Origin of the sequence: Enterococcus canis NBRC 100695 (assembly GCF_001544375.1) — a bacterium.
GTDB classification, from domain to species: domain Bacteria; phylum Bacillota; class Bacilli; order Lactobacillales; family Enterococcaceae; genus Enterococcus_H; species Enterococcus_H canis.
The window spans coordinates 57,672-173,014 of sequence record NZ_BCQJ01000004.1 but is presented as its reverse complement, the minus strand read 5'-3'; the positions used below and the strand labels follow the sequence as shown (position 1 = coordinate 173,014).

Below are 115,343 nucleotides of genomic sequence, written 5' to 3'. Positions count from 1 at the left end.
TTATAAATAATATCAAGATTCAGTGAAAGAAAGAGTAGTTATAGGGCGTGCTTAAGAGAGGACCTGCCGTGGCTGAAAGCAGGGACATGTATTCTTTATAATGAAAGACATTCTGGAGAAGAGTGTGTGCAAAGCCACTCCGTTCACGAGCGTTAATCGTAAAAGAGGGGATTTTTTCCCAATTTAGGTGGTACCGCGTGTGCATTGTCGCTCGTCCTTTGTTTAACAAAGGACGGGCTTTTTTGTATTCACAGAGAGGATGAAGAAAATGAATTATCAACGACCAAAAGGAACCAATGACATTTTGCCTGGCGCTTCGGAAAAGTGGCAGTTTATTGAAGAAACGGCCCGTTTGTTGTTCCGCGACTATCAATACCAAGAAATTCGGACACCCATTTTTGAGCATTACGAAGTGATTGCCCGTAGTGTCGGGGATACGACCGACATCGTTTCAAAAGAGATGTATGATTTCTATGATAAAGGGGAGCGTCACGTTACCTTGCGACCAGAAGGCACTGCCCCCATCGTTCGTTCGTTTGTCGAAAATAAATTATACGGTCCCGAGTATACGAAACCCTACAAAATGTTTTATGTTGGGCCTATGTTCCGCTATGAACGTCCGCAAGCTGGCCGTTTGCGACAATTCCATCAAATCGGGGTGGAAGCCTTTGGTTCGGCTAATCCCGCGGTGGATGTGGAATCAATGGCGATGGCGTTAGACTTTTTCAAGCAATTAGGCATTAAACATGTTTCCTTAGTAATCAATTCATTAGGAGACAAAGAAAGTCGGCAAGCCTATCGGCAAGCGCTGATTGATTATTTATTGCCTTTTGAAGCGGAATTAAGCCAAGATTCACAACGACGTTTGCGGGAAAATCCGCTGCGCGTTTTAGATAGTAAGGATCCTAAAGATAAAAAAGTCGTGGCGCAAGCGCCATCGATTTTAGACTACTTAAACGAAACCAGCCGGGCGCATTTTGAAGCGGTCAAGAGTATGTTAGCGAGTTTGTCGATTCCTTTTGTGGTGGATAGCAACATGGTGCGGGGCTTAGATTATTATTCCCACACAATTTTTGAAATCATGAATGATGCCAAAGGGCTAGGGACCCAAACAACGATTTGTGCTGGTGGCCGTTATGATCACTTGGTAGAAGAGCTAGGTGGCCCGGCTACCCCAGCCTTTGGTTTTGCCATGGGGATTGAACGGGTCTTGCTGACTTTAGAAGCAGAAGAAGTTATTATCCCAGTAATTGAAGAATTAGACGCTTATGTGGTGGGCTTAGGTGAAGCCACCAACATGGAAAGCTTGAAATTAGTTCAAGCAATTCGCGGCTTCGGCTTTTCGGCTGATCGCGATTTCTTGAACCGCAAAGCAAAAGCCCAATTTAAGACAGCCAATAAGTTAAATGCAAAGTTGGTCTTTACTTTAGGGGAAGATGAACTAGCCCAAGGCCAAGTCAAAATCAAAAACATGACTTCTGGTCATGAGCAAACCTATGCTTTAGCGGACGTTTATGCAACCTTTGATGAGATTTATGACGAAATGACCACCATCATGTTTGAATAGGAGTGAAGAAAATGGAAAGAACCGTTTATTGTGGCGAAGTCAGCCAAGAGTTAGTCGGACAGGAACTGACATTAAAAGGATGGGTGCAAAAGCGCCGTGATTTAGGTGGCTTGATTTTTATCGATTTGCGCGACCGCGAAGGCATTGTCCAAGTTGTCTTCAATCCTGAGCATGCTAAAGAAGCTTGGGAAGTCGCTGATACTTGTCGGAGCGAATTTGTCTTAGAGGTCCGCGGCAAATTAGCTAACCGGACGCCAGAAGCTGTTAACAACAAGATGAAGACAGGAGCCTTTGAGCTGATTGCGGACGAGATCGTGATCTTGAACCAAGCGAAAAACCCGCCATTCCTAATTGAAGACGACAACAATGTTAATGACGACCTACGGATGAAATACCGTTACTTAGATTTGCGCCGTCCCTCTATGCTGCAAAACTTTAAGCTGCGCCACCAAGTGACGAAATCAGTCCGTCATTATTTAGATGACCATGATTTTATGGATGTGGAAACACCTTACTTGGCGAAATCAACGCCAGAAGGTGCGCGGGACTACTTGGTGCCTTCACGAATCCATGCGGGGCATTTCTATGCATTGCCACAGTCGCCTCAAATCATCAAACAGCTATTGATGGGGGCCGGTTTTGACCGCTACTATCAAATTGTTAAATGTTTCCGTGATGAAGACTTGCGGGGGGACCGACAACCAGAATTTACCCAAATCGATATTGAAACGACTTTCTTAACGCCAGAAGAAATTCAAACCTTCACAGAAGAAATGTTAGCCAAAGTGATGCGGGAAGCCTTGAACGTGGAAATTCCACTGCCATTCCCACGTATGAACTATGACGAAGCCATGAGCCGTTATGGTAGCGACAAACCAGATACTCGTTTTGAGATGGAACTAGTAGACTTATCTGAAACAGTTAAAGACGTTGACTTTAAAGTATTCCAAATGGCGCTGGAAAATGGCGGTCAAGTTAAGGCAATCAACGCCAAAGGGGCGGCTGCTAACTATTCTCGTAAAGATATGGATCAACTAGGCCAATATGTCGGTCAATTTGGCGCCAAAGGTTTAGCTTGGGTCAAAGTGGAAGCCGATGGTCTAAAAGGACCGATCGCTAAATTCTTGACTGAAGCCGGTGACGCCATTGTAACTGCCATGGACGCTGAACCAGGCGATTTACTGATGTTTGCTGCTGATCAACCAGCCATCGTGGCTGCGGCTTTAGGCGCAGTACGGACTCGTCTTGCTAAAGAGTTAGGCTTGATTGATGAAAGTAAATTCAACTTCTTGTGGGTCGTTGATTGGCCGCTTTTAGAATACGATGAAGAAGCCGGCCGCTATGTGTCAGCACATCATCCTTTCACTTTGCCAAAAGCGGAACATATTCCACTATTAGCCACAGATCCAGGGAAAGTCCACGCAGAAGCCTATGACGTTGTCTTGAATGGTTATGAATTAGGGGGCGGTTCTTTGCGGATTTATCAGCGTGAAGTCCAAGAGCAAATGTTTGCTACTTTAGGCTTTACGAAAGAAGCTGCCGAAGAGCAATTTGGTTTCTTATTAGAAGCCTTAGACTATGGGTTCCCTCCACACGGCGGTATTGCCTTGGGATTGGACCGTTTAGTAATGTTGTTGGCAGGTAAAGATAATATCCGGGAAGTCATCGCGTTCCCTAAAAATGGCAAAGCCATGGATCCTATGACGGAAGCACCAAGTCCGGTTTCACCATTACAATTATTTGAATTGAACTTAGATGTAACCTCAGTGGAAGAATAAAAGAGTCCCGCGCAAGCGGGCTCTTTTTTTAGTAGGGTATTTCACTTATGGAAAATAAGCAAAGTGCGGTATCATAAAGGTGAGGTGAGACAGATGAAGAAAAGATATTGGTTGGCTGGCTTAGCTTTAGGTGGTTATTTGTGGAGCCGCCTGCCTCAACACCCTAGCCCTAAAAGCCGCCTAGTGGAACAAGCCGTTCGCCATTTACCGATTTTTCCTAAGCGCTCGTATGCTGAGTCTTTTGAAAATAGTTTAAGGGCTTATGAACTGCCTAAAAGCGCCCGCAACTATCCTTACAAGCTTTATCGTGATTTTCGGGATACCTTTGAATTAATCCCTTATAATGACTGGTCAGAGTATACAATTTTTTACTTACACGGCGGTGCCTACTGGGCTCCACCGGCTAGTTTTCATTTTAAGTGGCTGAATCAAGTGGCAGAACAGCTGCAAGCCCGCATTATTTTGCCGGTTTATCCGAAGGCGCCCGCCTATCATGCTCAAGATGCCCATCGCATGGTAATGGAACGCTATCAAGCGCTTTTGGCTGAAACCCCGGCGGAAAAAATTATTTTGATGGGGGATTCTGCAGGGGCTGGTTTAGGCTTGGCGCTATTACAACAATTACGGCAAGCAAAGCTACCTTTGCCGCAACAAGCCATTTTCATTTCGCCCTGGTTGGATATTACCATGACAGATTCGTTGATTTTACAATTGCAGCCTAATGATCCTATGCTGGAAGCGGATCGGTTACGGGAGCAGGGGGCTATTTATGCTGAACCACTAGCGCCAACGGACCCTTTAGTGAGTCCTTTATATGGTCCGCTGGCTGATTTGCCGCCGGTGACAATTTTTACCGGTACCCATGACATCTTACATGGTGACGCTTTGCGTTATCAAGAAATAGCGCAACGGCAGCAATTACCCGTCAAGGTTTTGACCTATCAGGATATGATGCATGTTTTCCCATTACTACCAACCCCAGAAGGCGCCGATGCGACGGAGAAAATCATACAGTTAATTCGTCAAAGCTGACTTAACGAACTGCCGAAAAAAGGGTATAATGACCGCGAGGTGATGAAATGGAAACCATCAAGATAACGAGTAAAGAATATATCACAGAAGGTGGCTGCAATGCTTGTGGTCCTATCAACTACAAGAATTATGTGTTGCATTTTGAGGACGGCAAAAGTATGACGGCTGAAGGCTTAGAGGTGGCAGCTCTAGTCATGACCCTCGCGCAAAAGAAGGGCTGGCGGACAGAGCTGAACTTTGATAGCGAAGAAGATGTAATCTTGTTTACTAAAGATGCACGCCAAGTCGCTTTAAACGAAGGCTACAATCAAATCATGCTAACATATCAAGCTAATGGTCAAACCATTAAGACTAAAAATAGTCTGGCGGAGGCTGAAGTATTAGCGAAGACTCAGCAAATTTTCCAAGAATTATTCCAAGAAGCTCCGGTAACATTTGAACTCAGTGAAGCTTAAAAAGCTGAACGCCTGATAAAAAGGCGTTCAGCTTTTTTTTAGTAATAATTGACGAAACTCTTGGAAAGAGGTGATTTTTAAGAGTTGGGAGTAGGTCTCGGGATGATCAAATAGATCAATGACCGCCTCGTAAATATCAAAAAACTGTTTGCGGTCAAATTCATTTAAGGCGGTTAGCAGTACGATATGGACCTTTTTATCTTGCCACTTGATGCCAGCTTTTGATAAGGCCACAGCAATGGTGGTTTTATCAGCTTCCGTGTGGATTGAGTGAGGAATTGCAATAGCATCATAGGCGGTTGAAGCGGCTTGTTCCCGCTCTTGAACATGCTGATAGAAACCAGTTGGGACGACTTCCTGTTCCTGTAGGCGCTGGCACATAACCTTTAGCAAAGGATCCCGTTCTCTTTCCGGGGGTTCCAACCAAAAAACACTTTCCGAAAAGTAGCGGTCAAAGTTTTCAAATAAAATTTTGCGTTTTTGAAATGACCGAATCGTCGCCAGTTCACTGATTAGATGATTCTTTTGTTCTTCATTGAAGATAGGTGAAAGCTGCACGGTATGATAGTGATTTGTAAAAGGCGCATCCAAGGTCGAAATCAACAAGTCAAAGTCCAACGCAGCAACCTCCGTTAATTGTGGGACGACAGCAATGATATTCAAGGTATTGTTGAAGTGCTTTTCGATTTCTTGATAGAGTTTGACATCGAGATCCATATATTTGGGACAAAGTAAGACGGTCCGAATCTTGCTTTGGTTTTTGCGCTGTTCTTCTAGTTCAGAGCCAATATGTAAGGCTAAATAGCCGCATTCATCTTCTGGTATCGTGACGTTATAAGTTTGTCCCACTAGTAAAGCCACGTAAACGGCAATGGCATAAACGATAGGGAAATCCTTTTTGATGGAAGTTAGCATGGGGTTTTTAATAAAATTCTGTTCTTTGGCCCGCGCTACTAGTCCACTTAAATGGAGGGCAAATGAAACGGTAAAAGCTTGACTATGTAAGTTGATGCCATAATTTTCATGGACCTTTTGGACGATATAGTCCACTTGCTGGAGTAACTCTGTCCCTTCGACCGCCTGGATTTTTTGGAAATCATTGGTTGGTAAGTAATTAGTATTTGCTTGAAATAGCACGTGCATTTCTTCCCGTTCGGAGGCATTTAAATGGATCGTAAAGGCCGCTTCCAAATCAGCAATCAGATAATTCACTAATTGGGCTTGCTCTGGTCCTAGCCAAACACTAGAAGTTTCCCGCGCCACCAAAACGTGACCATTGCGGACAGCTTCCACCAAGATTAATAGGTGCAGCACGAGATTCATAAAAGCAAAATCGTTCAAATAATAGTTGGTTTTTTCGGTGACTTGCCGGATTAATCTAACGATTTTTTGAACATCCTCAGGACAGAAATTCTTCTCTAAAATCGCCATGTCAATAAACTGACGCGGCATTTCCTCAAAAATCACCAAGGACATTAAGCGGCGTTTTTCTTTCTCTTCCCCTTCAATCACCAGCGTCTCATGACGAATGGCAAAGCGCAGCTCCTCGGAGCCAAAAGTGCGGCTCATTTTTGTTAAATCACTACGTAAAGTCGACTCGCTGACGAATAATTCAGTTTCGATTTCCATAATGGTCAAGCTGCGATGCTTAATCAAGGCTTCTTTAATCATATAAAGGGCCCGAGCTTTAAAGGAGTCAGGCAATTCTCGTGGCACTGGTTCCAATAATTGTAAAACAGCTTCCCGTTGAACGCAATACCCCTTGTTAGTGGCTTCAATCATCTCGGGAGCTATGGTATTCAACTCGGCGATGTAGTTTTTGACGGTGCGTTTTGAAATGCCTAATGCCTGGGCAATAGCCGTGGAAGAAATAACAGTATCCTGTTGCAATAAAAACAGCAATAATTCACGTTGCTTTTCTTTCATAACAAAACGCTCCTCCCTTTACAGACGTATACAATCTTATTATAGAGGTTATAGATAACGGTTTCAACCGGGTTTTGTCTTTTGTTTGATTTGCACTGCACCGGTGCAAAAGTCCATTTGAAAGATAACGGAAAAAAATCAATAATAAGAGTGTAAACAACGACCGGTTGTCATAAAAAAACAAAACTTGGAGGTATGGAAAATGGAAGCGATTCACTTAATGTTATGTTGTGGAGCAGGGATGTCAAGTGGGTTTTTAGCACAGAAAACACGTAAAGCGGCTAAAAAGCGTGGGATTGCCGCATCAGTAGAAGCAAAAAGTGAAAGTGAAGCAACACAATACTTTGATAGTATCGATGTCTTATTACTGGGACCACACTACGCAGCTTATCAAACAGAAATGCAAGAACAGGCACAACCTTACAATGTGAAAGTAGCTGTTATTCCGCAAGATATTTACGGCATGTTAGATGGAGAAGGTCTACTGGACTTTGCTATCGAACAGGTCGATCGCTAAAGGAGGCGCATCATGAAAAAATTTATGGATTGGCTAGCAAATTCTTTTGCACCAAAAGCCAAGATCTTAACTCAAATGCCAGCGGTGGCGGGACTTTCCAGTGCCATGCAAAAGTTGATTCCCTTTATTTTAACGGGCTCACTAGTCTTCTTCTATAATGTATTCCGCTCATACCTACCGGCCTTGCCGGATCTAGGCAATATTTCCAATTATTCTTTCGGGTTGATCGGCCTGGTGGCAGCCTTCATGGTAGCCAACCAATACATGGAAAAATTCAAACATCCAGGCTATACCATCACAGCTGGGATCGTCTCCATCTGTTCCTTAATGATGTTCCTACATCCAGTCGGAGCTGAAGAAGGCGTTTATGACATGGGACGCGTAGGACCTTCAGGTATTTTGATTGGGGTCATCGTCGGAGCCGTGGTAAGTATGATTTTCCACTTCTACGCAAAAATCGGTTTATTCAAAAATAGTGAAGCTCCTGACTTTATCATTGAGTGGGTCAACAATATCATTCCTATTTTTGCTAGTTTAGGTTTCTGGTCTGGCTTAATTTTCGGTCTGAAAATTGACATCTTTGAAGTAATCATTGGCTTGTTCGCTCCAATTCAAAATTTTGGTCAATCTTTGCCGGGCTTGATTTTACTGGTGTTGATTCCTGCTTTCTTCTATTCAATGGGTATCTCTACTTGGTTATGGTCAGCCATTCAAAATCCGATTTTTATCGCCGGTATTGCCGCTAATACCTTAGCCGTGGAACAAGGCTTAGTGCCAACTAATATTGTCACGAACGAAGTGGTTTACAGTATTGGCTTGATCATGATGGGGGGCACAGGGGCGACCTTGGCCTTGAACATTATGATGATGTTCTCGAAAGCCCGCAAGTTGAAAACCTTAGGACGCATCTGTATCTGGCCTTCTATTTTCAACATCAATGAGCCTTTAGTTTTTAGTACGCCAGTTGTGATGAACCCGTTGCTGATGATGCCAATGTGGATCAACTCGATTATCGGTAGTTGTGTCATTTGGTTTGTCATGAAAGGCGGCTTACTGAAGATTCCTTATGAATTGATGCAATTGGCTCAAATTCCCGCACCAATCTCCAGTGTGATTCTAACGAAGGATTTCCGGGCGGTGATCATTTACTTGGCGCTATTCGCGGTCTACTTTGGCGTCTGGTACCCATTCTTTAAAGTGTATGAAAAAGAAGTTTTAGCAGAAGAAATCCAAGAAAAAACCGTTGATCAAGCAAAAGCAATCAGCGAGATGGCATAAGAGGTGAAAAAAATGGAAATGATGGAAGATAACGAATTGATCCCCGTGGCGATGCAGATTATTCTACACGCCGGTAACGGTCGCACTAAAGCGCAAGAAGCAATCAAACATGCAAAAGTAAGAAACTTCGCAGCCGCTAAAGACTGCCTAAAAGAAGCTAAAGATAATATCGTTTTAGCCCATAAGTCGCAAACTTCAGTAATTCAAAATGAAGCGGCTGGCAAAAGCTATCAGCCGTGTCTATTGTTTACCCATGCGCAAGATCACTTGATGACCATCACTAGCGAGGTCAATATGACGCGTGACTTGGTCGACCTATTTGAAACAATCACCGTGGCAGCGGTCTAGTAACTAATGAACACTCTGACGAAGTCCGTTATTGACTCATCTTCAGAGCAAAAAAGATGATGAGGAGCAGAAAAAAATGACTAATACATTTCCAAAAGACTTCCTATGGGGAGCAGCAACTAGTGCCTATCAAGTAGAAGGAGCAGCAGAAATCGCCGGTAAAGGCCTTTCTCAGCAGGACGTAATCAATCGCGAGCGTAACCAGCAATTCGGTTTTGCGGACGCTAGTGTGGCTAGTGATCATTACCATATGTACAAAGAGGATATCGCACTCTTTAAAGAAATGGGCTTTACCAGCTATCGTTTTTCCATAGCTTGGTCCCGAATCTTTCCAGAAGGAACTGGCAAGGTCAATGAAGAAGGCGTTCAATTTTACCGTGACTTAATCAATGAATTGAAGGCTAACGGAATCGAACCGATTCCGACGTTATATCACTACGATTTGCCTTGGGCTTTGGTGGAAAAATATGGGGGCTGGTTATCACGAGAAGTCGTGCAAGACTTTGAGGTTTTTGCTAAATATGTCGTTAATGAATTCAAAGATGACGTAAAATACTGGATCACCATCAATGAGCAAAGTATCATCGTGCAATACTGGACACAAAAATGCTACATTTTGCCAGAGTATCGCGATCAGAATCAACTACGCTACCAAATCAACCATCATATGAACCTAGCACAAGCCATCGCTTGTAAATATATCCACGAAGCAGGTGGTTTAGCAGGACCAGCCTTAGGCTATGCACCAGTTTACGCTCGGACTTGTAAGCCGGAAGATCAATTAGCGGCCTTAAATGCGAATGACTTGCGCAACACGTACTATTTAGATGTCTATTTCCGTGGTCATTACAATGTCGCAGCTTTGACTTATTTACAGCAACATGGACTGGCACCAGTGATGGAAGCGGGCGACGAGGAATTGTTTGCAGAAAACCTTTCTGACTTCTTCGCCATTAACTACTATGACAGTCAATGTGCCCATGCTTGCCCGGCAGAAATTACAGAGCATAGCTGGTCAGGTTATAACTTGACTGGGAAAAAAGGCGATATGTCTGGTTTTGAAACCCATCCTGGTTTTTATCAAATGTGCCCAAATCCGGAATTACGAACAACAGATTGGGATTGGGCCATTGATCCAATCGGCTTAGAATATGTCTATCGTGATCTTTATACACGCTACCGGGTACCATTTATGATTACTGAAAATGGCCTAGGCTCGTATGATGAACTGACTCCTGAAGGTCGCGTTCATGATAGCTACCGTATTGATTATTTAAGTGAACATATCCAAGCAACGAAACGTGCCATGGATCTAGGGGTTGAAGTTTTAGGCTACATGCCTTGGTCAGCGATTGATTTACTGTCTACAAGTAATGGCTACAAAAAGCGTTATGGCTTGGTCTATGTTGACCGGACGGATGAAGATCCTAAAGCATGTCAACGAATTCGGAAAGATTCCTTCTATTGGTATAAAGAAGTTATTGCCAGCGATGGTGCGAACTTAGCAGTCGATAACTTTATGACAACCGTTTAATTACCATGAGGGTGGGACAGCAGCGTCTAACTCAGAAAGATAAGAAGTTGCTTCTGCTTCCACCGTTTATTCGGATAGGAAGCGTCTGGGACATAACTTTTTGAGTTATGTCCCAGACGCTCTTTTAGGAGGAAAATCATGATTAAAAATTTTATTCTAGGCTTATTATTTGCGTCCTTAGGTGCCGCTCTTTATAGTCAAGCAGGGCTAGGCATGGATGCTTTTAGCACCTTTTCCTTAGGAATTGCCATTCAGACCGGTCTTTCTTTTGGCACAGCCTGTCTGATTAGCGGGCTAATGCTTTTGGCAGTATTATTTTTGTTAGATCGTCGGCAGGTTCGCATCGGGGGTGTTTTATACGCCTTTGGGTTAGGCTTGTGTATCGATGGCTGGCTGTGGGTGCTGAACCATTGGGGCATCGAGCTGCCTTCCCTATTGATGCTGATGGTGGGGGTGGCATTATTCGCCTTAGGTATCGCCCACTATATTCGGGCGAATATCGGCAGTGGTGCTGTCGAAGCTTTCGTGACTTTTTTGTGCGGCATTTTTCAGAAGAAGATGTGGCTAATGCGCATCATCGCCGACGCCGGTTTTCTAGTGGCGGGGATCTTGTTAAGCGCCCAATTTGGTTGGGGTACGGTTATTGGCGTGGTGGCTATGGGTCCGTTAGTGAACATCTTTTTGACCATGCTAGCGAAAACACCACAGTTTGTCCGGGAGACTTCTGATTAGTTGTGTTTCTCCCAGCACTCTTGTATGCTAAGGCAAAGGAGTGGTTCCATGAACAGTATGGAAAAAATTAATCAATTTCGTGATGAACGCAACTGGCGTCCCTTTCACAATGAAAAGGACTTAGCGTTATCGCTGACATTAGAAGCCGCCGAATTACTAGAGCTTTTTCAATGGAAAACGGCAGACGAAGCGATTCAAAATACCGAGCGCTTAAAGGAAGAATTGGCGGATGTCTTGATTTACGCTTATATGTTGGCAGATAATCTTGATTTTGATATTGATGAGATTATTGCTGAAAAGCTAGTAAAAAATGCGATTAAATATCCTGCACCAACTGCCTAAACGCGAAAATGATCTCACTGCGAGGTCATTTTTTTCTTGCCCGTTGTTAGCATGGTATAATGAAAGTAGTCAAGATAATGATGGTCGTATCGTTTTTTGGAAAGCTCGTATCGTGTTAAGGAGGATGATGAAGATGACAGAATCAGAATTTCTTAAGCAAGCCTTTGGTCGGGATTTATTGGTAACCTTCCCCAAAGATGATCGTTTACCAGCGGTGGGCAGCTATCCCAAACTGGCAAAATTAGGCCGGTATGTGACGCATGAGTTGGCTGGTGGCGTCATTAGATTAAACAGCACCACGCCTAAAGCAGAAATCCAAAAAATATTTTCAGAAGAATTGCAGCTGCCTCTTTCAGAAGTAACCGTCACTGATACGATTCCGACAACTTAGACGATAATTTTCGATGTGACATAAGCGGAATTTTTTTTGAATCAGATTCAAAAAAATTGCAGGTTGTTGAGGCTTTTAGTAGGAGGGAAGCACTATGTTTGACCAGTTGAAAAAGAAACAAGCTGAGCGACGGGAGCTAAGAAAACAACAATTACGTAAGAAAAACTTTGAGTTGCGGCAAGTGGGTAAAGATCCGCTGAAGGGCTGGCATAAAATGATTGATACCGGCATGAGCGGTAGTTGTATGCGGGGCGCAGTGGTCATTGTTGATATAACCGGCAAGAATTTGGAGACGTATAACTTTTTTAGTGAGGCCCAAAAGCAGCTTGCTTACGAAGTGAACCGAAGCAACCTTTCTCACCAGGAAACAGGTAATTGATACTCAACTGTTTAGGAGTAGTATCTAGATAACGGCTGTCTTTAGCTAAGGGATAGCGTTCATAATTAGGTACACTTTATTTAAAAGTACAGCAAAACCGCCGATAAACTGCAATGTTTGTCGGCGGTTTTGTTGTCTAGTCAAATTTTGAAAAGTATTTGCTTATGCCTCGTCTGCATCAAGGACAGTCCGCTTCTTTTTCGCTGCAAAGAAGAAGATTAAAACGGCAGCTACGAGAGTCATCACGGTAGCGATAATCAAAGCTAGAGAGTACGAGCCAGTGGCTTCTTTGATTCGGGAAGCAACAGAAGGTCCCATGATTGAGGCGATACCATAAGCAGTAAACATCCAACCGTAGTTGGCGGCGGCTTTGGAGGCGCCCCAGTTTTCGGCCGTAATGCCAGGAAATGAACCTAAGAGTCCGCCGAAAGATGAAGGAATCAGAATAAGTCCTAAAATACCCGCCATACTGCCTAAACTAGTGTTGAAATTCAGCAGTAATAAGCCGAGAGCGGAAGCTAAAAACATTAGGAAGACGGTGATATAGCGGCCTAATTTGTCTGAGATGGTGCCCCAAGCGATGCGGCCCACCGTGTTGGCAATGCCGACGATCATCACAATCATAGTCCCACTACCTAGTGAGTAATAGGCAGCTAGGCTGGCGGCATGACCAATAATCATCATACCACTAGTCGCCCCAAAGACATAAACAACCCACAGTAACCAGAAATTTCCTTCTTTGAGCATTTCCTTATAGTTTTTATCTTGATTAACAGTTTGAATCGTTGTCGTAGTAGGAGCTTTGGCCATCCAAAACGAGGCGCCGCACACAATCACGAGAATCACCAAGCCAACGATTTTAAAGGTGGTTGCCACACCTAAAGATTGAATCATATTGGTAGCTAGCGGTGCTAAAATAATGGAACCTGAACCAAAACCAGCTGCTGTTAAACCGCCAGCCAAGCCTTTTTTATCAGGAAACCATTTGACGGTTAGTGAAGTGGCTGTCCCGTAACCCGCGCCATTACCTAAACCAACGATAATACCGTAAGTGAGATAGAGCATGGGAATACTGGTAACAAAGCCTGTTAAAAACATGCCCATACCGGACAAAATACCGGAAGCTAACACGACTTTTTTGCCACCATACTTATCAATGATAGGGCCACAAATAATCATGCTAATAGGAACCATTGCAAAGGAAAGACTAAAAGCTAATGAGGTCTGACTTAATGTCCAATCTGAATGAACTTCTAATAAAGCGGCTTGAAAGACCGACCAAGCATAACCAGCTCCTAATGAGATATTGACCATGATTGCCGCCACCAAAATTGCCCATCTGTTTTGTACTTTTTCCATAATTCCCTCCTATTTATAAAAAACGCTTACAATCGGACTTTTAGTGTAAAAGGAATTTGACTGTACGTCTACCAAGACCTGCTAATGCTCGCTATAAGTAGCGTTAATACAAAGGCAATTTCAGCCATCTGGGCATGATTAAGCTATGCTTATAGATCAGCTTTCTGACTAACGAGTTTTCATAATGGCAAAAGGTGTTTCTGAAGGACGAATACAAAATCTTATAACCTGAAGGCGCGTGATAGCAATAGCGACAAGAAGATCAAAAAGTCAATTAAGTAAATTCTTAGGGAATCCTTTTCATAAAAACGACATATTTAGAAAAAAGTGTGGTAGAATGTGTACGCTGTTTGTTGAAACTTTTCATGTTTTTTGAAGGAAGGATTTACATGTTGAAAGAGAAAAAGACTTGGATCGAGGCGTTCCACGCAGTCTTGCCTTTATGTCTGAGTTATATACCTGTGGGATTGGCTTGCGGGGTATTGTTGCAAAAAGTTGGATTTAATCCTTTTTTGACCGCTTTCTTATCGATTTTAGTTTTTTCCGGTGGCGCGCAATTTTTGCTGGCCTCCATGTTGACCGTCCATGCTTCGGCCATGTCGACGATCTTGATGACCTTCTTTTTAGAATTGCGGTATGCACTGCTGAGTTCCAGCATGTCTCTTTATTTAAAAAAGGAAAAACGTTCTTTTTTAGCAGTGTTTTCGCAATCATTAAATGATGAAAACTATGCTGTTAATTACTTGAAATACTCTACTGACCCGACGTGGAATCGGGACAAAGCCTTGCTGGTAAACTGGATGTCACTAATCTCTTGGCTAATCAGTAATGTCACCGGAACGGTGCTGGGCTCCTTGATTCATATCGATGCAGATTTAGTACATTTTGCTTTGACATCGATGTTTATCTTTATGTTCGTGATGCAGATGAAGGATGCTTTGCTCATCGTATCGGGAATTTTTTCTGGTATTTTAGCTGTCATTTTTATGTTGGCTTTTCAAAATACTTTTGGGTTGATTTTGGCAACGGTGTTGGCTTCTTTAGCTGGCTTTGCGCTGGAACGACTTGTGAAAAAACACCGAGTAGCGGAACCGCAGGGAGAAACCAATACACCGCTATTCCCATTCCAGGAGGAAGATCCACATGACTAGTTCCTTGATTTTACTGATTTTAGGCTTATTTTTAGCTTCCTACTTACCACGAGTGATTCCGTTATTCTACTTTTCTCGTCGTCAAGTGCCTGTCTGGTTTAGCGACTGGATGAAATATGTACCGGTTGCTTTATTCGCTGCATTATCCTTTAAAGATGTCTTTATTACCCATGATCACTTGGACTTAGCTTGGAATGTCAAAATTTTGGCCATGTTGATTGTTGTGGGAGTTGCTTACAAATCCCGCTCGATGGCCTTGTCGGTTTTAACCGGCTTAGGCGCTGTCTTTTTATTAAGTATGATTTGATTTGCAAGATAATTAAATAAGTAAATGAAACTGTTTGGTCATTGGCCAGACAGTTTTTTTGTAGCGAATTACGCAGCGATGCGAACTGTAAAAAAGAACTTTCACATTTTCAAGCAAATTTAGTGACACTGTGTCACCAAAAGAGTATACTCAGCTTCGTACTAAAGAAAAGGGGCGAAGATATGTTTTTAGCTTTAAAAGAAATGCGATACTCCAAACTCCGTTATGGCTTGATTATCGGCATCATGTTTTTGGTAGCTTATGTGGTGTTTATGCTATCGGGATTAGCCAGCGGACTTTCGGAAGAATTTAAAAAAGGTATTGATGACTGGGATGCGCAACACATCGTCCTCTCAGAAGATGCCAATAAAACCTTTGCGGCATCTTCGTTAAAGCGCCAAGATGTAGAGCGAGTAACTGGTGAAAAAGCGCCAATTGGTTTATACAGTGGCGCTATCAGTGAAGGTGATGAAAAAATCAACATTACGGTTTTCGGGACGAACCAAGATGCCTTCTTGCTACCAAAAGTAACAGAAGGTACGTCCTTTACTAAAGCTGATGAAATTATTGTTTCCCAAAACTTGGCAAATAAGGGATACAAGGTAGGCGATAAAGTCAAAATAGGGAACGCTAAGAACGAGTTGACTATCGTGGGAATTTTCCCGGAAACATTTTATGCCGTAACGCCGGTGGTTTACACTTCACTCGATACGTGGACGGAGTTAAAATTCGGCACCCAACCATTTGTTAGTGATGAAGAAAAACCAGTGAATGCCATCGTGACCAAAGGACAGGCTCAAGTCGATAATGGTGAGGGTACGAAATTGCAAAAACTAACAATTGCCGATTTCATTGAAAATTTACCGGGCTTCTCTGCGCAAAATCTGACGTTAGATGCTATGATCTACTTCCTATTTGTGATTGTTGCCGCAATCATTGGGATCTTTATGTATGTGATTACGTTACAAAAAACGGCGATTTTTGGGGTTATGAAAGCTCAAGGGATCGGTAACAGCTTTTTGGTCCGTTCAATCGTGGCCCAAGCCTTTATCGTAGGCGTTATTGGTGTTATCAGCGCCTTTGTTTTAGCCTATGGCACCAGCTTTGTCTTGCCAGAGGCGATGCCATTTGCCGTTATGTTGGAACGCTGGCTCCTGTATAGTGGTATTTTGATTATCGTGGCAATCTTAGGCGGCTTATTCTCAATTCGGACGGTTACAAAAGTTGATCCAATTACTGCGATTGGAGGGATATAGCAATGAAAGATGTATTAGTCATGAAAGATATCGTTAAAAAATTTGGACATGCGCATACTGAAGTCACCGCCCTAAAAGGGATTGATTTTACGGTGAAGCAAGGTGAGTTTGTCAGTATTATTGGACCTTCTGGTTCAGGGAAAAGCACCTTTTTGACAATTTCGGGAGGATTGCAAAACCCTAGTTCCGGGGAGATTATTATCAATGATATTAACTTTACCCATTTATCTGAAAAGCAACGAGCAAAACTGCGCTTTAAAGAAATCGGCTTTATTTTACAAAGCTCTAACTTGATTCCATTTCTAAAGGTCAAGGAGCAGTTTACCTTGGTAGATAAGGTAGCCAAAGAAAAACGGAGTGAGGAAGTTGACGGATTGCTACAATCTTTAGACATTTTAGCATTGAAGGAAAAATATCCTCGTGATCTTTCGGGTGGTGAGCGGCAACGGGTCGCTATCGGACGGGCACTCTTCAATGATCCTAGCTTGATTCTGGCTGACGAACCAACAGCTAGCTTAGATACGGACCATGCCTATGATGTGGTGAAGTTACTAGTTAAGGAAGCTCATGAGAAACAAAAAGCCACCGTCATGGTAACCCACGATCCGCGTATGATCCAATGGAGTGACCGAGTCTATCGGATGGAAGACGGACAATTAATTGAAGAAACCAAGTAATTAGTAACAGGCGCCCCCCTGCTTAAAGCAAGGGCACCTGTTTTTTTGTCAGCACTTCTAAATATCCCTCCATAAAAAAAGGCGAAAAAGTAGCTTAGTGTATTGTTTTCTGTTAAAATCAATACACTAGAGAGAAAGGGTGGTTCACTTGTCTAAACGGATGGAACGGATTTTTACCTATGTTCAAGAACAAACTGCGCATCTTACCGAAGACGATATCCACTTAGGCAAGGGCGTCACGACCAAAGAAATCGCTGAGGCTTTAGAGCTACAACGTAGTAATGTTAGTAAAGATTTGAATCAGTTGGTGCGTTTGGGACGGACGAAAAAAATCGAGGGACGACCTGTCCGCTATATCGATGCCAGAATCCACTGGCACCAGCCTTTGAAAAAACACGTCAAAAGTTATATGGAAAAGCCGGTAGTTAAGCCGGCTACTTTAATGAAAGAAACCGATATTTTCCAACGTATTATTGGGGCTTCCGGCAGCATGAAAAATGCCGTGGAGCAGGCGAAAGCGGCAATTCTCTATCCGCCTAAAGGACTGAACTGTCTAATAACCGGTCCCACTGGTTCAGGGAAAAGCTACTTTGCGCATGCGATGTTTCAATTTGCGCAAGTTAACGGCATTATTGCCGAGGATAAAGAATTGGTGGTCTTTAACTGTGCCGACTATGCCCATAATCCTGAGCTTTTAATGAGTCATCTGTTTGGTTATGTTCAAGGTGCCTTTACTGGAGCCACCACTGATAAGGATGGGATCATCCAAAAAGCGAATGGCGGCATGCTCTTCTTAGACGAGATTCACCGTCTACCCCCTGAGGGTCAAGAAATGATTTTTTATTTTATGGACCATGGCACTTATCACCGTTTGGGGGAAACGATGGATATCCAACGAGCCGATGTTCGCATCGTGGGGGCTACTACGGAAGATCCTTCTTCAGCCCTGCTAGCAACTTTTGTTCGCCGCATTCCCATCAACATTCAAATGCCAGCCTTTACCCAGCGCCCGGCGCGAGAACAGGTGGATTTAGTCAAAATTATGGTGGCTTTAGAGGCTAACCGTATTCAACGGCGTATTTCTATGACGGAAGATGTTGTGAAGGCTTTGATTGGGAGTGTCAGCTATGGCAATATTGGTCAGCTAAAATCCAATATTCAGCTTGTCTGTGCCCGCGGCTTCTTGAATCATATGACCCAAGAAGAAGTGACCATTGTGATTGAAGATTTATCGGAAAACCTGCGTGGCGGGCTGATTCAATTGGCGGCTAACCGCGGTACATTATCGGATTTATCGCAATTTTTGGAACCTAAAATGGTAGTCTATCCTAATGATGGCTTAATGCGGCTGAATTCGGATTCTTATGAGCTGCCTTATAACCTATATGATATTATTGGCGACAAAGCCGCTATTTTAAAAGCGGATGGCTTGGACCAAGAAGCGATCAATAATTTTATTACCACCGATATTAATATCCATTTGGAATCATTTTATAAAAATCATGGTTTTACCTTTGATACTGAGAAGAAGCTGTCAGAATTTGTGGATCAACGCATCATTGATTTGACTAATGAGATTTATGACATCGTAACGGAACATTTAGATGGTGAATTTCACCATAATTTCCTTTACGCCATGAGTCTCCATATCAGTTCTTTCTTGAAACGGCTACATAGTGGCGATCAACGTCATATCAATGACAATATCAAACAGATGGCCGACGACTTTCCGCAAGAATTTGCCGTAGCGCGCATTGTACGACAAAAAATCGAGACTAGTTTAGCAACGCCGATTCCGCAAAGTGAAGAGTATTATCTGACAGTCCTGCTGGTTTCTTTACGCAAACAAGGCACCGGGCGGATCGGAGTAGTAGTGGCCGCCCACGGTAACAGCACGGCCTCTAGCATGGTGCAGGTGGTGAAGCAATTATTAGGTGCTGACCACGTCAAGGCTGTTGACATGCCCCTGGAGATGCACCCGCGGACGGCCTTGGACAAAATTGTCGCAGCCATCTTAGAAGTTAGTGAAGGCAGTGGGGCAATGCTTCTGGTGGATATGGGCTCATTGTCTTCCTTTACAGAAGAAATCCAGCAACGAGTTGGTCAACCCGTTCGCACTATTGACATGGTGACGACAGCCGTTGTTTTGGAAACTGTTAGAAAAACCTCCGTGATTGGTACAGATATTGAAGAATTATACCAATCGCTGCGTCATTTTCACGGCTATGTCGATACTACCTTTACCCCGCCGCAATTGGAAACATCGCAAAAACATAAGGCGATTGCCGCCGTTTGTGCTTCTGGTGAAGGGACGGCTCGGCGAATCAAAGAAATTATTGAAACACAGTTAGATGATGGTCAAATCAAAGTTTTTAGTATCTCGGTAGTTGATATGCATCGCGAACTGGCCAAAATCCAACAACGCTATGACTTAACGGCAGTTACTGGTATTAAAGATCCTGAGATTGAAGTGCCGTTTATTCCCTTGGAGGACTTTTTCAATGGACAGGCGCAAGATATTTTGGAACAAATCCGCCAAGAAAGCCAGTGGCTTACGGCGCAACGCATGGAAGTCGATGAAGAGACAGCCCGGCGGATTTGTGTGGAATATATGAATGATAACTTTACCTTTATCAATCCGTTGAAAGTGATTGATGCCTTGTGGCAATACGCTACCGCCACCGATGAGCATTACTTAGGAAATAGTCAGGGCTTTAGTTTCCGCATCAATTTTGTAATGCACATGGCTGGCGTTTTGGAGCGGGCTCTAAGGCAAGATCCGCTGTCAGTGACTGATGAGGCGGTTCTACAGACGATTTATGAACCTAATTATAAAGAATTAGTGAAAGGCGTCGTTAGTTTGGAAGAACAATTCCGCTTGGCGATTCCTGCAGCGGAGCGTTATTATATAGCCCAACTAGTGGATGCAGTAGCGATACAGTAATAAAATAAATACACAAAAACGATACACTTTAAGTGTATCGTTTTTGTTGTGTATCGGTAAAAACAGCTGTTTTATAAGCTTTTCTTACGTTTTGAAAGTTGGCACGCCACTTGCTTTATATACTAGTGAGCAGTGCTCATAGTGTGTTTCGTCATGTTCTGTGAAGAGGAGGCGAGGTTATGTTAGATATTCAGCTTGTCCGGATCGATGATCGATTGATCCATGGTCAAGTGGCGGTAGTTTGGACGAAGGAAACGAAAGTAGAGCGAATATTAGTAGTAAGTGATGAGGTTGCGAGAGACAATTTGCGGAAAACGCTTTTGCAACAAGCTGCACCACCTAATATTAAAGCCCACGTGATTCCGGTAGACAAGCTATTGGATGTAAATCGTGATCCTCGTTTTGCCGGTGTTAAAACGATGTTGTTGTTTACGAACCCTCATGATGTTTGGCGAGTGGTTCGGCAGGGTCTTTCATTAAAGACCATCAATATTGGCGGGATGAAGTTCACTAGCGGCAAAAAAATGATCACCAACTTCGTTTCAGTGGATCAGCAGGATGTAACAGACTTTCAGTATCTGCATGATCATGGTCTCGATTTAGAGATTCGGAAAGTACCAGCGGACAAAAAAGTTGATTTGATGGAATTGTTGAAGAAGGAAAAGATGTTGGCATAGCCTTCTCACCTGTTGTTGCACTTATTTTATTTGTCTAATGGTCAATCAAATTTATGGGAGGGAATCACATGGTAGGAATTATCCTGGCTAGTCACGGCGAATTCGCAAACGGAATTCTGCAATCTGGCGCCATGATCTTCGGCGAACAAGAAAACGTCAAAGCAGTGACGTTGATGCCGAGTGAAGGGCCTGATGATGTGAAAGCCAAAATGCAAGAGGCCATTGCGTCTTTTGACAATCAAGATGAAGTATTGTTCTTAGTTGACCTATGGGGCGGTACGCCTTTCAACCAAGCCAATACACTGTATGAAGAACACAAAGATAAATGGGCAATCGTGGCTGGTATGAATTTACCAATGGTCATCGAAGCTTATGCATCTCGCTTCTCCATGAACTCAGCGCAAGAAATTGCCGCACATATTTTAGAAACAGCTAAAGAAGGCGTCCGCATTAAACCGGAAGATTTGGAACCTGCTACTGCCGCAACAGTAGAAGACAATCAACCTAAAGGCGCTTTACCACCAGGTACCGTTTTAGGCGATGGCAAAATCAAGATCGTCTTGGCACGGGTTGACTCTCGTCTATTACACGGACAAGTTGCCACTGCTTGGACAAAATCAGTTAATCCTAGCCGAATCATCGTTGTATCCGATGCAGTAGCTAAAGACGACTTACGTAAAAAATTGATTGAGCAAGCAGCTCCTCCAGGCGTAAAAGCTAACGTTATCCCGGTTGAAAAAATGATCGAGATTTCTAAAGATCCGCGCTTTGGTGATACAAAAGCCTTGCTGCTGTTTGAAAATCCTCAAGACGTGTTACGTGCAGTAGACGGTGGCGTTGATATTAAAGAAGTTAACGTTGGTTCTATGGCCCACTCAGTTGGGAAAGTCGTAGTAAGTAAAGTATTGTCAATGGGTCAAGATGATGTAGCCACTTTTGAAAAATTAAAAGATGACGGCATTACTTTTGATGTACGGAAAGTACCAAATGACTCAAAAGACAACATGGATGAAATTCTGAAGAAAGCAAAAACAGAATTAGCGAATGCTAAGTAAAAATAGGAGGTAAGAAATCTTATGGGCGATTTGAATATTATTCAAATGTTATTGGTCATCCTAGTAGCCTTTTTAGCTGGGATGGAAGGGATTTTGGATGAATTCCAATTCCACCAACCATTAGTGGCTTGTACATTGATTGGTTTAGTAACAGGTAACTTAGAAGCATGTATTATCTTGGGCGGTTCATTACAAATGATCGCATTAGGTTGGGCAAATATTGGTGCCGCTGTTGCGCCAGATGCAGCGTTGGCTTCCATTGCATCCGCAATTATTTTAGTTTTAGGTGGTCAAGGCAAAGCTGGTGTTGATACTGCGATTGCCGTAGCCATTCCATTAGCTGTTGCAGGTTTATTCTTAACAATGATCGTTCGTACTTTAGCTGTGCCAATCGTTCACTTTATGGATGCGGCGGCTGAAGAAGGTAACTACAAGAAAATCGAAATGTGGCACATCATTGCTGTATGTATGCAAGGGGTTCGGATTGCAATCCCAGCAGCTGCTTTGTTGATGATTCCTGCTGATGTTGTTCAAAATTTCTTGGAATCTATGCCAGCTTGGTTAACAGATGGTATGGCAATCGGTGGTGGTATGGTAGTGGCCGTTGGTTATGCAATGGTTATCAACATGATGGCGACCAAAGAAGTATGGCCTTTCTTCGTGATTGGTTTTGTAATCGCCGCTATCTCTCAATTGACGCTAATCGCTATCGGTGCCTTGGCAGTAGCTATCGCGTTGATCTACTTGAACCTATCTAAAATGGGTGGATCATCTAACGGCGGTGGCGGCAATACTGGCGACCCACTAGGCGATATCTTGAACGACTACTAGGATTGAAGGAGGAGAAAAACATGGCAGAAAAAATCGAATTAACGAAAAAAGACCGACTAGCCGTTGCATGGCGCTCTACCTTCATCCAAGGATCTTGGAACTATGAACGTATGCAAAATGGTGGTTGGGTGTTCTCACTGATCCCAGCGATCAAAAAATTATACAAAACAAAAGAAGACCGTTCTGCGGCGTTGAAACGTCACTTGGAATTCTTTAATACTCACCCATATATCGCTTCCCCAATCATCGGGGTTACCCTAGCTCTTGAAGAAGAACGTGCTAATGGCGCACCAATCGATGATGTTGCGATTCAAGGGGTAAAAGTAGGGATGATGGGACCATTGGCCGGTGTCGGTGACCCAGTATTCTGGTTTACGGTTCGTCCGATGTTAGGTGCCCTAGGTGCTTCCCTGGCTTTATCTGGTAACATCTTAGGTCCAATCATCTTCTTCGTTGCTTGGAATATCATTCGTTGGGCTTTCATGTGGTACACACAAGAATTCGGCTATAAAGCTGGTTCTAAAATTACCGATGACTTATCCGGCGGTTTGTTGCAAGATGTCACTAAAGGGGCTTCAATTTTAGGGATGTTCGTACTAGGTTCCTTGGTACAACGTTGGGTAAACGTGAAGTTCACACCAACTGTCTCTGAAGTTAAATTAGCCGATGGCGCTTATATCGATTGGGATAAATTACCAAGCGGTGCCCAAGGAATCAAGGAAGCCTTGATTCAATCTGGCAACGGCCTTTCATTGACTGATACGAAAGTAACGACCTTGCAAGATAACTTGGATCAATTGATCCCAGGTTTAGCAGCATTACTATTGACGTTAGCATGTATGTGGTTATTGAAGAAAAAAGTTTCTCCAATCATCATCATTATTGGCTTGTTCGTAGTAGGGATCGTACTTCACCTATTACACATCATGTAAGACGAAATGCTCGGGCTTGGTCCCGAGCATTTTCTTATAGTATAATCAAAGCTAAAGGAAAAGAACGGAGCGTGAAGCATGGTTCAATCGCTGAATACGAAAGTCGATTTGACAATTAAGGGCACGTCTTATATGGGAATGTCCGATTATGGTCAGATTATGGTTGGGGATAATGCCTTTGAATTTTATAATGACCGCGATGCGAATAAATTTATTCAGATTCCGTGGGAAGAAGTGGATTATGTCGTGGCGTCCGTCATGTTTAAAGGTAAGTGGATTCCTCGCTATGCAATCCAAACAAAACGAAATGGGACCTACTCCTTTGCCTCAAAAGAGCCTAAAAAAGTGCTGCGAGCAATTCGCGAGTACGTCGATCCGGATCGTATGGTTCAATCACTCAGCTTCTTTGATGTTGTGAAGCGTGGGGTACAATCATTATGGAAAAAGTAAATTAAAAACTCTGAAAGAAGCCTATTCTTTCAGAGTTTTTTTGTGTCTATTTTAGACAGATATGAATTTCTGTCTAAACGCCTGCGGTTATCTTTTGACCCTTTACTGAAAGCAGTCCTATACTGATTTTGTAAAGAAGTTTCCAATATGCAAGGAGGAATACACTATGTATTATAGCAATGGAAATTATGAAGCATTTGCTCGCCCTAAAAAACCGGCAGGTGTCGATCACAAGTCAGCTTACCTAGTAGGCTCCGGGCTGGCATCATTAGCTGCAGCCGCTTTTTTAGTGCGTGATGGGCAAATGCCAGGGGAAAATATCCATATTTTAGAAGAATTGCCTTTGCCAGGTGGTAGTTTGGACGGAATCTTGAATCCTACTCGCGGCTTTATTATTCGTGGTGGTCGCGAAATGGAAAATCACTTTGAATGTTTGTGGGACTTATTCCGTTCCGTGCCTTCTTTAGAAGTAGAAGATGCATCGGTTTTAGATGAATTTTATTGGCTGAATAAAGAAGACCCCAACTATTCAAAATGCCGAGTCATTGAAAATCGTGGCGAACGGATTCCAACGGATGGGAAATTCACCTTATCAGATAAATCATCCGAAGAAATGGTGAAATTATTCTTAATGTCAGAAGATCAGCTTCAAGATAAAAAAATTACGGATGTCTTTTCAGAAGAATTTTTTGAATCCAACTTTTGGCTGTATTGGTGCAGTATGTTTGCCTTCGAAAAGTGGCATTCTGCGATGGAAATGCGTCGCTATATCATGCGCTTTATCCATCATATCGGTGGCCTGCCTGATTTGTCAGCCCTAAAATTTACTAAATATAATCAATATGAATCACTGGTCTTACCGTTAGTTGCTTATCTAGAAGCCCATCACGTCCATTTCCAATATGATACAGTTGTGAAAAATATCTTAGTTGATACAACAGCTGGTAAAAAAGTTGCCCATACATTAGTCATAACAGAAGGCGGCGTTACGAAAAATATCGAGTTAACGACCGATGATTTGGTTTTTGTCACCAATGGTAGTATCACGGAAAGTACGACTTATGGCGATGACCATACCCCAGCTCCTGTGACCCATGACTTAGGCGGCAGCTGGCGTCTTTGGAAGAACTTAGCTGCCCAAGACCCAGCCTTTGGACGTCCAGAAAAATTTTGCGAAAATCTGCCTGAAGAAAGCTGGTTTGTTTCGGCAACTTTGACGACTTTGGATGATAAAATCGCGCCTTATATAGAACGTATCAGTAAACGCGATCCGTATGCCGGTAAAGTAGTCACCGGCGGTATCGTGACCGTTAAAGATTCTAATTGGTTGATGAGTTATACTTTGAACCGGCAACCTCACTTTAAAGCCCAACCTAAAGATCAACTAGTGGTGTGGATCTACGGGCTATTATCTGACCGACCAGGTGATTATATCCATAAGAGTATTACCGAATGTACGGGAGAAGAAATCGCACAAGAATGGTTGTATCAAATTGGTGTCCCTGAAAGTGAAATTGCTGAATTAGCGCAACATTCTGCCCACACAATTCCTTGTTATATGCCATTTATCACGTCCTACTTTATGCCACGTGCCAATGGTGATCGCCCATTAGTAGTGCCAAAAGGTTCCCAAAACTTGGCCTTTATTGGTAACTTTGCTGAAACCGAGCGGGATACGGTCTTTACGACGGAATACTCCGTGCGGACAGCGATGGAAGCTGTTTATACTTTGCTAGATGTTGACCGTGGTGTTCCTGAAGTCTTTGCCTCAGCCTTTGATATTCGCACACTCATGAGTTCCACTGCGCGACTATTAGATGGTAAAAAATTGACCGAAGTCAAAGTACCATTCTTGGTAAAACAATTAGAAAAACGAGGTATTCAAAAATCAAAAGGTACTATGATTTATGAATTGCTCCAACAATCAGGCTTGATTTAGCAGCGCGCATTCAAAATAATAATAATACCACGGCTAAGCCGCTGGCGAGAAAAGGGACGAAGGGAATGCGTCCTTTTTTTTGCTGCCATAAAAGCCAAAGGAGCGCACTAAAACTGGCCAATAATAGAAGCCATAAAAAAAGTAGGAGTGGTAAATAAAAAGCCCAAAATGTTACTAGTAGCACGTCCCCCAGCCCCAGCCAGTGGCGCTTTACAAAAATCAATAAGCCCACCAATACCAAAAGCCCTTGCCAAAGCTGAATTGCTGGTTGCCACAGCCAGAAGCCTAGACAGCTGAACCAAAAAACACGATTCTCCAGCTCACCATAATAATAATCCGTCAGGCTAAAAAAGAGCGCCAGTAGCAGCAAGACACATTCTGGTATCGTTAACCAAGCTAGATCGCCCGCTAGAAAAATCAAACCACTAAGAGCTTCGCCGACGAAGCAGGACCAAGAATAGCGTGCTTGACAATAGCGGCAGCGACTATGCCCTAAGCATTGTGAAACTAACGGAATTAAATCAACCCAGCGTAGTTCTTGACCACAGTGCTGACAAGCTGAACGTCCGTAAAAAATGGTTTTGCGTAGTGGTAACCGTTCCGCGCAAAGAGTTAAAAATGAACCGAAAATCGTGCCATAAATAAAGTACAACATCTCCTCACCTCAAAGAAAGATACGCAAAGAGAGGTCCAGCTAGACTTTTTGGCAAGAATTTTCGATAATGGAAAGGAGAGGTGGGAAAAACATGACAGTATCGATTGGTGTCGATATCGGCACGACCCAAGTAAAAGCCGTCGCTTTTGACGACCAAGGCACAATCAAAGCAAGTAGTTATCAACGTTATCCTTTATATCAAGCAGCTGATGGCATGGCCGAGCAGGAGATTACCGCTATTTATCAAGCAGCTTTAAAGGTTTTGCAAGAGGTCGCCGTTACTGTGGCAGGCCCGGTTGAGTGTGTCGCTTTTTCCACCGCTATGCACAGCTTGATTGTGCTGGATGAGGCCAAAAAACCACTGACAAGAGTCATTACTTGGGCCGATAACCGGGCGGAGGAAGCGGCCGAAGAATGGCGTAATACGCCATTGGGCACACAAATCTATCAACGAACAGGGTTACCGATGCATCCCATGACGCCTTTACACAAAATTCGCTGGCTGCATAAAAGTCAGCCAACCTTGTTCCACCAAGCTGCCTATTTTGTGGACATCAAAGCGTATATCTTCCAACAATTATTTGGCGAGTTGGCCACGGACTATGGTAATGCTTCGGGAAGCGGCTTTTTTAACATTCGCAATTTCACTTGGGACCGTTTAGCGTTGGAGCAGATTGCCATCACTAGTACCCAACTGCCCCATGTTTATCCGCCGACACAAGCCTTTACGGGATTGTCGGAGGAGCTTGCTACAACACTGCAGCTAGACCGTGAGACACCTTTTATTTTAGGTGGTGCGGATGGTCCGCTGTCTAATTTAGGATTAGGGGCCATGCAAGAAGGCGTCGCAACATTAACCGTCGGAACTAGTGGGGCGATTCGTTATATTGTAGATCATCCGTTTTTGCATCCTCGCGAAGAGACCTTCTGTTTGGTGCTGGACGAAACGCACTGGGTCATTGGCGGTGCCACCAGCAATGGTGCCGGTATTTTTGATTGGGCTTGCAGTCAGTTTTTACAGGAAATGCAAGCACAAGCACGTCAAGCCAACCAAAATCCTTATGACGCCGTCTTAGCAGAAGTTGCGCGACAACCACTGGGAGCGCAAGGGTTATTGTTCCATCCTTATTTATTAGGAGAACGGGCGCCGTTATGGGACGCAGATGCGACGGGGGCCTTTTTAGGCTTGCGTCGGGACCATACGGAAGCCCACATGATGCGGGCTGTGATTGAGGGAATCTGTCTTAACTTAGCCCGGATTTTGACGGAAGTAGAACAAATCGGTGGCGTAGTTAAAGAAATGCGTGCTACCGGCGGCTTTGCGGCTTCACCAGTTTTTCAACAGATTATGGCAGATGTATTAGGACGTAGCTTGACCTTCCCAGATAATATTGAAGCTTCAGCTTTTGGGGCAGTGTTATTGGGTTGGCAGAGCTTAGGGAAAATTACTTCGCTGGAAGAAAGTCAAGAACTGGTGGCCATCACACAACAAGTGGCACCGCGCCAACAGGCTAGCTTCTTTTATCAGCAGGAACGCGCCTTATTTAGTGAAACGCAACGGGAACTTAGTCGTTTTTATCCACAATTGAAACGGCTGCGGCTAGCAAAACAGGAGGAAAACAAATGAAAAAAATCGGATTACTGGCAATCAGTCTATTATTTTTAGTTGGCTGTACCCCGAAGGCCATTCCAGTGGAAGAGGCGGCCCAGCAATTGACAGACCGATTAGTCTATCAAAAGCAAGCGGCAGAATTTGAAGAGAATTTTGTCGATGGGGCTACCTTAGCGAAATCTTTGGATCAAAATAGTGCAGAATTTGAACGTAGTTTTGCCCAAGGATTGGCCGTAACTGGAGGGACCATTCCTCAAGAGCAGGCCCAAGCGCTGACGGATACCCTCATGAAACAAGTGCGGGAAAAGACAAGCTTTACCGTTAAAAAACTTTCTGAAGAGGACGGAATTGGTAAGGTCGAAATCGAGGTTAATGGCTTAGATTTTGTCAGTGTTATGGGAACAACCGCCAAGGAGCTGACAGACAAGATGTTGAAGGACGCTGCCTTTGCCAAGGACGATCAAAAGGTATTAACTGAAACTGTGACGTTGTTGGAGAAAAATTTGCAGGCAGCTTCTGCTAAGGAGGAGGCGCAAGCATTGCCTTTGACCTTAGCAAGTAAAGACGGTAAATGGCAGATTCCGGAAGATCAGCAGCCGGCGGTGGAAAATCTCTATCTAGCATTTATTTCAGGAGAGAAGGATCAGAGTGCCTTAAGTGCAGCGATGGCGGAGATGGTGCAGGAAATTGCTAAGGAAATTCAAAAATAACGTTCACAATCACTGAAAGATATTCTCAATTAGCCCTTTACGTTGTACATTTTTTCAGAACTTCGCTATGATTTTAATTGTAAGAAATATAAGGAGGAAGATATGATGAAATTCAAACAAACCAAAGAAATCTTAAACCAACTTGTGGCTGACTTAAGCCAAATGTCCATGGTGATTCACCAAACCCATTGGTACATGCGCGGCCCAGGCTTTTTAACACTGCATCCCATGATGGATGACTTTATGGATGATATCAACGACCAATTAGATGAAATCTCTGAACGTTTAATCACTTTGGACGGTTCACCATACTCTACTTTAAAAGAAATGGCTGAACAAACTAAGATTCCGGATGAAGTCGGTCGTTGGGACCGTTCGATGGAAGAACGCTTGGCAACTTTAGTCAAAGGCTACCGCTACTTAGCTGACTTGTATCAAAAAGGGATCGAAGTATCTGGAGAAGAAGGCGATGATCCAACACAAGATATCTTCATTGAATTCAAAACAGCAACAGAAAAACGCATCTGGATGATCCAAGCCCATTTAGGCAAAGCGCCAGAAATCGACGCTTAAGCGGATTTTAATTGTAAATAGTAAAAAGCAGAAGTCTTAAGAGGCTTCTGCTTTTTTGCTATTGGAACGCATACTTTTGGAATACTTTTTCTAAGTCTTTTCTGAACAGCTACTCAATGGGGATTTTGCGACTTTCAGGTTCATCATGTGAATTTTTTGGCAGGTTCAGTTGTAAAACGCCGTTTGCGAGTTTAGCCGTGATGGCGTCTTCCTGAATGTTCTGCATCGTGAACTGCCTTTGGAAGGAACTGGTTGAACGCTCTCGTCGCAGGTAACGACCTTCCGTTTCACTGGTGACTTCATGAGCAGCACTGATGCTCAACAAGTCATGGGCATATTCCACCGTGATTTCTTCTTTAGTGAAGCCTGGTAAATCAGCAAAAAGCTCATAAGCTTGCGGAGTTTCTTTGATGTCGACTTTAAAATACTGATCCTCCCAAAAACGGTTCATGATACTGCCAAATAGTTCTTCGTTTTCTACGCTATGATGGCTAGGGGTGGTCATGGCAAAGCCTTCTTTCCTAGTTTGATATTTTTATTTTAGGAGCATTTTTTGCAGATTTCAAGTAAAGTGATTTTAGAAAATGAAGTAACTATGAAGGCTTCATGGTTCGTAAATGAGAAAATTTGTAAAATGATTCACTTTCTACTGAATAATGATAAAATAAGACTGTTTATTGGACTTATTCTAATTCGTGAAAAGAGGGGAACAATGGCTTATAAGGATCTACAAGAATTTATAACGACCCTGGAAAAGCAACAGGAACTGCAACGGGTGCAAACACCGGTAAATGCCTATTTAGAAATTACTGAAATCACGGACCGAGTATCAAAAGCCCATGGTTCGGCGTTGCTGTTTGAGCATGTCAAAGGCTCTGATTTTCCGGTATTAATCAATGCAATGGGCTCGGAAAAACGGATGGCCTTAGCCCTAGGGGTGGAGGATCTGGATGAGATTGGCGAACAAATCGGCGAACTCATTAACTTATCTAATTACAGCGGTTGGCTGAATAGTATCAAACAAGTACCGAAACTTTCGCGGATGGCGGCGGTTTTTCCCATCAAAGTCACGAAGGCTGCTTGTCAAGAAGTCGTGAACCATGACCCAGACTTGAACCGTTTACCGATTTTGACTTGTTGGCCGAAAGATGGCGGTAAATATATCACGTTACCATTGGTAATGACCCGCGATCCAGAAACGGGACAGCAAAATACTGGTATGTATCGTATGCAAGTCTACGACAAAAATACCACCGGCATGCATTGGCATTGGCATAAAGACGGTCGGGAAATCTATGAAAAATATCGGCAGCTAGGGGGCAAAATGCCAGTTTCAGTTGCTCTTGGTGGCGACCCTGCGATTACTTATGCTGCTACCGCACCACTACCAAAAATGATTGATGAAATGATGTTGGCGGGCTTCTTACGGAAACGTCCGGTTAAAATGGTCAAAAGTATCACGAATGATATTTATGTGCCGGCAAATTCCGAGTTTGTCATTGAAGGCTATGTGGATGTGACGGAACCGTTACGGACAGAAGGACCTTTTGGGGATCACACCGGTTATTATTCATTGGAAGACGACTATCCGGTTTTCCACGTGACCTGTATCACTCATAAGAAAAAGGCGGTCTACCCGACGACAATCGTGGGACAACCACCGATGGAAGATGATTACATGGCGTTAGCAACCGAGCGGGTCTTTGTCCCATTACTGAAAATGATGGCGCCTGAGATTGTGGATTTGGCGATGCCTTTTGAAGGGGTCTTTCATAACTGCGTGATCGTTTCAATTAAGAAAAAATTCCCCTACCATGGTCATAAAATCATGAATACATGTTGGGGCATGGGACAGATGATGTATACGAAGATGATTATTGTGGTGGATGAGGATATTGATCCCCATGATTATAGTACGGTCGCCTGGAAGGTCTTCAATAATATTGACGGCAAGCGGGATGTAGTCATGAATGATGGACCGCTAGATGCGTTGGACCACTCTTCACCGAATCCCTTCTATGGCACTCGGATTGGCATTGATGCTACCCGCAAATGGCCGGAAGAAGGACATACGCGCCCTTGGCCAGATGATGTGACGATGGATGAACGGACCAAAAAGCTTGTATCAGAACGGTGGTCAGAGTATGGCATTGATCTCTAAAATCGGGCATAAAATTCATGATTATGGTGTTTTGGTCATGTTCCAGCATACAATTTTTTCCTTTGCCTTTGGGCTTGTTTCGATGCTCTTGGCAGCTGACGGGCGGCTAGTGTGGTCTAAGCTAGTTTTATTACTAATTGCGTTGTTAGCCGCGCGCACTGGGGCTAATGCCATCAACCGTGTGATTGATGCGGAAATCGATGAGGCTAATCCCCGCACGCGGACGCGCCAAATTCCGCAAGGAAAAATGACCAAAAGAGAGGCGTTACTGTTTTCCATCATTTGTTTTGCCATCATGTTAGTGGCAGCGGCCTTTATGAACCGGACTTCCTTGTGGTTGGCACCGGTGGCTTTATTCTTTATGGTGATTTATTCCTATACCAAACGCTTTACGGCTTTTTGTCATTTAGTTTTAGCCTTTACTTGTGCCATGGCTCCGGCGGGCGCTTGGATCGCTATGACGGGTACCGTTAGCTGGACCGCCATTTTCCTAGCTGGTGCCAATATGTTTTGGGTCGCCGGGTTTGATATTATTTACGGCGCACAAGATGTTGACTTTGACCGCAGTCACGGCATCCACTCGATTCCGGCGGCACTAGGTGTGGCTGGTGGTTTATTAGTGGCCAAATTATTTCATGTGATCGCCTTTAGTTGTTTGGTGATCGTTGGCTTACTGGTACCGCAATTTTCATGGATTTATTGGGGCGGCTTATTAGTGATTGGGATTCTGCTGATGGTGGAACACGCCGTTGTGCGACCGGATCATTTAGCTCATGCCGAGATTGCCTCATACAATGTAAATGAGCTCGTCAGTGTTGTTTTCTTACTCACTGGCGTCTTAGATATTTTTATTTAATAAGGATTAGAGAAGGGAAGTTTCAAATGAAAAAGATTTTAGCAAGTTTAGGTATTTTAGGATTAGGCTTAACTTTAGCAGCCTGCGGCGGTGGTAACGGCGCGGCTTCAACTGATAGCACGACAGAAGCGAGCGGCAATGGACAGCCGGTTACTTTGACGTTAGGTGTTATGCCCTCAACGGATAATATTCCTTTGGTTTTAGCTCATGAAAAAGGCTTTGATAAAGCTCATGGTGTGGATATCAAATTGGAAACCTTCAAAGCAGCGAAAGACCGTGATGCGGCCTTTCAAGCAGATAAAGTTGACGGCGTTAGCACGGACTTAGTTGCGATTGCCATCTATCAACAAGGCGGCATGGATGTAAAAATCACAGGGACTACCTTTGGTCAGTTTGACTTGTTGACCGGGGACGACAGTGTCCAGTCTGTTAAAGATTTAAAAGGCAAAACCGTGATTCTTTCTAAAAATACCGGTACGGAATATTCTGTTAATAAAATGCTAACGGATGCGGGCTTGACTATGAAAGATGTCAAAGTACAAGAAGTACCGCAAGTACCAACACGCCTAGAGTTGTTGAAAAACAAACAAGCGGCTGCTGCAATTTTACCAGAACCCTTTGTTACTATGGGGAAAGCTGACGGTCTACGAGTGTTGCAATCAACTGTTGATGTAGGAATCAACCCATTTGTTATGGGCATGAAACAAGAAACCATCGATGCGAAGGCAGAGGCTATCCGCGGTATGTACGCTGCTTACAATGAAGCAGTGGAATACATCAAAACCCATGATAAAGATGATTATATTGATTTATTCATTAAAGAAATCGGCTTCCCAGAAACATTGAAAGACCAAATTGAAATTCCAGCGTATACAGAAGCAACCCAAGCAACAGATGCCGATGTAGAATCAGCATTTGCTTGGGCAACAGAAGTGGGCTTATTGAAAAAAGATTTGAAACCAAGCGATGTTTTAAGCGATGTCAACTTCAAATAATCTTTCACTGGAACAAGTTAGTGTGGCTGTCGGCGACAAACCCCTGATTAAAGACGTTAATCTGGATTTTGAGCCGGAAAAAATCTATACGATTATCGGCCCCTCTGGCACTGGTAAGTCAACCCTGCTGAATTTAGTAGCAGGGTTGCTTCCTTATACAGGGGGAAACGTCAGCTATCAAGGTCGACCATATGATCCTAAAGCCCAGGTCATTGGTCTTGTGCCGCAAAATTACGGCTTGCTTCCTTGGGAAACAGCTTGGAAAACCGTGACAGCTAGCTTGGAGATTCGTAACGGTCATAAAGTGACTGGCGCAGAAGCCGCGGTGGTCCAGGATATTTTTGAAAAAATGAACTTAACACAAGTGATGCACGCCTATCCCAAAGCCATGAGTGGCGGCCAGCAACAACGCGTTTCCTTGGCCCGAGCGTTTGCGATTGCGGGAGACTTTTTACTAATGGATGAGCCATTTTCAGCCTTAGATGCCTTTACTCGCGAAAAACTCCAGAAGCTCTTTTTGACGATTTGGTCAGAGCATCCGCAGACGACGCTGTTTATTACCCACGATATCGAAGAGGCCCTCTTGCTAGGTCACCGCATCATTATTATGAATGGCCAACATGGCCGCGTGACGCAAGTCTTGGATAATCCGCTAGGCGAACCGACTTTTGATACACAAGCTAGACGCCAAGACCCAGAATTCTTTGAATGGGTCAACCGTTTGCGAAAGGAGATCTATCAAGATGACGAACCGACTCAGTAAACGCTTTTTAGGTCTGATTTTAGCAACGATCGTGATCCATGTTGTTTGGTGGTTAGCTAGCGTTTTGATGAACCAGACGGTTTTACCTAATCCTATTTTAGTGTATGAAAATTTCCCTAATCTGCTGCAAAATCAAATCGAGCTACATCTTTTAGTCAGCTTGGGACGGGTCTTTGCTGGGATGGGTATCGCGCTGCTGTTAGGGGTAGCCTTAGGTCTTTTGATGGGACGCGTGCAACGATTCAATTTATTATTTGATCCCATCTTGTATTTGACTTATCCGATTCCTAAGATGGCGCTCTTGCCGATTGTGATGCTGTTATTTGGTTTAGGTGATGCCTCTAAGATTATTATGATCGTCTTAATTGTCTTTCCGCAGGTGGTGTTAGCCGTCCGGGATGCCGTGCGCAATATTCCCGATCACTATTATGATATTTACCAATGTATCGGCGCTAGCCGCTGGCAGTTATTCCGCCGAATCACGTTACCGGCCACTATGTATGCGGTGCTGAGCACGAGTCGTATCTCACTAGGAACGGCGATTTCGATTTTATTTTTTCACAGAAAACTATGGAACAGAATACGGGATGGGTTACTACATCATGGATGCTTGGTTAAGACTGGACTATCCATCAATGTATGGTGCCATCATCCTCTTAAGCTTAATGGGCCTGATTTTGTTCTTGCTAATCGACGCCATTGGCTGGTATGCCATGAAATGGGAAAGGAGCTGATTGGATGCGTGAATTTAACGGACGCCCAATCGAATTATTAGCACCTGCCGGCACCTTTGCAGATTTTCAGCAGGTAATCAAAAGTGCAGCGGATGCCGTTTATCTAGGTGGTAAGCAGTTCAATATGCGGATGCACAATCCGCAACACAACTTGACTAACGAGGAAATCGCGCAAGCGGTCAAAATCGCCCATGATTTAGATAAAAAAGTCTATGTGACCTTCAATAACATGATGACGGATGCAGAACTAGCTGCCGCGGAAAGCTTTTTACGCTTTTTAGCAGAGGTGGAAGTGGATGCCTTAATCATTCAAGATTTTGGGGCTGTAAAGCTGATTCGTGATTTGGGCCTTGATTTGGAGCTGCATTTAAGTATTATGGCCAATACCCATAATGAGGAAATGATCGCGGCTGCCAAAAAATTAGGCGTCACACGGTGTGTTGTATCTAGGGAAGCCAGTTTAACGCAAGTCCATGAGTTTGTGGAGACCTTCCCAGAAATGGAGTATGAATATTTTATCCATGGAGATATGTGTATTGCTCACGGAGCCCAGTGTTATGCCAGCGGCGTCTTCTTTGGTAAAAGTGGGAACCGCGGCTTGTGCATGAAGCCTTGCCGTTGGGCTTATGAAGGGGAAGAGGAGCCGTATTATCCCATGGCGGTCAAAGATATGTCTCTTTATCAGCATATTCCAGAATTGATTTTATCGGGAATCAATTCCTATAAAATCGAAGGACGGATGCGCAGTTCAGAATACTTGATTAAGGTCATCAACTTGTACGGGGAAGCAATCGACCGCTTTTTAGCGGATCCCACTGGCTACCGTTTGGATCAACAGCAATCTCAGTATCTCGAAGAGAATCGGGTGCGGGATCTATCAACGGCTTATGCCTTACACGTCCCTGGAATCAATAATATCGCTTTGGATGGTAAGCGTGAACCGCGCGTTTTTTCACATCCACAAGCGGAGCCTGAGATCAAAGCAAAACGAGTCGCAAAACTGTTGGAAGACTGGCAAGTTACCTCCAAAACACCACGTATACGGGTGCTGGTGGATAATGAAGAGCAAGCGTTGGCAGCCTTAGCAACTCCGTTAGACAGCCTTTATCTTTCAGGAGAAGTATTGGCCCCAAATGAGCCTTTCACCAAAGCTGCGATTCGCCGGATTACTGAGCTGGCGAAGAGTCAAGGGGTTCCAGTCTTTTATGGACTACCACGTATGACGACTAAGGCGCAATTAGAGCGGTTAGATTGTTTAGTGCACGAGCTAGCAGTGCTAGGAGTGACCGGGTTATTATGCCATAACATTGGTGAAATCAATCGGTATCAAACAAGCGGCCTCGAGCTGCGGGGTGACTATGGCTTAAATGTTAATAATGCCCAAAGCGCGTTGTTTTATCAACAACAGGGCTTAACTAGTGTCACGTATTCGATTGAAGCGCCTGGGGAACAGTTAAAAGATTTAGTGAAAATGCCCTTGCCAACGGAAATGATCGTGCAAGGCAGTCCAACATTAATGTATATGGAACACCGTTTCCGTTTGGCGGAGAGTCAACGGACGGGTGCTGATTGGCAAGATGGTCAAAACGGCAACTTGGATCTGCGGGATGCCCGCGGCTATGTGCGAAAAATTCGTGAAGATCAGTATGGTAAAAATCATCTGCTACCTACGAAAGATTTCAATTATGTCGCGCTAGCACCAGAATTAAGTGGCAGTGATGTCATCTTGCGTATTGAGGCTAAGGAATATGAGCCCGCGCAATTGACGGCACTTTTGGTAAGCTATGATCGTTTTGCCCGACAACCAGCTGCTACGATTCCGGAACGAATGGCGTGGGTGGCGGAATTGACCAAGATTTTAGACAATCCCCAAAGTTTACAAACACTTGTCTATTAAGGAGGAACTTATGAGTTATCTAGGACCAGAGGGCGTATTAGCCAAAAAGCAAGCTTATTTTGTCCCTTGTGTGAACCACTTTTATCAAAATCCGCCGGAGTTCGTTCGTGGCGAGATGCAATATTTATTTGATTCTACTGGTAAGCAATACTTGGACTTTTTTGCGGGAGTTTCGGTGATGAATTGTGGCCATAGTAATCCAGCCATTATCGAACCCATGATTCAGCAGCTGCAACAGCTGCAGCATGTCTGCAATATTTACTTAACAGAAAATGGCGTTAATTTAGCTGAAAAATTAGCTGAGGTGACGCCGGGTAAATTAAAGCGGACCTTTTTTGTCAATTCGGGCACGGAAGCTAACGAAGGGGCTTTGCTGGCAGCAAGCCTCCATACCGGAAAACATGAATTTATCGCTTTAGACTTGGGGTTGCATGGCCGCACCCAATTAACCATGAGCTTGACAGGAATCGGTATGTGGCGGACGACAGATGTCCCTAATGGTGGCATTCATTTTGCCCGTAATCCGTATTATTTCCGCGATGGGGAAGGCCTGAGTCAAGAAGCTTTTGAAGACCAATGTGTTGCCGATGTTGCGCGAATCTTAGCCCGGAGAACCTCACGGGTAGCAGCCATGATCCTGGAGCCGATTCAAGGAAACGGCGGCATTATTACGCCAACACCGCATTACTTTAAAAAATTGAAAGCCTTACTGGAAGAACACGAAATTTTATTGATTGTAGATGAAGTCCAAACCGGCTTTGCGCGGACAGGTAAGATGTTTGCGATTGAGCATTTTGGAATTGAACCGGATATTTTAACGATGGCTAAGGCCTTAGGCAATGGTCAGCCAATTGGGGCTTACATCACCACCGACGAGATCGCGGCTAGCTTTACCCGGCCGTCGGCATCGACGCTAGGGGGCAATCCCGTTTCAGCAGCAGCCGGCTTAGCGGTACTGGATTATATTGCTAGTGCTGATTTATGTCAGCGGGCAACGACATTAGGCAAACTGTTACGTACTGGTTTAGAGCGTTTGCAAAAAAAACACCCAGTAATGGCGGATATCCGTGGACTTGGCTTAATGCAAGGGGTAGAATTAATCAAAGAGGGCAAACCAGCGGCCGATTTGACTGACCGTGTCTTGGAAAAGATGAAGGACCGCGGGATCTTAGTCGGGAAAAATGGTGAGATGCGCAATGTGTTAGCTATGCAGCCGCCGTTAGTCATTACCGAAGAGGATATTGCCCACTTCTTACAAAATTTAGATGAAGTATTGCAGGAGGAAGCGTAAATGAAGTATCAATTTCCAGCCGATTTTTGGTGGGGTTCCGCCGCTAGCGGCCCACAAACGGAGGGTGTCATTCCAGGTGATGGTAAAGGCGAAAACGTCTGGGACCACTGGTTTAAGGAAGCCCCAGAACTATTTTTCGATCAAGTAGGACCTGCTAAAGTGTCACAATTTTATACTCGTTATCCAGAGTACATCCAACAAATGAAAGCAACCGGTCATAATTCTTACCGGCATAGCATTCAATGGAGTCGTCTGATTCCCGATGGCGTAGGCGAAGTCAATCAAACAGCGGTAGACTATTACAATAAGTTAATTGACGAAATGCTGGCTAATGGAATTGAGCCCTTTATGAACTTGTATCATTTTGATATGCCGTGGCCTTTGCAAGAGCAAGGCGGCTGGGAAAACTATGACGTGGTCACGGCTTTTGCCCGCTACGCCGAAGTTTGTTTCGAGTTATTCGGCGACCGCGTGAAAAAATGGTTTACCATGAATGAGCCGATTGTGCCAGTGGAGGCCGGCTATCTAGGCGAATTCCATTATCCGCAAGTGGTTGATATGAAGCGCGCTGCGTTAGTTGGTTATCACGAAGCGTTAGCCAGCGCGAAAGCTATTGCTGCGTATCGCAAGTTGGGCTTATCGGGTGAAATCGGCATTATTTTGAATTTGACTCCAAGCTATCCTCGTGATGCCAAAAATCCAGCAGACGTTAAAGCGTCACAAATCGCAGATGCTTTCTTCAATCGTTCTTTCTTGGATCCAGCTATTTTAGGGACTTTCCCAGAGGAATTGGTGACAATCCTTAAAGACTTAGATATGCTGCCAAAAACGTTAAATGAAGCAGACTTGGCCATCATCCAAGACAATACGATTGATCTTTTAGGCATCAACTATTACCAACCACGCCGCGTAAAAGCTAAAGAAACACCGAAAGGTCCGCAGCCGTTTCCAACAGATTATTTTGACTTTTATGAATGGCCTGAACGGAAGATGAACCCTTACCGCGGCTGGGAAATCTATGAAAAAGGAATTTATGATTCCTTGATTAACATCAAAGAAAACTATGGCAATATTCGTTGCTTTATCTCGGAAAATGGGATGGGTGTCGAAGGGGAAGGCCGCTTCCTGGAAGAAGGTCAGATCCAAGATGGCTACCGAATCGAATTTGTCAAAGATCACCTGAAATATGTTCACCAAGCTTTAAGCGAAGGCTGTAACGTGTTAGGGTATCACATGTGGACTTGCATGGATAACTGGTCTTGGCTGAATGCTTACAAAAACCGCTATGGCTTTATCTCAATTGATTTAGCCAATGATGGCGCTGCTACTATCAAGAAGAGTGGCGAATGGTTCAAACAAGTGGCAACCAATAACGGTTTCGACGACTAATAAAACGCCCAGTCACGCAGTAAATGCGGAGCTGGGCGTTTTATTATACTTCTATTTGGGTAGTGGCTTTACGACGTAGCCACCATTGATAGAAAATGAAGAGAGCTAGACAAAGCACGAAAAGTAGCGCGCCTAAGGTAAAGCCCTGTGGTAGAAAGACAAAGCGGACTTCATGCGTACCCTTGGTTAGCGGTAAAGTTACGAGAGCACCTTCGAAATCTTTGATGGCAACCTCTTGGCCATCAACATAGGCACGCCAACCTTTATCATAAGGGATCGTTGTGAATAATACTCCATCTTCAGCTAAAGTTACACTGCCTTCTGCTTTGCGACCGGCGACCTGCAAGTCAGCTGCTTGTTGCTGTAATTGCTGCATCGTTGCAGTATAGTCATTTAAATTCAACAATAAAACTTTTGGTTCAACAAAGCTGACTTGGCTAGTGCCATAAAAACTAGCGGTAAAGGTGACAGTAGTGTCGGTATCATAGCTGCCAAGGTTGTAATATTGACCAGTAATGTTGATTTGGGACTTAGTCGCGATACCATTTACCGTGATGGTCACTGTGGAACTTTCCAACTCGTTGAAATTAGTTGGGAAAAGGCTAAGATAAGCTTGAGTATCTTTGGGCACGTGAACTTCCCAAGTGATTTCTTTGGCTTTATTAGCCGCTTGTTCCTTATAGGTGACTTGATTGCCCGTCGTGACGATTTCGGTATTTTCTTTACCCGTTACTTGTGGAGTCGCAAATTGATAATACTCTCTAGTAGTACCGGTCAGATGATTCAAAAGATCGGTCTGTGAGCCTAAATTGTCAGTGTCTAGTGCTTTCGCATCATAGACTGTTTCTGGTACCGTAAAGGCTAAGGGTAGTGCATATTGATTTTCATATAAGTGATAATCACCAGCGGCCGCGATTTCGGTAAAGCCAAACTTCTGCGGATTACTTTTGCTGATGTTATAACGGACACCGAAAAGACTGTCCATTGGCAACGTGTTATTAGGGTAACGGATATTTAAGTTAGTTCCCCGTGAACGAAAACCCAGTTCATTCAAATAGCCAGAGGAATTGCGGTTCCGAATAGAAGAAAACATACTGATACCGCTATAACCGTAGTTAAAGCCATCGTTAGCAGAAACAGGATCGAGATTTTCTAAACGAGAGAAGGCGGGATCTCGTTGATCGACCAGTTTTTTGATATCTGGATAAGGATCGGTGTAAAGACTGCGAGAAGCGTAGTTCCAATCGTCTAAAATCCCATGGACCATGCCATTCGTGTTGACGATAGCCTCAGCGCTCACGATGAGCAGCAGTACCAATGCCAACTGCTTTAAAGGTAACTTCTGCAATTGGTAGCAGACAAAGCTAGCAAGGTAAAGGGCTAAAAAGACAAAAGTCAGAATCATAGAGAAACTGTCAATGTAATCATAGCTATTCTTAGGAATCGTGCCAATAGCTAGAGCAAAAGCGGCCATAATCAGCAAAATTGTCGATGACAGGGTTAATAGATCTTTGCGCTGATAGCTTTGCCAACCATAGCCGGCAGTCATGACTACTAGGAAGGAGAACAAAAAGCTATAACGGAAGAGAAACATGTTGGGTGCGTGCATTCCGTGCCAAAATAGATTTAGCGGTGTTAGATAAAAACTAGCGATTAGGATGCCGAATAAAAGTGCCGTAACCAATTTATCGCGCCAATTAATACGACGTTGTACGAAAAAGAAGACACAAAGGACTAGCGGTAAGAGCCCAACGTAGATAAACGGAATCGAACCATATTTAGTGGTATCATAGACCGCTACCATATTTTTCATAATAATGTCCCAAAAAGAAGTAGCAGCTGTTTTCAGTGTGGTGATTTTCGTCAGCTCTTCACCATTGGTGCGCAAATCTAAAACCGCGGGCAAAATGATAATCATGGAGGCGCCGCCGGCTAAAAGCGAAGTAATCAAGTACATAGGAACCTGACGTATCGTTTCTTTGAAACGAACTGCGACCTTTAAAAAGAAGTATAAAAAGGAGAAGACACCTACCATGAAGCCCATATAAAAGCTGGATAAAAACAAGAGTAAGTAGCTGACAAACAACAGCGTTGGTTTCCGTTGGGTCAAGATACGGTCGATACCCCAAATAATAAGCGGCAGGTAAACGAAAGTATCGAGCCACATAATGATCTCAGAATGGGCAATGACAAAGGACATTAAGGCGTAACAAACACTTAATGTTACATGCCCTAATTTAGGAATCTTAAACGTATGCCGTGCGTAGAACCAAAAGGCTAGCCCGGCACTGCCTACTTTCAGTAAGGTAAGTACATATAAGGCGTCTGGCATCAACTGATTACTAAAAAAGAAGACTAGAGGTGTGAACAGTCCCCCTAAATAGTAAGAAATCAACGCGAGATAGTTGAGTCCTAGCGAAGCATTCCAAGAATAAAACAGACTCTGCTTTCCGTGGAGCATATTATGAAAGCTGGCATGGAAATTGGAGAACTGTGAAAAAGCATCACTGGCTAAAATGCTGCGATCGCTACCGGGATAGATTCCGATACTTAAATAAATACCCGCTAAGATCACCAAAGGAATAAAAAAGCTTAGTGCCATATATAGGCGTTCTTTCTTTAAAAAATTACGTATCATAAAAGCAACCTCACAATTGTTGGATTCTCTCATAGTTTAGCATAAAGGACCTAAAAGGGGAGAATTCTACCTTGAAAGTCTTAGAAATTTCAAGACTTTTCTTGTTTGAAAAGAAGTTGGTTAGTTGTTTCTTTATAAGTGAAAATTTCTGAAAATGAATTGACAATTTTTACCAGTTTCAGCTATACTCTAGGACAGGGAATGAGGTTCTCCCTTGGTTCATACCTAAACTGCTTACAAAGCTGATGACTTCTGTTTTTTAAACAGAAGTTGTCGGCTTTTTTTATTTATAATTATTATAATTTAGAAGGAGAAGTGACGGAATGCGACAGCAAATGGAAAAAGTGAAGATTTTTGGATGGTTAAGTGGGGCTGGTTTGGTGATTGGCGCGGTAGTAGGGAGTGTGGATGCCCTCTTTGGACGCGTTTTGTTGGCTATTACGGATTTCCGAATGAGCCATGTTTGGCTATTGCTCCCTTTTTTGGCGCTAGTTGGTGTAGGAATCGTTTATATGTATCAGCGGGTTGGCGGAGAGGCCGCTAAAGGGATGAACCTCGTTTTTGAAGTCGGGCATGGGGAGGAAGAAGTGATTCCCAAACGCTTGATTCCTTTGGTTATTCTAGGGACATGGCTAACGCATCTATTTGGTGGCAGCGCTGGGCGCGAAGGAGTAGCTGTGCAAATAGGCGCTACTTTTGGTAACTGGTTTGAACGACAACTGCCTATTACCTTGAAAAACGGCAAAACGATTTTTTTAGTGGCCGGTATGGCGGCGGGCTTTGCTGGCTTGTTCCAAACACCAATCGCGGCGATCTTTTTTGCAATGGAAGTACTGGTGGTGGGCTTTCTTCATTATCAAGCATTGCTGCCAGCAGTAGTAGCAGCTTTTACTGCCAGCAACGTTTCCCATGCCTTAGGTTTGGAAAAATTCACTTTTCCGTTACAAGGAGCAGTGGTATTAGATTTAGCTACAATGGGTAAATTAGTCGGCTTAGGTCTCCTTTTTGGCATAGTGGGAAAACTGTTTGCGCACTCTTTAAAACAACTCAAGACCTGGCTAACGCAAAAATTAGCGAATCCATTGCTTCGAATCGCAGTCGTTGGTGCCGTGCTAAGCGTGCTATTACTCTTGTTGGGGCAGGGACGTTACAGCGGCTTAGGCACAAATTTAATCAGTGCTAGTTTTACTGGGACGATTTATGAATGGGACTGGCTTTTGAAGCTTGCGCTGACCGTTTTAACTTTGGCAGCTGGTTATCAAGGTGGGGAAGTGACGCCGCTTTTTGCCATTGGTGCGACACTAGGGGCAGCGATTGCGCCGCTGGTTGGTTTGCCACTACCTTTAGTAGCAGCGTTAGGCTATGCGAGTGTGTTCGGGGGTGCCACTAATACTTTTTTAGCACCGCTTTTTATTGGGGCTGAAGTTTTTGGCTTTGCTTACTTACCCTACTTTTTTATCGTGTCGAGCTTTGCTCATATCGTCAACCGGCAACTGTCAATCTATGGGCTACAAAAAGTGGTGCATGGCAATTTAGAAATGAAGCGTGGCGAGTAGTATGGGGACAGAAAAACGACGAATTCTTTTAAAAGGGTAACTTCAAGGAGCGTATGAATATGATTTACCCAGCCGTAAAGGTCTAGTGGTTTATGATTTGTATATCAAGCAGGGGCGCTTGCGACTGACCCACAGTGTCTTTGAACCCAGTGGGACTTGGTCGGATCATGTACGCGATGACCGGATTCCGCATTATGATTTAAAAGCAGGTGAGCATTACCGCATCGAAACAACGATTCGCGAAAGTCACGGTCATTTGGATCGTCTCTATCTGCTCAATCCATCCTTGTGGTGCACCGCAGAATTTGAGATCCAACCAGGGATTAACTGAGGGCTTGTTAAAAATTGAGCAATAACGCTCGTTAGAATAAAAAAATGTGAAAGAACTGTAAATTTCTTCTCACAGCCAGGGAAAATATAGCAGAAACAATTGTAAAAAATAACGCAGTCCTTTATATTGTGTTCACAAGCTACGACATATTTTCTTCTTGCTTAGCAAGAGCACATATACCTTTAGGGCAAAAAAAGCGGAGAAATCTCTCCGCTTTTTTTGTCGATTCATTTAAAGCCAAGTCTGCGCCCAATCATAGTGGCGGCCGATATCTGCCAGCCCATGACTATCAGAGCCGTAGACCAATGGAATTTTTCGTGCTTGGGCTAAGAGCAAAATATCGGTTGAAGGATAGCTTTGACGATAAGCCGGTTTGTCAAAACCAGCCGTATTCAGATCTAATTCATAGCCTGCTGCTTGGATTTCGTCTAAGAGAGTTTCCAGCAATTGATTAGTGGCAGCATCCCGCTTAGTATCTGTAAATTCTTGTTGGAATTTTTCGCAAAGAGTGATGTGCCCTAAGCGTGTTGGTTTAAAAGGTCCTAAATCCGCCAAAAGTGACGCGCGAACCGTCTCGAAGTAGCGTTTTTGAGCAGCTTGATAACTGCCTAGGGGGGTAACTACCCCTTCACGCCATTCTTTGGCGTCATAATCTACCCCTCGTAAGCCGCCCGCACCTGCTACAAAGTGAACTGACAGCACCCCATCACTAAGCAAGGGCCCATATTCATTCAGAAAGTCACGCGTCCAATCCTCATAGCCTGGTAAGTAATCGACTTCAAAGCCAATTTCTAACTGGATATCAGCGGCATATTTTTTTTGAAGCCGTTGCATTGCTTGAAAATAATGATCGACATCCTGCATTGCCATCGCCGCTGTTTGCCATACAGCATCAGGGCTGCCAAATTGAACGAGCCCTTCAGGTAAAGGCATATGCTCGGTAATACTATATTGCGTGAAGCCTTGTTGAATCGCTTTTTGAATCAGCAGTTCTACCGGCTCACCACTACCATGGGGGCAATATTCCGTATGGGTATGTCCGTCTCTTTTCATGTGCGTCTCCTTTACTGACGAATCTGACCTTCGCCGTAAATAATATATTTGGTGGAAGTCAGTGCTTCTAGACCCATAGGTCCTCTAGCATGTAATTTTTGCGTACTGATACCAATTTCAGCACCAAAGCCAAAAACAAAACCATCTGTGAAACGCGTTGAAGCATTCACATAAACTGCCGCCGCATCGATTTCGTTTAAAAAGCGTTGCGCGTGGAAATAATTGTCGGTGATGATCGCCTCTGAATGTTTTGTATTGTAGTGATTGATATGGGCAATTGCTTCATCAAGGGAAGCCACGACTTTGACCGCTAAAATGTAATCTAAAAACTCAGTACCCCAGTCAGCTTCCGTTGCCGGTACAGCTTGCTGCAAATAAGTGATGGCTCGTTCATCAGCGCGTAACTCGACGTTGAAAGGCGCCAATGCGGCTTCAATCACAGGTAAGAATTCAGCGGCGACGGCCTCGTGAATCACCAAAGTCTCAGCGGCGTTGCAGACAGAAGGACGTTGTGTTTTAGCATTGACGATGATGCGCGTGGCCATCGCCAATTGGGCAGCGTCATCGACATAAATATGGCAGTTGCCGGTGCCGGTTTCAATCACGGGAACGGTCGCCGTCGCCACCACAGTTTTAATCAGGCCGGCCCCCCCGCGAGGAATCAAAACATCGAGATAACCATTCAGGCGCATAAAGGCTTGCGCTGTTTCACGGGAAGGGTCATCAATAAACTGAATGGCAGCGGGGTCTAGCTCAGCCTCCCGCAAGCAGTCTTGCAATAAGGTAACTAAGGCTTGATTGGAATGAAAAGCCTCTTTGCCGCCACGTAAAATCACCGCATTCCCCGTCTTGAAACATAAACTAGCGGCGTCGGTTGTCACGTTGGGCCGAGATTCATAAATCATGCCAACGACCCCTAAAGGAACATGTTGTTTGCCGATTTGCAGACCGTCCTCGTTACGCCACATTTTGTCTACTTCACCAATTGGATCTGGTAAAGCGGCTACTTGTTCAAGTCCTTGCGCCATCGCTTCGATCCGCTCAGCGGTCAGACGTAAGCGGTCCAACATTGTTTCTTTGACCCCATTTGCTTGCGCTTGGTCTAAGTCTCGCTGATTGGCGGTTAAAATCATTTGCTGATTTTGACGTAGTTTTTGCGTCATTTGTTGTAATACGTGGTTTTTTGTTTGAGTACTTAAGAGTGCTAGACTGCGGGCGGCTGTTTGTGCTTGCTGCCCCAGTTGTTGTAAATTTGTCATGATTGAACCTCCCTGCTAATTTGCGGAAAATAAAGTGCCAATAGGTTCGCCGGCTAAAATTTGAGTAATAATCGCGGGATCGTGCCCATTAGCTAGGACCATTTGCTGTTGCTGCTGCAAAATCCGTTCAGCTGCTTTCAGCTTGCTGGTCATTCCGCCAGTCCCAAAGCGGCTACCGCGACCACCGGCAATTTGGTAATGAGTTTCAGTAATGGTTGTTATTTCTGAAAACAGGGTGGCCTCGGGATCAACGTGAGGATTGGCTGAAAAGAAACCATCTATGTCTGATAGCATAATCAGCAGGTCCGCTTGGACTAACTGGCTGACGATGGCGGATAGTTGATCGTTATCGCCAAATTTAGTGGCGTGATCTAGTTCTTCGACTGCCACCGTGTCGTTTTCATTGATAATGGGGACAAGCCCCATCTGTAATAACTGCTCTAAGGTATTGATAACATTTTTGCGGCTTTCTGGAAATGCTGGTACATCACGTGTCAGCAAGACTTGTGCCATTTTTTGACCGTAAACGGCAAAGCGCTGATTGTAGATATTCATCAGCTCGGCTTGACCTACCGCGGCTACTGCTTGTTGTTCGGGAATCGTAGTTGGACGTTCTGTCAACATCAGTTTGTTGAGGCCCACGCCGATGGCTCCGGAAGAAACTAATAGGACTTCTTTTCCCTGGTTTTGCAGATCGCTCAAAATAAAGGCCAATTGGTCAATCGCTTTTAAATTGATGGCCCCATTTGGATAAATCAATGTACTAGTGCCCACTTTGACAACGATTCGTTGGGCTTGTTGTAATGTTGTTCGCATGTAAATACCACCTTTTGTTGCATTGTAGACTTTTCTTAGAAAGAGCGCAACTAAAATAAGCCTAAATCCCTAGTAACAATGGGCTTTAGGCTTATTTTATACATGTTACTGAGGACTTTCAAATTCATGGAGAAATAATCCACTTAATAACTTTGGTTCAAACCAAGTAGATTTAGGCGGCATAATCTCGCCTGCATCTGCCACTTGCAATAGCTGGTCCATGGTTGGCGGCGCTAAGGCAAAGGCGACCGTTGCTTGGGCTTGGTCTACGGCCTGGGTTAGCGCCGACAGTCCGCGAATACCACCAACAAATGTGATTCGTTCATCTCGGCGCACATCCTTGATACCAAAAATTGGCGCAATTACTTCTTGCTGGAGCCGGCTAACATCTAAAACCTTTGTGGGATCAGCCGTAGTTAAAGGCTTTTTGAAGGTTAACTGATACCATTTTCCGGCGACGTACATTTTGATTACTTGCGGTTGAGGCTTGGTATCATTACTTTCTTTAATCTCTGCAATTGCTTGCAGATCAGACCAAAAAGTATCTGGTAGTGGGGCGGTGATCAGTCGGTTGTAGTCCCAGATATTCAATTCATCTTTAGGGAAAAGTACCGCTAAAAAGTAATCTGATTCCCGGGCTGCTTCGGGAAACCGTATAGCCAGGTCTTGTCCGACCTTTACAGCCGATGCGGTTCGATGATGACCATCAGCGATATAAAGAGCGGGTACTTGGTCAAAAGCGGCTACTAAAGATGCAATGTGCTGAGACGCCACTGGCCAAACTTGATGTCGAACCTCATAGAAACTTGTGAAGTCATAAAGCGGTTCGGTTTGAGTGCTTGCTAGTAGCAGCTGTTGGATAGTTGGCTGGGGTCGATAGGTTAGGAAAACGGGGCTGGTGTTTGCATCGCAGGCTTCACTATGGCGAATACGATCCAGCTCTTTGTCTGGTCGAGTCAATTCATGCTTTTTAATCCGGTTGGCCACATAATCAGCGATTGCGGCACAAGCCACCAGGCCCGTCTGTACATGATTGCCCATGGTCAACCGGTAAATATAAAAGGTCGCCTGCGGATCTTTGACTAACCAGCCAGCCTGTTTAAAATCCCTCAAATTGTCCGCGGCTTGTTGGTAGACTAGTGGATTATCGGGTGCTGTTTCTACAGGCAAGTCGATTTCGGCTTTATCGATATGCAAGAAAGAATAGGGCGCGTCCTGTGCCATCGCACGAGCTTCTTGTGTATTCAAAACATCATAAGGGAGTGAGGCGACTTGCGCAGCCAACTCTTTAGCGGGCCCTAAATTTTTAAACGGACGAATCGTAACCATTAATCTGACACCTGCCTTTGATTTTTAATAAAGCGGACACGAATGACGTGGTCCAACTCTTGCAATTTTTGAGATAAAGCGGGGCTTTTTTGCGGAATGTTTGATACATCAATCATAGTGTAAGCATAATCGCCACGGCTATTATTGATTAAATGGTCAATGTTCAAACCAAAATCTGCAACGGTAGTGGAAATCTGACCTAGCATATTAGGGACGTTTTCGTGAATGATTGTAATCCGTAAAGGCGAATTAAAGGCCATATCTACGGTAGGAAAATTCACTGAGTGGGTGATAGCTCCGGTTTCCCAAAAGCGGACTAAGGATTTAGCCGCCATTTTGGCACAGTTGACTTCAGCTTCAATAGTTGCAGCCCCCAGATGTGGCAAGACTAGAATGTTCTCTTGCTGCAGCAAAGCTTCTTCCGCGAAATCTGTTACGTAACCCTTTAAGCGATTCTCAGCCAAAGCGGCTAACAGTGAGGGAGTATCCACTAACTCACCGCGGGAGAAATTTAGTAAAATCGTTTTTGGTTTGATTTTTTGCAGCAGCTTAGCGTTAATAAAATGGCGCGTCTTGTCTGTTAGAGGCATATGAAGTGTAATAAAGTCACAGGCCAGAATCGTCGATAAATCTGCCGCTCGGTGCACGCGGCGCGAGATATTCCAGGCAGTGTCTACCGAGACGAAGGGGTCATATCCCACGACTTCCATACCAAGACGATAGGCATCGTTAGCTACCAAGGCACCAATCGCACCTAGACCAATCACGCCTAATCGTTTTCCTTCTAACTCCGTTCCGGAAAACTGCTGCTTTGCCTGTTCAACTTGAGAACTAATATCTCCCGTTAAGGTCTGGACCCACTGGGCACCTTTGAGGATTGGCCGAACCGATAATAAAAGACTTGCCAGGACCAGTTCTTTCACTGCATTGGCGTTTGCCCCTGGCGTATTGAAGACGACGACGCCCGCGGCAGTAGCCCGCTCTAACGGTACATTATTAGTCCCGGCGCCGGCACGAGCAATCGCCAGTAAGCTGCTAGGCCATTGCCAATCATGGAGTGGCTGGCTGCGGACTAAAGCTGCTATGGGTGCTTGCGTCTGGTTGAGGGTGAAGCCTGCCTGCTGAAGTTTAGCTAGCCCTTCTTTGGCAATCACGTTAAACGTTTGGATATCAGGGCTCATTGATTAACCTCCTCAAAGCGGGCCATAAAGGTTAATAAAGCATCGACGCCAGCTTCTGGGAAAGCATTATACAAGCTAGCACGCATACCGCCGACCGTGCGATGGCCTTTCAAGTTCATGAAACCCGCTGCTGCGGCTTCTTGAATAAAGGTGTCGTCTAGTTTTTGGGAGCCGGTGGTAAATGGAATATTGGTGAGAGACCGATTTTGGCGCACATAGGCAGAAAAAAGCGGACTATGATCCAAATAATGATACAATTTACCTGCTTTACGCTGACAGGCTTGCGTCATGGCAGGAATTCCGCCTTGGGCTTGGACCCAGGCAAGCATAAGATTGACTACGTAGATACCGAAGGTGGGTGGCGTATTATAAAGTGAAGGCTGCTGCGCTTGCAGACGATAATCCAGCATGGGAATGGCACCTTCTTTTTCTGGAAGAAGGTTTTTATCAACAATCACGATGGTAACCCCCGCTGCCCCTAGGTTTTTTTGAGCGCCAGCGTAGATCAAACCGAATTCGCTGACTGGATAGTCAACCGATAAGATATTGGAACTCATATCTGCTACTAGGGGTAGACTACCATGATCTGGTAGCTCGGTATACATGGTGCCAACAATGGTATTGTTCGTAGTTATGTGCAAATAAGCGCCCTCAGTAGGTGCTGGTTGGAAGTGGGGGAGCTGATGATAGTGCTGTTCTTTGCTGGAAGCTAATATATGAACGTTGGCCACTTTTTGGGCCGCTTGTATGGCTTTCGCACTCCAAATACCGGTATCGTAATAATAGGCAGTCTGTTGCCCTGCTAAATTTAGTGGCACCATAGAAAATTGTAGGCTGGCACCTCCCTGTAAAAATAGCACGGCATAATGGTCGGGAATCGTCATTAGCTGTCGTAAACGACCTTCCGCCTCCTGCAAGATCTCGCCAAATAAGGCTGAACGATGACTCAGTTCCATGACCGACATACCGCTACCATGATAATCTAGTAGTTCTGCCTGTATCTGCGCTAAGACGGGGGGCGGCAGCGTGGCTGGCCCCGCTGAAAAATTATAAACAGTCGTCATTTTCCCACATCCTCTCGGTAAAAGTTGTCTCCTATTATAGCAAATCCACAAGATTAAAAAAAGATTAAAAAATATTGAAGGATTGTGCCTCTTAGTAACGAGACGAGCCAGAAAAAAGGATGCTTCTAAAGGCTCTCGTCAAGAAATTGAAGAAAGTTTGAAAAGTAAGAAAAGATAAAGAAAGTTTCCATATTTCTAAAAAAGCGTAGCTAAATATGGTAGAATAAAGCTAACTTTGAAAGGAGTTTTTCCATGAAAATTCGCGGTTTTGAAATCGTTTCGTCCTTTAACGGACAAGAGCTCCATCTACCAACTCGCGCAACGAAAGACGCGGCGGGTTATGATTTTGAGGCTGCTGCAGATGTCGTGATTCCCAGCATTTGGAAAACAGGTGTAACGGCGGGGATTGCTCAAGTAACAGCCCATCTAAAAGGGGAAGCAGTCACCAAAGACCTAAAACCAGTCTTAGTACCAACTGGCATCAAAGCGTATATGGGCCAAGAAGAATATTTACAACTAGCCAATCGTTCCAGTAATCCCCTCAAACGCTTTTTGCAATTAGCTAATGGTGTGGGGGTCATTGATGCCGACTATTATAATAATCCCGACAATGAAGGCCATATCATGTTTCAATTTTTGAATTTTGGTTTAACGGATGTCGTGATTAAAAAAGGGGAACGGATCGGCCAAGGAATCTTTTTACCGTTTTTAAAAGCGGATCAGGATCAAGGAGGTCAAACGCGAACCGGCGGCTTTGGCTCTTCTGACACTGTTGAGAAGGGGTAATTGCATTGGCAAAAGCAAAAATTCAATTTGTTTGTCAAAACTGCGGCTACACTTCACCTAAATATCTTGGTCGTTGTCCCAACTGTGGGCAATGGAACACGCTGGTAGAGGAGAAAATCCAAGATTCCTCAGATCGGCGTTCCCGGGTTGATTTAAGTGGGCGCAAAGTCCAACCGCAAAAATTGACAGAAATCATTCCTAAAAAAGAACCCCGAGTCAAAACTAAACTAGAAGAGTTAAACTGTGTTTTAGGCGGTGGGGTGGTGCCGGGTAGTCTGATTTTGATCGGGGGGGACCCCGGAATTGGCAAGTCCACTCTGCTATTACAAGTTTCCCACCAGTTGGCGGAAACCGGGGGGACGGTTCTCTATGTTTCCGGTGAAGAAAGTGCTGAACAAATCAAAATGCGCGCGGAACGGTTAGGTACTGGTGGCACCGACTTTTATTTGTATCCGGAAACGGACATGCGGGAAGTGCGGCAAGCAATCGAAAATCTACAGCCGGATTTTGTGGTGATTGACTCGATTCAAACCATGACACAGCCGGATATTACCAGTGTCGCAGGTAGCGTCAGTCAGGTTAGAGAAACCACGGCGGAGCTACTGCAGCTGGCTAAGACCAATCAAATCGCGATCTTTATTGTCGGTCATGTGACTAAAGAAGGCTCTATCGCAGGTCCTCGGATGTTGGAGCATATGGTCGACACTGTGCTGTACTTCGAAGGGGAGAAACACCATACGTTTCGGATTCTACGAGCCGTAAAAAACCGCTTTGGCTCGACCAATGAAATTGGTATCTTTGAAATGCGGGAGCATGGCTTAGAAGAAGTGTTGAACCCATCGCAAGTCTTTTTAGAGGAACGCTTAGACGGGGCTACCGGTTCTGCAATTGTGGTAGCCTTAGAAGGCAGCCGTCCGATTTTAGTAGAGATTCAAGCGCTAGTGACCCCGAGTATTTTCGGAAATGCTAAGCGGACGACTACCGGCTTAGATTTTAACCGAGTCTCGTTAATCATGGCAGTCCTAGAGAAACGGGCCGGCTTGTTACTGCAAAATCAAGACGCCTATTTAAAAGCCGCTGGTGGTGTCAAATTAAATGAGCCTGCCATTGATTTAGCCGTGGCGGTCAGCATTGCTTCCAGCTACAAAGAAAAAGGCACCCGACCGACGGAGTGTTTTATCGGAGAAATCGGCTTAACTGGTGAGATTCGGCGGGTTAGCCGTATCGAACAGCGCGTCCAAGAAGCGCAAAAGCTAGGTTTTACCAAAGTCTATCTGCCTAAGAATAATTTAGGTGGTTGGACGCCACCGCAAGGCATCGAGATTATCGGTGTTACCACATTAGGGGAGACCTTGCGGAAAGTTTTTCCAAATTAATACAACTCAGTTAGCGGTGGCCTGAGCCACCGCAACTATTTAGGAGGCATATCATGCAGAGACGCGTTATCATCGTGCTGATGGTCGTCGTAGGAGCCAGTCTTGGCATTTCCTTTTTACCGATGGCTTGGGGCATGGCGAATTTAGACCACAATCAGTGGCTCAATAATACCTTTACTAACAGTTTGATTGGTGCCATTATTTTCTTTTTATTATCCCTACTGTTAGCAAAATATATCGAGCTGGGTATCAAAAAAATGGAAAAGACATTAAGTGAGATGAGCTCGACTTACTTGTTGTTTGGGAGTCTGGGGACGATTCTTGGGCTAGTGATCGGTGTGTTGATTTCTATCCCGTTATCAAATATTGGTCTGCCGCTATTTAATAGCGTATTGCCCATCGTCATCATGGTGATTTTTGGCTACTTCGGCTTTCGTATTGGGACGACCCGTATCGAAGAATGGAAAAAACTATTTGCACCTAAGCAGAAAAAACAAAACGATCCCGAAGCAGAGTCTGGGGAAATGTTAGAACGTAAAGCCGATGATCATTTCCATAAATACAAAATTTTAGATACCAGTGTCATCATTGATGGTCGTATCTATGATATTGCCAAGACCGGTTTTATCGAAGGGGTCTTAATGATTCCTAATTTTGTCTTATATGAATTGCAGTATATTGCTGATTCCGGTGATAGCTTGAAACGGGTACGAGGACGCCGCGGCCTGGATATCTTGAATGCCTTGCAAAAAGAAGAGGATATCGAGGTAGAAATGTACGAAGGCGACTTCGAAGATATTAATGAAGTGGATAGTAAATTAATCAAGCTAGCTAAGATGCTAGACGGAATCGTTGTCACCAACGACTACAATTTAAATAAAGTTTCCGAGTTCCAAAATGTCCCAGTTTTAAATATCAATGCGTTGGCTAATGCGGTTAAACCAGTGGTGATTCCAGGTGAATCTATGAATGTAACAGTGGTCAAAGCCGGAACTGAACGCCAACAAGGTGTGGCTTACCTTGATGATGGGACCATGGTCGTCGTGGAAGATGGCCAGCACTATATGAATGAGCATCTAAGTGTCATTGTGACTAGCGCCTTGCAAACGGCTGCGGGTCGCATGATCTTTGCAAAACCAGCGCATTCAAGCCGCGGTATCAATGACCAAGGTTCTGGGAAAAAGAATGGCTAACGGTTATGAAGCAATCGTTTTGGCAGCGGGGCAGGGTCGGCGGATGCAGGCTAGCCGGAACAAAGTGCTGCTGCATCTGCAAGGTCGTCCCGTACTAAGCTATTCTGTAGAGACTTTTTTGAAAGATCCAGCTTGTCAGCATGTCATCTTGGTGATTCAAGCAGAAGAAGCTGAACTGATTCGCCCTATCATTAAACGCTTGCCTTTTAAGCATCAGACGGCCATTTCGGTAGTGGTGGGAGGCAAGGAGCGGCAGGATAGCGTCTTTGCTGGTTTACAAGCGGTGAAATCCCTTGAACGGATCGTGATGGTCCATGACGGGGCCCGCCCCTTTGTTACCGCGAAGCAGCTACAGGATTTGTACCGACGGGCATTAAAAAGCGGGGCGGCGATTTTAGGCGTACCAGTGAAAGACACGATTAAGAAGGTCCTTGATGGCAAAGTAGTAGAAACGATTCCCCGAGAGACTTTGTGGCAAGTCCAAACGCCACAGGCCTTTTTGGGGACTGAACTGGCTTTGGTCCACCAGCAAGCCCAGGCCGCTCATTATTTAGGTACGGATGACGCTTCGTTAATTGAAGTTTTTAGTGAACGCAGCGTTGAGATGGTGCTTGGCAGTTATGAAAATATCAAACTGACAACGCCAGAAGATATGTTTATTGGCGAAACGATTGCAAAGAGAAAGTAGGAAAAGAGCATGATACGAATTGGGCAAGGTTTTGATGTCCACCAGTTGGTACCCGGGCGCCCGCTGATTATCGGCGGTGTTCAATTGCCTTTTGATAAGGGTTTGTTAGGACACTCTGACGCGGATGTATTGTTACATGCCATTACGGATGCTTTATTAGGGGCGGCTGGCTTGGGTGATATCGGGCATTTATTTCCAGATACCGACCCAACCTTCGCTGGAGCCGACTCACAAGAATTATTGCGTCAAGCCTATCAAGAAGTTCAGACTTGCGGCTTTACTATTGGCAACATTGATTGTACAATTTTAGCTGAGCGACCAAAGATGAAACCTTACTTATCTGAGATGAAACGAAATATTGCCCAAGCTTGTCAAATCGAAGTGGCCCAGATCAATCTGAAGGCTACTACGATGGAGAAAATGGGCTTTATTGGTCACGAAGAAGGTCTAGGTGCCATTGCAGTGGCGCTATTAGAAGGAAAGAGGAATGAAGAATGACAAAAGTACGTGTACGTTACGCGCCAAGTCCTACGGGTCATCTCCATATCGGAAATGCTCGTACGGCTCTTTTCAATTATTTATTTGCCCGCCACAATGACGGCGATTTTATTATTCGTATTGAGGATACTGACCAAAAACGCAATATTGCTGACGGTGAAAAAAGCCAGTTGGAAAACCTTGCTTGGTTAGGTATGGAATGGGATGAATCTCCAGCTAATCCAGGTGCCTATGGTCCTTACCGTCAATCTGAACGGAAAGATATCTATTTACCTTTGATTGACCAACTGTTGGCTAGCAACCGGGCTTACAAGTGTTATTGTACCGAAGAAGAGCTAGAAGCAGAACGGGAAGCACAACGGGCACGTGGGGAAATGCCGCATTACTCTGGTAAATGTGCGCATTTAACCCCAGAAGAACAAGCAGAAAAAGAAGCGCAAGGCTTACAACCGGTTATTCGTTTCCGTGTGCCGCGTAATACCTCTTACGAATTTGACGACATGGTTAAAGGAGCAATTACCTTTGAATCAGATAGCGTTGGGGGCGACTTTGTCATTTTAAAACGTGATGGCATGCCTACTTATAACTTTGCCGTTGCTGTAGATGATCATATGATGAAAATCACCCATGTTTTGCGGGGAGATGACCATATTGCCAACACACCAAAACAGTTGATGGTTTACGAAGCGTTTGGTTGGAAAGCGCCAATCTTTGGTCATATGACGTTGATTATTAATTCCGAAACAGGTAAAAAATTATCCAAACGTGACGAAACGATTCTGCAATTTATCGAACAGTATCGGGAGTTAGGCTACTTGCCAGAAGCCATGTTCAACTTTATCGCACTATTAGGCTGGTCGCCAACTGGGGAAGAAGAAATCTTCTCCCAAGCGGAATTAATCAAGATTTTTGATCCAGAACGCTTGAGCAAATCACCGGCTGCTTTTGATGCGAAAAAATTAGAATGGGTCAACAACCAATACATGAAGCAATTCAACTTAGATGAGTTGACCGATATGTCATTGCCTTATCTAGTGGCTGCCGGCCGAGTGGCAGCAGAACCAGATGCTGAAACGATTGAATGGGTCAAAAAATTAGTCAGCTTGTATCAACAACAAATGAGTTATGCGGCAGAAATCGTGCCGTTGACGACAATGTTCTTTGACGAACATCCAGTATTAGATGAAGCGGCCAAAGAAGTTTTAGCTGGTGAAACGGTGCCAACAGTTCTGGCAGCCTTCAAAGCACAATTAGAAGCGCTAGACGTTGTAGATGCCCCAACAGTCAAAGCGGCAATCAAAGCGGTTCAAAAAGAAACAGGCGTTAAAGGAAAAAATCTTTTCATGCCGATTCGCGTGGCGGTTTCTGGTCAAATGCATGGCCCTGAATTACCGGATACGATTGAATTACTAGGTAAAGAAAAAGCTTTAGCACATTTGAATCAAGTACTATAAACACAATGAACAGAAGAAGTACAAAAGGCAAAAGTTCAGAGAGAACGTGGTTGGTGCGAACGTTCCTTGCGCTTTTTGGAAATGCATCTGGGAGTGGCTTAAACGACAAGTAGTTTGAGACGGTTCACTTACGTTACAAGTTAGAGGCAGTTTACTGCAAACAAAAGTGGAACCACGTCTAGACGTCTTTTGAGCTCAGCTCAAGAGACGTCTTTTTGTTAGAAAGGAGGAACTTTATGGGATGGTGGCAGAAAAGTATTGCTGCAGCCAAACGAAATGATCCGGCGGCACGCTCGACTTTAGAAATCGTGCTAACGTATCCTGGAGTCCATGCCTTATTTTGGCATCGACTTTCCCATTTTTTATTTACTCATCAGCTGTACTTATTGGCAAAAATCAACGCCCAATTTTGGCGGATGATTACAGGGATTGAGATTCATCCGGGGGCGGTAATTGCGCCGGGCGTTTTTATTGATCATGGGATGGGATTAGTGATTGGCGAAACCGCCGTGGTAGAAGCCGATGTTGTACTATTTCATGGTGTGACCCTCGGGGGAACTGGCAAAGAGGATGGTAAGCGTCATCCCACCATCAAACGCGGTGCTTTGATCTCCGCTCATGCTCAGATTTTAGGCCCCATTACGATTGGGGCAGGGGCTCGGATTGGTGCCAGCGCTGTAGTGATGAAAGATATCCCCGCTGAAGCAACCGCAGTCGGGATTCCAGCTAAGGTTGTTAGAATAAAAGGAAAAAAGGTGGAACAATGATCAAAATTTATAATACCCTTTCTCGGGAAAAGGAAGTTTTCGAGCCATTAGAGGCCGGCAAGGTCAAAATGTATGTCTGCGGACCAACAGTCTATAACTATATCCATATCGGGAATGCCCGCAGCGCGATTGCTTTCGATACGATTCGCCGCTATTTTGAATATCGTGGCTACCAAGTGGACTATATTTCAAACTTTACCGATGTTGATGATAAAATCATCAAAGCAGCTAAGGAGTTAGGTATCACTGCCCCTGAAGTAGCAGATCGCTTTATCGCGGCGTTCAAAGAAGATACTTCGGCCTTAAACGTCAAACCAGCAACTGCTAATCCGCGGGTAATGGACCATATGCCCGACATCTTAGAATTTATCGCGGCCTTGATTGAAAAGGGCTACGCCTATACGGCTGACGGGGACGTCTATTACCGTACTCGTAAGTTTGGCAAATATGGTGAATTGAGCCACCAATCTTTGGATGAGTTAGAAGTGGGTGCTAGTCAACGAACTGGAGAAGAGGCTATCCGCAAAGAAGATCCGTTAGATTTTGCTCTTTGGAAAAAAGCCAAGCCCGATGAAATTTTCTGGGAATCACCATGGGGCCCCGGTCGCCCTGGCTGGCATATCGAATGCTCGGTGATGGCCACCAAGCACCTAGGGAATACCATCGATATTCACGGTGGTGGTCAAGATCTGGAATTTCCCCATCACGAAAATGAAATTGCGCAAAGTGAAGCCAAAACCGGCGAACGCTTTGCTAATTACTGGATGCATAACGGCTATGTCACAGTTGGAGAAACCGATGAGAAGATGAGTAAATCTTTAGGAAACTTTGTAACCGTTCATGAAATGCTAACGAAATTGGATCCGCAGATTTTACGCTTTTTCATGGCGACAACTCAATATCGCCGACCAATTCGCTACAGTGATGCCACCATCAAAGACGCGGAAAGTAATTTGCAAAAACTAAAAAATACGGTGGAGAATCTACAATTCCGTTTGGAGACAGCCGGAGCAGTAGCCGACCCAGAACGATCAGCGGTCATTAAGGAATACAATGAACGGTTTATTTTTGAGATGGATGATGATTTTAATACAGCCAATGGTATCACGGTGGTCTATGAATTTGCTAAGTGGATCAATCAGTATTTGACAGAAACCACGGTTTCAGCAGAAGTCTTGAACCAAGCGGCGCAACAATTGCATGACTGGTTGGCCATTTTTGGGATCTATTTCACGCAAGATGAATTATTAGATGCAGAAATCGATGCGTTGATGCTGGAACGAGATCAAGCTCGCCGGGAGAAAAATTTTGCCCGTAGCGATGAAATCAGAGACTTACTGAAGGAACAAGGGATCGTGTTAGAGGATACACCTCAGGGAACCCGCTGGAGAAGAAGCTAATGGCAAATTATGAACAATTAAATGGTTTAGCGTTGGCCTATGTGGGCGATGCTATTTATGAAATCTATGTCCGTGATCATTTAGTCAGCACAGGCGAAACGAAACCTAACCAGCTCCATCGCCGCGCTACTTATTATGTTTCGGCAGGGGCACAAGCAATGCTGATTCAAGGTATGTTGACAGAAGAGCTGTTAACAGAAGAGGAAGTCGGCATCTATAAACGCGGCCGGAATGCGAAGAGTCATACTAGCGCGAAAAACGCGGATATTATGACTTACCGGACCGCTACGGGCTTTGAGGCCTTGATGGGCTACTTGCATCTGTTAGGACGTCAGGAGCGCTTAGAGGAGTTAATTAAATGGTGTATTACGAAAGTAGGTGAACAAAATGAAGAAAAATAAACGTCCCACTAGAGATCGAGATAAAAAACCACGTCGAAACCGGGAACGGGAGCCAGAAGTAGCAGCTCCTGAGACGCCAGAACAGACGGACTTTGTTTTTGGCCATCATGCAGCGGTGGAAGCTATGCAGCAACATCGCGGTAATAAACTATTTTTACAGGAAGATGCAAAAGGTGACCGGATCGAAGAACTTAAAGCTTTGGCGCAACAAGAGTCGGTGCCAGTTAAGTGGGTACCTAAAAGCAAGCTAGATACTATGAGTGATCACGGGGTCCATCAAGGAATGGTCTTAGCTGTTACGCCCTATGAGTATTTGACTTTAAATACATTGCTAGAGCAAGCGCCAGCCGATGCGTTCTTTCTAATCTTGGATAGCTTGGAGGATCCGCATAATTTTGGCTCTATCTTGCGAACCGCCGATGCAACGGGTGTGGCGGGAATTATTATTCCAAAACATCGAGCGGTGGGGGTGACGTCCATCGTGACTAAAACCTCAACCGGGGCAGTCGAATATGTTCCCATTGCGCGCGTGACGAATTTGGCTCAGGCTATCGGGCAATTGAAGGAAGCTGGTTTCTGGATTTTTGGTACCGATATGGCGGGCACTGATTACCGTCAGTGGAATGCCACTGGCAAAACGGCTTTGATTATTGGCAATGAGGGCCGAGGCATGAGTGCCGGCTTGAAGAAAGCCGTGGATGGCTTGATTACGATTCCGATGGTAGGTCATGTTCAAAGCTTAAACGCTAGTGTCGCAGCTGGCTTACTAATGTATGAAGCTTTCCGGCAACGACACCCAGGAGGCGGTGGGCAATGAAGACACCCCTGTTGATCGTCGATGGTTATAATATGATTGGCGCGTGGCCTGAGTTGTCTCAGCTGAAAAAACAAGATCGTTTAGAAGAAGCCCGCGACCGCCTACTACACCGTTTATCCAATTACGCGAAGTACGAAGACCTCGAAACAATTGTGGTCTTTGATGCCCAGCTAGTGCCAGGAATTCAAAAAAGCTATAAGAAATATCTGTTAACCGTCGTTTTTACTAAGGAAGAGGAAACTGCCGACAGTTATATCGAGCGGGTCGCTGGTGAGCGCAATACAATCACGACCCAAGTAACAGTAGCCACTAGCGATTTGGCTGAGCAGTGGGTGGTTTTTTCACAAGGTGCTTTGCGTAAATCGGCAAATGAACTCTACAAAGATGTTCTTAAAACAGAGAAACAAATTGCGGAACATTCAAAAGAATTGTATTTTGAGCAGTATCGCCGCAACTCTCCTTGGTCGGAAGATCAACTTGCAAAACTTTCCCAAAAGTTGGAAGATTTGTCACGAGACGTGTAATAAACGTATGTTCGCTAGGAATACCATGACTTTCTTTTTATCATAAACGTAACAATAGTCGACGATTGTTAGTTTGGATAGAAAGGAAGTCATGGTTTTTGCATTTAGATGGTTTGGAATTAAAAAAACAGTATCAAACATATTTGCCAGTAGTACTAAGTTTGGAGAAAAAGTATTATATTCCCGGCTGGGATCATGAGGATTGGTTACAAGAAGGGTTTGTTAGTTTTTATCAAACTCTCCAGACCTTTGATGCAGGCAAAGGTCCAACCTTAGGTGCTTATTTCAAATTAAATTTTAATCGTCGTCTGATTAGCGAGGTTCGTTATTTCAATGCTGCTAAGCGGCGCTCAGAACAGCCGCTGATTCCCTTAGAAGAGGCCGGACTGCATGAGACGGTGGCAGACTATCAGGCGTTACAGCCCTTTTATCAGGAAATATTTGCAGATTTTACAGGGAAGTTATCTTTTCAGGAGTTGGAGACTTTGGCACATTATTTAATGCGTTCGCCCATCAACGAGGCTGAAGAAAGTAGTCAGCGCAGAATTTTGTATCGAGTTCGCAGCAAGCTGAAACGACATTTACAAGAAGGCGAATATTAGAGTTGTTAAAGGCAAAAATAAAAAAAATCATAAAATGATTGATTTAAAAATAATGTTATGGTAAACTTGAAAATTTTATTATTTTATGTTATACTATGCTTCGAGGTGAAGCAGATGCCAACAACTTTAGCTACGATCAAAAAAGATTTAGAGTGCCGTATTGGAAGCGAGATCCTACTAGTCGCACAGACTGGTCGCAAACGTCAAACAGAGCGTAAAGGCGTTTTGACAGAAACTTATCCATCTGTTTTTGTAGTCGATCTTGATCCGGAAGAAAATTCATTTGAACGTGTTTCATACAGCTATTCCGATGTATTGACTAAAACCGTTGAGATCGAATTTTTGGGAGAAGCAGTATAATATAGAAGGAGCAGCCTAGGCTGCTCTTTTTCTATGTCCAAAATGTTGGCATAGGGATGAATTTTCCTTTAAAATGGGCTATAATCAAGCAGTTAGTTTAAAGATAGGAGTGCAGATCGTGGAGATCATTGAGAAAGCACCAGCAAAAATCAATCTGGGGTTAGATGTTGTCGGCAAGCGCGCGGATGGCTATCATGAGTTGGAGATGGTTATGACGAGTGTTGACTTGGCAGATCACTTGACCTTCACCCCCTTGCCGCAACCACAGATCCAATTGGAATCCAATTTGGCTTTTTTGCCGACTGATCGTAAAAATCATGTCTACCAAGCAGCCGAATTGTTGATGAAAAAGGCTGGGATTACAACAGGCGTACATATTTATATCGATAAGCATATTCCCGTAGCTGCTGGCTTAGCTGGTGGCAGTAGTGACTGTGCAGCTGCTTTGCGTGGCTTGAATCGGCTGTGGCAGTTGGGCTACTCTAATGAAGAATTAGCAGCCTTAGGAGCCGAAATTGGATCGGACGTTCCTTATTGCTTGTATGGTAATACGGCTTTTGTGACAGGGCGGGGCGAAACTGTGACACCTTTACCAGCTTTTGGACCTTGCTGGATTATTTTGGTGAAACCACGGATGGGTGTCTCGACGGGCTCGGTATTTAAGGAGTTAAATTTGGCGACGATCCCACATCCGCCAGTGAGAGACTTAGAGCGAGCGGTTATAGCGCAGGATTATGCTGCCATTTTGGCGGCGATGGGCAACAGTTTAGAAGCGGTCACGATTCCCCGCCACCCCATTATTCAGAAAATTAAGGACCGAATGATGCGCTACGGAGCGGATGCGGCTTTAATGAGTGGCAGTGGCCCAACCGTGTTTGCTTTATGCAAGCAGCATAGCCGTGCCCAACGCGTGTACAATGGCTTAAAAGGGTTTTGCGATGAAGTACACTTAGTACCAGCTTTGATGACGAGAGATTGAGAATTTTTTCTTAGTCTCTTTTTTTGTTGACGTTGGTCCGTTAGTCTGCTAAATTAGTTCTTACTGCTAAATCGTAAATGTTACGATTTGATCACGATAAATCGGAATGAGGGAATATAGATGAAGAAATTATTAGGACTAGCCATAACCGGCGCAACGCTATTGCTATTAGGCGCCTGTGGGCAACAAAATAAAGCGCAGAATACTGATAATGAAGAATTAAAGGTGATTACGACTTTTTATCCAATGTATGATTTTACTAAAAATATCGTCGGAGATGCGGGGAATGTTGAATTATTGATCCCAGCTGGGACTGAACCCCATGATTATGAGCCCAGCGCCAAAGATTTAGCCAAAATTTCCGATGCTGAGGTATTTGTTTACAATAGTGATGAAATGGAAACCTGGGTCGCTAAAGTGTTGGATAATATTGATCCGAGCAAAGTGAAAGTCATTGAAGCCAGTGAAGGCATTCAATTGATGGAAGGTGGGGCGCATGAGCATGAAGCGGATGCTGATCATGACGCCGACCATGATTCGGAGGAGCATGATCATGAGGCAGAGGATGCCCACGAGCATGAATTGGATCCTCACGTTTGGTTAGATCCCGTCTTGGCCAAACAGGAAGTAGCGACGATTGAAAAAGGGTTAGCTGAAGCAAAATCAGCTGAAAAAGATACCTTCGCCAAAAATAGTACTGCCTACCAAGCCAAGTTAACTGATTTGGATGGGGAATTTCAAGCTGCTTTCAAAGATGCAAAAGAACGGACATTTGTGACGCAGCACGCGGCCTTTGGCTATTTGGCCCGTCAATATGATTTGACGCAGGAATCTATTTCAGGAATCTCACCGGATCAAGAGCCTTCGCCTAGTCGAATCGCTGAATTAAAACACTATGTGGAAGATCACGGCTTAAAAGTGATTTATTTTGAAAAATCTGCTTCATCTAAAATTGCGGAGACCTTAGCGCAAGAAGCGAACGTAGAATTATCAGTTTTGAATCCGCTGGAAAGTTTGAGTCAAGCAGAACAAGACAAGGGTGCTGATTATCTTTCTGTGATGCGGGATAATCTAAAAAATCTGCAAAAAAGCATCCATTAATTTGCGAAGAAAGGAAGCGTCTTATGCACTATATTGAAGTAAAAGACCTGACTTTTTATTATGATGAAGAGCCAGTGTTAGAAGATGTCTCTTATTATGTCGATCCTGGTGAATTTGTGATCTTAACAGGTGAGAATGGTGCGGCTAAATCAACATTGATTAAAAGTACGCTAGGTTTATTAAAGCCCACCAAAGGCGAAGTAACGATTGCCAAGACCAATGCCGCAGGAGCGCCAATTAGCGTTGGCTATATTCCGCAGCAAATTGCTTCCTTTAATGCCGGCTTTCCTAGTACCGTCTTAGAACTGGTCCGTTCGGGTCGTTATGCTCGCGGACGTTGGTTCAAACCGTTGACTAAGCGGGACCAAGATCATGTGGAACGAGCTTTGAAAGCAGTTGGTATGTGGGAAATGCGTCACAAGCGAATTGGCGAATTATCTGGTGGTCAAAAGCAACGTATCAGTTTGGCGCGAATCTTTGCCACAGATCCTGATTTGTTTATTTTAGACGAACCAACTACTGGCATGGATGAGGAGTCACGGAACGAGTTTTATCGGTTGCTGCGGCATAATGCTCATGTTCATGATAAAGCGATTTTGATGATTACCCATGACCATGAAGATATCAAGCAGTATGCCGATCGGCAGATTCGTTTAGTACGGAAGGAGGATTCACAATGGCGTTGTTTTCATATGAATTCATGAGACGGGCATTTCTAGCAGCGGGTTTTATCTCGGTGATCGCGCCATTATTGGGCGTTTTCCTAGTCATTCGGCGCCAATCGCTAATGGCCGATACATTATCCCACGTTTCCTTAGCTGGGGTCGCACTAGGCTTCTTCCTTAATTGGAATCCGAGCCTTATGACTTTAGTCGTTGTGGTAATTTCGGCCGTCATCTTAGAGTATTTACGTATGATCTACAGTACCTACTCAGAGATTTCGATTGCAATCTTGATGTCAGGCGGCTTAGCGTTAGCGTTGGTTCTCATGAACTTAACCGGAGGTAATTCTGCCACCAGTATTCAGCAGTACCTTTTTGGTTCCATCGTTACGATTACTTGGGGACAGGTTTGGACCTTAGGTATTTTATTCGTCGTCTTACTGGTTGCCTTTTTCTTATTCCGGCGTCCGATGTATGTACTGACCTTTGACGAGGATACGGCCCATGTAGATGGGTTACCGATTCATTGGATGTCAATGGCCTTTAATGTCGTGACCGGTGTGGCGATTGCCATGATGATTCCAATTGCTGGTGCTTTGTTGATTTCAGCCATCATGGTCTTACCAGCTGCAATTGGGATGCGTCTGGGACGGGGATTTCAAGCGGTGATCTGGATCAGTATCATTGTTGGCTTTGTGGGTATGATGTCGGGGCTGACTTTCTCTTATTCCTGGGACACACCGCCTGGTGCGACCATTACCCTGATTTTTATTGGTTTATTCTTGCTAGTAAATGTCTTAAAAAAATTAAGAGTCATGTTACAAAGAAGGAAACAGCTGCGCTAAAGCGTGAGAGGAAATTGCGAAAATTTCCTCTCTTTTTTTGTTGTTCTGCTGATAAATAGCGAACAATTTTGTAATTTATTAAGAAAACACTCGCTTTTTTCACGGTTACTCCGTATAATGAAAGACGAAAATTTGAAAGGAAGTGACATGTGTGAAAGTACGTCGAAGTGAACGTTTGATCGATATGACGCAATATTTATTGGATCACCCTCATACGCTCGTCTCATTGACTTTTTTTGCAGAACGTTATAGTTCAGCGAAATCTTCTATCAGTGAAGATTTGGCTATCATAAAAAAAACCTTTAAAGAAAGAGGTACTGGTAATCTGGAAACTATTCCAGGTGCCGCTGGTGGGGTGCAATTTATTCCTGAGATTCCCTATGGCGATGCCAAGGAATATATCTTAGAACTTTGTGACCGCTTATCGGAGCAAGACCGCCTGTTGCCAGGAGGCTATGTTTATCTCTCTGATTTATTAGGTCAACCAGAATTGCTACGCAAGGTAGGTCGCATCATCGCTAGCAAATATTTGGACCAAAAAGTGGATGCCGTTATGACGGTGGCAACAAAAGGGGTACCTATCGCCCAAGCAGTTTCTTATTATTTGAATGTGCCGTTTGTGATTGTCCGTCGTGATTCAAAAATCACGGAAGGGTCCACGGTTAGTGTTAATTATGTTTCCGGTTCTTCAGAACGAATCGAAAAAATGGAATTATCTAAACGCAGTTTGAAACGCGGTTCACGGGTATTAGTCGTGGATGATTTCATGAAAGGCGGCGGTACCGTTAATGGTATGAAGAGCCTCATTGAAGAGTTTGAAGCAGAATTAGTTGGCATCACAGTCTTTGCGGAATCTAAATTTAACGGAGTTCGGGCAATTGATGATTATACGTCACTATTGTTCGTCCAAGATGTCGATACGCGGACTAAAACCATCAATGTGGTACCTGGAAATTACTTCCAATAAAAGTAAGCTCGCCGCCCGCCCATGTTAGTTGCTAACAATTGGGTGAGCGGCGTATTTTATAAGACCTAGACCAATTATCCTTTGAGTCGGGACTTCTTGAATAATTACAGGGAGTAGGCTACACTTGAAGGCGAAAGATAAATTTGAAGGAGTGGACTTAGTGGCACGATACGCGATCATTTTAGCAGCGGGCAAGGGCACCCGTATGAAATCAAAATTGTACAAAGTATTACATAAAGTAGCAGGTAAACCAATGGTGGAATTGATTCTGGAGCAAGTTTTAAAAACGGATCCTGCCGAAGTCGTGACCATCGTAGGTCATGGGGCTGAGTCAGTCAAAGCGCAGTTAGGTGAGCGTAGCCAATATGCTTTGCAAGCGGAACAATTAGGGACAGGACACGCTGTTTTACAGGCGAAAGAATTTTTAGCTGGTAAAAAAGGCACCACCTTAGTGATTAGTGGCGATACCCCCCTACTAACAGCAGAAACATTGGAAGACTTATTTGATTATCATCAAGGCAAGCAAGCGAGCGCGACGATCTTAACGGCTACAGCGGCTGACCCTACTGGTTATGGCCGGATTTTACGCGACCATGTTGGTATCGTTGAGAAAATCGTCGAGCAAAAAGACGCTACTCCGGAAGAAGCGCGGGTGACTGAAATCAATACCGGAACTTACTGTTTTGATAACGAAGCGCTTTTTGCGGCTTTGGAAAAAGTTGGGACCGATAATGCGCAGGGCGAGTATTATTTAACGGATATTATTGAAATTTTGAAAAACGATGGCAAAACGGTAGCGGCCTTCAAGTCTGAAGACTTCAATGAATCTTTGGGTGTGAACGATCGGGTAGCGCTAGCAGAAGCCAACCGCTTGATGCGTCAACGTATCAATACGGAACATATGCGCAATGGAGTGACCTTTGAAAATCCTGCCGCAACGTATATCGATGCTGGTGTGGTGATTGGTTCTGATACGATTATTGAAGCAGGCGTACACTTGAAAGGAAAAACCGTAATTGGTGCCGATTGTTTTATTGGGGCTAATAGTGAGATTGTGGATAGTGTCATTGAAGATGCGGTGACCATCACTTCTTCTGTGGTGGAGCAAAGTATCGTGCATAGTCAAGCTGATGTGGGACCAATGGCACACTTGCGTCCAAATTCGGAATTAGCAAGTCAGGTCCATGTCGGGAATTTTGTTGAAGTTAAAAATGCCCAGTTGGGAACGGGAACTAAAGTAGGCCACTTGACTTACATTGGCGATGCAACTTTAGGGGAAGATATCAATGTTGGTTGTGGGACGGTCTTTGTGAATTATGATGGCAAAAATAAGCACCACACGAATGTGGGCGATCGCACTTTTATCGGCTGTAATGCGAATCTAGTGGCACCGCTTGAAATTGGAGCAGATAGTTTCATCGCGGCTGGTTCTACGATTACCAAAGATGTGCCGGCGGAAGCCTTAGCTATCGCCAGAGCACGGCAAGAAAACAAAGCAGACTACGCAAAAAAATTACCTTATCACCAGTAAGTATTGGAAAACACTTGATTTTTCTGTGAAAAATGACTACTATTTACAAGGAAGTACGTGTACGAACAATAGAAAGCGGAGGTCTCCATGTCTAAACATTACTTTGATCCCAGATTAAAAATCTTTTCGTTGAACTCGAATCGTCCTTTGGCGCAAAAAATCGCCGATGCCGTGGGCGTTGAACTAGGTCGTTCATCTGTTACCCAGTTCAGTGACGGCGAGATCCAAATCAACATCGAAGAAAGTATCCGTGGATCACATGTGTACCTGATTCAATCTACTAGCAGCCCAGTCAATGACAACTTGATGGAACTTTTGATTATGATTGATGCCCTGAAACGTGCTAGCGCTAAAACGATCAATGTTGTGATGCCTTATTACGGCTATGCTCGTCAAGACCGCAAAGCTCGCGCGCGGGAACCAATCACGGCTAAATTAGTCGCAAATATGTTACAAACGGCCGGTGCAACACGCTTATTGACACTAGATTTGCATGCCGTTCAGATCCAAGGCTTTTTCGATATTCCTGTCGACCACTTGATGGGGGCTCCACTGATTGCGGATTACTTTATGGACCGTGATATCCAAGGGGATGACGTCGTAGTCGTTTCACCTGACCATGGTGGTGTGACACGTGCACGTAAATTAGCAGAATATTTAAAATCACCAATTGCTATCATTGACAAACGTCGTCCACGGGCAAACGTGGCAGAAGTCATGAACATTATTGGGGAAGTCAAAGGGAAAAAATGTGTCTTGATCGATGACATGATCGATACAGCCGGCACCATCACTTTGGCGGCAAATGCGTTAAAAGAAGCTGGCGCGACAGAAGTTTATGCTTCTTGTACACATCCAGTCCTTTCTGGTCCAGCGTTGCAACGTATCCAAGACTCTGCGATTGAACGCTTAGTTGTAACAGATTCAATCTACTTGTCTGATGACCGTAAAATCGATAAGATTGACGAAGTAAGTGTGGGCGCATTGATTGGCGATGCCATCAAACGGATCCACGAAAATAAACCAGTAAGTCCTTTATTTGAAACAAAACATCATTAAAATCTAAGAAGAGGCTAGCACATAACTTTTTGAGTTATGTGCTAGTCTTTTTTTGCACTTGTCGTTTTTCTTCACAGTTGGCGCCTTTTTTGTTACAGTTGAAAAAAGGGCAAGAGGAGGCACCATGGACCTACGGGCATTGTTGGGGAATACATTGAAACGGCAATTGATGCTGTTAGAGGCGCTACATACAAAAGGCGAACGCACCAGTGAGGAGTTGATGGCGGAATTAGATTGTTCACTGCCAGTCCTGCTGAATGACATACGTTTTATCGCACAGGAGTTGCCAGCCTTTGCAATTGAAAAACACAAAGGGTTTTATCATTTGAAGTTAGCTGAACAGACGGATTTTGGTCAAGTATATCGTTGGGCATTAGCGCAGTCACCCGAATGTCAAATCTTAGAAGTGCTGTTATATGAGCATTGCGAGAATATTGCAGAATTAGCTAAACAACTCTTTTTGAGCTTTTCCAAAACACAACGAGCATTGAAACGGGTAGAACAAGAATTGCAAAAATTGATGATTCAGCTGCATTACCGCCCGCTGCGATTGGGAGGGAGTGAGCCGGTCATCCGCCATTTGTATTATCGCTATTTTCAAGAACGTCAGTTAGGTCTGTCGCATCTATTTAGTGAACTGGAAGCGCGAGATATCACCCTGTTTGTTGATCAATTTTTAGAACAAAACGGTTTTCGTTATCAGCGGATTTTTGTGGAACGGGCTCGCCTATCTTTTGTCATTAGTATGTGGCGCATCAAACGCGGTCATCGGATCGCTCCTAAGCGCCGAACTTTCCAACTGCCTGAAGGCAAAACTTGGACAAATTGTTCACAGGCGCTACAGGCGCGGCTAGGTTTGAAATTATCGGAACGTAAGGCACAAGATGCCTTATGGCTCCATTATCATGATGAATTGATCTTTAGTGCGGACCATTTGGAACAGGCCCTTACGGATCCTATTTATCATCGTCGCTTTCAATGGCACAGGCAATTAATTGATTGTTTTGATCAGTTGTTACAGACGCCGCTTTCAGGGACAGAGCGAGAGCGGCTGACTGTTTTGTTGCAAAATGCTAGTTTTTTATATCCGGCTGCTTGTCCACCGTTGGATGTTTTACGGCGGCCACGACAAGATTTTTTATCGGTAGTCGCCCAGATGGACTTACAAGCTGTTACTGGTACCTATCAGATGATTGCCGCATTTTTAGCTGATAGTGGCTGGCATCCAGATTTTGGTGAGCTGTACACCTATCTTTTGTTATCGGGAACTAGTGAGGTGTTATTACGCCTGAAACAGCAAACTAGTAGTCAAATCTTGTTAGTTTCTGATTTGACGCCCACCGTTGAATTCTTTTTATTGGAACAGATTCAACGGTTGATCTATGGACGTTATCAGCTGCTTATTCAAAGTCACTATCAGGAAAGTGACCTAAGTCAATTGGTAATTGATGCCGTCATCACAACCGGACCAGATACCGATTTGGGTGTACCGACTTTGGTGATCGATCCAGCACTGTCCCCAGCTACTATTGCCAAGCTGCAGCAGTTGGTGAATCACCTGTCTAATCACAAAAATTAGCAGTCAGGATGTAAAAGGAGGTGATAAGGTATGAAAAAACAATGGTTGATTGGCGGAGTCTTAGGCTTATGCTTTACTGCTTTTCTTCTAAGTGGCCGTATCGCCAAACGCTACCATACAGAACCCGAAACGACTCTGAATGCGACTAATATGAATCCGGCTATTTTTGCACAAGACGCAGATCAGTTAGCCGAGCTGCGACCTTATCAGGAAGTTACCCAACAATTAGTGAAGGGGCCGTTGCCTAGTATGACCGTTTTACCGGGGCTCCTAGCAACGAAAACCTTGGCTTCAGGTGCGGTAGCTATGTGTACAGAAATGACCCCCCAAGGCGTTGTCGCAACAGAAGATTATGTGATTGTCAGTAGCTACTGTCACCATCATCAGCATAATTCTGTGTTGTATGTCTTAGAAAAGACCACGGGCACCTATCTTAAAACGATTATTTTACCTGGAAAACCCCATGTAGGGGGCCTCGCCTATGATCCTCAACAGCAACGTCTCTGGATTACGGGGCGCCGTAAGCAAAAGGCCGAGCTACTGGCCTTAGACTTGCAGACTATTGAAGCGTATCAAGGCGATCAACCAGTGAAAGTAACATTGCGCAGGCAGCTTCATGATATTCCGCGAGCCTCCATGTTGACTTATTATGAAGGCAGTCTGTTTGTAGGCTATTTTAGTTTGAAAAGTGAAGGGATCATTTTACAATACGAACTGAAAAATGGTGATCTTCAAGGGGACTCTGCCCGCAAATTGACTTTAGACTCTGCTGACTCGCCGATTGGACAAGTGCAGATTGAACGACGCATCCAGGGCTTGGCTTTTTATCAAGATAAATTACTGTTATCACAGTCTTATGGACCTTACAATCGCTCGAAGCTATTAGTCTATGACAATATTTATGAAAAAGATAATTTTAGTGCCCGCAATGCGGCCCATGTTTTACGATTACCAGCGCATTTGGAACAAATCAGTGTGGAGGGGGATGATCTGCTACTAATCTTCGAATCAGCTGCCACACCATATAAAGGCTTTGAATTTACGACCGTAGATCGGATTTTGCGAATGGATCTCGCGGGCTGGCTCAAGGCACAAAAAAACGACTAAGATGCCACTTACTAGCGGCGTCTTAGTCGTTTTAGCTATTTTGTTTCAGTAGGATCAGTGGTGGTTTCATCCTTTTGGGCTGCCAAAAGATCGCGGATTTCTTTTAAGTAATCTTCAGCAGTTGGTGCAGGTGCTTCCTCTTCGGCAGGTTCTTCTTTTGCCCGCATGTCTTTGGCTTTATTGGCAAATTTGACAATCATGAATAATACAAAAGCAGTAATGATAAAGGTGATTAAGGCACTAATAACAGAGCCGTAATTGAAAGGGACACCTTTGATTTTGACAGTCATCTCTGCCATTTCATCCAACGCTTTTGGATCATTAGTGATCGCCACAAACACTAAGTTGATCAACGGTGTAATCAATCCTGCGACGACATTCGTAACAATTGCAGTAAAGGCACTCCCAATAACAACCCCCACCGCCATATCTAACACGTTGCCACGCATCATAAATTCTTTAAATTCTTTGATCATTGCTCTCGCTCCTCGTATAAACTTTTCTATTAACAATTCAAGTATAGCGAAAAATTGTTTTCAGGGGAAATGATTCACTTGTGAAGGAAGGTTTTGCAAGCCGGTTTCCACCAGTCCCTATGGTATAATTGGACAGACGCAACCATTTTTGGAGGGAGAGCTATGACGATTCAATTACAGGAAGGCGTGCAACTGCATGTCCTGCCCACAACGAAATACAAAACGATCCGTATGATGGTCCGTTTTCGGGCACCATTAGATGAAAAAACGGTCACCAAACGGACTTTATTAGCAAATTTAATGGAAACTAACAGTCGAGATTATCCGACGCAAACCGAGCTGAGTGCAGCATTAGCAGACCTATATGGTGCTAATTTTGGCATTGGCATTAATAAAAAAGGTACACAACACTGGTTTAGTGCGACCATGAACATTACCAATGGCTCGTATGTTTCAGAGCCAACACTGCTAGAACAAGCCGTGACCTTTTTAGGGAAAGTGCTATTTGCGCCTAATATGACGGCCGGTGTGTTTGACGAAAAGACCTTTCAACGGGAAAAGGATAACTTACGCGCCTATTTAGAAAGCCTTTCTGAGGACAAGCAAACATATGCATTATTAAAGCTTCAAGAATTATATTTTGCAGATGAGCCTACGCAACAGATTCCTAGCTTCGGAACACCGGAATTGCTAGCACAAGAAACGCCTGCGACACTAGGTGCTTATTATCAACAAATGATGGCTGAAGATCAAGTCGATATCTTAGTGATTGGCGACGTTACTACCGAGGAAGTTCAAAAAGCTTTCGAAAAATTACCTTTTACACCACGTCCGCGCCGAGAAGAAACGATTTTCTATGATGCGCCTGTAAGAAATATCATTCGTGAAGCAGCGGAACGCCAAGATACCACGCAGTCGAAGTTGGATTTAGCGTATACGACCGATATTTATTACGGCACGCCAGAATATTTTGCTTTGCAAGTTTTTAATGGCTTATTTGGTGGCTTTGCCCATTCTAAGCTGTTTATGAATGTGCGGGAGAAGGAAAGTATGGCCTACTATGCTTCTAGCAGTGCCGATACCTTCCGCGGGTTGCTGTTAGTCCAAACAGGAATTGACGGCAAAAATCGCAATAAAGTTCTACATTTGATTGCGCAAGAATTGGAACAGATTCGCTTAGGAAAAATTACTGATTTGGAATTTGAACAAACAAAAGCGATGCTATTGAACCAATACTTGTTAGGTGAGGATAGCGCCCCTAATACCTTGGAAAAAGCCTATTTAAACGACCTCTTACCCCACACGCAATTAACAGCAGCGGAATGGGCGGGCCGTCTTGCAGCGGTGACGAAGCAAGATGTTGTAAAAGTCGCGCAAGAGGTTCACTTACAGGCAATTTATTTCTTGGAGGGAAAACAAGATGCATAAACACGAGTATCAACAAATCAATGAAACCCTCTATACAGAGGTTTTGGCTAATGGCTTGACTGTTCATTTACTACCTAAGCCGGATTATCACAAAACTTATGGCTTGTTTACGACTAATTATGGTTCAATTGACAATCACTTTGTCCCTTTAAGTGGGGAGGCTGCGGTAACTGTTCCTGATGGTATTGCGCACTTTTTAGAACATAAAATGTTTGAGAAGGAAACGGGCGATGTCTTCCAAGTGTTCAGTCAACAGGGGGCCTCTGCCAACGCCTTTACTAGCTTTACGCGGACAAGCTATCTTTTTTCTTCTACGGACCACGTCGCTGAGAATGTTGCGACCTTGATAGATTTTGTACAGGCACCTTATTTCACAGCCGAAACGGTTGAAAAGGAAAAAGGTATCATTGGTCAGGAAATCCAAATGTATCAAGATGAACCAAATTGGCGGCTCTTTTTCGGTCTGCTACAAAACCTTTATCCAGAACACCCTTTGCATATTGATATTGCGGGGACTGTTGCCAGTATTGCTGAGATCACAGCGGAAGATTTGTACACCTGCTACCACACGTTTTATCATCCCAGCAATATGAATTTGTTTTTAGTCGGTCGCTTCGAACCAGAAGCGATGATGGCACTGATTCGTGAAAACCAAGAGCAAAAAGAATTTGCTAAGCCACAACCAATTCAACGATTCTTTCCTGAGGGTGGTAAGATTGTACCGGTTTCGGAAGAACGGATGAGTTTGACACGTCCTAAAGTATTAGTGGGCATCAAAGGGACCGGGCAACTTCCGACAGGTCGCCAGTTACTAAAGTTTAAAACAGCTATCAGTCTCTTACTGCAACTGTTACTAGGTGATACTTCTCAGAATTATCTAGATCTCTATGATGAAGGCCTTTTAGATGACAGTTTTGGCTATGAGTTTTCACTGGATCGTGAATTTCATTTTGCAGATTTTGGCGGTGATTCCGATCAACCTGAACGTCTGGCAGAACGTTTGACGACGATTTTGAGTCACTGGCAAACGGATGCGGAAATTACTCCCGAAAATTTGGATTTATTAAAGAAACGCAGTCTCGGAAAATATTTCCAATCCTTGAACTCATTGGAGTATATCGCCAACCAATTTTCTCAGTCCATGTATGGTGATGCCACCTTGTTTGATTTGCCGGAAATCATTCAGTCGTTAACGCTAGCAGATTTGAAGGCGGCGGGTGAGCAGTTTATCCAACCAGAGAATTTCAGCACATTCTATTTGTTGCCGAAGGTCTAATTATGAAAAATGCGTTAATTTTAGGGGCTAGCGGAGATATTGGTCAAGCCATCGCCCGGAGATTGGCGGCAGATGGCTGGTCACTTTATTGTCATTATTACCAGCATGCCGAGAAAGTTGTAAGATTAGTCAAAGACTTACGAAATGGGTATCCTCAACAAGATTTTTTTATGGTATCCTTGAATATGCTAGACGAATCAGGCTTACCAGCATTTTATGACCAGCTGTTTCAAGTGGATGCGGTTATTTTTGCCAGTGGTTTTACCCATTATCAATTGTTAAGTGACATGACTAGTGCGATGCTGGAAGAATTATGGCAGATTCATTTGAAATTGCCAATCATGCTTTGCCGCGATCTGCAGACTAAACTCAGCCATAGCGGCTGCGGTCGGGTGGTCTTTATTGGGTCAGTGTATGGCCAGATGGGCAGCAGTATGGAGACGGTCTACAGTGCCGTGAAGGGCGGTCAGGAAGCTTTTGCCAAAGCATACAGTCAAGAAGTTGCCAGTCTGGGGATTACGGTGAATGTCGTAGCACCAGGGGCAGTTGCAACAAGTATGAATCGCCATTGGACAGACGCAGAGGTAGAGTCATTACAGGCAGAGATTCCGGTTGGACGTATGGGTCAACCAGAGGAAATCGCGGCTGCAGTAGCCTTTTTAGTAGCAGAACAATCAAATTATATAACAGGTATTACTCTACCGGTAAACGGTGGCTGGTACTGATTTAAAAGACTGGAGTAGATGACGCGTGTCAAGTGTCGGAGAGAAACTGCGGCAGGCTCGAGAAGCCAGGAGAATGTCGCTAGACGAATTACAACAAATCACCAAAATCCAAAAACGTTATTTAGAAGCCATGGAAGAAGATCGTTTTGATACGATGCCAGGGACTTTTTACGTGCGGGCTTTTATTAAGCAATATGCCAATGCGGTGGGACTCGACAGTGAAGAGTTGTTAGACCAATTAGATGGCAAACCAAGAAAAACGGTCACACCAGAACCGACGCCGGTTTATGAGGAAGTTCATGAATCTCGTAAGAATCTACATGAAGAATCTAAAACATGGACCAATAAACTGCCTATCGTGCTATTATCCCTCATTGCCATCAGCATTATTGCTGTCGTTTTTTGGCTGACTTGGGAAGATCGGCAAAGTAGTCCTTTGATTACAGAGCCTTCTAGCGTTTCTGTTGAAGGTTCCGTTGCAAGCAGCAGTCAAAGTCAAACGGAAACGACCGCCAGCACAACTGTTGAAACCACCCAAAGCTCCGAAAAACCTGCACCACCTAAAATGAGCTTTGACCTGGCCGATCCAGTTGTGGGTGCGAATAATAGCGCTAGTACAGAAATTGCGGTGAAGGATAGCCAAGACCCAATTACAGTGACTTTTGCCAGTGTTGATGGCGGCCGCTGTTGGGTGGGTGTCTACGTAGACGAAGCCTCAGTATTCGATAAAACGATTGAGTCTGGGGAAACCACCGATGTTAAATTACCGAAGGGTGCCAAAGACGTACGCATCCGAATTGGTTATGCACCAAGTGTTTCAGTGCAGCTCAATAAAGAAAAATTAGCATTCAACCCAGATAATCTGGGGGCGACATTATGGGATCTGCATTTTTCTATTGCCTATGCGAAGTCTTAGAGCTGGCGTAAGATTGAAGGGAGAATAAATATGAACCTACCAAATAAACTGACGGTCATCCGTATCTGTATGATCCCGTTATTTGTAATCGTTGTGTCCGCACCGTTAGCTTGGGGAACACTGACGATGCTTGGAACAGATGTTGAGGTGACGCAACTTATTGGAGCAATTATTTTTGCTGTTGCAAGTATTACAGATTGGTTAGATGGCAAGATTGCGCGTTCACGTGGGCTAGTAACTAATTTTGGCAAGTTCGCCGATCCGTTGGCAGATAAAATGCTGGTTATGACGGCTTTCATCATTTTAGTAGGTCAAGGCTCTGTCCCAGCTTGGGTAGCAGCGATTATTGTCTGCCGCGAACTAGCAGTTACAGGTTTGCGCCTACTACTGGTTGAACATGGTGAAGTAATGGCTGCAGCTTGGCCGGGTAAAGTTAAAACAGCGACTCAAATGGTTGCTATTATCTTATTGTTTATCAATAATATTCCATTTGCAGCTCTTGGTTGGCCGGTAGCACAAATTATGCTGTACCTATGTTTGATTTTTACAATCTATTCTGGCGTGGACTATTTTGTGAAAAATGCTGCTGTTTTTAAAGGCTCTATGTAAGGCTTGAGGATACGATGAAAATCGTGTCCTTTTTTAATTTTCAAGAAGATTGTGAGGACGGTGGCAAAGGCGTTAAGATCATACTGTTCGCTTGTCCAGAAGCGTGAAGAGCTTTCTGAAAAAAGAGTGTGTTAAAATAAAGCCATAAGACGTAATTAAAGATAAGAGGGATTAAATATGAAGGCGGAAATTATCGCGGTAGGAACGGAACTGTTACTGGGGCAGGTCATTAACACAAATGCAGCATTTTTAGCGGAGGAATTAGCCGACCTGGGGATTGAAGTCTACTATCAAACGGTCGTAGGAGATAATCCCCAACGTCTAGCGGAACTCATTACGGAGGCGGAACAGCGTAGTGAGCTTTTAGTTCTGTGTGGCGGCTTAGGACCAACAGAGGATGACTTGACTAAGCAAGTAGTGGCAACGCATCTAGGCCGCGATTTAGTACAGGATCAGCAAGGTTTAAAGAAAATGGAGCAACACTTCACTTTTTCTGGACGAAGGATGACGGAGAATAATCTGTTACAGACGCTCTATATCTCAGGTGGCACACCATTGGCAAATACGACTGGTTTAGCAAGCGGCAGCTTTATTACCGTAGCACAGCACCACTATTTGCTTTTGCCCGGTCCGCCTAGCGAATTACAGCCAATGTTTCGACTAGCAGCGCGACCGCTGCTAACGGCACTTTCGCCTGTGCAGGAACGGATAGTATCGCGCGTTCTACGATTTTATGGAATCGGCGAATCTCAGTTAGTCACTGAATTGGCTGATTTGATTGCTGGGCAAACCAATCCAACCATTGCCCCTTACGCTAAACCGAATGAAGTGACTTTAAGGCTGACGGCTAAAGCCTCGGATGAGTCGGTAGCTAATCAGCTATTACAACCAGTAATAGAGGAGATTTTAGCGCGCTTAGGTCAGTACTATTATGGTGAGGGGGAGACGACTACACTGGCACAAGTCGTAGTAGCACAGTTGCAGGCGGCCGGCCAAACTATCACTGCAGCAGAAAGCCTGACGGCCGGACTCTTCCAAAGTACCTTAGGGGACGTACCTGGAGTATCAAGTGTTTTTCCAGGTGGCTTTGTCACCTACTCGGCGGCCACTAAAATGGCCTTTTTAGACATTGACCCACAGTTGATTGAAATACACGGCGCCGTCAGTGAGGCTTGCGCTAAAGCTATGGCCCAGCAAGCCCGCGAAAAAGCCCATACCGATTTGGCAGTAGCCTTTACAGGCGTAGCTGGTCCGGAGCCGTTAGAAGGCAAACCGGCGGGCACAGTTTGGATCGCAGTGGCTTCTCAGCAAGGGGTGAGGGCCGAGTTATGCCATTTCAATCGCGACCGAGCGTATATTCGCCATAGTGCGGTTATGAAGGGCTTAGATATGGTTCGACGACAAAAATAAAAAATACGAATGTTTGTTCGGTTTTCGCTTGCTTTTTATCTCAAAAAAAAGTATGATATGTTTACTGAATATGACGTATTGACACAGAAATCTAAGGAGGATACATCATTGGCTGATGATCGTAAAGTAGCGTTAGACGCTGCGTTAAAAAAAATAGAAAAGAATTTTGGTAAAGGTTCTATCATGAAACTGGGTGAAAAGGTCGATCAACAGATCTCCGTTATCCCAAGTGGCAGTTTAGCATTGGATGTGGCATTAGGCGTTGGTGGCTATCCACGAGGACGGATTGTAGAAGTTTACGGACCAGAAAGTTCTGGTAAAACGACAGTGGCGTTGCATGCAATCGCTGAAGTTCAAAAAAATGGCGGTACGGCAGCCTTCATTGATGCCGAACACGCCTTAGATCCTCAATACGCGCAAAAATTAGGCGTAAATATTGATGAACTATTACTATCACAACCAGATACTGGTGAACAAGGCTTAGAAATCGCAGATGCGTTGGTTTCCAGTGGTGCCATTGACATCGTGGTTATTGACTCGGTAGCGGCCTTAGTACCAAGAGCCGAAATCGAAGGCGAGATGGGTGATACCCACGTGGGTCTGCAAGCTCGACTAATGTCGCAAGCATTGCGGAAATTGTCTGGGTCCATTAATAAAACGAAAACAATCGCGATTTTTATCAACCAAATTCGTGAAAAAGTCGGCGTAATGTTTGGTAATCCCGAAACGACACCTGGCGGTCGCGCATTGAAATTCTATGCAACAGTTCGCTTAGAAGTTCGTCGTGCCGAACAATTGAAACAAGGAACCGATATTGTTGGGAACCGGACGAAGATCAAAGTCGTAAAAAATAAAGTAGCACCACCTTTCAAAATTGCAGAAGTTGATATTATGTATGGCCAAGGGATTTCTCAAGAAGGTGAATTGCTGGATATGGCAGTTGAAAAAGACATCGTCGATAAGAGCGGTGCTTGGTACGGCTATAAAGAGGAACGGATCGGCCAAGGTCGTGAAAATGCTAAGACCTATATCCATGATCATCCAGAGATGATGGCTGAGATTAGCCATCTTGTACGAGATGCTTATGGAATCGGGGATGGTCAAACCTTAGTTGAAGAAGGCCAAGAAGAATTGCCATTAGATGAATAACTCTCAAAGACCATCGTTATAAAACGATGGTCTTTCTGTTATCTACAAAGTTGGAAGCTTTTTCATCCGGTCTATTTTAAGTTGACACGTAGGAGCCAAAACATTAGAATAAAGTTGTGCGATTGCACATATATGCAAGTAGGCATATTGATAATTTATGGTGAATGTTTTTTATCAAAAAAACTACAAAATAACAAAAAAATTAGATAGTTTGGAGGTGGATTCAATGACGCAATCAATTCTCCTCGCTATCGGTTTAATTGTCGGTCTGATTTTAGGGTTTGTGGTTGCCAAAACTCGTCATACTAAAGAAATTGATGGGGCAAAACTTTCGGCAGAAGGTATTTTAACTTCTGCGAAAAAAGAGGCAGAAACACTGAAAAAAGAAGCTTTGTTAGAGGCTAAAGAAGAAAATCAGAAGTATCGTTCAGAGATTGAAAGTGAGCTGAAAGAGAGCAGACTTGAATTAAAAGGCCAAGAAAATCGGTTGCTCCAACGGGAACAAACGTTGGATCGTAAAGATGATTCTTTGGAAAAACGAGAACATTCGTTAGAGGACAAAGAAACAAAACTTGGTTCAAGACAACAGTTACTTGAAGAGCGGGAAAAAGAAGTTGAAAAACTCATTGAACAAGAGCAACAAGAGTTAGAACGGGTCGCTGCGCTACCTAAAGAGGAAGCTCGCGATATCATCATGAAGACAACTGAAGAAGAATTGAACCACGAGTTGACGCTAATGGTGAAAGAATCGGAACAACGCGCCAAAGAAGAAGCAGATCGCAAAGCGAAAAATCTGTTGTCACTGGCTATCCAACGTTGTGCCGCCGATCAAGTTTCTGAAACAACCGTCTCTGTCGTAACACTGCCAAATGATGAGATGAAAGGTCGGATTATCGGTCGTGAAGGCCGTAACATCCGTACACTGGAAACCTTAACAGGGATCGATCTGATCATTGATGATACACCGGAAGCAGTAGTATTGTCCGGATTTGACCCAATTCGCCGTGAAATTGCGCGGATGACATTGGAAAAACTGATTCAAGATGGTCGTATCCATCCTGCCCGAATCGAAGAAACAGTTGAGAAATCACGTAAAGAAATGGATGAACGGATCCGTGAATATGGGGAACAGGCAGCATTTGAAGTAGGCGCGCATACTTTGCATCCTGATTTGATCAAAATCTTAGGACGCTTACGCTTCCGTACTAGTTACGGTCAAAATGTCTTGAACCATTCGATTGAAGTTGCGAAATTATCTGGTATCTTGGCGGCTGAATTAGGCGAAGATATCCAGCTAGCAAAACGAGCTGGTCTTCTTCACGATATTGGGAAGGCGCTTGATCATGAAATCGAAGGTTCCCACGTAGAAATCGGGGCCGAATTGGCAGCTAAATACAAAGAAAATCCAGTGGTCATCAATGCGATTGCCAGTCACCATGGTGATGTGGAAGCAACTTCCGTAATCTCTGTATTAGTTGCGGCAGCTGATGCGTTGTCAGCAGCTCGTCCAGGAGCCCGTAGTGAGTCCTTAGAAAACTATATTCGTCGTTTGGAAAATCTTGAAAATATCTCTAACAGCTTTACTGGTGTTGAATCTAGTTTTGCCGTACAAGCAGGTCGTGAAGTCCGCGTAATGGTGAAACCGGAAGAAATCAGTGACATGGATGCTGTACGTCTGGTACGCGACATTCGAAAACGAATCGAAGATGAACTAGATTATCCAGGACATATCAAAGTGACAGTTATTCGCGAAACGCGAGCAGTAGATTATGCAAAATAAGTACCAAGCATCACAGAATATTCTGTGATGCTTTTTTTAGGTAAAAGTTACTTTGACAGAAGCAGCTACCATCTGTTAAAATTAGAACATACGTTCGATTTGAAATGAGGTGAGTAAATGGAATTAGCAGAAAAAGTCGCTATTTTAGCAGATGCGGCTAAGTATGACGTTTCTTGTGCTAGTAGTGGTGTCACCGAAAATACGCGGTCCGGAACGATTGGCAGCACGGCGGCCTCCGGAATCTGTCACTCTTTTACAGCTGATGGCCGCTGTGTCTCTTTATTAAAACTATTATTGACCAATGCTTGTGTCTTTGATTGTCACTATTGTATCAATCGCTGCTCCAATCAGATTCCGCGGGCAACGTTTAGTCCACAAGAAATTGCTGATTTGACGATTGATTTTTATAAACGGAATTATATCGAAGGGCTATTCCTTAGTTCAGCCATCATCAAAAATGCCGACTATACCTGTGAGCTTTTAATCAAAACGTTGCGTATCCTGCGAGAAGAAAAAGGTTTTCGGGGCTATATTCACGTTAAGGCAATTCCAGGTGCTGATGAGTGCTTGATTAGTGAACTTGGCTTTCTAGCAGATCGTATGAGTGTCAATATTGAGTTGCCTTCAAAAGCCAGTCTAGAAAAACTGGCGCCAGATAAGGATCCGCACGCATTGTATCGACCCATGAAACAAATTGCTGTGCAGAGTCAGCAACCACTGGTCCAACGAAAAGGCCCGCGTTTTGTACCGGCCGGTCAATCGACCCAAATGATTATTGGTGCTTCGCCTGAAAGTGACTATGAGATCGTGACAATCTCAGAAAAACTTTATCAGCGTTATGGCTTGAAACGTGTTTACTATTCAGCCTATATTCCCGTTAATCAAGATCAACTATTACCGGCTGTGACGACCAAGCCGCCACTTTTGCGGGAACACCGTTTGTATCAAGCGGATTGGCTGTTACGTTTCTATGGCTTTAGAGCAAACGAAATCTTATCAGCAGACAAGCCGCATTTTAATCTTTATTTAGATCCAAAAGCCAACTGGGCGGTCCAGCATTATGAACACTTTCCAGTCGATGTGCAGACAGCTTCCTTGGAGCAACTCTTGCGGATTCCTGGAATTGGCCCTAAAAGTGCGCGAAATATTTTAAAAGCTCGTCGCTATTATCGCTTACATTTGAGTGACTTGAAGCAGCTGGGGGTTGTGATTAAGCGGGCGCAATATTTTGTTTCCTGTAACAAAGAGACGCCCATCGGTTTAACGAAAGACCCAGAATGGATTATTGCATCACTTATTTCTAAAAAGCAATTTCAGGCGTTACAGCAACAGAATACGCAAACGTCGGCGGAACAATTATCTTTTTTTGATACAGAGAAGCTGGCTTACTTAGAAGAGGTGCCTCATGAAAGTACATGAACTGCCAGAAAAAAGTGAATGCTGGTACTACGATGGTTCCTTTTTAGGCTGGTTGACGATTGTGGATCAAGCCTTTAGCCGCGGCTATCAGCCGTTTATGATTGCCCAAGAGGCCGACAATGTCTTCGCAGGAGAGTGGCTAGTAACGGACCAAGCCCGAGCACATAAAATTGCCAACAGGTTACAAATACGATTAGGGCTGGAAAACTGGTTGTTTTTACAGGAAGCTTTCTGTGCAAGCCTACCTGAGAAAGAACGACTATTGCTAACAGCAGTTAGCTTAGGGTTGGCAGGCGCCCACCTCCCTCAGCATTTAGGGCATCCGCATATTCTGGCTTTATCCAAGGGTTGTCAGGCTGTTCGGCGCGAAGTTCATGCTTATAAAGGTTTTTTACGTTTTCAGTATCGCCAAGAAGTTCTGTTTGGCCAAATCGATCCCGTGCATCAAGTGCTTCCAGCCTTATGTCAGCATTTTAGTCAGCGCTATCCGCAAGAGCAGGTGATGATCTATGATAATACCCATCAACAACTAGGTATTATGGAAGCTGGCACCATTCGCTACTTAGAGCAAGTAACACCACCTGACGCAGTGCCGGAGGACCAGTTAGCTGATGTTTGGCGCACTTTTTTAGCAGCCGTTACGATTAGCGAACGTGGAAATCTTGATTTACAGCGGAATATGTTGCCATTACGTTACCGGGGGAATATGCCAGAATTCTTCCAACCGCAGATACTGGAAGATTAGCCGCTTATTGGATTTACTTAAAACAATTACAACCTAAAAATGCCTCGGAGCCAATAAGTTGGAACCGAGGCATTTTTATTTAATTTATACCGATTAGAACAACAGACCAGTCATGATACTGCTTAAAAAGCTGACCAAAGTAGCACTTAGCAGGATTTTTAAACCATGTTTGGCTACGAGATTGCCCTTCTCGGCATTTAAACCTTTCATAGCGCCCGAAATGATGCCGATGGAAGAGAAGTTGGCAAAGGAAACTAGAAAAACGGACACGATTGCGGTTGTTCGTTCACTGAAATGCCAATTGCCTTGCGCTAGCTCTGTCATAGCAACAAACTCATTGGTTACCAACTTGGTGGCCATTAGACTGCCAGCAGCTACCGCTTCTTTCCAAGGGATTCCGGTTAAAAAGGCGAAAGGCGCGAAAAGATAACCTAACAATTCTTGGAAGCTGAAACCGGTGATACCGCTGAAAATCGCATTGATCATGGCAATCAAGGCGACAAAGCCAATCAGCATGGCGGCAACAGTTACCGCAACATGGAATCCATCTAAGATGTACTCCCCTAGCATTTGAAAGAAAGTTTGTTGTTCTTCTTCGATTTCAAACTGCTGGGTTTCCGGCTCGTAGGGGTTTACAACAGAGGCGATAATAAAACCACCAAACAAATTCAGCACTAAAGCGGTGATCACATAACGGGGTTCAATCAAGGCCATATAGGAGCCAACGATGGACATGGAGACTGTCGACATGGCGGAAATACTCATGGTCACCAGCCGTTTTTCCGTCAGTCGTGGCAGTTCGCGTTTAATCGAGATAAAAACTTCCGACTGACCAAGGATAGCAGAAGCGATACCGTTATAGGATTCCAACTGCCCCATCCCGTTGATTTTGCTAAGGCCGATCCCGACCCATTTCATGAAAAAAGGCAGTACTTTGATATAGCGTAAGATCCCAATGATTGCAGAAATGAAGACGATGGGCATCAGCACGCTGAGAAAGAAGGGCGCGCTCCCCTCATTGGCAACGCCTGCAAAAACAAAATTAACACCAGACTGGGCAAAAGTTAATAAGGCCGCAAATTGATCTGCTAAAAAGCCTACAACTTTAGTTCCTACTGACGTCCGTAATAAAATAAACGCAAACACGGCTTGTAAAACAAGCATCAGAGCTAACGGGCGCCAAGCAATTTTTTGCCGATCAGTACTGATCAAGAGACCCAGCCCTAAAACCACCAATAAACCAATTATTCCAATAACAATATGCATCATCTGTCACTCCTTAAAAAATATCCGTTATAGAATAACGCGTTTAGGCTGGCAGTGCCAGTAAAAAGCTACCCTTTCATGAAATTATTAAAGAGGAAACACTACCATCTTCATGAAAACGATGACGAAACGCAAGAAGACCCATCAAGGGAGACCAAATATGTTTCTGGTGTCCTTTGATAAGTCTTCGGTAACTCGTATTATCTTTACACTATTCTTCAATCATCACGACGTCAAAACCAGCTCCCGCCAAAATACGAGCAGAAGTATAGGTATTCAACCCCTTACGGAAGGTAATGTAGATTTTTTTGTCTTTTGGCAATTCATTCAAGCGATCCCGTAATTCATTCATAGGAATATTAGCCGTTGCTTCAATGCTGCCGGATTTGGCTTTGTCAGGTTCACGAATATCTAAGAAGAAGGCATTTTGTAAGTCTTCTGCCGGAATATCCGTGGCTTTGATTGTTGTAACGACATTAGATAATTGGTTAATAGCCACATAACCTGCGGTATTTAGTGGGTCGCGGGTTGTTGAATAGGGTGGTGAATAAGGTAACTCTAAGTCAGGTAAGTCAAAGACGCTGAGATTCCCGGTAATAGCTACGGAAAGCTCACCAATACGTTTGTCCACTCCGCGTTCGCCAACTGCTTGTCCACCAAAAATTTTACCGGTCTTTTCTTCAAAAATCAGTTTCAAATTCAAACGTTTGGCATCAGGATAGAAATAAGCGTGGTCAAAGGGTGTGATGAAGATTGTTTTGTAGTTAGTGATGCCCACGGCTTGTAGCATATGTTCCGTATAGCCCACATAGCTGGCAGTATAATCAAAGATTTTAGCGACGCCAGCGCCTACGAAACCACGGTAACGCATCGGATTGCCAACTAAAATATCAGCCAACATATGTCCTTGCCGATTGGCAGCGCTAGAGAGCATGCTAGGAACGGCTAAACCAGTGATGGCACTAGTCGTTTCAATGACATCCCCAATTGCATAAATGTCAGTGATGTTGGTGGCCAATTGGTCATCCACAATGATGTGTTGATCATCAGCTAATTTAACACCCGCTGCTTGGGCTACTTCATTGTTAGGTTTAACCCCGGTAGCAAAAATGATCATGTCTGTTGCTAAAGTATCGCCATTGGCTAAAGTCACCGTTTTACCATCGGACGTGATAGCTGTGACAGTTTGTTCCAAAATAACGTTGATATTATTTGCCACAAGTTTTTCATAAATCAAGTCAGCGATTTCGGCATCATAAGGGAAGGCTACTTGTGGTAGTTGATCGATAACCGTCACTTCCATACCGCGATGTTGGAAGTTTTCAGCTAGTTCCAGACCAGCGACCCCAGCACCTAACACGGTTACTTTTTTCGGTGAGTGTTGTTCCATAAAAGTTTTGATCTTATCTGCATCCGTCACACTACGTAGGACAAAGCCATTGTTGATGTCGTTAGCACCTTTGATTGGTGGCAAAGTTGGCCGTGCGCCGGCAGAGATAATCAATTTATCATAAGAATCGTTAAAGACTTCGTTAGTCATTAAGTTTTTAACCACAACTTGTTTAGCCTCTGGGTCGATTTTAATCACTTCATGTTGAATAAGAACATCGATATTATTTTTAACTTTTAAAATTTCAGGTGTCCGTTCGATTAAAGAATCACGGTCTTCAATCACGCCTCCTAAGTAATAAGGTAGGGCACAACTAGCGTAAGAAATATGTTCGCCACGTTCATACATGGTGATTTCAGCATTTTCGTCTAGGCGGCGCAAACGGGTGGCAAATGAAGGACCACCGGCAACGGCGCCGATAACAACAACTTTCATGAAATTTCCTCCTGTTTAGATAACCTGGTTTATTTGTAACACTTTAATCGTACTATTTGTTGGAATCAGCTGCAAATATTTATCCTCGCAAAGCGTGGTTTGCCAAGAAAGAAAGCAATTTCGTCAAAAAGAAGAAAACTTATTTTTAAAAAGTACGATTTAATAAAAAACATTCACAATCGAAGTGAGCTGAAAAATTTAAGAAACTCTTTAGAAACTTGGCGTGAGAATGCTTGCTATTCTCAAATAATCTCCGTATAGTTAACAACATATTAGTAGAAAAGATGGGTTATGATCATGAAGCGATTAATGAAAAGTCGATATATCACAGGATTTGACGGTATCCGGACGTTAGCCGTCATTGGCGTGATTTTTTATCATTTATTACCAACCAAAATGGCGGGCGGTTACCTCGGCGTGCCAATTTTTTTCGTAGTTTCGGGCTATTTAATTACTGACCTGTTGCAGCAAGAGTGGCAACAGAACGGTACAATCAAGGTGGGGCAGTTTTACTTACGGCGCATGCGGCGACTTTATCCAGCAATGGTGGTGATGCTGATTGCCGCCGCAGCGTATATTACCGTCTTCCAGCAGAATTTGCTAAACAATTTGCGGGGCGTGGTCCTCAGTAGCTTGCTTTATTATAATAACTGGTGGCAAATCAACCAGGGGCTGTCCTATTTTGACAATTTTAGTGGTGGCTCGCCTTTCACTCATATTTGGTCACTGGCGGTAGAGGGGCAGTTCTATTTATTTTGGCCGGTTGCTTATCTCCTGATGAAGAAATTTTTGAAGCAGAAGTGGATTCTGCGACTTTTAGGTGGGCTGACCTTGGTCTCAATTTTATTGATGGCCTTTCTTTACGCACCAGGAGCGGATCCGACACGGGTTTATTATGGTACTGATACGCGCCTCTTCTCGATTTTAATGGGAGGACTGTTGGCTTTTGTTTGGCCGAGTACCCATTTGCGCGAAAATATTCCGCGTCAGGCTAAAATGGTTTTGAATATTGCGGGAGCTGTTGCCTTATTAGGCTTAATGGGGTCATTATTTTTCTTAGCAGATCACTATGCCTTCGTTTATTATGGTGGGATGGTTCTGACTAGCCTTTTAGCAGTAATATTAGTGGCTGTAGTGGCTCATCCCGGAGCTAGTTGGAATAAATGGCTGACTAATCCAATCTTCACTTGGATTGGCAAGCGTAGCTATGGTATCTATTTGTATCAGTTTCCAATTATGATTTTCTTTGAGGATAAGTTGAAGAATTTAAGCGACCATGTCTTTTTGTATACGTTGATTGAGTTGGTCCTGATTCTGGGGATTAGTGAGTTATCTTACCGCTTGATTGAACGTCCATTTTTACGACGTGAGATCACATGGCAATCAACCTGGCAGTCGTTGCGTCAGCCGTTACAAAAAGGCGCGCGCTGGGTGATACCTACGCTGCTGGTCACGCTGATTGCAATCGTTGGCTTGGCAACTGCACCTAGTAATCAAGTTTCAGCGCAGCAACAAGCTTTGCAAGAACAGATTGCAAAGAATAAGCAACAAGCGGCGGAACGTAGAGAAAAAGCGAAGGCTGATGCGAAAAAGCAAACAACTGAAACGACAGAGACATCAGAAAAAACGGAGTCCACTGAAAAGCCGGATGCAGCGACGACCAAGCTGGCACAGTACTATGGCTTAACGGATGCGCAGTTACAGGAAGTCCAAAAGATTCCAATCACCGCTTTTGGGGACTCAGTTATGCTAGGCGCAGGGGCTGAATTACAGGAACTGTTTCCAAAATTAGTCTTGGACGCAGAAGAGGGGCGCCAACTTTATGCCAGTGTTGATGAAGTTAAAAAAATGGCAGATGAAGGCTTACTAACCGACACGATCTTAGTGGGATTAGGGACAAATGGACCTTTTACAGAGACACAGTTTGCAGAGTTTATGAAAGCCTTGGGGAACCGCAAAGTGTACTGGATGACCATGCGTGATCCTAACAGCCGCTGGCAAAACCAAGTCAATGCCAGCTTGCAGCAGATGGCTGATAAATACGACAATTTGACACTGATTGATTGGTATCAAGCTGCCAATGATCATCCAGAATGGTTTTATGATGATAGTGTCCACGTCAATGGTGAAGGGCGCGCGGCCTATGCCTCGCTGGTTGCCCAAAGTTTATTGAAGTAAGAAAAGGCTGATAAGCTGACTTGCAACGAGTCGAGCTTGTCAGTCCTTTTCTTGTAAGGTATGATGAAGGCACTATTTAAAGCGAGGTGTGAGATGGATACCGTTAAAGAAATTAGTGCGGCTTACTGGCGCCATGGAGAACTCTTTTTTACAACAATCGTCCCTATCATGATGATTGCAGCAGGTATCTTGGTCATGGTGGTGATTTTTGCTCTTATTTACCATTACTACCGTTACAGTAAGCAAGTGGCACTGCTAGCGGGGGTGTTGATTGTGGGGCTTTTGGGCGCATATTGGGGTATTGCCAACTATTACCAAACATTCGAAACATTGAATCGTGGCGTAATGCCGAATATTCGCGACCGAGAGAAGGTCTTTGTTGGTTACAAATACTATGATGACGATACGTTAGCCTCCTTTAGACGTATCCAGAATCGGGTGGGCATCGAAGCCTTAGGTATTTATGAAAAAGAGCCAGCCACAGAAGCAGTGGAATACTTAGGACAGGCTCACGACTCTTTTTACTTTAAGTTTCGTGGACAGATTTTATATTTGCGAGATCACGCGACTTTTGCTGAACAAGACGCGGCCGAATTGGTGGGTGTTCGCTACCAATTGAGTCGTTCTGAATTTGCAGACATCGGCTTTTTCCAAACAACGAATGATTTTTTAGATGAATTAGTGATTCCCGAAAAGTGGCAGGCACGTACCTATGAATCAGTAGATGGTGTCATTCCAAAATCCTTTACAGGCAATCAAAGTGTTTGGGCAACCCATGCCGAAGAAAACTAAACAACCACCAGTTTATTCCTCAAGGGAAAAACTGGTGGTTGTTTTTAAGTACTGTTCTTTTTGTCGCCGATTCAGCTTTTTAAACGCGGCCTCCGCCTTAGTGGCGTCGCTACGAGTGGCAAAATGTTCAAGGTGGATCATTTGTAAAGGGCGGCGTTTGGCTAGGCGCGTGTATCTTGCACCGACTCCGCGGTTATGTTCAGCGAGGCGACGCTTAGGGTCGGTGGTATAGCCGCCGTAAAAGGTGTCATCATGACAACGTAAAACATAAAAGTAATGATCAGCCATATAAAAGCTCCTTAACAGCTGGTGTATACTCATTGTCTTGATAGACCACTAGCGGTGGCAATACGCGAAAGCCGTCCTTTTTCCCATGACGAATGCCTTCAATCAGTAACATATTAGCTTCCTTACCTTCTTTTGGATAGACAAAGCAGGCCCGTTTAGGCGCAATGCCAGCTTGATCCATCGCTGCTATGATTTCTAGAAAACGATCAGGACGATGAACTAGCGCCAGTCGACCATTCATTTTTAAAAGCTTTGCAGATACTTGGATCACCTCTTGCAAGGTTGTATGCAATTCGTGGCGGGCGATTGCTAAATGGGGATTAGGATTTTTTTGGCTAGTTGGCGCTTCTTTGAAATAGGGTGGATTACAGACTACCAAGTCGACGGAATCGGGTGCGATGGCTTGAGTGGCGTCCTTTAAGTCTAGATTCAGCATCGTGACTTGTTCGTCTAATTGATTTAGTTGAATACTGCGACGGCCCATATCAGCTAAGCGCGGCTGTAATTCTACCTGCGTAATGTGGGCGTTTGTTTTATGCGCCATAAACAAACCTACCGCCCCGTTACCAGCACAAAGATCGACAATTTGTCCCCGTTTCGGTAATTGCGGAAAATTGGCTAATAAGACAGCATCTAGTGAAAAGGAAAACACTTCAGGACTTTGGATGATTTGGATATTTTGGGCGAAAAGCTGATCGATTCGTTCCCCGGCTAATAATTGTGGTTCCACGGCACTGACTCCTTTATCTAATCTTCGAAAACAGTATACGCACATTTCCTCAGAAAAGCAAAAAGTGCTTGTCAAAAGGGTCGTTTTTCGGCATACTATAGCGAGAAGGAGGCAGTGTGATGTTTTATCGATTTGCACGAGCAGCTGTTCGGATCATTTTATTTTTGATCAATGGCAATGCTCGTTACCAGAATAAAGAAAAATTACCTCAAGACGAAAACTACATTCTTGTTGGACCGCACCGTACTTGGTGGGATCCACTTTATTTCGCTGTTGCAGCGTCACCAAAAAAATTCAGCTTTATGGCGAAGGAAGAGCTTTTTAAAAATCCAATTCTGCGTTTTATTTTGACCCATGCTAATGCGTTTCCGGTAAATCGCGACAAGCCAGGACCAAGTGCGATTAAAAAGCCAATCAAATTATTGAAAAATACAGACCTTGGTTTAATTATGTTTCCAAGCGGCACGCGTCATTCAGAAGACTTGAAGGGCGGAGTAGCCTTGATTGCCAAAATGGCGAAGGTTCGTATCGTGCCAGCAGTCTATCAAGGGCCATTAACTTTAGGTGGCTTATTTAAACGTAAACGCGTAGTCATTCGTTTCGGCGATCCTATTGATATCAGTGATATTCCTAAAATTGACAAAGATGGTATTGAAGAGACAGAACGCCGCTTGCAAGCTGCCTTTAAGCAACTGGATCAAGAAATTGACCCTACATTCAAATACGAAATCAAATAGGAGAAACAGCGGATTAAGACCGCTGTTTCTTTTTTGTTCGTAGGATAGAGAAAATGATATAATGAGAGAAGGACTTTTTTAGGGAGAGAGGGAGAAGATGCGCTTTTTACATACAGCTGATTGGCATATTGGCAAGAAACTCCACGGTTATGACTTGTTACAGGAACAAGAGCAGGCAATTCAGCAGATTCGGCAGATTGCCGCGACAGAGGCGGTAGACGCCATCGTGATTGCCGGGGATCTATACGACCGTACCGTACCGGCGACAGACGCCGTAGAGCTGTTTAATAAATGGATCCAACAATTGAATCTTACGGATGGTTGGCCCTTATTAGCAATTTCCGGTAATCATGATAGCCCAATTCGTTTAGAAACAGGGAGTGCCTGGTTTAGCCAAAGTGAGTTTTATTTGCGCACAAAGTTAGCGGAGGCTTTCCAGCCAATTGAATTTCCCGATACGCAGGTTTTTCTATTGCCTTATTTTGAACCGATTGCGGCTCGTTTATATTTTGAGCAAGAGTATAAAACGATTCAAGCAGCGATTACTGATGTTTTGGCTGAAATGAAACAACAGTTTGATCCAGCCAAAGCACATGTCTTAGTAACACACTTTTTCGTCAGTGGCAGCAGTCGGACCGACTCAGAGACGACTTTGACCATTGGCGGCTTAGATGGTATTTCTCTTAGTGCCTTGGCGGATTTTGATTATGTGGCTCTAGGGCACCTGCATGGTAAAGATGCGCTTAAAGCCGAGCGAGTGCGTTATAGTGGTTCGCCGCTGAAATATTCATTATCAGAACGGACCCAGCAAAAAGGGGTGTGGATTGTCGATGTCGGACCGGATCATTTTGATTGCCAGTTCCGCGAAATCACCCCGCCTAAGGATATTCAGCTAGTAACCGCGAGCTTTCAGGAGTTATTAGATCCGGCTTACTACGAACTTATTCAACGAGATGCTTTTCTAGCGATTCAATTGACGGATCGCGCGGTCATTCCTAATATGATGAATCGTTTGCGAGCCGTTTATCCCTACATTTTACAAGTTGAACGTCAAACCCGCCAAACTCAAACGACGACCTTGGCTCAGCCGGTTCAGCAGTTAGCGCCCCCAGCGCTTTTCCAACAGTTTTTTACAAAAGCGACCAATGAAACACTGACGGCAACGCAAAGCGACTGGTTGGCTCGTGGCTTGGCGGCTATCAAGGAGGCGGAACAATGATTCCAGTAAAACTGACATTGAAAAATTTCGGTCCTTTTGTCGAGGAGACCATTGAGTTTGATCGTTTTCAGCAACAGTCGCTCTTTTTGATTAGTGGTAAAACGGGCGCCGGTAAAACGACCATTTTTGATGGGATGTGCTATGCCTTATATGGTGTTACCTCAGGAGATGAGCGGCAAGGTAAAGAGATGCGTTCAGCTTTTGCCCAACCGGACAGTCCAACAGAAGTGACATTTACCTTTGAACATCAACAACATACCTACCAGTTGAAGCGGACCCCGGAACAGGAATTACTAAAAAAACGCGGGTCAGGTACTCGCGTCCAGCCTAGTAAAATCAGCCTGAAAGTTTATGATGCCAGCGGTAAAGAGTTGCAGGAATATAGCAAAACTAGTGAAGTGGCAGCGTTAATCACAGAACTTTTACATTTGAATGCCAAGCAGTTTGCCCAAATTGTTTTACTGCCGCAAGGTGATTTTCGCGCCTTTCTTACCGCCACTAGCGACAATAAAGAACAGCTGCTACGGAACTTATTTGGTACGGATTTCTATCGGCAGTGGAGCGAATGGCTTAAAAATGAGGCAAAACAAACCCATAAACAGCTAGAAGCAGTCATGCAGCGGTTACAGGGGAAATTGGATCAAACGGAGTTAGCGTTGCCGGGTGTAACGGTGGCCGAGCAGTTGCTAGCGCTAGAGCAAGCCCAAGCTATTCATCAAGAGCAATTAACGCATTTGGAAGCTGAGCAGTTGACGCGGTTTCAGGCGATGGAAGCGGCCCAACAAGTTCTGCAGCAAGCCGAGCGCTTGACGGAATGGTATCAAGAGCAAAGCAAACGACAAGCCCAGCAAGCCCAGTTAGAACTATTGCGTCCTGAGCAAGAACAGCGTCTAGAACGGATCAAGGAGTTGGAATGGGCCGGTCAGCAGGAGGCTTTATTGGCTAAAACTACGGAGAGTCGCTTAGCTGTTACGAAACGTCAGGCTACGGTAGCAAACTTGCTGGAAAAACTACCGCTTGCCCAAGCAGTAGTGGCGGAAAAAACAGCCACTCTAGCCAAGTTACAAGAACAAGAAACGGAGATGCAAGCCCAGAAAAATGAAGCTCAGCGCCTGCAAGAACTGTTACCCCGTTTTCAACAGCAATCGGTATTACTAGAACAACAGCGAGAGCTCCAACAAGCTGCCGCCAGAGATCAGCAATTGTTAGCGACGTTGGCTATCACGGGACCAACTAATCAAGAGCTAGCCCAAGCCCAGGCTAACGTTTATGCCGCGCGAGAACAAGAGCAGGAAGTTGCTAGAATGGCTGAGAAGTGGCAAGCGCTGGCCCAGCAGCGAGATCAGTGGCAACAAGCTATGACGGGACTAGCAAAAACGCCGATTGCGACAGTAAAAAAACAGTTAGTTCAGCAAAAGCAACGAGCAACGGAGGCTGAGTTAGAAAAAACGAAACGACAGAGTGCTTGGGCGCAAGCTCAGATTGCGCGATTGGCAAAAGATTTACTGCCAGGGACTGCTTGTCCGCTATGTGGTTCTTTAGAACATCCCCAGCCAGCGGTGGCTACGGAAGTTGAGGAACAGACAGAAGCCCGTTTTCAACAAGCCGAAGCAGCTTGGCAGGCGGCGACAGCTGAGGTGGCCCGCCTCGAAACCCAGTATGCTAATTTAAAAGCGGCTTATGAAGAGAAAAGCCAAGAATTAGCCCGCCAACAAACGGCTTGGCTAGCCGAGTGGCGAGACTTTAAAAAACGGTATCCGCAACTGCAAAGTGAGCCAGCAGAACTTCAGGCTGAATTGCAAGCACAACTACAAACGGCTGAAAAGACACAACAAGCCGCGGCGGCTACATTACTTGAATTGGAGCAAGCCGCGGACCGCGCGCAGGCCCAAGAAGTGCAGCGCCAAGAATTAACCGAACGGAGTCAGCAACGGACACTTCAACTGGCGCAATTAGCCGGTGAGCTTAAAAGCCTGGCAACTCAATTGCCGCCAACCTCGCAAGCGGAGGTATTGGCGAAGGTAAAAGCGTTACAAGCGACCTACCAAAAATGGGAACAAGCATACGCTGAAGCGCAGCAGACCTTGCAGGAAGCCAGCGCTACGGCGACTCGTTTAGAAGTTGAAATTACGGCTGAACAAAAAGAATTAACGGCAGCCTTAGTTACGAAAGAACTGCAGGAAGAAAAAGTAACAGCGGTGTTAAATAGCCGCCAGCTAACAGAGACCACTTTACAAAGCTGGCTGACGGCGTTGCCGCAATTACCAGAGTTAAGAGAGGCCGCAGCAGACTACCAGCAGCAAGTTGCTTTGACTAATCAGCGGTTAGCTGAATTACAACAAAAAATTGCGCAACAACCACAGCCAGAATTAGCACCATTAGAAGCAGCGGTAACCACCGCTCGCAATCTTTGGCAAGAGCAGCAGGAGCGTTATTTAACTGAAAAAAATCGCTATGACCGTAACCAACGAATTTTTGAAGAGGTATCCGCGGGACTGGCGGCGAACCAGGCGGAATGGGCCCAGATGGCGGAGCTCCAGCAGTTAGCGGATGTGGCCAGTGGTAATAATCCATTAAAAACCGGCTTAGAGCGCTATGTTTTACAAGCGTATCTGCAAGAAGTCTTACGCGTTGCCAATCAACGTCTGGGGCAGCTAACCCATGGGCGTTATCAATTCTTGTTGAATGCTGAAGCGGGCAGCTATAAGAATCAGTCAGGTTTAGAGATTGATGTGTATGACGACAACGCCGGTGCTAGTCGTAGTGCGCATACCTTGTCTGGTGGCGAAAGCTTTATTGCTGCCCTAGCCTTAGCCCTAGCCCTAGCAGAAGTAATCCAAGCACAAGCGGGTGGTGTAGCCATCGAGGCGCTATTTATCGACGAGGGTTTTGGTTCGTTAGATGAAGAATCTTTAGAGATGGCGATGGAAGCCTTGGAAAGTATTGAAACGGAAGGCCGCATGATTGGGATCATTAGCCACGTGCGGGAGTTAAAAGAACGAATTCCGCAACAACTGCAGGTGATCACCAGCGGTACTGGTCAAAGCCGAGTAGAGTATAAAGTATAGAGGAGGGCCCCCATGAAGTGGAGTATTCCAGAAAAAACAATTGAACGCGGGCGCCAATACCTGAAAGAAGGTCGGGTCTTATCAGTGGAAGCTGATCAAGAAGCCCGTGTCTGGCATGCCGAGGTTTTAGGAACAGAACCTTATATGGTGGAGCTAGATGGAACAGCTAAAGAAAAAGATTATTGCGAGTGTCCCTATTGGCAGGAACACGGCTATTGCAAGCATACGGTTGCGGTGGAGCTGTATTTAAAAGAGCAGGGAACTTCGCGTATTATTACTGCGGCGACCGGTTTTGCCAAACTTACACCCGGTACGATGTTCACTAAAGGCTTCGCTCGTTTGTTGGAAAAGCCGAAACGTGGTCGTAAGCTAGTAGTTGAGTATCATGTAGAGCCCCATTTGTTCAATCCTTATCATCCGGAGGATAGTCTGCTATTGATCAGTTTGAAAATTGGTTATCAACAAACCAAACGCAATTATATCGTCAAAAATATCGGTGAATTTTTACAAACCTTTTTGACAGAAGGAGAGTTCACAACGAATCGGCTAGTCTTCCAGTTAGCAAGAGAAGCCTTTGCACCGCAAGATCAACAATTGTTGGCGCAATTAGCAACGATTCAGGCAAACAATCAATTACTGAATGTCGACCCCATTATGATTAAGGGGAAACAAGAGCGTCGCTACCTGCAATTGCCACTGGCAGGTCAGCCATTGCTGCAGGAACTAGCAGATACGGGCCGACTATTCTTTACTACCGAGACGGAAACGTTGCAGCAACTGACTTTCGAACCAGGTCTGCCACCTGTTGAGTTTCATTTGGTTACGACTGTAAATGGCGCAGAACTACGGATTTTAGACCAGCATACCTTATTTCTAGCGCCCTATCACTGGCTATTTTTTCATGGACAAATCTACCAGTTAAGCGTGCGGCAAGAAGCAATTTACCGCACCTTGCAACAGCTATTAAAGCGGATGAAGGAGCCTATAGTTCATTATGAGACTAGTGAGCTGTCAGCCGTCTTTACGGATGTGTTACCGGCGCTCAGGGAAATTGGCCACGTCCAAGTGGAATCGGCTATTCAAGCGCAAGTATTATCCGTACCTTTAGAAGTCCAGTATGTCTTGAAGAAACAGCAAGGGAAGATTCGTCTGCGAGTTGATTTTCATTATGAGCCGGCAGTCTTCTCAACGGACCCTGCTCATGAGGTAGCTGTGCAGCAAGAGGTCTTGCGGGATCGTAGTGGCGAGACGGCTGCGTTGCAGATTTTGCCTCAATTAGGTTTTACAAAAACGGCGACGGGCTACGAGAAAGCTTTGCCAAAAGAGGCCGCGCTTTATCAATTTTTTACCCAAGAGCTGCCCCTTTTACGACGTTATGGGCAAGTAAAGATGGGGAAAAAGCTGCGGGAACTCTTTCTAGATGCGCAACAATATCGACCAGAAGTGGCCGTCAATGATGAAGGTTCTTGGTTATCTGTGCGTTTTGACATTAGCGGGATTGAGGCTGAAGAGGTTGATGCTGCTTTGCGGGCACTCTTGCGAAAGGAAGCCTTCTATACCACGAAAAGCGGTGCCATTTTAACCTTTGACTCAGAAGAGTTTCAAGAGACGAGCCAAGCGCTGCAGCAATTGCGGGGCGGCGTAGTCAAAGACGGTGCCATCCAAGTGCCGCGTAATCAAGGCCTTTATGTCCAAGAAACCTTAGGGGGCCGAGCCACTTTTTCAGATAGCTTTGAGAAAATGGTAACGGACCTCAATGCACCAGAGCAGTTTCCGGCAGTATTACCAGAAGGGTTACAGGCGACGCTGCGGAGTTATCAAGTGACGGGTTATCGTTGGTTAAAAATGCTAAGTCATTATCAGTTTGGCGGTATTTTAGCTGACGAAATGGGACTAGGAAAGACACTTCAGACGATTGCTTACTTGTTGTCTGAGAAAACCGCAGCAACCCCGGCCTTAATCGTGGCGCCAGCCAGCTTAACCTATAACTGGCAAGCAGAATTTCGTAAATTCGCGCCGAGCTTAACGACAGTGGTAGTGAACGGGACCAAAGAAGAGCGGCAACAACTATTGGCACAATCAGCCAATGTTTGGATCACTTCATATGCCAGCTTGCGTCAAGATATCGAAGCATATCAAGGTCGGACCTTTGGCTATCTGATTCTAGATGAGGCCCAAATGGTCAAGAACAGTGCGACTAAAACCGCGCAAGCCTTGCGGACGCTGGCAATTCCCCATCGCTTTGCTTTAAGTGGGACGCCGATTGAAAACAATCTGGAAGAACTGTGGTCACTGTTCCAACTGGTTCTGCCGGGCTTGTTTCCACCTAAGAATCAATTTCGGGAACTTACGCCTGCGACTGTGGCTACAATGATTCAGCCTTTTGTGTTGCGACGCGAGAAAAAAGATGTCTTGAAGGATTTGCCAGAAAAAATTGAAAGTAATTTATATTCGGTCTTAACCGAAGAGCAAAAAACGGTCTACTTGGCTTATTTACGTCAAATGCAGGCGGAAGTGGCGGGGATGGATCAACAAACTTTCCGTAAAAATCGCATGAATATTTTAGCGGGCTTGACGCGTTTACGCCAAATCTGTGACGATCCGCGGCTCTTTTTGCCGGATTACGCTGGCAGCTCAGGTAAATTAGAACAAGTCTTAGACTTGTTAGAAACGGCCAAAGAAAATGGTCGGCGGGTCCTATTATTCTCGCAATTTACCGGGATGTTGAGTATTTTAGAAGCGGAATTGGCGAAACGAGGCCTTACGACTTTCTATTTGCGGGGGAGCACGAAACCCCAAGATCGAATCCAAATGGTGGATGCCTTTAACGCAGATGAAAAGGATGTCTTTTTGATTTCTATGAAGGCCGGTGGGACGGGGCTCAATTTAACGGGAGCCGATACAGTGATTTTGTACGATCTATGGTGGAATCCTGCGGTGGAAGAACAAGCTGCTGGGCGCGCTCACCGGATTGGTCAGAAAAAAGTCGTAGAAGTTTGGCGCATGATTGCTGAAGGAACGATTGAGGAACGAATGGATGCACTGCAACAGGAAAAACGCGAGCTGTTCCAGCGGGTTATCCAGGGTAATGAAGAACAACTGCAGCGTTTGACGGAAGAAGATATCCGTATGATTCTAAGCATGGGCAGTTAACTAAAAAGCGGCATCAAGTACGGCCTTATGTGTAGGTCGCATTTGACGCCGCTTTTTATTGCGTTAGACGGTAACCGTCCGAATTGAAAGAATGTCATCGTTTAAAGACAAATCTTCGATCATTTGTGGATACTTAAAGCCACGGGGAACATGTAACACGTAGACGCTGCGATAGACGGGTCCATCGGTACTTTGCTCCACAATGAAGTCCAAGTCATCCACGGTAATCCCGTGTTGGGCAAAATAGTTTTTTAAGAAGGCCTTAGTAGCATTCTTATTGCGGTACTTGATCTGTAAGCGTTGATGTACATTGACATGAATAATCTTTTTCAAGAAAACCAAGACCAATAATACTGCTACAAAACTTAAGAGAGCAATTTGATAATAGCCCATTCCTACCGCTAACCCCAGCCCGGCAGTCGCCCATAAAGAGGCTGCAGTTGTCAGGCCCCGGATTGAATGGTGGGTCACGATAATCGTGCCCGCACCTAGAAAGCCGACACCACTCACCACTTGAGCAATCAAACGGGCTTGATCAGACCGAATCACGGTGGCGATTTCTAGATTGTCTTTGGCAAATTCAATGGCTTGGGAGGCAATCTCTTGTTGGATCATGGCAATCACACAAGCGCCAATACACACCAACACATGGGTTCGCATACCAGCTGGGCGATTTTTTTGTTCTCGGTCATAGCCGATGGCACTACCCATGGCGATGGCGAGACCTAAACGTAATAATGCATGAGGTACTGTTACAGCAAACATCCGCATCCACTCCTTACTTCTACTTTAGCGCAAAAGGGGCGTGTTGCCAAAGATTTGCCGTTTTAAAACAACGCTTCGATGGTGGCTGGTAATTGACAAAAACTACTTAACTCCACATCATGCAGGGCTTGGGCATCAGTTGGCAGTTGTCGTTCGCGATGGTTAAACCAAAGGGCATGCCAATCACGACTTTTAGCACCAACGACATCATTTTCAAAGCTATCGCCGACATATAGGGTCGTCGTAGGCTCGAAGTTAAAAAGATTTTCTGCTAATTCAAAAATACGTGGGTCGGGTTTTTGATAGCCGGCCGCTTGCGAAATGATAATCCGTTCACTAGGAACCCATTTTTCTAAATTCAGTTGCTTGATTTTCTTGTATTGATGATCTGTGGGGCCGTTAGTGATCAAACCTAGCGGGATGTTTTGGGCTTTTAGATAGTCTAAGGTCCGTTCTACTTCAGGGTGCATCACGATTTCATCTAAAGCTTGTTCATAGACTTGTTGGAATGCCAACGCCGCCTCATCGGTAATATCTGGATAATCCAGGTCACTAAGGGAAGCTTTGATACGGAAACAGCGCATATAGGCTAACGTCCACTCGCCGGTGATCGTTTTTTCAAAGGTGGTATCACTATGATGGCGGAAACGGATATAAAGTGGTGCCATATCTTCCTCAGTAACTAAGGGAAATAATTGGTGGATGGAACGGCGGAAGGGCTCCTGTTGGTCGTAAATCGTATCATCTACATCAAACACTACAGCTTGAATCAAAAATCAGCACGCCTTTCAAAATATATTTCATTTTTTCAAAAAAATTTCACGGGTTCATTCTAGCCGAAAAATAGCTGTTTGAAAAGCCCTAAAAGCCCGTCAAATAAAGGTTTTTATTACCTTAAACGACTTAAAAAAACAGTAGGATTTACTGAAAATTGATAGTGCAAGGATTGACACCGTTTTTTGCGAAAAGTTTGAATTTTCCGTATAATGGGCAAATGAAAGAGGTGAGGGGATGCTGAAACGTTTTTTTAGCTATTATCGACCATATAAAGGTCTCTTTATTTTAGATTTTACTTGTGCTGTACTGGCAGGGTTATTGGAATTGACCTTCCCGATTGTGGTGAATCAGGTCATTGATAATATTATGCCGCAAGGAAATTTCCGGCTGATTGTGTTAGTTTGTATTGGCTTATTGCTTTTTTACGGGCTAAATACTGCTTTGCAATATATCGTGGTCTTTTTTGGACACAAGCTGGGGGTCAATATTGAAACGGATATGCGGCGGGAACTGTATAGCCATTTGCAGACGCAACCCTTTGAGTATTACGATAATCAAAAAACCGGTAAGTTGATTAGTCGCTTGACGACGGATTTATTTGAAATCTCAGAAGTGGCTCACCATGGTCCAGAAGATGTGTTTATTACGGTGATGACCCTCTTAGGTTCCTTTATTTTCATGCTAAATATCCACGCCAAATTAGCAATTGCGACCTTTGTACTATTGCCGTTGATCTCCATTGCTCTTTTATTCTTCAATAAGAAGATGACCAAGGTCAATACGAAAATCTACGACAATTCAGGGGAGTTTAATGCTGGGGTGGAGGCTTCTGTAAGTGGTATTCGGGTCACGCAATCTTTTGCGAACGAAGCTTTTGAACGGCGCCGTTTTGAAGGCCTGAATCAAGCGTACCGCCAGTCGAAGATCATGTTTTACCGGGTAATGGCGGTGAGTTCGTCTTATAATTACTTTTTGATTCGCTTGATCAACTTATTTACTTTGATTTTTGGCGCTTATTATGTCATACAAGGGGAATTGACCAATGGGCAGTTTGTCAGCTTTATCCTGTTTGCCAATGTCTTTGTGCGCCCGATTGAGAAGGTTAACAACATGATTGAAAGTTATCCGAAAGGCATTGCTGGTTTCCAACGATTGACCGAAGAGTTGGATAAAACACCGACGATTCAAGATCGCCCTGGGGCCAAAGCCGTGACCCATTTAGTTGGCAATATCCGCTACCAAGATGTTTCTTTTGCTTATAGTGACGGCCATAAAGTTTTAAGCCACATCAATCTGCAAATCGAACCCGGTGAAACGGTGGCCTTTGTCGGCCAGAGCGGGTCCGGCAAAACAACGCTATGTAATTTACTGCCGCGTTTTTATGAAGTGACTGATGGCGAGATCACTATTGATGGCATCAATATCCAAAAAATGACGTTGGCCTCCTTAAGAAGTCAAATTGGTATCGTGCAACAAGATGTCTTTTTATTTCCGGGAACGATTCGCGAAAATATCGCCTATGGTAAATTGGATGCTTCAGAGGCTGAGATTTTACAAGCGGTCAAATTAGCCCATTTAGAACCGGTAATTCAGCAGATGAGTGAAGGTCTGGATACGCTTATTGGCGAACGAGGCGTGAAATTGTCTGGTGGTCAGAAACAGCGGGTCGCCATCGCCCGGATGTTCTTGAAGAATCCGCCTATTTTGATTTTGGACGAAGCTACTTCCGCATTGGATACGGAGACGGAACAAGTGATTCAAGAATCGTTGAATGGTCTTTCCGCTGGGCGCACGACCTTGATCATCGCCCATCGTTTGGCGACTATCAAGCATGCCACCCGCATCATTGTAGTCAGCGAACAGGGCATATTAGAGGAGGGGACCCACGAAGAATTATTAGCTCGTGATGGCCACTACCGTCGTTTGCATGATGCCCAGTTTAGAAAATGAAAAAAGGTCCGTGATCATTGATCACGGACCTTTCAATTTAGTATTGAGGTTTAACGACGAGGCTTGCGTCCTAAGCCCACTGCGTTTTTCATCCGTTGCAAAGTCTTGTTAGCAACGAAACGGGCTTTGTCTGCACCAGTGTCTAAGATCTCATGGAGTTCATCTGAATTTAATAATTCTTGATGACGCGCTTGAATTGGCTCTAATAATGCGACCACCGCTTCAGCTAAGTCTGTTTTGAATTCGCCGTAGCCTTTGCCGGCGTATTGTTCTTCCAGTTCAGGAATGCTAAAGCTTGTTACGGAAGCAAAAATTTCTAACAAGTTAGAGATACCTGGTCGGTCTTCGGGATCATAGACGATTTCACCAGAAGAATCCGTCACTGCTGATTTAATCTTTTTACGGATAACATTTGGTTCATCTAGCATGGAGATGAAGCCTTTAGGATTTGCATCGGACTTACTCATTTTTTTAGTCGGCTCTTGTAAGCTCATAATCCGCCCATGTTGCGCAATTTTAACCTCAGGCATCACGAGAATTTCTTGGCCTGTTTGGCCATAACGTTTGTTAAAACGTTCGACAAAGTCACGGGTCAATTCTAAATGTTGCTTTTGATCTTCCCCAACAGGGACTAAGGTACTGTTGTAAAGGATAATATCCCCCACCATTAAAGGTGGATAGGTCAATAAGCCGGCATTGACACCAGTGCGTCCAGCTTTTTGAGATTTGTCCTTAAATTGAGTCATCCGTTCCAATTCACCAATACTAGTATTGCATTGAATAATCCAAGCCGCTTCAGCATGCGCGGCTACTTCGGATTGGACAAAAATTGTTGCTTTCTCTGGATCTATACCAACTGCTAAGTAAAGCGCTGCCAAGCTTAAAATTTGCTGGCGTAGTTTGCGTGGGTCTTGTGGTACAGTGATCGCATGCTCATCCACGATACAAAAATAACAATCTGCGTCATGCTGTAATTCAACGAACTGTTTCATTGCACCGATATAATTCCCAATCGTAGGGATACCACTAGGCTGAATACCTGAAAAAATTGTCTCCATAGTCACATCTCTTTCCTTTTTGAACTCGTTGTCTCTCTATTATACTGAAAAAAAACAAAAATTACACAGATAAAATAAGCTTCGGAAAAACATTTTGTCTCTTGTATTGTAACAGACGAGTGTTGTTTTAATACCTGTTTCAATATGATAAAACAATGAGGATAATCTCATTATAATTCTTATCAAATAGTGTATACCATTATTTAAAGTGCTTTTTTATCTTAAAATAACACTAATAATAAAAAATAAATTTCAAGAAAGCACTAGCTTTTCTATTTTTCATTAGATATAATGATTACAGATGGCAGAAAAAAATCTTCTGCTGTTTCAAAAAAGTGATTCAAATCACACGAAGGAGTGATGCCGAATGTTGACACTTTATACTTCCCCTAGTTGTACATCATGTCGCAAGGCACGTGCGTGGTTACAAGAACATGAGATTCCATTTGTGGAACGTAATATTTTCTCTGAACCATTGAACATTTCAGAATTGAAAGCAATCTTGCGAATGACTGAGGATGGGACTGAAGAGATCATCTCGACGCGTTCAAAAGTTTTCCAAAAGTTGAATATCGACTTAGACGAACTACCATTAGCTGAGCTATTGGATCTAGTTCAAAAAAACCCTGGACTACTACGTCGACCAATTATGATCGATGAAAAACGTCTACAAGTCGGCTTTAACGAAGATGAAATTCGTCGTTTCTTGCCGCGTGATGTTCGCCAACTAGAATTAAGACAAGCCCAATTAATGGCTGGCTTGTAAGAAAAACCGGAAAGAAGTGATTCTTTCCGGTTTTTTTCGTTAAGGAATGCTTACGTTTTCAAGCGGTCCCCTTTACTTTTAAGCTGAATTCGCTACAATGGACGTATATCAGCCAGAAATGAGGTGCGTAAGAATGGAAATGGAACACATCAATGAAAATACGATTCGTGTCACTATTGAAAACGAAGATCTGGCTGCCCGGGGAATTACGTTTTTGGATCTTCTGGGAAATCAAAAGGAAATTGAAAACTTCTTTTACAGTATTCTAGAAGAAGTGGATGTTGCAGATGAATTCGAGGGCAGTGATGCCGTTACGTTCCAAGTAATGCCAAAGGGCGACAGCTTAGAATTACTGATTAGTAAAAATCTCTTCAATGAAGAAGTCCAACAAATGGATTTCACCCAGTTAGAGGGCGATGAAATTGGTGAATTCTTAAAGAAACAGATTCAAGAGGATTTCGCAGATGAGCCTTCCAATACAGCTGTTTATGCTTTGCGAGATATGGAAGATATGATTTTGCTAGCAAAAGAGGTCTTTTTAGAGCGCGTGGTGACCAACCTGTATCAATATAAGGGTCATTTGTACTTAACAGTGGTTTCCCTAGAGGAAGAACTGTCAGAGGATGAGCAGGCAGTCTTATTAGAGTTTGCGGAACAAACCAATGTCACACCAGAGGTTTTGGAAGAATATGGCAAGCTGCTGATGGAACAGACGGCGCTAGAGACGACACGTTACTATTTTCAATAAACACTGAAGCACTGATGAAAATCAGTGCTTTTTTCGTAGGCTTTTGTTGGAGGTGTTGCGATGTTTTGCGCACAGAATGCTGCTGGTAAATGGGTGAACCTATTACAGGAGCAGACAGAAGTTGAAAAGTCCGATCAGTACACTTGTCCAGGTTGTGGACAACCAGTCTATTTAAAACGAGGTCAGCTGAAGCGGCCGCATTTTGCCCACTATAAAGAGGGCTGTGACTCGTTTGCGGAAGGAGAAACCTTGGAACACTTAACTCTGAAAGCCAGTTTTTTTCAGTGGGCGCAAGAAGCTGGCTACCAGCCGCAACTGGAAGCTTATTTACCTGAAATCGCGCAACGACCTGATATTTTACTAAATGATCGGACTGCCTTAGAAATCCAGTGTAGTCCACTAAAATTAGCGCGGCTTATAGAGCGGACCCAGCATTATCTCGAGGCAGGCTATCAAGTGATTTGGATTGGAGGAGAGCGTTTTGGCTGGCAGCGTCATTTGACCCAGTTGCAACGGGCATTTTGTCAATATACGCTTAAGCGCGGGGTTTATTTTTGGCAAGCGGATTGGCGAAAGGGCCAGCTGCATCTTTTTTATCATTTGAAACAAACATTGCAACGAACGTTAGCGCGACAACAGACATTTAAGCTACAACGTTCCAACTTGCGAACCGTTTTTGCTTATCAACCAGAGGTGGCGGAGACAGCAGACCGACTTACCGAGGTTATCGATTTTTATCGCGGTCTGCAACGCGGACTTCAGCAGCAAAAAACGTATGCTCGCAATTTGCAAATGGCCTTTTATCAACAGCACCAGCATGTGCTGTATTTGCCATTGGTCTATTATATGCAACCTAGATATGAAATATTTTGGCGGGAACCTGACCTCTATCAACGTTACCGCTGGTGGCGGTTTCAAGATGCAGCCTTTAGCGCAGCAGACCAGTACCAAATGCCGCAAATCACAGAAGCCCAGCGTTGGCGAATTTGGCAACAGGAAGTAGATGGATTGGCGACACTGCCAAAATACTTTTGGCTGCAAACCGCCACCGGTGATTCAACGGAATTACTGCAGCTTTTTTCGAAAGGAATGGGCGGTACTTCAAAAGGAAGTGTGATAAGATAAAACATATTGAGGATTTGGAGGAATGGATACCATGGCAAAACAATTACCAAAACGTCAAGAGGTCTCAGTAGAATTAACCTGGGACTTGACGAAAATCTTCGCAGACGATGCGGCTTTTGATACAGCATATGCGGCGTTAAGTGAAGAATTAACAAAAGCACCAACTTTCCAAGGAACCTTGGAACAAGGAGCGGCAGCTTTTCTAGCGGCGCTCACTTATATGCTAGATGTTTCGCAAAAAATGGAAAAATTATATGTGTATGCCCACTTGAAAAATGACCAAGATACTGCTGATGCGGCTTACCAAGGAATGTATGCGCGAGCAAGTGCATTGGCTGCTCAAACGGGTGAAGCCGTTGCCTGGTTTGAACCGGAAGTGTTGAGCTTGTCGGATGAACAGCTAGCCGCTTATTTTAATGAGGAGCCGGCGTTAGACTTGTATCGTCATTTTATTACCCAAATGGTAGATAATCGTCCACATGTATTATCAGCTGAACAAGAAGCGCTATTAGCAGGAGCTGGTGAAGTCTTTGGTGCTTCTAGTCGCACCTTCTCAATTCTGAACAATGCTGACTTGAAATTTCCAGTCGTGGAAGACGAAAATGGCGAAAAGGTTCAGCTTTCCCATGGCGTTTACGGCCAATTGCTGGAAAGCACTAATCGTGAAGTTCGGGAAGTTGCCTTCAAAGAATTGTACAAAGTGTATCAGCAATTCCAGAATACTTTTGCCAGCACACTGGGTTCTCATGTGAAGTATCATAATTACAATGCGAAAGTACGGCACTATGCTTCCGCTCGTGAAGCCGCATTAAGCAATAACCATATTCCAGAAAGTGTTTATGACACATTGCTGCAGGTGGTAAATGACCACTTGCCACTCTTGCATCGCTATGTCGCCTTGAGAAAACGTCTGCTGGCAGTAGATGAACTGCACATGTACGACATGTACACCCCGGTTTTAGGTGAGGCGCCTTTACGCTATACTTATGAAGAAGCTAAGGCCAAAGCGGTAGAAGCTTTACAACCGATGGGTCCGGAATATTTAGCAGTCGTAGAAGCGGCTTTTGCGGATCGCTGGATTGACGTGGTGGAAAACCAAGGTAAACGGAGTGGTGCTTATTCTTCTGGTAGCTACGATACCTTGCCATATATCCTAATGAACTGGGGCGATCGCTTAGATCAACTGTTTACCTTAGTACATGAAATGGGTCACAGTGTTCATAGTTTCTTTACCCGCAGCAGTCAACCATACGTTTATGGCGATTATTCAATCTTCTTGGCGGAAATTGCTTCTACTACTAACGAAAATATTTTGACGGAACATTTATTAGCGACAGAGACAGATCCGAAGGTCCGGGCTTATATTCTGAACCACTACTTGGACGGCTTTAAAGGCACGATTTTCCGTCAAACCCAGTTTGCGGAGTTTGAGCATTTTATCCACACAGAAGACGCTAAAGGAACACCGTTAACGGCTGAATTTTTAAGCAACTACTACGGTGATTTGAATAGTAAATACTATGGCCCTGATGTGGCTAAGGATCCAGAAATTGCTTATGAATGGTCGCGGATTCCACATTTCTACTATAATTACTATGTCTATCAATATGCCACTGGCTTTTCGGCGGCTTCAGCGCTGTCTGCTAAGATTCTTACAGAGGGCCCAGAAGCGTTAGAACGTTATCTAGCTTACTTAAAAGCCGGTAACAGTGATTACCCAATCGAAGTAATGAAAAAAGCTGGTGTCGATATGACACAACCAGCTTATATCGAAGATGCGATGAAGATCTTTGAGCAACGGTTAACCGAATTGGAAGAATTAGTAGATCAGTTAGCTTAAAAACTAGATGCGTGCCGCTTAGCGGTACGCATTTTTTGTCGGTTGTAGTAGTCAAAAAATGCCTGGCTTCGTGGTAAAAGAAGAACGGTCATCCTTAAAAGCAGTATGCTACCATAACCAACAAGGGGGAATGTCTATGATTCGCAGAGGCGAAATCTTTTTTGCTGATTTATCACCAGTAATTGGGTCTGAACAAGGTGGAATCCGGCCTGTAGTGGTATTGCAAAACAATCGGGGCAACTATTTCAGCCCCACTTTGATTATAGCGCCAGTTACAAGCCGAGCGCCACGTAAAAAGTTACCGACACAAGTGCCCATTGATCTTCATCAAAATAACAAGATCTCGACGGTACTCTTGGAACAAATCCGGACCTTGGACAAATCGAGAATAAAACAAAAAATCCGTTGTTTAACAGACGCAGAGATGCAAGCAGTGGAAAAAGCACTGCGGGTCAGTGTAGCGCTGACTTCGTGAAAGATCAAATTTTTGAAATTTTTGGCGATTGTGGGTATAGTCATGATAACAGTATCAGGCTGTGGAGAGGATGGATGAAATGATCACACAACACGTGGATTTAGATTTGGACGATCACGGGATGATTGCCACTTCAAAAAAAGGCATTAAATTACATTATGGAAAAGGGCATGATGAATTTAGCCCAGTAGAACTTTTAGTTACGAGTATTGCTGGCTGCAGTTTTGGTGTTTTACGCATTATCTTAGAAAATCGGAAAATTACATATGATGATATTCATGTCGACATTGATTACGATATGGTGGATGAAAAACCGCAACGAGTTGTCGCTGTTCGCATCCATTTTTATGTGAAAAATCCAAGTGCAGATATTGACGTAATGGGTCGAGTCTTGAATCAAACAATTAAAAGCTGCCCGGTGATTCAATCAGTCAAAGGCAGTATCGAAGTCAATGAACAGTTGACAATCACGGCCTAAGGTCTGCTTATGGAAAAAATCAAAATTGGGATTATGAGTGCGGCGAATATCGTGCCGCGAGTTGTAGCAGGTATGCGGGAAAGTGGAGTAGCTGAGCCAACTGCTCTCGCTGCACGTTCTCTTGAAAAGGCCACCGCCCTCGCTCAAAGCTTAGATATCCCCAAAGTTTATGAAACGTATGAAGAATTGGTGGCCGATCGAAGCTTGGATCTTATCTACATTCCAGTTTATAACCAGGGGCACTTTGCAGCAGCTAAAATGGCACTGGAGGCAGGTCACCATGTCCTTTTGGAAAAACCCTTCACGCAAACGTTAGCAGAGGCTCAAGCCTTGTTTCAATTAGCAGCGGAGAAAAAGCTCTTTTTGATGGAGGCACAGAAGGCTGTATTTTTACCGTTAACGCAACAAATCAAGCAGTTACTGGATCAAAAAGTGCTGGGGGAAGTTAAATATATTCGGTCCAAAACGGCTTATCCCGGTGCGGCTCAAAGAATTACTTGGTTTTTAGATCGCCAAGCTGGCGGAGGCTCCCTCCATTCTAGCGGTGTCTATGCGCTTCACTATTTACAATATTTATTAAACGAACCAATTGCCGAGCTGGCTGGCACCAGTCTGTTAGCGCCCGAACAGACAGATACTTCTTTTCAGCTAAGTCTACGTTTAGGGAATACCTTGGCTTCTATATTTAATACGACGGATTTGGCGACTGAAAATGAACTGGTGATTTTTGGAACGGAAGGGACGCTTACTGTTCCCTCTTTCTGGAAAAGCCAAACAGCCCAACTTGAGACATCAGCTGGAGTACAAACGATTTCAGCGCCATTTGCTAGCGACTTCGCAGACGAGTTTCGCCACGTAGCAGCTTGCCTGAAAAAGGGTGTTTTAACTAGTCCAATCATGACACCGGCAATCACCTTGCGGACAGTGGGGTTGATTGAAAAGACCTATCGTCAGTGGTATCAACAGACAAGTTTTCGTTTAGTTCCAGCAGAAAAACGATTACCTGAACTAGAGCAGCAGGTGAAGGCTATTTGGCCGGAAGTTTTCACGCCAATTTTGGGTGAAAAGCAAGTGACGTATATGTTGGCACATTATCAAAGTCTAACTAACATCAAGGAAGATATTGCCCGAGGTATTCGTTACTATTTATTAGAATTAGATCATGAAGTGGTGGGCTATACAGCAATAGAATGGCAAAGCGATGCGCTTTACATCAGCAAGCTTTACTTGCAAAATATTGCGCGTGGTCTAGGGCTAGCACGAGAAGTTTTTGATTTTTATGAAAAATTAGCGCTTAGTGAAGGTCGTGACCGTCTACGTTTACGTGTAAATCGCGAAAATCATCAGGCTGTGGCCGTCTATGAACATCGCGGCTTCACGGTGACGGTTACAGAAGATACGCCCTTAACAGAAGGCTTTTGGTTGCGTGATTTTGTGATGGAAAAAAGATTGTCCTAATGAGACTTTTGTGATATGCTAAGTCCCATGCGACGAGTTGACGCAATCGTGACGAAAGTCCTGCTGATTGCAGAGATTGCAGACAGCGGCACATGCCATTAGGCAACCGCCGGATTATGCGGTGTGCTGAAACAGCCGGTTGTGGAGCCAGCTGTTTGATCCAACAGGATTCTGTGAGCAGCGGAAGGGTAACCTTCTGCTGCTTTTTCTTTTGCCCAAAATTCGCTCTTTGGTACACTAGAAGTAAGAAAGGCGGGATTTAAGATGCGATTTGATGAGATCATGTTAGGAAAGCAAGAAAGACGAAAATTAGAACTATTTCAGGTAATGAGTAAGTTGTCCCTTGAACAATGTACCATCCATTATCTGCAAAGTCTGACGGTCCACTCTTATTCCCGTGTCAAAACATTGGTAGAAAGTATCGAATTGGATCTTCGGAATTTTTTTGCCTCAGATCTGCAATTATTGGATGCACAAGGAATTCAGTTAGCACGGTTGCAAGCTTTTCGCTACGAAGATTATTACAACAGATTGGTGCTATCGGGTGTTCCTTATATGGTGGTCAAAGCGATGCTAGTAGCGCCTGAGATGGACTTAAATGCTTTCTGCCAACACTATTATTACAGTCCTTCTAGCGTCAAGCGCAAAACGGCTGGTTTAGCAGCTTACGTTGGTGAATACGGGTTGAAACTAAATTTGGCGCAATTGGAATTAGTGGGCGATGAGCGTTTTGTTCGAATGGTATTTTACAGTCTATTATGGCTAGCTGGTAAACAGTTACCACCGGAAGAGCAACAAGTTGCGGGGCGACCAACGTTTATGGGAGCACTACAGCCATACTTGCCTAATGGGGAAAGTATTGCCGGCGAGCATCAATTAGGCCTGTTGTACGATGTATGCAGTTATCGTTTCCAAAAGGGTCATTACATAGAAACTCCGGCTAAATATGAGACCTATTTGAAACGTTTAGACTTTACCACCGTGTATCCAACTTGGCAGGCTACCACAGCTGTTCAGCAAGCAGAGACTGATTTTGTCCTCTATTGGCTGACGGCCATTCCTAATTTTTATGATTATACGGATCCGCGCTTAGCCAAAATGGTAACCTATATTACCCAGCAACCCCTGAATGGCCTGATTCAGCGCTTGGTAGATGCAGTGCGAAGTCAGTTTCCAGAAGACTTCTTCTGGCAGGATACTTGCTTTTGGGGCAATCTTACCAACATTGTGCTGTTGTATTATCAAGTAGAGAAGCCGGTTCCCATTATGTTTGATCTTGTGCGAGATATCGAGCGCCCGCATTTTCGAACATGGCATGAAGCGAAGCAGCTTTTCCAACTATTTTTTCAAGCAGAAGCGGAGCGAACGGATGCTTGGCTACGGGCTTGTTTGCCAGAAATGGCTGAATTATTGGCTGATGTTGTGGAGTATAGCCTGAAGCAAGCTGGGCAGACTAAAAAACTGCGGGTAGCCTTGATTGCGGAATCCAACGTGTTGATTACCGATCAGTTGCTGAACTTTGTTACGAACTTAGGTTTTGTGGAAATTACGGCTCTAAATCACGATAGCCAAGCAGTGGATGCCATTATTGCGACCTCAAGGCGTTTGATACCGAATATGTTTACGCAGCCGAGCTTTGTTGTTCAGCCGACCCGTCAAAAGATGCAAGATTTAGAGCTGTATTATCAGTTGGTAACTTTGTGGTATGAAAAAAATCAGCTCTAACCAAAAATAGCAGAGAAATTTATGCTTTTTGACAGGCAAGAAAAAAATAACGAAGGATAAAATCCTTCAGCTGAAAATACGACATGATAACGAGCGTTTCCATAACTTTTGTATACTGTTATTTATCTTTTTGATCCTAGAATCCAGTCCCTTTTTTAGCGTAATTTGTGTTATGATACAGTCACTATCACGCTTGAATTTTCAAGAAAGTAAGGAGGGAAGTTGGTGAAACGTTTTTTGTGGAATCGAACTTTCTGGGAATGGTTGGAAGAGGAACAAATTAGTGAGGACCAAGAGTGGACGGAACAAGAACAAGCGTGCTTACAGCAAATCTATCAATTATTCGAGCGAAAGGCCCAAGTGACCAGACAACTTTATCGACAGATGGAAGTTAAGCAGCTTATGGAGGACCCGCATTTTTCAGAGCTCGTTCAGTCGGATGTTTACCTGCAGATCTGTCTAGTCTATGCCTTGGCTCTTTATGAACATAATTTTATCTGCGGTGAGATCGAATCGCGAATCGAAGCTGATTTACAGTTATATGCCCGCGAATTGCCTATGCTGGAATGCCGCTATCGTTTTGAGCGGTCCGGTTTTTTACAGCAATTAAAACAAAGAGAATCCTAAAAAAGCAAGAAGCTAGTCAGTAGCTTCTTGCTTTTTTGTGTCTATCTAATTATCAAAACGGAAAAAGGCGACGCTGCTTCCTTGATCAGCCGAATGAAATCCACAGGCTTCATAGAAATGCCGGACATCTGGTGCCTCTTCCGTCATTAAAACTTTTTGACGAATGTGTGGGTAGCGAGTTAAAACACGAGTCATTAGCTCCTGCCCAATGCCTTGATTTTGATAGTCAGGATGAACCAATAAATCTTGAATATAGAGAATGGTTTCCTGATCGCCAATTGCGCGAATCAAGCCGACTAGCTGATTGTTTTGCCAGCAAGTAATGACGACTAATGACTGCTGAATAGCGCGCATTAGCCGCTCTGGTTCTTTTGTGTAGGCGCTCCAGCCGACACTTTCATACAAAGCCAGCAAGTCTGTCTGAGTTAAGGGTGTTTGTGTTCGAAATTCCATGGTATCACTCCTCTTATTTGTTGTACCAAAAAAGGGATGAAAGATAAAGCAATATGCCAGCTTGTAACAAAATAGCGGTATTTGCGCCACAAAATGAAAAGGCATTCTTTTTGTAAAAGTTCTGTGCTAATTTATGGAGGGAGTTATTTAAAAATATGTATTACGTTATCAAAACTGGGTGCTAACCCGCATACAAAGGAGAGTTTTATTATGGGAAAAGTAAACACATGGATTGAAAGGATTATTTTGCCGTTTGCCTCAAAGCTAAGCACTAACCGATTTATGGCTGCAATTCGAGACGCGTTTGTCTTAACCTTTCCAATTGGAATGGCGGCCTCAATTGTTGCTATGATCAATTCACTGATTTTAGATCCGTACGGCTTGATTGCTCAGCTATTATTCTTACCTAAATTTTTTCCGAACTTAGTGGAAGGTCAAAAAGTTTTTGCCAACATTAGTAATGGTACGCTAAGTATTATGTCCATCTTTATCGTCTTTTTAGTCGCGGAAAACCTGGCTAAAGTTCACAAAGCCGATTCCACAACAGTGGGTATCACGGCTATCAGCTCATTTATGATTATTTATCCTGTTCCGCAAATGTTGGAAAATGGCAGCTTCCTTTCGACAGAATTTCTAGGGGCTAAAGGTTTATTCGTTGCTATGATTATTGGGTCAGTTGTAGGAGAATTTTTACCTCGTTTGGCGAATACTCGTAGATTACAAATCCGCATGCCGGAACAAGTCCCGCCAGCAGTTAGTCGCTCCTTCTCTTCCTTACTGCCAGTCTTGATCGTCATCCTAACCTCTTCGATTGTCTCTTTCGTAGGCTTTTTGATTACACAAAATGGTTTTAATCAACTTGTTTATGATTGGATTCAAACACCATTGCGTAATATTGGGGCCAACATGGGCGGTGTCTTACTAATTACTGTCCTTTTGTCGGTTTTCTGGATTTTTGGGGAATACGAATTATTAAATGGAGAATTCTTATTGAACGGCGGTGCCTTGAAGGATGTCCCATATGCGCCAACTTACACTCAATTGACTGGTGTTTACGCCTATATGGGAGGTGCCGGTGTTACTTTAGGCTTACTGATTGCGATTCTTTTAGTTTCAAAACGGGGAGATTATCGGGAAGTCGCTAAGCTAAGTTTGGTACCAGGGATTTTTAACATTAACGAACCGGTGATTTTCGGGCTGCCAATCGTCTTGAATCCGATCTTAGGGATTCCGTTTGTTTTAGCACCCGTTGTTAGTGTCGTGATTGCTTACTTTGCTACTAATGTTTTCCACTGGGTCGTACCTGCAGCGATTGGGGTAGCCTGGACGATTCCGGGGCCATTGGGTTCATTCTTGGCAACAGGTGGTTCTATTCCCGGGCTAATCTTAGGTTTTGTTTGTCTAGCAAGTTCAGTTCTTGTTTACTTACCATTTGTTAAAATTGCTGACCGTCAGTTAAAAACCGTTGCTGAAACTCCTAAAGAAAAAGTAGTAGGTGATCCACATGAAGCGTCTAATTAGTGCCGATTACAGTCAAATCAGCCAAATGGATCGTCGCGAACTAAAGCAGGCGATTCAGGCCAGTGAAGGTCGTACCATTTTAAGTGAAGTCTCAGCCGTGGGCGGGCCGGCTGCCAATGATATCACCAATGCTGAAGTGGCAGCAGCTTATAGTGCGGATATGATTTTATTGAATGCCTTTGATTGTGATATGCCTTTAGTATTAGGGATGCCTGGCTTGTCCTTTGATGATCTTTTACAGATTTTTAATGGTGCCAAAAAACCAGATCCTACGGTGCTTCATCAGTTAAAAAAATTGATTGGTCGCCCATTAGGTATCAATTTGGAACCGGTTGATGCCAATGCTGTTACCATGGAAAAGATCGACACCATCGCTGCTGGCCGCTACGCCACTCGAGCAACATTGCAAAAAGCCCGTGAATTGGGAGCAGATTTTATCTGTCTCACAGGCAATCCGGCTACTGGTGTGACGCATAAAGAAATCATTCGCGCCATCAAGGAGGCAAATGAAGTTTTTGGTGGGTTGATCATTGCTGGTAAAATGCACGCTGCTGGTGTGGCTGAACCTATTTTGACGGAAGAACTGGTACAGGCCTATATCGAAGCTAGGGTGGATGTCTTACTTCTGCCAGCGGCTGGAACCGTACCAGGGATTGATCAAGAGACCTTGAAAAAGATGGTAGCATTAGCGCAGGCAGGTGGTGTGTTGACGATGGCCGCCATTGGTACAAGCCAAGAAAGTGCTGATCCAGAAACGATTCGCGAGATTGCGTTAATGGATAAAATGATTGGCGTAGATATCCATCATATTGGTGACTCAGGCTTTGGCGGGATGGCTTTGCCTGAAAATATCTACACGCTTTCTAAAACTGTCCGCGGGTTGCGCCACACAATGAATAAAATGGGTCGGTCGATTCGCCGATAAAAGGGGCTGTGATGCGTTCTGCTTTTGTGACTTAGTCAAACAGAAGC

Annotated in this window: 107 protein-coding genes, 1 riboswitch and 2 other annotated features; of the genes, 86 read left to right on the top strand and 21 right to left on the bottom strand. The window is 44.2% G+C overall.

Annotated elements, in window-relative coordinates; all coding sequences use genetic code 11:
- Nucleotides 1–13: 13 nt before the first annotated feature.
- Nucleotides 14–222: a binding site (T-box leader), on the top strand.
- 46 nt (nt 223–268) lie between these two features.
- The 4 genes from hisS (at nt 269) to ECA01S_RS07835 (ending at nt 4,832) form a co-directional block, all read left to right on the top strand.
- Nucleotides 269–1,567 (top strand): histidine--tRNA ligase, encoded by a 1,299-nt coding sequence (hisS, locus tag ECA01S_RS07850; RefSeq protein ID WP_067393618.1) that lies wholly within the window; start codon nt 269–271, stop codon nt 1,565–1,567.
- An 11-nt stretch (nt 1,568–1,578) separates the two neighbouring features.
- The gene (gene aspS, locus ECA01S_RS07845; RefSeq protein ID WP_067393615.1) at nt 1,579–3,345 is read left to right on the top strand and encodes an aspartate--tRNA ligase; all 1,767 of its coding nucleotides are present in this window, start codon (nt 1,579–1,581) and stop codon (nt 3,343–3,345) included.
- Between the two features lie 93 nt (nt 3,346–3,438).
- Nucleotides 3,439–4,377 carry an alpha/beta hydrolase fold domain-containing protein gene (locus tag ECA01S_RS07840; protein ID WP_067393612.1) on the top strand — a complete coding sequence of 313 codons (939 nt, stop codon included), beginning with the start codon at nt 3,439–3,441 and terminating at the stop codon, nt 4,375–4,377.
- A gap of 47 nt (nt 4,378–4,424) precedes the next feature.
- Nucleotides 4,425–4,832 carry a DUF4809 family protein gene (locus ECA01S_RS07835; protein WP_067393607.1) on the top strand — a complete coding sequence of 136 codons (408 nt, stop codon included), beginning with the start codon at nt 4,425–4,427 and terminating at the stop codon, nt 4,830–4,832.
- Between the two features lie 27 nt (nt 4,833–4,859).
- On the opposite strand, the gene ECA01S_RS07830 is transcribed toward ECA01S_RS07835, so the two are convergent.
- Nucleotides 4,860–6,758 (bottom strand): BglG family transcription antiterminator, encoded by a 1,899-nt coding sequence (locus ECA01S_RS07830; RefSeq protein ID WP_067393605.1) that lies wholly within the window; start codon nt 6,756–6,758, stop codon nt 4,860–4,862.
- 202 nt (nt 6,759–6,960) lie between these two features.
- On the opposite strand from ECA01S_RS07830, the gene ECA01S_RS07825 reads away from it, so the two are divergent.
- From ECA01S_RS07825 to ECA01S_RS07790, 8 genes are all read left to right on the top strand, one after another.
- Entirely contained in the window at nt 6,961–7,275 is a 315-nt protein-coding gene (locus tag ECA01S_RS07825; protein ID WP_067393603.1) for a PTS sugar transporter subunit IIB, read from the top strand.
- A 12-nt stretch (nt 7,276–7,287) separates the two neighbouring features.
- Nucleotides 7,288–8,553, top strand: coding sequence for a PTS sugar transporter subunit IIC (locus ECA01S_RS07820; protein ID WP_067393600.1), 1,266 nt, complete (start codon nt 7,288–7,290; stop codon nt 8,551–8,553).
- 12 nt (nt 8,554–8,565) lie between these two features.
- A complete protein-coding gene (locus tag ECA01S_RS07815; RefSeq protein WP_082703277.1) occupies nt 8,566–8,901 on the top strand; it encodes a PTS sugar transporter subunit IIA in 336 nt (111 codons plus the stop codon).
- A 76-nt stretch (nt 8,902–8,977) separates the two neighbouring features.
- Nucleotides 8,978–10,435: a glycoside hydrolase family 1 protein gene (locus tag ECA01S_RS07810; protein WP_067393597.1), complete on the top strand. Its 1,458-nt coding sequence runs from the start codon at nt 8,978–8,980 to the stop codon at nt 10,433–10,435.
- 138 nt (nt 10,436–10,573) lie between these two features.
- A complete protein-coding gene (locus tag ECA01S_RS07805) occupies nt 10,574–11,167 on the top strand; it encodes a YczE/YyaS/YitT family protein (protein ID WP_067393594.1) in 594 nt (197 codons plus the stop codon).
- A gap of 48 nt (nt 11,168–11,215) precedes the next feature.
- Nucleotides 11,216–11,509: a nucleotide pyrophosphohydrolase gene (locus ECA01S_RS07800; protein ID WP_143139607.1), complete on the top strand. Its 294-nt coding sequence runs from the start codon at nt 11,216–11,218 to the stop codon at nt 11,507–11,509.
- Between the two features lie 133 nt (nt 11,510–11,642).
- Entirely contained in the window at nt 11,643–11,900 is a 258-nt protein-coding gene (locus tag ECA01S_RS07795) for a hypothetical protein (RefSeq protein ID WP_067393592.1), read from the top strand.
- Between the two features lie 94 nt (nt 11,901–11,994).
- Entirely contained in the window at nt 11,995–12,279 is a 285-nt protein-coding gene (locus tag ECA01S_RS07790) for a hypothetical protein (protein WP_067393589.1), read from the top strand.
- Between the two features lie 162 nt (nt 12,280–12,441).
- On the opposite strand, the gene ECA01S_RS07785 is transcribed toward ECA01S_RS07790, so the two are convergent.
- Complete coding sequence (locus ECA01S_RS07785; protein WP_067393586.1) at nt 12,442–13,638, bottom strand: L-lactate MFS transporter; 1,197 nt, start codon at nt 13,636–13,638, stop codon at nt 12,442–12,444.
- A 392-nt stretch (nt 13,639–14,030) separates the two neighbouring features.
- Between ECA01S_RS07785 and ECA01S_RS07780 the strand changes: the two genes are divergently transcribed.
- From ECA01S_RS07780 to ECA01S_RS07730, 11 genes are all read left to right on the top strand, one after another.
- The gene (locus ECA01S_RS07780; RefSeq protein WP_373277548.1) at nt 14,031–14,789 is read left to right on the top strand and encodes an AzlC family ABC transporter permease; all 759 of its coding nucleotides are present in this window, start codon (nt 14,031–14,033) and stop codon (nt 14,787–14,789) included.
- On the top strand, nt 14,782–15,096 hold the full coding sequence (locus tag ECA01S_RS07775) for an AzlD domain-containing protein (protein ID WP_067393581.1): 315 nt from the start codon (nt 14,782–14,784) through the stop codon (nt 15,094–15,096). The genes ECA01S_RS07780 and ECA01S_RS07775 overlap by 8 nt, the downstream gene beginning before the upstream one ends.
- Before the next feature lie 182 nt (nt 15,097–15,278).
- A complete protein-coding gene (locus ECA01S_RS07770; RefSeq protein ID WP_067393578.1) occupies nt 15,279–16,352 on the top strand; it encodes an ABC transporter permease in 1,074 nt (357 codons plus the stop codon).
- A gap of 2 nt (nt 16,353–16,354) precedes the next feature.
- Nucleotides 16,355–17,029: an ABC transporter ATP-binding protein gene (locus ECA01S_RS07765; protein ID WP_067393575.1), complete on the top strand. Its 675-nt coding sequence runs from the start codon at nt 16,355–16,357 to the stop codon at nt 17,027–17,029.
- Nucleotides 17,030–17,177: 148 nt separating this feature from the next.
- Nucleotides 17,178–19,973 carry a sigma-54-dependent transcriptional regulator gene (locus tag ECA01S_RS07760; RefSeq protein ID WP_067393572.1) on the top strand — a complete coding sequence of 932 codons (2,796 nt, stop codon included), beginning with the start codon at nt 17,178–17,180 and terminating at the stop codon, nt 19,971–19,973.
- Between the two features lie 179 nt (nt 19,974–20,152).
- Nucleotides 20,153–20,650 carry a mannose/fructose/sorbose PTS transporter subunit IIB gene (locus ECA01S_RS07755; protein ID WP_067393569.1) on the top strand — a complete coding sequence of 166 codons (498 nt, stop codon included), beginning with the start codon at nt 20,153–20,155 and terminating at the stop codon, nt 20,648–20,650.
- A gap of 68 nt (nt 20,651–20,718) precedes the next feature.
- Nucleotides 20,719–21,705, top strand: coding sequence for a mannose/fructose/sorbose PTS transporter subunit IIA (locus ECA01S_RS07750; RefSeq protein ID WP_067393568.1), 987 nt, complete (start codon nt 20,719–20,721; stop codon nt 21,703–21,705).
- A gap of 30 nt (nt 21,706–21,735) precedes the next feature.
- Nucleotides 21,736–22,536: a PTS mannose/fructose/sorbose transporter subunit IIC gene (locus ECA01S_RS07745; protein WP_067393785.1), complete on the top strand. Its 801-nt coding sequence runs from the start codon at nt 21,736–21,738 to the stop codon at nt 22,534–22,536.
- A 20-nt stretch (nt 22,537–22,556) separates the two neighbouring features.
- On the top strand, nt 22,557–23,468 hold the full coding sequence (locus ECA01S_RS07740; protein ID WP_067393565.1) for a PTS system mannose/fructose/sorbose family transporter subunit IID: 912 nt from the start codon (nt 22,557–22,559) through the stop codon (nt 23,466–23,468).
- Between the two features lie 78 nt (nt 23,469–23,546).
- Entirely contained in the window at nt 23,547–23,918 is a 372-nt protein-coding gene (locus tag ECA01S_RS07735) for a DUF956 family protein (protein ID WP_067393562.1), read from the top strand.
- A gap of 166 nt (nt 23,919–24,084) precedes the next feature.
- Nucleotides 24,085–25,857 carry an oleate hydratase gene (locus ECA01S_RS07730; protein ID WP_067393559.1) on the top strand — a complete coding sequence of 591 codons (1,773 nt, stop codon included), beginning with the start codon at nt 24,085–24,087 and terminating at the stop codon, nt 25,855–25,857.
- Nucleotides 25,858–25,867: 10 nt separating this feature from the next.
- Here ECA01S_RS07730 and ECA01S_RS07725 read toward each other — a convergent pair whose 3' ends face one another.
- A complete protein-coding gene (locus ECA01S_RS07725) occupies nt 25,868–26,512 on the bottom strand; it encodes an A24 family peptidase (RefSeq protein WP_067393557.1) in 645 nt (214 codons plus the stop codon).
- 91 nt (nt 26,513–26,603) lie between these two features.
- Here ECA01S_RS07725 and ECA01S_RS07720 point away from each other — a divergent pair, with 91 nt between their 5' ends.
- The 3 genes from ECA01S_RS07720 to ECA01S_RS07710 all read left to right on the top strand — a co-directional run bounded on the left by ECA01S_RS07720 (nt 26,604) and on the right by ECA01S_RS07710 (nt 29,407).
- The gene (locus ECA01S_RS07720) at nt 26,604–28,139 is read left to right on the top strand and encodes a gluconokinase (protein ID WP_067393554.1); all 1,536 of its coding nucleotides are present in this window, start codon (nt 26,604–26,606) and stop codon (nt 28,137–28,139) included.
- Nucleotides 28,136–28,834, top strand: a complete 699-nt coding sequence (locus ECA01S_RS07715; RefSeq protein WP_067393552.1) for a DUF5105 domain-containing protein — start codon at nt 28,136–28,138, stop codon at nt 28,832–28,834. The genes ECA01S_RS07720 and ECA01S_RS07715 overlap by 4 nt, the downstream gene beginning before the upstream one ends.
- Before the next feature lie 105 nt (nt 28,835–28,939).
- Nucleotides 28,940–29,407: a Dps family protein gene (locus ECA01S_RS07710; RefSeq protein WP_067393550.1), complete on the top strand. Its 468-nt coding sequence runs from the start codon at nt 28,940–28,942 to the stop codon at nt 29,405–29,407.
- Nucleotides 29,408–29,516: 109 nt separating this feature from the next.
- On the opposite strand, the gene ECA01S_RS07705 is transcribed toward ECA01S_RS07710, so the two are convergent.
- On the bottom strand, nt 29,517–29,912 hold the full coding sequence (locus ECA01S_RS07705; protein WP_067393547.1) for an Hsp20/alpha crystallin family protein: 396 nt from the start codon (nt 29,910–29,912) through the stop codon (nt 29,517–29,519).
- Nucleotides 29,913–30,119: 207 nt separating this feature from the next.
- On the opposite strand from ECA01S_RS07705, the gene ECA01S_RS07700 reads away from it, so the two are divergent.
- Genes ECA01S_RS07700 through gmuD form a run of 8 tightly spaced genes read left to right on the top strand, consistent with a single transcriptional unit; the run spans nt 30,120 to nt 39,493 of the window.
- On the top strand, nt 30,120–31,568 hold the full coding sequence (locus tag ECA01S_RS07700) for a menaquinone biosynthesis decarboxylase (protein WP_067393544.1): 1,449 nt from the start codon (nt 30,120–30,122) through the stop codon (nt 31,566–31,568).
- Complete coding sequence (locus ECA01S_RS07695) at nt 31,510–32,424, top strand: UbiA-like polyprenyltransferase (protein ID WP_245631207.1); 915 nt, start codon at nt 31,510–31,512, stop codon at nt 32,422–32,424. The genes ECA01S_RS07700 and ECA01S_RS07695 overlap by 59 nt, the downstream gene beginning before the upstream one ends.
- A 26-nt stretch (nt 32,425–32,450) precedes the next feature.
- On the top strand, nt 32,451–33,419 hold the full coding sequence (locus ECA01S_RS07690) for an ABC transporter substrate-binding protein (RefSeq protein ID WP_067393538.1): 969 nt from the start codon (nt 32,451–32,453) through the stop codon (nt 33,417–33,419).
- The gene (locus tag ECA01S_RS07685) at nt 33,403–34,182 is read left to right on the top strand and encodes an ABC transporter ATP-binding protein (RefSeq protein WP_067393535.1); all 780 of its coding nucleotides are present in this window, start codon (nt 33,403–33,405) and stop codon (nt 34,180–34,182) included. The genes ECA01S_RS07690 and ECA01S_RS07685 overlap by 17 nt, the downstream gene beginning before the upstream one ends.
- Complete coding sequence (locus tag ECA01S_RS07680) at nt 34,163–34,957, top strand: ABC transporter permease (RefSeq protein WP_245631206.1); 795 nt, start codon at nt 34,163–34,165, stop codon at nt 34,955–34,957. The genes ECA01S_RS07685 and ECA01S_RS07680 overlap by 20 nt, the downstream gene beginning before the upstream one ends.
- Nucleotides 34,921–36,813, top strand: a complete 1,893-nt coding sequence (locus tag ECA01S_RS07675) for a U32 family peptidase (protein ID WP_067393531.1) — start codon at nt 34,921–34,923, stop codon at nt 36,811–36,813. Before ECA01S_RS07680 ends, ECA01S_RS07675 begins: the two co-directional genes overlap by 37 nt.
- 10 nt (nt 36,814–36,823) lie before the next feature.
- Nucleotides 36,824–38,104: an aspartate aminotransferase family protein gene (locus ECA01S_RS07670; protein WP_067393528.1), complete on the top strand. Its 1,281-nt coding sequence runs from the start codon at nt 36,824–36,826 to the stop codon at nt 38,102–38,104.
- The gene (gene gmuD, locus ECA01S_RS07665; RefSeq protein ID WP_067393525.1) at nt 38,105–39,493 is read left to right on the top strand and encodes a 6-phospho-beta-glucosidase GmuD; all 1,389 of its coding nucleotides are present in this window, start codon (nt 38,105–38,107) and stop codon (nt 39,491–39,493) included. It begins immediately after the preceding gene.
- 43 nt (nt 39,494–39,536) lie between these two features.
- Here gmuD and ECA01S_RS07660 read toward each other — a convergent pair whose 3' ends face one another.
- Entirely contained in the window at nt 39,537–42,131 is a 2,595-nt protein-coding gene (locus ECA01S_RS07660; protein WP_067393522.1) for a YfhO family protein, read from the bottom strand.
- 188 nt (nt 42,132–42,319) lie between these two features.
- A riboswitch (Fluoride riboswitch) is annotated at nt 42,320–42,393 on the top strand.
- A 61-nt stretch (nt 42,394–42,454) separates the two neighbouring features.
- Here ECA01S_RS07660 and ECA01S_RS07655 point away from each other — a divergent pair.
- Both ECA01S_RS07655 and ECA01S_RS07650 read left to right on the top strand, forming a co-directional pair.
- Entirely contained in the window at nt 42,455–43,687 is a 1,233-nt protein-coding gene (locus ECA01S_RS07655) for a chloride channel protein (protein ID WP_067393519.1), read from the top strand.
- Between the two features lie 85 nt (nt 43,688–43,772).
- A complete protein-coding gene (locus tag ECA01S_RS07650) occupies nt 43,773–44,018 on the top strand; it encodes a hypothetical protein (RefSeq protein ID WP_067393516.1) in 246 nt (81 codons plus the stop codon).
- A 231-nt stretch (nt 44,019–44,249) separates the two neighbouring features.
- Here ECA01S_RS07650 and hisJ read toward each other — a convergent pair whose 3' ends face one another.
- The 6 genes from hisJ to serC all read right to left on the bottom strand — a co-directional run bounded on the left by hisJ (nt 44,250) and on the right by serC (nt 50,720).
- The gene (gene hisJ / locus ECA01S_RS07645; protein WP_067393513.1) at nt 44,250–45,071 is read right to left on the bottom strand and encodes a histidinol-phosphatase HisJ; all 822 of its coding nucleotides are present in this window, start codon (nt 45,069–45,071) and stop codon (nt 44,250–44,252) included.
- An 11-nt stretch (nt 45,072–45,082) separates the two neighbouring features.
- Complete coding sequence (locus tag ECA01S_RS07640) at nt 45,083–46,330, bottom strand: glutamate-5-semialdehyde dehydrogenase (RefSeq protein WP_067393510.1); 1,248 nt, start codon at nt 46,328–46,330, stop codon at nt 45,083–45,085.
- Between the two features lie 15 nt (nt 46,331–46,345).
- Nucleotides 46,346–47,146, bottom strand: a complete 801-nt coding sequence (gene proB, locus ECA01S_RS07635; RefSeq protein ID WP_067393507.1) for a glutamate 5-kinase — start codon at nt 47,144–47,146, stop codon at nt 46,346–46,348.
- A 105-nt stretch (nt 47,147–47,251) separates the two neighbouring features.
- A complete protein-coding gene (locus tag ECA01S_RS07630; protein WP_067393504.1) occupies nt 47,252–48,475 on the bottom strand; it encodes a DUF1015 domain-containing protein in 1,224 nt (407 codons plus the stop codon).
- The gene (locus ECA01S_RS07625) at nt 48,475–49,656 is read right to left on the bottom strand and encodes a phosphoglycerate dehydrogenase (RefSeq protein ID WP_067393501.1); all 1,182 of its coding nucleotides are present in this window, start codon (nt 49,654–49,656) and stop codon (nt 48,475–48,477) included. The genes ECA01S_RS07630 and ECA01S_RS07625 overlap by 1 nt, the downstream gene beginning before the upstream one ends.
- Nucleotides 49,653–50,720, bottom strand: coding sequence for a 3-phosphoserine/phosphohydroxythreonine transaminase (serC, locus tag ECA01S_RS07620; RefSeq protein ID WP_067393498.1), 1,068 nt, complete (start codon nt 50,718–50,720; stop codon nt 49,653–49,655). The genes ECA01S_RS07625 and serC overlap by 4 nt, the downstream gene beginning before the upstream one ends.
- 252 nt (nt 50,721–50,972) lie before the next feature.
- On the opposite strand from serC, the gene ECA01S_RS07615 reads away from it, so the two are divergent.
- From ECA01S_RS07615 to ECA01S_RS07510, 22 genes are all read left to right on the top strand, one after another.
- A complete protein-coding gene (locus ECA01S_RS07615) occupies nt 50,973–51,506 on the top strand; it encodes a dCTP deaminase/dUTPase family protein (RefSeq protein WP_067393496.1) in 534 nt (177 codons plus the stop codon).
- 5 nt (nt 51,507–51,511) lie between these two features.
- A complete protein-coding gene (gene radA / locus ECA01S_RS07610; RefSeq protein ID WP_067393493.1) occupies nt 51,512–52,882 on the top strand; it encodes a DNA repair protein RadA in 1,371 nt (456 codons plus the stop codon).
- A gap of 53 nt (nt 52,883–52,935) precedes the next feature.
- On the top strand, nt 52,936–54,075 hold the full coding sequence (locus tag ECA01S_RS07605) for a PIN/TRAM domain-containing protein (RefSeq protein WP_067393490.1): 1,140 nt from the start codon (nt 52,936–52,938) through the stop codon (nt 54,073–54,075).
- The gene (ispD, locus tag ECA01S_RS07600; protein ID WP_071858968.1) at nt 54,068–54,763 is read left to right on the top strand and encodes a 2-C-methyl-D-erythritol 4-phosphate cytidylyltransferase; all 696 of its coding nucleotides are present in this window, start codon (nt 54,068–54,070) and stop codon (nt 54,761–54,763) included. The genes ECA01S_RS07605 and ispD overlap by 8 nt, the downstream gene beginning before the upstream one ends.
- Before the next feature lie 9 nt (nt 54,764–54,772).
- Nucleotides 54,773–55,261, top strand: a complete 489-nt coding sequence (gene ispF / locus ECA01S_RS07595; protein WP_067393486.1) for a 2-C-methyl-D-erythritol 2,4-cyclodiphosphate synthase — start codon at nt 54,773–54,775, stop codon at nt 55,259–55,261.
- Nucleotides 55,258–56,715 carry a glutamate--tRNA ligase gene (gltX, locus tag ECA01S_RS07590; protein ID WP_067393485.1) on the top strand — a complete coding sequence of 486 codons (1,458 nt, stop codon included), beginning with the start codon at nt 55,258–55,260 and terminating at the stop codon, nt 56,713–56,715. Before ispF ends, gltX begins: the two co-directional genes overlap by 4 nt.
- Nucleotides 56,712–56,908 (top strand) — a binding site (T-box leader). Its footprint overlaps the gene before it by 4 nt.
- Before the next feature lie 43 nt (nt 56,909–56,951).
- Nucleotides 56,952–57,482, top strand: a complete 531-nt coding sequence (gene epsC / locus ECA01S_RS07585) for a serine O-acetyltransferase EpsC (protein WP_067393483.1) — start codon at nt 56,952–56,954, stop codon at nt 57,480–57,482.
- Complete coding sequence (cysS, locus tag ECA01S_RS07580; RefSeq protein WP_067393481.1) at nt 57,479–58,882, top strand: cysteine--tRNA ligase; 1,404 nt, start codon at nt 57,479–57,481, stop codon at nt 58,880–58,882. The genes epsC and cysS overlap by 4 nt, the downstream gene beginning before the upstream one ends.
- The gene (locus ECA01S_RS07575; protein ID WP_067393478.1) at nt 58,882–59,283 is read left to right on the top strand and encodes a Mini-ribonuclease 3; all 402 of its coding nucleotides are present in this window, start codon (nt 58,882–58,884) and stop codon (nt 59,281–59,283) included. Before cysS ends, ECA01S_RS07575 begins: the two co-directional genes overlap by 1 nt.
- A complete protein-coding gene (gene rlmB, locus ECA01S_RS07570) occupies nt 59,270–60,100 on the top strand; it encodes a 23S rRNA (guanosine(2251)-2'-O)-methyltransferase RlmB (RefSeq protein ID WP_067393476.1) in 831 nt (276 codons plus the stop codon). Before ECA01S_RS07575 ends, rlmB begins: the two co-directional genes overlap by 14 nt.
- The gene (locus tag ECA01S_RS07565) at nt 60,097–60,624 is read left to right on the top strand and encodes an NYN domain-containing protein (RefSeq protein ID WP_067393473.1); all 528 of its coding nucleotides are present in this window, start codon (nt 60,097–60,099) and stop codon (nt 60,622–60,624) included. Before rlmB ends, ECA01S_RS07565 begins: the two co-directional genes overlap by 4 nt.
- 113 nt (nt 60,625–60,737) lie before the next feature.
- Nucleotides 60,738–61,226, top strand: coding sequence for a sigma-70 family RNA polymerase sigma factor (locus tag ECA01S_RS07560; protein WP_169792769.1), 489 nt, complete (start codon nt 60,738–60,740; stop codon nt 61,224–61,226).
- Between the two features lie 114 nt (nt 61,227–61,340).
- Complete coding sequence (locus ECA01S_RS07555; protein ID WP_067393469.1) at nt 61,341–61,586, top strand: Veg family protein; 246 nt, start codon at nt 61,341–61,343, stop codon at nt 61,584–61,586.
- A gap of 118 nt (nt 61,587–61,704) precedes the next feature.
- Entirely contained in the window at nt 61,705–62,565 is an 861-nt protein-coding gene (gene ispE / locus ECA01S_RS07550; protein WP_067393466.1) for a 4-(cytidine 5'-diphospho)-2-C-methyl-D-erythritol kinase, read from the top strand.
- Between the two features lie 120 nt (nt 62,566–62,685).
- Nucleotides 62,686–63,666 carry a metal ABC transporter substrate-binding protein gene (locus ECA01S_RS07545; protein ID WP_067393463.1) on the top strand — a complete coding sequence of 327 codons (981 nt, stop codon included), beginning with the start codon at nt 62,686–62,688 and terminating at the stop codon, nt 63,664–63,666.
- Nucleotides 63,667–63,689: 23 nt separating this feature from the next.
- Entirely contained in the window at nt 63,690–64,370 is a 681-nt protein-coding gene (locus tag ECA01S_RS07540) for a metal ABC transporter ATP-binding protein (protein WP_067393461.1), read from the top strand.
- On the top strand, nt 64,343–65,173 hold the full coding sequence (locus ECA01S_RS07535) for a metal ABC transporter permease (RefSeq protein ID WP_067393458.1): 831 nt from the start codon (nt 64,343–64,345) through the stop codon (nt 65,171–65,173). The genes ECA01S_RS07540 and ECA01S_RS07535 overlap by 28 nt, the downstream gene beginning before the upstream one ends.
- A 151-nt stretch (nt 65,174–65,324) precedes the next feature.
- On the top strand, nt 65,325–66,140 hold the full coding sequence (gene purR, locus ECA01S_RS07530; protein ID WP_067393456.1) for a pur operon repressor: 816 nt from the start codon (nt 65,325–65,327) through the stop codon (nt 66,138–66,140).
- A gap of 151 nt (nt 66,141–66,291) precedes the next feature.
- Nucleotides 66,292–67,671 carry a bifunctional UDP-N-acetylglucosamine diphosphorylase/glucosamine-1-phosphate N-acetyltransferase GlmU gene (gene glmU / locus ECA01S_RS07525; RefSeq protein WP_071858976.1) on the top strand — a complete coding sequence of 460 codons (1,380 nt, stop codon included), beginning with the start codon at nt 66,292–66,294 and terminating at the stop codon, nt 67,669–67,671.
- 87 nt (nt 67,672–67,758) lie between these two features.
- Nucleotides 67,759–68,730, top strand: coding sequence for a ribose-phosphate diphosphokinase (locus ECA01S_RS07520; protein ID WP_067393455.1), 972 nt, complete (start codon nt 67,759–67,761; stop codon nt 68,728–68,730).
- A 124-nt stretch (nt 68,731–68,854) separates the two neighbouring features.
- Entirely contained in the window at nt 68,855–70,309 is a 1,455-nt protein-coding gene (locus ECA01S_RS07515; RefSeq protein ID WP_067393453.1) for an AcpB/EbpR/MafR family transcriptional regulator, read from the top strand.
- A 30-nt stretch (nt 70,310–70,339) separates the two neighbouring features.
- The gene (locus ECA01S_RS07510; RefSeq protein ID WP_067393451.1) at nt 70,340–71,416 is read left to right on the top strand and encodes a YncE family protein; all 1,077 of its coding nucleotides are present in this window, start codon (nt 70,340–70,342) and stop codon (nt 71,414–71,416) included.
- Nucleotides 71,417–71,451: 35 nt separating this feature from the next.
- Here the strand turns inward: ECA01S_RS07510 and mscL are convergent, their stop codons facing one another.
- Nucleotides 71,452–71,892, bottom strand: a complete 441-nt coding sequence (gene mscL, locus ECA01S_RS07505) for a large conductance mechanosensitive channel protein MscL (protein WP_067393448.1) — start codon at nt 71,890–71,892, stop codon at nt 71,452–71,454.
- A 162-nt stretch (nt 71,893–72,054) separates the two neighbouring features.
- Between mscL and yfmF the strand changes: the two genes are divergently transcribed.
- The 10 genes from yfmF (at nt 72,055) to ECA01S_RS07455 (ending at nt 83,349) form a co-directional block, all read left to right on the top strand.
- Nucleotides 72,055–73,320 carry an EF-P 5-aminopentanol modification-associated protein YfmF gene (gene yfmF, locus ECA01S_RS07500; RefSeq protein ID WP_067393445.1) on the top strand — a complete coding sequence of 422 codons (1,266 nt, stop codon included), beginning with the start codon at nt 72,055–72,057 and terminating at the stop codon, nt 73,318–73,320.
- On the top strand, nt 73,313–74,596 hold the full coding sequence (yfmH, locus tag ECA01S_RS07495; protein ID WP_067393442.1) for an EF-P 5-aminopentanol modification-associated protein YfmH: 1,284 nt from the start codon (nt 73,313–73,315) through the stop codon (nt 74,594–74,596). Before yfmF ends, yfmH begins: the two co-directional genes overlap by 8 nt.
- Before the next feature lie 2 nt (nt 74,597–74,598).
- Nucleotides 74,599–75,321 carry an elongation factor P 5-aminopentanone reductase gene (ymfI, locus tag ECA01S_RS07490; protein WP_067393439.1) on the top strand — a complete coding sequence of 241 codons (723 nt, stop codon included), beginning with the start codon at nt 74,599–74,601 and terminating at the stop codon, nt 75,319–75,321.
- A gap of 25 nt (nt 75,322–75,346) precedes the next feature.
- Nucleotides 75,347–76,237, top strand: coding sequence for a helix-turn-helix domain-containing protein (locus tag ECA01S_RS07485; RefSeq protein ID WP_067393436.1), 891 nt, complete (start codon nt 75,347–75,349; stop codon nt 76,235–76,237).
- A 30-nt stretch (nt 76,238–76,267) separates the two neighbouring features.
- Nucleotides 76,268–76,846 (top strand): CDP-diacylglycerol--glycerol-3-phosphate 3-phosphatidyltransferase, encoded by a 579-nt coding sequence (gene pgsA, locus ECA01S_RS07480; RefSeq protein ID WP_067393434.1) that lies wholly within the window; start codon nt 76,268–76,270, stop codon nt 76,844–76,846.
- 177 nt (nt 76,847–77,023) lie between these two features.
- Entirely contained in the window at nt 77,024–78,256 is a 1,233-nt protein-coding gene (locus tag ECA01S_RS07475; protein WP_067393431.1) for a competence/damage-inducible protein A, read from the top strand.
- Nucleotides 78,257–78,364: 108 nt separating this feature from the next.
- The gene (gene recA, locus ECA01S_RS07470; RefSeq protein ID WP_067393428.1) at nt 78,365–79,405 is read left to right on the top strand and encodes a recombinase RecA; all 1,041 of its coding nucleotides are present in this window, start codon (nt 78,365–78,367) and stop codon (nt 79,403–79,405) included.
- Between the two features lie 226 nt (nt 79,406–79,631).
- Nucleotides 79,632–81,185, top strand: a complete 1,554-nt coding sequence (gene rny, locus ECA01S_RS07465) for a ribonuclease Y (RefSeq protein ID WP_067393426.1) — start codon at nt 79,632–79,634, stop codon at nt 81,183–81,185.
- Between the two features lie 117 nt (nt 81,186–81,302).
- Nucleotides 81,303–82,604, top strand: a complete 1,302-nt coding sequence (locus tag ECA01S_RS07460) for a putative DNA modification/repair radical SAM protein (protein ID WP_067393423.1) — start codon at nt 81,303–81,305, stop codon at nt 82,602–82,604.
- A complete protein-coding gene (locus tag ECA01S_RS07455) occupies nt 82,591–83,349 on the top strand; it encodes a TIGR03915 family putative DNA repair protein (protein WP_067393420.1) in 759 nt (252 codons plus the stop codon). The genes ECA01S_RS07460 and ECA01S_RS07455 overlap by 14 nt, the downstream gene beginning before the upstream one ends.
- A gap of 93 nt (nt 83,350–83,442) precedes the next feature.
- Here the strand turns inward: ECA01S_RS07455 and ECA01S_RS07450 are convergent, their stop codons facing one another.
- Both ECA01S_RS07450 and ECA01S_RS07445 read right to left on the bottom strand, forming a co-directional pair.
- Entirely contained in the window at nt 83,443–84,615 is a 1,173-nt protein-coding gene (locus tag ECA01S_RS07450; protein ID WP_067393417.1) for a NupC/NupG family nucleoside CNT transporter, read from the bottom strand.
- A 211-nt stretch (nt 84,616–84,826) separates the two neighbouring features.
- Nucleotides 84,827–86,440, bottom strand: a complete 1,614-nt coding sequence (locus ECA01S_RS07445) for an FAD-dependent oxidoreductase (protein ID WP_067393414.1) — start codon at nt 86,438–86,440, stop codon at nt 84,827–84,829.
- 291 nt (nt 86,441–86,731) lie between these two features.
- Between ECA01S_RS07445 and ECA01S_RS07440 the strand changes: the two genes are divergently transcribed.
- Nucleotides 86,732–88,618 carry an acyltransferase family protein gene (locus tag ECA01S_RS07440; RefSeq protein WP_143139605.1) on the top strand — a complete coding sequence of 629 codons (1,887 nt, stop codon included), beginning with the start codon at nt 86,732–86,734 and terminating at the stop codon, nt 88,616–88,618.
- Between the two features lie 93 nt (nt 88,619–88,711).
- Nucleotides 88,712–89,410, top strand: a complete 699-nt coding sequence (locus ECA01S_RS07435; protein WP_067393411.1) for a hypothetical protein — start codon at nt 88,712–88,714, stop codon at nt 89,408–89,410.
- 12 nt (nt 89,411–89,422) lie between these two features.
- Here the strand turns inward: ECA01S_RS07435 and ECA01S_RS07430 are convergent, their stop codons facing one another.
- Both ECA01S_RS07430 and ECA01S_RS07425 read right to left on the bottom strand, forming a co-directional pair.
- A complete protein-coding gene (locus ECA01S_RS07430; protein WP_067393409.1) occupies nt 89,423–89,698 on the bottom strand; it encodes a GIY-YIG nuclease family protein in 276 nt (91 codons plus the stop codon).
- Entirely contained in the window at nt 89,691–90,428 is a 738-nt protein-coding gene (locus ECA01S_RS07425) for a tRNA1(Val) (adenine(37)-N6)-methyltransferase (RefSeq protein ID WP_245631203.1), read from the bottom strand. Before ECA01S_RS07425 ends, ECA01S_RS07430 begins: the two co-directional genes overlap by 8 nt.
- 119 nt (nt 90,429–90,547) lie before the next feature.
- On the opposite strand from ECA01S_RS07425, the gene ECA01S_RS07420 reads away from it, so the two are divergent.
- The 4 genes from ECA01S_RS07420 (at nt 90,548) to ECA01S_RS07405 (ending at nt 98,605) form a co-directional block, all read left to right on the top strand.
- Nucleotides 90,548–91,165 (top strand): lysophospholipid acyltransferase family protein, encoded by a 618-nt coding sequence (locus tag ECA01S_RS07420; protein WP_067393403.1) that lies wholly within the window; start codon nt 90,548–90,550, stop codon nt 91,163–91,165.
- Nucleotides 91,166–91,262: 97 nt separating this feature from the next.
- Nucleotides 91,263–92,384 (top strand): exonuclease SbcCD subunit D, encoded by a 1,122-nt coding sequence (locus ECA01S_RS07415; protein ID WP_067393400.1) that lies wholly within the window; start codon nt 91,263–91,265, stop codon nt 92,382–92,384.
- Nucleotides 92,381–95,452 (top strand): AAA family ATPase, encoded by a 3,072-nt coding sequence (locus ECA01S_RS07410; protein WP_067393398.1) that lies wholly within the window; start codon nt 92,381–92,383, stop codon nt 95,450–95,452. Before ECA01S_RS07415 ends, ECA01S_RS07410 begins: the two co-directional genes overlap by 4 nt.
- 12 nt (nt 95,453–95,464) lie before the next feature.
- Nucleotides 95,465–98,605 (top strand): DEAD/DEAH box helicase, encoded by a 3,141-nt coding sequence (locus ECA01S_RS07405; protein ID WP_067393395.1) that lies wholly within the window; start codon nt 95,465–95,467, stop codon nt 98,603–98,605.
- Nucleotides 98,606–98,668: 63 nt separating this feature from the next.
- Here ECA01S_RS07405 and ECA01S_RS07400 read toward each other — a convergent pair whose 3' ends face one another.
- On the bottom strand, nt 98,669–99,370 hold the full coding sequence (locus ECA01S_RS07400; RefSeq protein ID WP_067393386.1) for an MgtC/SapB family protein: 702 nt from the start codon (nt 99,368–99,370) through the stop codon (nt 98,669–98,671).
- Nucleotides 99,371–99,432: 62 nt separating this feature from the next.
- Nucleotides 99,433–100,143, bottom strand: a complete 711-nt coding sequence (locus ECA01S_RS07395) for an HAD family hydrolase (protein ID WP_067393384.1) — start codon at nt 100,141–100,143, stop codon at nt 99,433–99,435.
- A gap of 238 nt (nt 100,144–100,381) precedes the next feature.
- Between ECA01S_RS07395 and ECA01S_RS07390 the strand changes: the two genes are divergently transcribed.
- Complete coding sequence (locus ECA01S_RS07390) at nt 100,382–102,097, top strand: ABC transporter ATP-binding protein (RefSeq protein WP_067393381.1); 1,716 nt, start codon at nt 100,382–100,384, stop codon at nt 102,095–102,097.
- A gap of 50 nt (nt 102,098–102,147) precedes the next feature.
- Here ECA01S_RS07390 and trpS read toward each other — a convergent pair whose 3' ends face one another.
- Complete coding sequence (gene trpS, locus ECA01S_RS07385) at nt 102,148–103,155, bottom strand: tryptophan--tRNA ligase (RefSeq protein WP_067393379.1); 1,008 nt, start codon at nt 103,153–103,155, stop codon at nt 102,148–102,150.
- Nucleotides 103,156–103,522: 367 nt separating this feature from the next.
- Between trpS and spxA the strand changes: the two genes are divergently transcribed.
- The 7 genes from spxA to ECA01S_RS07350 all read left to right on the top strand — a co-directional run bounded on the left by spxA (nt 103,523) and on the right by ECA01S_RS07350 (nt 110,045).
- Entirely contained in the window at nt 103,523–103,921 is a 399-nt protein-coding gene (gene spxA, locus ECA01S_RS07380; protein ID WP_067393376.1) for a transcriptional regulator SpxA, read from the top strand.
- Between the two features lie 133 nt (nt 103,922–104,054).
- Entirely contained in the window at nt 104,055–104,669 is a 615-nt protein-coding gene (locus tag ECA01S_RS07375; protein WP_067393374.1) for an adaptor protein MecA, read from the top strand.
- A 60-nt stretch (nt 104,670–104,729) separates the two neighbouring features.
- Entirely contained in the window at nt 104,730–105,794 is a 1,065-nt protein-coding gene (locus ECA01S_RS07370; protein WP_067393371.1) for a competence protein CoiA, read from the top strand.
- Nucleotides 105,795–105,825: 31 nt separating this feature from the next.
- Nucleotides 105,826–107,634: an oligoendopeptidase F gene (gene pepF, locus ECA01S_RS07365; RefSeq protein ID WP_143139604.1), complete on the top strand. Its 1,809-nt coding sequence runs from the start codon at nt 105,826–105,828 to the stop codon at nt 107,632–107,634.
- Nucleotides 107,635–107,770: 136 nt separating this feature from the next.
- Nucleotides 107,771–108,109 carry a type II toxin-antitoxin system PemK/MazF family toxin gene (locus tag ECA01S_RS07360; RefSeq protein WP_067393365.1) on the top strand — a complete coding sequence of 113 codons (339 nt, stop codon included), beginning with the start codon at nt 107,771–107,773 and terminating at the stop codon, nt 108,107–108,109.
- Between the two features lie 79 nt (nt 108,110–108,188).
- Complete coding sequence (locus ECA01S_RS07355; RefSeq protein ID WP_067393362.1) at nt 108,189–108,587, top strand: OsmC family protein; 399 nt, start codon at nt 108,189–108,191, stop codon at nt 108,585–108,587.
- 9 nt (nt 108,588–108,596) lie between these two features.
- The gene (locus tag ECA01S_RS07350) at nt 108,597–110,045 is read left to right on the top strand and encodes a GNAT family N-acetyltransferase (protein WP_071858967.1); all 1,449 of its coding nucleotides are present in this window, start codon (nt 108,597–108,599) and stop codon (nt 110,043–110,045) included.
- Nucleotides 110,046–110,143: 98 nt separating this feature from the next.
- On the opposite strand, the gene ECA01S_RS14360 is transcribed toward ECA01S_RS07350, so the two are convergent.
- Nucleotides 110,144–110,329 carry a hypothetical protein gene (locus ECA01S_RS14360; protein ID WP_143139603.1) on the bottom strand — a complete coding sequence of 62 codons (186 nt, stop codon included), beginning with the start codon at nt 110,327–110,329 and terminating at the stop codon, nt 110,144–110,146.
- Here ECA01S_RS14360 and ECA01S_RS07345 point away from each other — a divergent pair.
- Together ECA01S_RS07345 and ECA01S_RS07340 are read left to right on the top strand one after the other, a co-directional pair.
- The gene (locus tag ECA01S_RS07345; RefSeq protein ID WP_217994736.1) at nt 110,328–111,770 is read left to right on the top strand and encodes a helix-turn-helix domain-containing protein; all 1,443 of its coding nucleotides are present in this window, start codon (nt 110,328–110,330) and stop codon (nt 111,768–111,770) included. The genes ECA01S_RS14360 and ECA01S_RS07345 overlap by 2 nt on opposite strands.
- A gap of 225 nt (nt 111,771–111,995) precedes the next feature.
- Nucleotides 111,996–112,397 carry a hypothetical protein gene (locus tag ECA01S_RS07340; RefSeq protein ID WP_067393356.1) on the top strand — a complete coding sequence of 134 codons (402 nt, stop codon included), beginning with the start codon at nt 111,996–111,998 and terminating at the stop codon, nt 112,395–112,397.
- Nucleotides 112,398–112,442: 45 nt separating this feature from the next.
- On the opposite strand, the gene ECA01S_RS07335 is transcribed toward ECA01S_RS07340, so the two are convergent.
- Nucleotides 112,443–112,850 (bottom strand): GNAT family N-acetyltransferase, encoded by a 408-nt coding sequence (locus ECA01S_RS07335; RefSeq protein ID WP_067393353.1) that lies wholly within the window; start codon nt 112,848–112,850, stop codon nt 112,443–112,445.
- Nucleotides 112,851–113,060: 210 nt separating this feature from the next.
- Here ECA01S_RS07335 and ECA01S_RS07330 point away from each other — a divergent pair, with 210 nt between their 5' ends.
- The gene (locus ECA01S_RS07330) at nt 113,061–114,371 is read left to right on the top strand and encodes a PTS sugar transporter subunit IIC (protein WP_071858966.1); all 1,311 of its coding nucleotides are present in this window, start codon (nt 113,061–113,063) and stop codon (nt 114,369–114,371) included.
- Entirely contained in the window at nt 114,355–115,296 is a 942-nt protein-coding gene (locus tag ECA01S_RS07325; RefSeq protein WP_067393350.1) for a DUF7916 family protein, read from the top strand. The genes ECA01S_RS07330 and ECA01S_RS07325 overlap by 17 nt, the downstream gene beginning before the upstream one ends.
- Nucleotides 115,297–115,343 lie beyond the last annotated feature (47 nt).

Excerpts from the sequence above, each read along its gene's own strand:
- ECA01S_RS07605 (WP_067393490.1), top strand. The coding sequence starts at position 52,936 with ATGCAGAGACGCGTTATCATCGTGCTGATGGTCGTCGTAGGAGCCAGT.
- ECA01S_RS07705 (WP_067393547.1), bottom strand. The coding sequence starts at position 29,912 with ATGACCACCCCTAGCCATCATAGCGTAGAAAACGAAGAACTATTTGGC.
- ECA01S_RS07410 (WP_067393398.1), top strand. The coding sequence starts at position 92,381 with ATGATTCCAGTAAAACTGACATTGAAAAATTTCGGTCCTTTTGTCGAG.
- ECA01S_RS07765 (WP_067393575.1), top strand. The coding sequence starts at position 16,355 with ATGAAAGATGTATTAGTCATGAAAGATATCGTTAAAAAATTTGGACAT.
- ECA01S_RS07785 (WP_067393586.1), bottom strand. The coding sequence starts at position 13,638 with ATGGAAAAAGTACAAAACAGATGGGCAATTTTGGTGGCGGCAATCATG.
- ECA01S_RS07750 (WP_067393568.1), top strand. The coding sequence starts at position 20,719 with ATGGTAGGAATTATCCTGGCTAGTCACGGCGAATTCGCAAACGGAATT.
- ECA01S_RS07440 (WP_143139605.1), top strand. The coding sequence starts at position 86,732 with ATGATCATGAAGCGATTAATGAAAAGTCGATATATCACAGGATTTGAC.
- ECA01S_RS07735 (WP_067393562.1), top strand. The coding sequence starts at position 23,547 with ATGGTTCAATCGCTGAATACGAAAGTCGATTTGACAATTAAGGGCACG.
- ECA01S_RS07730 (WP_067393559.1), top strand. The coding sequence starts at position 24,085 with ATGTATTATAGCAATGGAAATTATGAAGCATTTGCTCGCCCTAAAAAA.
- ECA01S_RS07700 (WP_067393544.1), top strand. The coding sequence starts at position 30,120 with ATGGCTTATAAGGATCTACAAGAATTTATAACGACCCTGGAAAAGCAA.
- spxA (WP_067393376.1), top strand. The coding sequence starts at position 103,523 with ATGTTGACACTTTATACTTCCCCTAGTTGTACATCATGTCGCAAGGCA.
- ECA01S_RS07555 (WP_067393469.1), top strand. The coding sequence starts at position 61,341 with ATGCCAACAACTTTAGCTACGATCAAAAAAGATTTAGAGTGCCGTATT.
- ispD (WP_071858968.1), top strand. The coding sequence starts at position 54,068 with ATGGCTAACGGTTATGAAGCAATCGTTTTGGCAGCGGGGCAGGGTCGG.
- ECA01S_RS07790 (WP_067393589.1), top strand. The coding sequence starts at position 11,995 with ATGTTTGACCAGTTGAAAAAGAAACAAGCTGAGCGACGGGAGCTAAGA.
- ECA01S_RS07405 (WP_067393395.1), top strand. The coding sequence starts at position 95,465 with ATGAAGTGGAGTATTCCAGAAAAAACAATTGAACGCGGGCGCCAATAC.
- pepF (WP_143139604.1), top strand. The coding sequence starts at position 105,826 with ATGGCAAAACAATTACCAAAACGTCAAGAGGTCTCAGTAGAATTAACC.
- ECA01S_RS07575 (WP_067393478.1), top strand. The coding sequence starts at position 58,882 with ATGGCAAATTATGAACAATTAAATGGTTTAGCGTTGGCCTATGTGGGC.
- ECA01S_RS07400 (WP_067393386.1), bottom strand. The coding sequence starts at position 99,370 with ATGTTTGCTGTAACAGTACCTCATGCATTATTACGTTTAGGTCTCGCC.
- ECA01S_RS07770 (WP_067393578.1), top strand. The coding sequence starts at position 15,279 with ATGTTTTTAGCTTTAAAAGAAATGCGATACTCCAAACTCCGTTATGGC.
- proB (WP_067393507.1), bottom strand. The coding sequence starts at position 47,146 with ATGCGAACAACATTACAACAAGCCCAACGAATCGTTGTCAAAGTGGGC.
- ECA01S_RS07420 (WP_067393403.1), top strand. The coding sequence starts at position 90,548 with ATGTTTTATCGATTTGCACGAGCAGCTGTTCGGATCATTTTATTTTTG.
- ECA01S_RS07710 (WP_067393550.1), top strand. The coding sequence starts at position 28,940 with ATGAAATTCAAACAAACCAAAGAAATCTTAAACCAACTTGTGGCTGAC.
- ECA01S_RS07615 (WP_067393496.1), top strand. The coding sequence starts at position 50,973 with ATGAAAATTCGCGGTTTTGAAATCGTTTCGTCCTTTAACGGACAAGAG.
- ECA01S_RS07390 (WP_067393381.1), top strand. The coding sequence starts at position 100,382 with ATGCTGAAACGTTTTTTTAGCTATTATCGACCATATAAAGGTCTCTTT.
- ECA01S_RS07335 (WP_067393353.1), bottom strand. The coding sequence starts at position 112,850 with ATGGAATTTCGAACACAAACACCCTTAACTCAGACAGACTTGCTGGCT.
- ECA01S_RS07630 (WP_067393504.1), bottom strand. The coding sequence starts at position 48,475 with ATGGTTACGATTCGTCCGTTTAAAAATTTAGGGCCCGCTAAAGAGTTG.
- ECA01S_RS07330 (WP_071858966.1), top strand. The coding sequence starts at position 113,061 with ATGGGAAAAGTAAACACATGGATTGAAAGGATTATTTTGCCGTTTGCC.
- ECA01S_RS07375 (WP_067393374.1), top strand. The coding sequence starts at position 104,055 with ATGGAAATGGAACACATCAATGAAAATACGATTCGTGTCACTATTGAA.
- ECA01S_RS07435 (WP_067393411.1), top strand. The coding sequence starts at position 88,712 with ATGGATACCGTTAAAGAAATTAGTGCGGCTTACTGGCGCCATGGAGAA.
- ECA01S_RS07800 (WP_143139607.1), top strand. The coding sequence starts at position 11,216 with ATGAACAGTATGGAAAAAATTAATCAATTTCGTGATGAACGCAACTGG.
- ispF (WP_067393486.1), top strand. The coding sequence starts at position 54,773 with ATGATACGAATTGGGCAAGGTTTTGATGTCCACCAGTTGGTACCCGGG.
- serC (WP_067393498.1), bottom strand. The coding sequence starts at position 50,720 with ATGACGACTGTTTATAATTTTTCAGCGGGGCCAGCCACGCTGCCGCCC.
- yfmH (WP_067393442.1), top strand. The coding sequence starts at position 73,313 with ATGCATAAACACGAGTATCAACAAATCAATGAAACCCTCTATACAGAG.
- ECA01S_RS07715 (WP_067393552.1), top strand. The coding sequence starts at position 28,136 with ATGAAAAAAATCGGATTACTGGCAATCAGTCTATTATTTTTAGTTGGC.
- ECA01S_RS07565 (WP_067393473.1), top strand. The coding sequence starts at position 60,097 with ATGAAGACACCCCTGTTGATCGTCGATGGTTATAATATGATTGGCGCG.
- gmuD (WP_067393525.1), top strand. The coding sequence starts at position 38,105 with ATGAAGTATCAATTTCCAGCCGATTTTTGGTGGGGTTCCGCCGCTAGC.
- cysS (WP_067393481.1), top strand. The coding sequence starts at position 57,479 with ATGATCAAAATTTATAATACCCTTTCTCGGGAAAAGGAAGTTTTCGAG.
- hisS (WP_067393618.1), top strand. The coding sequence starts at position 269 with ATGAATTATCAACGACCAAAAGGAACCAATGACATTTTGCCTGGCGCT.
- ECA01S_RS07725 (WP_067393557.1), bottom strand. The coding sequence starts at position 26,512 with ATGTTGTACTTTATTTATGGCACGATTTTCGGTTCATTTTTAACTCTT.
- ECA01S_RS07625 (WP_067393501.1), bottom strand. The coding sequence starts at position 49,656 with ATGAGCCCTGATATCCAAACGTTTAACGTGATTGCCAAAGAAGGGCTA.
- yfmF (WP_067393445.1), top strand. The coding sequence starts at position 72,055 with ATGACGATTCAATTACAGGAAGGCGTGCAACTGCATGTCCTGCCCACA.
- rlmB (WP_067393476.1), top strand. The coding sequence starts at position 59,270 with ATGAAGAAAAATAAACGTCCCACTAGAGATCGAGATAAAAAACCACGT.
- ECA01S_RS07720 (WP_067393554.1), top strand. The coding sequence starts at position 26,604 with ATGACAGTATCGATTGGTGTCGATATCGGCACGACCCAAGTAAAAGCC.
- ECA01S_RS07805 (WP_067393594.1), top strand. The coding sequence starts at position 10,574 with ATGATTAAAAATTTTATTCTAGGCTTATTATTTGCGTCCTTAGGTGCC.
- ECA01S_RS07795 (WP_067393592.1), top strand. The coding sequence starts at position 11,643 with ATGACAGAATCAGAATTTCTTAAGCAAGCCTTTGGTCGGGATTTATTG.
- ECA01S_RS07445 (WP_067393414.1), bottom strand. The coding sequence starts at position 86,440 with ATGAAAGTTGTTGTTATCGGCGCCGTTGCCGGTGGTCCTTCATTTGCC.
- ECA01S_RS07755 (WP_067393569.1), top strand. The coding sequence starts at position 20,153 with ATGTTAGATATTCAGCTTGTCCGGATCGATGATCGATTGATCCATGGT.
- hisJ (WP_067393513.1), bottom strand. The coding sequence starts at position 45,071 with ATGAAAAGAGACGGACATACCCATACGGAATATTGCCCCCATGGTAGT.
- ECA01S_RS07820 (WP_067393600.1), top strand. The coding sequence starts at position 7,288 with ATGAAAAAATTTATGGATTGGCTAGCAAATTCTTTTGCACCAAAAGCC.
- gltX (WP_067393485.1), top strand. The coding sequence starts at position 55,258 with ATGACAAAAGTACGTGTACGTTACGCGCCAAGTCCTACGGGTCATCTC.
- ECA01S_RS07655 (WP_067393519.1), top strand. The coding sequence starts at position 42,455 with ATGCGACAGCAAATGGAAAAAGTGAAGATTTTTGGATGGTTAAGTGGG.
- ECA01S_RS07415 (WP_067393400.1), top strand. The coding sequence starts at position 91,263 with ATGCGCTTTTTACATACAGCTGATTGGCATATTGGCAAGAAACTCCAC.
- ECA01S_RS07695 (WP_245631207.1), top strand. The coding sequence starts at position 31,510 with ATGAACGGACCAAAAAGCTTGTATCAGAACGGTGGTCAGAGTATGGCA.
- trpS (WP_067393379.1), bottom strand. The coding sequence starts at position 103,155 with ATGGAGACAATTTTTTCAGGTATTCAGCCTAGTGGTATCCCTACGATT.
- pgsA (WP_067393434.1), top strand. The coding sequence starts at position 76,268 with ATGAACCTACCAAATAAACTGACGGTCATCCGTATCTGTATGATCCCG.
- ECA01S_RS07520 (WP_067393455.1), top strand. The coding sequence starts at position 67,759 with ATGTCTAAACATTACTTTGATCCCAGATTAAAAATCTTTTCGTTGAAC.
- ECA01S_RS07370 (WP_067393371.1), top strand. The coding sequence starts at position 104,730 with ATGTTTTGCGCACAGAATGCTGCTGGTAAATGGGTGAACCTATTACAG.
- rny (WP_067393426.1), top strand. The coding sequence starts at position 79,632 with ATGACGCAATCAATTCTCCTCGCTATCGGTTTAATTGTCGGTCTGATT.
- ECA01S_RS07810 (WP_067393597.1), top strand. The coding sequence starts at position 8,978 with ATGACTAATACATTTCCAAAAGACTTCCTATGGGGAGCAGCAACTAGT.
- ECA01S_RS07360 (WP_067393365.1), top strand. The coding sequence starts at position 107,771 with ATGATTCGCAGAGGCGAAATCTTTTTTGCTGATTTATCACCAGTAATT.
- ECA01S_RS07545 (WP_067393463.1), top strand. The coding sequence starts at position 62,686 with ATGAAGAAATTATTAGGACTAGCCATAACCGGCGCAACGCTATTGCTA.
- ECA01S_RS07835 (WP_067393607.1), top strand. The coding sequence starts at position 4,425 with ATGGAAACCATCAAGATAACGAGTAAAGAATATATCACAGAAGGTGGC.
- ECA01S_RS07430 (WP_067393409.1), bottom strand. The coding sequence starts at position 89,698 with ATGGCTGATCATTACTTTTATGTTTTACGTTGTCATGATGACACCTTT.
- epsC (WP_067393483.1), top strand. The coding sequence starts at position 56,952 with ATGGGATGGTGGCAGAAAAGTATTGCTGCAGCCAAACGAAATGATCCG.
- ECA01S_RS07685 (WP_067393535.1), top strand. The coding sequence starts at position 33,403 with ATGTCAACTTCAAATAATCTTTCACTGGAACAAGTTAGTGTGGCTGTC.
- ymfI (WP_067393439.1), top strand. The coding sequence starts at position 74,599 with ATGAAAAATGCGTTAATTTTAGGGGCTAGCGGAGATATTGGTCAAGCC.
- ECA01S_RS07325 (WP_067393350.1), top strand. The coding sequence starts at position 114,355 with ATGAAGCGTCTAATTAGTGCCGATTACAGTCAAATCAGCCAAATGGAT.
- ECA01S_RS07355 (WP_067393362.1), top strand. The coding sequence starts at position 108,189 with ATGATCACACAACACGTGGATTTAGATTTGGACGATCACGGGATGATT.
- ECA01S_RS07660 (WP_067393522.1), bottom strand. The coding sequence starts at position 42,131 with ATGATACGTAATTTTTTAAAGAAAGAACGCCTATATATGGCACTAAGC.
- ECA01S_RS07640 (WP_067393510.1), bottom strand. The coding sequence starts at position 46,330 with ATGACAAATTTACAACAACTGGGGCAGCAAGCACAAACAGCCGCCCGC.
- ECA01S_RS14360 (WP_143139603.1), bottom strand. The coding sequence starts at position 110,329 with ATGATCTCATCAAATCGCATCTTAAATCCCGCCTTTCTTACTTCTAGT.
- ECA01S_RS07345 (WP_217994736.1), top strand. The coding sequence starts at position 110,328 with ATGTTAGGAAAGCAAGAAAGACGAAAATTAGAACTATTTCAGGTAATG.
- ECA01S_RS07740 (WP_067393565.1), top strand. The coding sequence starts at position 22,557 with ATGGCAGAAAAAATCGAATTAACGAAAAAAGACCGACTAGCCGTTGCA.
- mscL (WP_067393448.1), bottom strand. The coding sequence starts at position 71,892 with ATGATCAAAGAATTTAAAGAATTTATGATGCGTGGCAACGTGTTAGAT.
- ECA01S_RS07675 (WP_067393531.1), top strand. The coding sequence starts at position 34,921 with ATGCGTGAATTTAACGGACGCCCAATCGAATTATTAGCACCTGCCGGC.
- ECA01S_RS07830 (WP_067393605.1), bottom strand. The coding sequence starts at position 6,758 with ATGAAAGAAAAGCAACGTGAATTATTGCTGTTTTTATTGCAACAGGAT.
- ECA01S_RS07515 (WP_067393453.1), top strand. The coding sequence starts at position 68,855 with ATGGACCTACGGGCATTGTTGGGGAATACATTGAAACGGCAATTGATG.
- ECA01S_RS07680 (WP_245631206.1), top strand. The coding sequence starts at position 34,163 with ATGACGAACCGACTCAGTAAACGCTTTTTAGGTCTGATTTTAGCAACG.
- ECA01S_RS07460 (WP_067393423.1), top strand. The coding sequence starts at position 81,303 with ATGGAATTAGCAGAAAAAGTCGCTATTTTAGCAGATGCGGCTAAGTAT.
- aspS (WP_067393615.1), top strand. The coding sequence starts at position 1,579 with ATGGAAAGAACCGTTTATTGTGGCGAAGTCAGCCAAGAGTTAGTCGGA.
- ECA01S_RS07535 (WP_067393458.1), top strand. The coding sequence starts at position 64,343 with ATGGCGTTGTTTTCATATGAATTCATGAGACGGGCATTTCTAGCAGCG.
- ECA01S_RS07350 (WP_071858967.1), top strand. The coding sequence starts at position 108,597 with ATGGAAAAAATCAAAATTGGGATTATGAGTGCGGCGAATATCGTGCCG.
- ECA01S_RS07815 (WP_082703277.1), top strand. The coding sequence starts at position 8,566 with ATGGAAATGATGGAAGATAACGAATTGATCCCCGTGGCGATGCAGATT.
- ECA01S_RS07455 (WP_067393420.1), top strand. The coding sequence starts at position 82,591 with ATGAAAGTACATGAACTGCCAGAAAAAAGTGAATGCTGGTACTACGAT.
- ECA01S_RS07670 (WP_067393528.1), top strand. The coding sequence starts at position 36,824 with ATGAGTTATCTAGGACCAGAGGGCGTATTAGCCAAAAAGCAAGCTTAT.
- ECA01S_RS07540 (WP_067393461.1), top strand. The coding sequence starts at position 63,690 with ATGCACTATATTGAAGTAAAAGACCTGACTTTTTATTATGATGAAGAG.
- ECA01S_RS07840 (WP_067393612.1), top strand. The coding sequence starts at position 3,439 with ATGAAGAAAAGATATTGGTTGGCTGGCTTAGCTTTAGGTGGTTATTTG.
- ECA01S_RS07775 (WP_067393581.1), top strand. The coding sequence starts at position 14,782 with ATGACTAGTTCCTTGATTTTACTGATTTTAGGCTTATTTTTAGCTTCC.
- ECA01S_RS07475 (WP_067393431.1), top strand. The coding sequence starts at position 77,024 with ATGAAGGCGGAAATTATCGCGGTAGGAACGGAACTGTTACTGGGGCAG.
- ECA01S_RS07450 (WP_067393417.1), bottom strand. The coding sequence starts at position 84,615 with ATGCATATTGTTATTGGAATAATTGGTTTATTGGTGGTTTTAGGGCTG.
- ECA01S_RS07510 (WP_067393451.1), top strand. The coding sequence starts at position 70,340 with ATGAAAAAACAATGGTTGATTGGCGGAGTCTTAGGCTTATGCTTTACT.
- ECA01S_RS07690 (WP_067393538.1), top strand. The coding sequence starts at position 32,451 with ATGAAAAAGATTTTAGCAAGTTTAGGTATTTTAGGATTAGGCTTAACT.
- ECA01S_RS07825 (WP_067393603.1), top strand. The coding sequence starts at position 6,961 with ATGGAAGCGATTCACTTAATGTTATGTTGTGGAGCAGGGATGTCAAGT.